The organism is Rickettsia endosymbiont of Cantharis rufa (genome assembly GCF_964026445.1).
Classification (GTDB): domain Bacteria; phylum Pseudomonadota; class Alphaproteobacteria; order Rickettsiales; family Rickettsiaceae; genus Rickettsia.
Genome location: NZ_OZ032150.1, coordinates 1,321,263 through 1,433,040, shown reverse-complemented (window position 1 = coordinate 1,433,040; position 111,778 = coordinate 1,321,263). Strand labels below are relative to the sequence as shown.

Sequence of the window (111,778 nt, the reverse complement as noted above, 5' to 3'; positions counted from 1 at the left end):
TGGATGTGCAGGAAGATTTACTTATGTCAAGTGTACGTATAGAGAAGGAGGGGCTCGATCCAAGATCTGTGCAAAATGAGATTAATCTTATAATGGCTAAAGCAATAAAGATAGCTAAACAACCGGATATTAGCGTCTCTACAGGACAATATGATATCTATCAATATAATGAAGAGCAAAATACCAGTAATAAAGAGAAGAAAGTAAAGACAAAGAAATGGCGTGGCACTCAAATATTATCGTTACAAAGTAAATCGCCTGAAGCGTTATTATTAGTAGTCGGGCAATTGCAAAGTGAAGGCTTATTAATACAAAACCTAAGTTATATATTATCTAATGATAAAAGAGATGTTACAAGAAATGCTATGATTGAATCTGCTATTGCAAAACTAAAGAAGCAGGCCACACAAGTAGCAAAAGCTCTTGGTCAAGAATATAGCAGATTTACTGTGATAAATATTGATACTGGATTAGGATTGCAGCCTCCAATGCCAATATACAGAAATGCGATGCCCGTTTTAAGCGTTATGTCTGACGCTGCTATGATGCCGTCTGCAGAGCCGAGTACAAGCACAGTATCGATCACTGTATCCGCAACTGCATTGCTTAAATAAAGTAATGCAGTTTATCTAATACTAAATTAGAATACATTGTAGAATATTAAATAAATCAAGAAGAACATGCGCCAAATTAGTTTCATTTTGCTCACAAGCATTTTATGCATATCATGCAATACCACAAGAGTTGTTGAAATCCCTGAAATTAATAAAGCTGCATTTCAATATGAATCTATAGATTATCAATGTGAAAATGGTAGAAATTTAAATGTACAGTATTTGAATAATGATATTAATAATATTGCATTAATAAACTTAGATAAGAATGTCATTATATTCAGCAATGTTGTTGCAGGTAGTGGCGTACGTTATGCTGCACAGCAATATATATGGCATACAAAAATTGATTATGGTATTTTAAGTGATGAGATATCTAATACTAATTTAGTATGTCATCAACAGAAGTTGAAAACTAATAAGTAGATATAACCATTAGTAAAACAGCGATAATAGTGCATTAATACACCATTGCATATATCTTGCAATAATATTATCTCCTGTTAAAGGTAAAAACACTATAATATACAATAATATACCGGAACAAAACCACGTGAGTTTCTGTGCAAACTCTTGATTCTTATGAAGAATACTGCTCATATAGAGGATGCTACCATCTAATGGAGGTATAGGAATTAAGTTAAAGAAACACAGTACTAAGTTCACTACTAACATATATCCCAGTATGTTATTGAAATAAGTTATAGAGCAAGCCTGAAATATTCCAATGACTTGGAAAAACAAATTGTTTTACGTGTCAGTCTTTTGCATCTTGTTCTAAGATTTAAGTTACCCCGTTCTATCCGTTGAGTATATTTTTTACTAACAATGTGTTTTTTGGGATCTAATAACCTAGCATAACTTCCCTATCCATCTGTAAAGTAAAAAGTAACCTTAAAATCCTCCGGTTTTTTTCAGTAATGATTCTGATGTGCTATCACATCTTGTACCAAAAGTATAAGCAACTACTTTTAACAAAATCTTATCCAAAGAATATCAAAGCCATCTTTGTTTGGATTTATTCTGTACATAAGACCATTGTTCATCTATTTCAGGAGCAATAATTACTTCTATCGTATTGATAGAATGATTTATCTTTTTTAACGCTAGATTTTTTTAAAACACGGATAACCGTATTGATACCCACTTTTAATACTCTTACTGTATCCCTAACTCCAGAGCCATTGATTGACATATCTACTATCTGAGCCTTGACTCCAGGCTTAGAGGCATTATTAATATATTACAGTTAAAAATATCGATTACACTGCTTGCATTGATATCTCTGTTGTTTTGAAATTGAATATCCCGCCTTTACTACTTTTTCTGTGTCGTTATAATATCTACACTTAACATCTATTCTTGATCTACACTTAACATATATTCTTGTCATAACTCCTTAACTATAATTCTCTCTTATTACTGTTTGAGGATTATAGACTATTCATGCTAAGCTGCAATACGGGGGCGCGACCTGCTTAATATATCCATCATATCATCTTTTTTATTCTTATTAGCAAATGGTATAATATTTCCCTTAGGAGGTTTCTTAGACATATCTAATCTTTTAAAGTAGTTGTGATCAAGGCTAGTAATTTAACATAAGAGATCATTCAGATCAAATATTAACTGTTACATCTCAGTCCATAATTAATATATAATATTATTACCATCAAGATTTATCTTTTAGTATTTTTGCCTCTTTTTGCTTTTGTTCAGCTATAGCAGTTTGGTATCCTGCCCAAAAACTGGTTTTGCGTTTATGTTGTGTTGATAATTCTAGAAAATAAGTTTCATGATTTTGATATTGTTTCCAATCAGTAATTTCATTACCTAAGATCCCACACGTAACTATATCTTTAGCTGCATAACTATAATATTTGGATTTAGTGCTTGCTAAAATAGGTTGTATCATTTTCCGATACAATAAAGTAGCAGCAATCGGATCTACCTTATGCAGTACATCTGCTGCAGGACGCAAAATATTGTAATTGCTGCCGTCCAAATCACTACTCTTTGAATGTACTAATATTGCTAGGGGTTCAAATTCTTGAATATCCACCAAAAATGCAATAGCTGCATACGGATCATAATACTCTAGTGTCTTTTGAATAGCAACCTTATGAAATGATCCAATAAAATCTACTTCTGCATATTTAACAATTTCTTTGTAAACTCTAGGACTTAAAGTTTCTTCAAACCAGCGTAGTCTTTCGGTTTGTGCTTCTTGATACTTGCCACATAACCTCAAAGCTTCTATTTTTAAAGCTTTTCTTTTGTTCTGCCACGAATGGATACGAGGTAAATCTATGGAATCTAGCCATTCTATTGTCTCCTGCCCCTTCCAGTGCTTGATAAAACGTTCAGCAATTTCTAAATGTTCATGGGCAGAGACGGTGTTGCATTAAATGAACAGGCAGCTACATGAGCATCAACATCGTCCTGGCAGTCAGCTATCTGTTTTAAGCCAATGCTTATTCTCATCGTATTTTTTAAGTTGTAAACGCGCTTTAGCTTCTGCCCTAGCGACTTTAAGCCTTCATCACCTAATATAGTCTTAAAATTAGAAATTATATAATCATAAACAGCATAATCATTATTCATAAAACGATTAAATACTAGCTCTATCATATCGTCTAAAGAGGTAGTTATTGTCGCATAAGCATTTGCTAAATCAGCATAAGCCTTAATAAAAACATCCCCAATTACTCCATTACTATCATCTACTATATTCAAAGTCTTGGGATGTAAATCTAAGAAAGCTGTTAATAAATCAACAGCATGATTCGGAAATCTTGGTAATAAATCCCTAGCAATATGCATACGTAATTGATCAATCTTGGTAGCAAAATCACCCTATTCATAATAGTCAATAAATCTACTGGATTTTTTTCAGAGATGCTTTCTCAGCTTTAATCACCGAGACAATTTTTTTAGGCTCTTCGTCAAGACTTGCTAATATCACATCTAATTGTTTTTGTATGCTTATGTTACTGTTATAAAGCGATAAAATGATTTCTGCTAATTTCTCTGATCCAATATTAATTAGCTGCTTCTTGTTGACCATACAATCATTTTTAGAGTTGCTACCCCTCGTCTCTTATTTCGACCTTAGTGAAGCTAGTAGCAAAGGATGCTAAATCTAAAGATACTCATAATCAATCATTTTTTGTTAGTATCTGCTTTCGCATCTCTATATGACGCTTTACTACCTCGTTTAATTCCTCTAGTCTCCTCTTGTAACTAATATTACTACTTGCCTTTACATTTGTGACTTCAGAATATTGTATGGCTTGAGATGATTGAGATTTCATATATGATTACCGCAAAGAATAAAATCAGAGTTGTTTGTTCTATAGAAAACAACTAACTTAAGCAAGTATGAACTACTATATAACTATGAATATCTTAAATTTTTTTGGTCGTGCCCCCGTATTGCAGCTTAGCATGAATAGTCTATAATCCTCAAACAGTAATAAGAGAGAATTATAGTTAAGGAGTTATGACAAGAATATATGTTAAGTGTAGATCAAGAATAGATGTTAAGTGTAGATATTATAACGACACAGAAAAAGTAGTAAAGGCGGGATATTCAATTTCAAAACAACAGAGATATCAATGCAAGCAGTGTAATCGATATTTTTAACTGTAATATATTAATAATGCCTCTAAGCCTGGAGTCAAGGCTCAGATAGTAGATATGTCAATCAATGGCTCTGGAGTTAGGGATACAGTAAGAGTATTAAAAGTGGGTATCAATACGGTTATCCGTGTTTTAAAAAAATCTAGCGTTAAAAAAGATAAATCATTCTATCAATACGATAGAAGTAATTATTGCTCCTGAAATAGATGAACAATGGTCTTATGTACAGAATAAATCCAAACAAAGATGGCTTTGATATTCTTTGGATAAGATTTTGTTAAAAGTAGTTGCTTATACTTTTGGTACAAGATGTGATAGCACATCAGAATCATTACTGAAAAAAACTGGAGGATTTTAAGGTTACTTTTTACTTTACAGATGGATAGGGAAGTTATGCTAGGTTATTAGATCCCAAAAAACACATTGTTAGTAAAAAATATACTCAACGGATAGAACGGGGTAACTTAAATCTTAGAACAAGATGCAAAAGACTGACACGTAAAACAATTTGTTTTTCCAAGTCATTGGATATTCATGATAAAGTCATCGGAACTCTTATTGAACGTATAGCATTTAATACCCACATCTGCAAAATGGAGGTGCGGCCATATTGTCATTTATAGAATCTTCTTCTTTGTTTCTAGAAAATTCTGCTCCTTTTGTCGATTGTTTTTGGGGAGAATTACCTCTTTAATACTCATCTGACAGTCATAACTTATCAGACATTCAGATATAATTTTTATAGTGTCTATAAGATTAAATCTTGACTTCTACAAATAATTACTGTTAAAAACCATTAAATTCGATTGATTTTTATTTACAGGAACATTAAAGATGTCTATTTTATCAACATGTCCGTTTGTTCCGATAAATTCAAAATTTCCAAAGTCATCACTCTTAACTGCTAATTTCTTATCTTTAACATATTTAGCTATAATGCTTAAATCCTGTTTATTTTGTCCTAATATAACTACAGCTTTATTATTTTCATTAATAATAGGTGTATATTTCTGCTCATATTCATTTATCAGCTTAACCGGTTCTAATATTTCAAAAACAGATTTTTCCGTTTCTTACTGTTGTTGTGTTTTAGTCATTTTTAACAATCTAACATACTAATCATCCTTATCAGTTGTTTTTTTATCTTGTTCTTAACCTTAAGATAACTCAAAAAATTTCAACTTAATTAATTAATTTTAACTAAAAATATGTATATGATAAAAATATTACAGTTTAGATATTACAATATTTAATATATTAGAAGATGATTTTTATTGCATGTATGATAAGAATAAGTTTTATTTTAAATAAATATTAATAATTACTTATGTTATGAAAAATAATAAAAATCAAGTGTATGTAATAAAAATTTTTATAGCCCCAGCTATGATTACGAGCATAATATTTTTATGTTTATTTTATTCTTCATTAACACCGTCTAAGCTTAAGATTGATGCGAAAACCAGTAGTATGGACGATTCGCTTAAAGTTAAGTTTGCTCTTATAGATCAAGAAGGAAAGAAATTTGATAGTACCCATTTGCAAGGTCACTTAAGTTTAATTTATTTTGGTACTACTTATTCTTTGTATGACAATCAAGCATTAAAAAAAGTAGTGGATATTATTAAGATTTTGAAGAAAGAGAATATTCTAGTACAAGTAGTTTTTATTACTCTAGATCCTGAGTATGATACAAGTGAAGTATTAAAAAAATATTTAGAAAAAATAGATGTTAATTTTATAGGTTTAACAGGAAAAGTACAGGATATCCAGCACTTAGCAGATCAATTTAAGGTCTTTTATACGTTAAAAATATTTGATGAAAAAACAAATAAATATGAATTACAACACTCTAATTTTGTCTATTTAATTAGCAGTCAGGGAAAATTTTTAAAGCATTATTGTTTAGGTTTGCCGAAAAATGTTGATTAGATAAAAATGTCATTACTGTTACCTTAATAATTTGCAATAGCTGAGATTCAATCTTACATTTAGTAAAATAAGATAAGTATTAAATAGAGGATTAGAAATGAATCTAAATCAAAAAATAATAAAGCCAAAAATAGGATTACTAGGATTAGCTAGGAGTCTTGGAAGTATATCGTCAGCGTGTAAAGCTATGGGATACAGCAGGGACAGTTATTATAGGTTCAAAGAGCTATATGAAACTGGAGGAGAAGAGGCGTTATATGAGATTAGTCGGAAGAAGCTAATTATAGCAAATAGAGTGGCACCGTCAAGTTAACCATAAAACACGGAATTTTTATAAAATTTATGGTCTATATGCCGTATAGCTTCGTTCATGAAATACTCATTTTTTGCTAAATTTGAGTTAACTTGACGGTGCCATATTTTTAAATTTTAGGCAGCAAGAAGTCTTTGAGTAGCTTCGTCCCAAATGGATTTAGCGGATGCAAATGCAATTCTTTGCTCAGGTGCTGTTTTAGTGGCACCGTCAAGTTAACCATAAAACACGGGATTTTTATAAAATTTATGGTCTATAGCTAAGCCTCTATAAAACAGTTACGTCATGTACTTTTCGAAAAGCGTGTCTACATCACAGAGATATTTTCTTCTCCTAGATTTAGCTTAAAACTATTCTGGTTCAATGGGATTTAGATCAGGGGAATAAGGCGGTAAGTACTCTAATATATGACCGGCTTTTTCTATCATAATTTTTAAATTTGGACTTTTATGAAAACTTGCATTATCCATTACAACTACTGAATTATGGGGTAATTTAGGTATTAAATCTTGTTCTACCCAAGCGTTAAAAATAGCAGTATTAACATTGCATTCAAAAATTGACACAGTCAGCAATGATTTATCTATTAACGCCCCTATAACATTAGTTCTTTTTGACGGATGCCAATCATGGATACCATAACATCTCTGACCTTTTACTGAATACCCATGGGTCCTAGGAGCACTACGGACAAAACAGCTCTCATCGGTAAATACGATCACTTTCTCTTCCGCTTTATACTTTTTGATCTTATGCTGAAATTCTAGCCTCTCTTCTTCTTTTGCCTTCGGATGTCTTAAAGCTTTTTTTATACGTAATATTTAACTTATTTAATGCTTTATGTATCCCTGATTTACTAACTCCTAACCGCTCAGCCCTTTCATATTGGTATGCATCACTATATTACTCTACGCCTACCTTCAATCTATCAAGCGGTATTTTTGTTGAATCTTTATTTCTACTTCTTAAGGGCGATATTCTTTTTGTCCATACAAATACTCTATTCTTTCCTATTCCAAAACGTTTTGATATTGATGCAAAACTCATCTTCTTTTTTTTCTTGATTGCTGAAACTTTCTTTCTAAAGTCTACTGAATATGTTATTACAATGATTTATTTTAATTACTCCATCTTATTGTAACTGCTTTATAGAGGTTTGGTTATAATTTACCGGTGGCGGTATGGTATTTCGGTTACATCACCAATTTTAGTACTTTACTTTTTTATTCGGCTTTTTTTGGATTTGTATATGGAAAACCTCGTGGCGTTTGCTGGGTCTTGTAATTATGATAATATCCTTTATATTTATGTTTTACTCTCCAAAGCCGGAATTAATATTTGATGTAAATCACATGGCTGTAGGTGTTAACAACAAGGAAAATAAACTAGTAATTTACGCTGACAAAATACCGGCATTTAATAGAGTATATTGAGCTAATTGGTTTGGACAAAAAGATAGCTTAGTATCGCCTTTAAAAGACAATATTTTTATAACTAATTATGGACAAAAAATTATCTTTAATAAGAACAATTATTATAAAGACACCGAAATTCACATCAACCTTAATTATAAAGCTAAGTGTAAAGGAAGTTTAATAACAATTAATAAAGATTTTTTAAGAAAAAGTCCTGTTATACTTATCTTTTGCAATAAAAAAGGATGTGCGGTAAAATCTACTCAATGTCATTCCCGCGTAGGCTGGAATCCAGGCTAAAGCGAGATAAATCGAGCTTTTAAAAGGCTTTAAAGTACTAGATTCTCGCCTGCGCGGGAATGACATAAAGGAACGAGTTGATGACCCTAGGTTCTTTTAAAAACTATTCGATACTATAGGTAAAATTAAGTAATGCAAACTATACATAAAGCATTAAAAATTCCTTCAAGGGGATATAAGAAAATCTTGGGTCTTTTAAATCAAAAAGGACAAGCAAGACTTATAGGCGGCTGCGTGCGAGATGCGTTACTTGGCAAAAATAGCTACGATATTGATATAGCTACTGATTTAATACCGAGTGAAGTAACAAATATTTTGTCTAAAGCTACTATAAAAATTATTCCAACTGGTTTAAAATTCGGCACGATTACAGCTATTTTAGATAAGGAGAAGTTTGAAATTACGACTCTTAGAAAAGATATTGAATGTAATGGCAGGCATGCAAAAGTAGTATTCACAAATGATTTCACCGAAGATGCCGCAAGACGAGATTTTACTATTAATGCTTTAAGTTATTGCCCCTTTAAGAACGAGATATATGATTATTTTGACGGATTTAAGGATTTACAACAGGAAAAGGTTGTATTTATAGGGAAAGCTCTAGATAGAATTAAAGAAGATTATTTGCGAATTCTACGCTTCTTCCGTTTTTCTAGCTATTATTCGAAACAGCTTGATGATAGAGGATTTAAAACATGTAAAGATTTAAAAGACGGCTTAAAAACTTTATCACGAGAGCGAATAAAAAACGAGATGGATAAAATTATCGTGTCAAAAAGGGCGGCGCAAATTTTAGAAGCTATGTTTGAAATAGGAATATTAGAACTAATATTCTCTATCCAAAATTATGAAATAAAAATTTTTGAGCAGACTAAGGAATTAGAATTAGCAACTAATTATGCCTTATTACTACATAATTTAAAAAATATAAATTCAAAGCTTCTTCTCGACTGGAAATTCTCAAAGCATGAGGCAATGCAAATATTATCGATACTAAACTTTTTGAATGACGCTGAATATGATATAAAGAAAATTTGGCTCGAAAAAAAGAATTATAGGGAATATTTATTAGCTGCCAGCATAATCGGTAAACTAGATTATTTACAAGTAAAAGAATTTATCCTTAAATATGATACGTTATTACGTCCGAAATTCCAAGTAAATGGTAATGATTTATTAAATATGAATATAGAAAAAAAAGAAATAGGTATAAAATTAGAATATCTAAAAAATTTTTGGATAGAGCAGGATTTCAAACCTAGTAAATTGGAGTTGTTACATCTATGTCATTCCCGCATCCCTTTATGTCATTCCCGAGAAAGCGGGAATCCAATAGTCAAAAGGAATGAATATGAAAAATAGATTCGATGTCATGCCGCGGCCCCGCCACGGCATCCAAAAAAAAATTAAAGAAGATTGGATTCCCGCCTACGCGGGAATGACAATTTTATTATGTCTCACCTTCCTCAGCCTTACTAGCTATGCTAAGCCTAAAATAGTTGTAAGTATTACACCAATAGCTAGTATTGTTTCAATGCTTGTTAAGGATAAAGCAGATATAGAAAGTTTAGCAGTAAATAATGATTGCCCTCATCATCATAATATAAAGCCAAGCGATCTTGCTAAAGTCAAGAACGCCGATATAGCTATTTATATAAATGAACAATTTGACGGTTTTGCCGAGAAATTAATTAGTAATCATAGTAAAAGCATTATCAAAATCAGTGATATTAAATCTTTAACCATTATCAAAGATATAGTCAAATCAGTTGGATTTAATTACAAGGGGCGAAGAGCGAAGCCTATAGATAATAGAAGGGCGACGAGCGACTTGTTAAGTGAATTCAAATCATTCGACTATAACTGGCATATTTGGCTTGATCTTAATAATACTGCGATTTTACTACAAGAATTTGCACAAATATTTAGCAAAAAATTTCCTGAACTACAAGAAGATATTAATAATAATCTTTCAGCAGCACTTAAAGAATTAAACAAGCTCCAAGAAATTAAAAATAATGAGCTTGCAAGTATAAAAGACGTAATTTTATTAAGTGACAGTAGCGAGTATTTTTTTCTTAATACTAATATTAAAACTGCAAAATTATATAGCGAAAGTCAAAAAAGCCTTCGATATATACGCAAGCTAGAAGATTTAATTAACGAGTCTAATAACAAATGTCTCGTTTTAAATAATGAACAAAACTCACGATTATACGACAAATTAAAAGCTAAAATAATAATATTAAATAGCGAAAATTGGAATATGAAAGATATCGATTCAAACACTTTTCAAAATCAATATTTACAAATGATTAATCAAGTTAAAAAATGCCTACACTAAATAGCGAAGAAGAAACAAAAAAACTCGCAAAGCTTTTAGCACAAAGCTTAAAACCAAATGATATAGTTTTACTTAACGGTGACCTTGGAGCCGGTAAAACATTTTTCTGTCGTGAAATTATTAAACATTTTTGCGGTGAAAATACAAGCATTATAAGTCCAACCTTTAACTTACTGCAAACATATAAAGCACCCAACTTTACTATCTATCATTATGATCTTTATCGTCTAAAATCACCTGAAGAAATTTATGAACTTGGATTTGAAGAAGCATTAAACGGTAATTTAATTTTAATAGAATGGTCTGAAATTATTAAGCATTTACTAACACCGCCTTTAATCGAAGTAAATCTAGAAGTATTAGACGAAAATAAACGTCTATGTAGTATTATAACAAATAATGATCTGTAAACACTTTTCCGAACAGTTGTTTAAGCGCAATTTTGTATCTCTTCATATCTTACTGGTGATAAATAATCGTTAGCAGAATACATTCTGATACGGTTATAAAATACCTCTATATATTCAAATATGGCATATTTTGCTTCCTCCTTAGTTTTAAATTTATATTGATACATTAATTCTGTTTTTATAGTATGAAAGAAACTTTCAGCAACAGCATTATCCAAGCAATTTCCTTTACGACCCATACTCTGTTTGATACCATGTTGTTTTATAATTTTTAAATGACTATCAGAACAATATTGACTACCTCTATCAGTATGCCAAATAAGCCCTTTTGCTGGTTTACGTTGCCATATTGCCATTAATAAAGCATTATTAACCAAATCAGCTCTCATGTTATTACTCATAGACCATCCTATAATTTTTCTAGAAAATAGATCAATAACAGTTGCTAAATATAGCCAGCCTTCACCAGTTGGCACATAGGTTATGTCTCCAACCCAATAACAATTAGCAGCATAAACTGTAAACTCTCTATTTAATAAATTAGGAGCAATTTGCTTATTATGATTAGAGTCAGTAATGGCTTTAAATTTACGTTTAGTTTTACATAGCAAATTAGCTTCTTTTATTAGTCTTGCAATGCGTCTCCTACTAGCAGTTATATCTTGCCGTGATAGTTCCTTTTTAATAGGTCTAGTTCCATAATTACCTCTACCTTCTTTAAAGATAATTTCAATTCTGTTTGTTAATTCATTACCTTCTTTAACCCTATTACATCCAAGATTATTTAACCATTCATAATAACCATTACGTGATACTTTCATAAATTTACACATAGCAGAAATGGAAAAATTACCTCTGTTTTCCTTTATCCATGCGTACCTTATTGGGATTCTTTTGCAAAGTACGCGGCAGCCTTTTTAATAGATCACGTTCTTGTGTTACTCTATCTAGTTCTTCTTCAATCTCCTTAATTCATCATACAGATGTTCTTCATATCTCATTACTTCCTTGAGTTTTGAATGTTTATTAACCCAATTATATAGACTATACTTCGTAATTGCTAGTTCTCTAGCTGCTTGAGCAAAAGGTTGCTTAGACTCAATAGTTAATCTAATCGCTGATTCTTTAAATTCAGCTGGATATATCTTTGGCTCTATATCCGGCATTTTTATCCCTACTGTTAATATCGTCTATTATTAACTTTCTGGAAAACTAAGTCGCGCCCCCCGTATTGCAGCTTAGCATGAATAGTCTATAATCCTCAAACAGTAATAAGAGAGAATTATAGTTAAGGAGTTATGGCAAGAATAGATGTTAAGTGTAGATCAAGAATAGATGTTAAGTGTAGATATTATAACGACACAGAAAAAGTAGTAAAGGCGGGATATTCAATTTCAAAACAACAGAGATATCAATGCAAGCAGTGTAATCGATATTTTTAACTGTAATATATTAATAATGCCTCTAAGCCTGGAGTCAAGACTCAGATAGTAGATATGTCAATCAATGGCTCTGGAGTTAGGGATACAGTAAGAGTATTAAAAGTGGGTATCAATACGGTTATCCGTGTTTTAAAAAAATCTAGCGTTAAAAAAGATAAATCATTCTATCAATACGATAGAAGTAATTATTGCTCCTGAAATAGATGAACAATGGCCTTATGTACAGAATAAATCCAAACAAAGATGGCTTTGGTATTCTTTGGATAAGATTTTGTTAAAAGTAGTTGCTTATACTTTTGGTACAAGATGTGATAGCACATCAGAATCATTACTGAAAAAAACTGGAGGATTTTAAGGTTACTTTTTACTTTACAGATGGATGGGGAAGTTATGCTGGGTTATTAGATCCCAAAAAACACATTGTTAGTAAAAAATATACTCAACGGATAGAACGGGGTAACTTAAATCTTAGAACAAGATGCAAAAGACTGACACGTAAAACAATTTGTTTTTCCAAGTCATTGGATATTCATGATAAAGTCATTGGAACTCTTATTGAACGTATAGCCTTTTAATATCCACATCTGTAAAATGGAGGTGCGGCCGAAAACTATAGTCGCATCATATATTTAATATTAAATCTAAATTATTAGGAAATAATAAAAAATTCGTGATATTCTACTCCCCAACGAGCTTTAAAACATTTGCAACTCCATTTAAATATACTTCTACCCCAATAAAAAGTGCATCAGGATTTAATCTGGCTTGATTAACGAAATGCTCACCCATACCAAAGCCTATTTCCAAAAATATCTTACGTTTTTCACTTACAAGTTTTTCTTTAGAAAATAAATATTTCGATAGTTCGTTATCTAATAAATTTTGTTGCACCCCTGACGAGCTTTTACCGATTCGTCTTGCGTATGATCTATTTAAATTAATAAGAGATATTTCTATTACTCTACTATGTGACTGCAAATCTTTATAAATATTATCTATATTATAGCCGTAATCTAAAAAGATCTTGCTAACTTTATCTGCTTGATTAAAACCTATTTCTAATATAATCTTACCGGTTGGTTTTAAGAATTGCTTGGCATTTTCAGCGATTATACGGTAAGCTTGCAAGCCATCTTCTTCAGCAAATAATGCAAGGTGCGGTTCATGGTTCAGTGTCTCAAGTACCATTTCTGGTTTTTCGGTGTACGATATATATGGCGGGTTGCTAACTATAACATCAAATTTTTGATCTTTGATATTTTCAAACCAGTCGCTATGAATTATTTTTATACGATTACTTACTTGACGCTTCAGGGCATTATTTCTAGCAACTTCTATAGCATCAAGACTTATATCAGTTGCTACTGCCTTAGCGTTTGGTAGCTCACATAATAGGCTGATAGCAATACAACCGCTACCAGTACCGAGTTCTAGTATGCTGTCATTCCGTGGCTTGGCCACGGAATCTAGTTGCTTTTTTTCTGGATTCCCACCTACGCGGGAATGACATTGAGATACAACATCTACTAAAACTTCAGTATCACTTCTTGGAATTAGTACATGTTTATTAACTATAAATTCACGTGAGTAAAATTCTTTAACACCAGTAATATAAGCTATCGGTTCATGCTTTAATCTTCTCTCTAACAGTTTTTCAAAAGCTTCTATCTCCGACTGATTTAACTGCTCATCAAGGTTAATGAGCAAATACTCAATAGGTTTATTTATAATATGCTGTAGTAAAACTCGCGCTTCTAATTGCGGTGAATTGATGTTTATTTTATTTAATTTATCTGTAGCGTTACTAAGAATTTGCTTTATGGAGCATTGCATAAAATATTTTTAACTAATTATCTCTTCCATATCTCTTGGCATTTCACAAGAAAATTCCATAATCTCATTACTAGTCGGATGAGTAAAGCTTAAATACCACGAGTGCAGGGCCTGACGTTTAAAATCAATTAATTTTGCTTTGAGTTTGGGTAGGGAATGAGCAATTTTTCGGTCGTTATTGCCATAGGTTTGGTCACCGACTACTGAATGCTTTAAGTGGCTTAGCTGTACCCTGATTTGATGAGTTCTACCAGTACTAAGTTTGCATTCCACCATACTAATAGTACCGCCGTAAAACAGCTCTAGGGTCTTGTAATGTGTAACGGCTTCTTTACCGCCATATTTTAATATGGTCATTTTTTGGCGGTCTATTCGGCTGCGACCTATATTATTTTTTATTGTTCCTTCTGGCGGATTAACAACCCCCCAAACTAACGCTTTATATTTTCGTACTACTTGTCTTTGCTCTATCTGGTTTGCAAGCAACATATGGGCTTTATTATTTTTAGCAACCACCATCAAACCTGAAGTATCTTTATCTAAACGATGCACTATTCCGGGTCTTTCCGATGAACCTATATCCGATAAATTTTTGGTATGATAAAGTAAGGCATTAACTAGTGTATCGTCATGATGACCAACCCCTGGGTGTACCGTCATACCGGCAGCTTTATTAATTACTATCAAATCATCATCTTCATAGATTATATCAAGTGCTATATTTGCTGCTGCAATTTTTAGTTCTTCAGGCTCTTTGAAAGAAAATAATATAACATCATTCTCCTTGACCAAAATGTCAGAATCAGAAATAATTACATCATTAACTTGTACGCAAGAACTCTTAATAGTTTTTTGAATTTGATTTCTTGAGACATTCCCAAGAAGCAATGATAGAGCTTTATCAAGCCTTATGCCGTTCAGTTCGTGCGGTACGGAATGTTTTAACATATTTTATTTTAAGATAATGAATAATACGCTTAAATGGTTAAGTGCAATCGGTGTTGAATATTGTTGCTACGAGCATCTGCCGAAATTAAAAGTGAGTAATAATACCAAGCTAACCGAAAAGCCACAAGTAAAACTTATGCCTGAAGCAAAAATCAAATCCGATACGTACGATAACATAGTCAATCCAGTTGGATTCGGATACAAGGAGCAAGGAGCGAAGCCTATAACTAATAGGAGAACGACGAGCAACAATGTAGACGGGTCCAAATCAATTGACTATATAACCTTAGCAAGAGCTCTTGCCGATAAAGCTAATAATATAGAAGAACTACGAAAATCTCTACAAGATTTTAATGGCTGTGAACTTAAGAAATTTGCTACTAACACTGTATTCGGTGATGGTAATCCAGAAGCTAAAATTATGTTAATAGGAGAAGCTCCGGGAAGTACCGAAGATTTGAAAGGAATGCCTTTTTGCGGAGAAAGCGGAAATTTACTCGATAACATGCTGCATGCTATCGGGGTTTCACGAAAAAATAACGCTTATATTACCAATACGGTATTTTGGCGTCCTCCTGCTAATAGACAGCCGACGCCTGAAGAAGTCGATATTTGTAGACCTTTCGTTGAGAAGCATATTGCTCTTATTAATCCCAAGCTAATTATTCTAGTCGGTAGCACGGCTGCCACTAGTTTACTTGGAAAAAATTCAGGTATTACTAAAATTAGACAAGAATATTATTTTTATAGCAATAAATATTTATCTTCACCCATTCAGACTACCGCAATATTTCATCCCGCTTATCTACTACGCCAACCTACGCAAAAACGCACCTCTTGGTATGATTTACTCAAGATTAAGGAGTATCTTGTAAAGAATAATTTGATAGCTAGCTAATCCTTAAATCTTTATTTCATGTAACTAATTTTAGTTGCTTGTATTAATAAATGATGCTACAATTATGTTGTAATTAAAAAAATATTAAATTGAGTTCAATAGATAAACTTATTAAGAGATTGAAATCAAAACCTAAAGACTTTACTTGGGATGAGTTAACTAGACTGCTAGGTAGTTTACATTTTGAAGAACTTACAACGGGTAAAACCGGTGGTTCTAGAAGAAAATTTTATAATAAAAAAACAGCTTTAATTATTAACATGCATAAACCTCATCCTAAACCAATTATAAAGCCATATTTAATTGAACAAGTAATTAAAAAATTAGAAGAAGAGGGGCTAATATGATAAAAAACGATTTTATGAGTTATAAAGGTTATTTAGGATCAGTACATTTTGACGCTTCAGAAGAATTATTTTTTGGTAAAGTAGAATTTATAAGAGATTTAATAACTTATGAAGGCTCTGATGCTAAAACTTTAATAAAATCATTGCATGAAGCTGTAGATAGTTATCTAGAAGATTGTAATATAGTCGGTAAAATTCCCGATAAACCGTTTAAAGGTAGTTTTAATGTTAGAATAGAGCCTGAATTGCATAAAGAAGTAAGTTTATATGCTATGCAACACGGTGATACTTTGAATGGAATAGTTAAGAAAGCTTTAAATGAATATATTAAGTGTTAGAAGCTATCGGTCGCACCTCCATTTTACAGATGTGGGTATTAAATGCTATACGTTCAATAAGAGTTCCGATGACTTTATCATGAATATCCAATGACTTGGAAAAACAAATTGTTTTACGTGTCAGTCTTTTGCATCTTGTTCTAAGATTTAAGTTACCCCGTTCTATCCGTTGAGTATATTTTTTACTAACAATGTGTTTTTTGGGATCTAATAACCTAGCATAACTTCCCTATCCATCTGTAAAGTAAAAAGTAACCTTAAAATCCTCCGGTTTTTTTCAGTAATGATTCTGATGTGCTATCACATCTTGTACCAAAAGTATAAGCAACTACTTTTAACAAAATCTTATCCAAAGAATATCAAAGCCATCTTTGTTTGGATTTATTCTGTACATAAGACCATTGTTCATCTATTTCAGGAGCAATAATTACTTCTATCGTATTGATAGAATGATTTATCTTTTTTAACGCTAGATTTTTTTAAAACACGGATAACCGTATTGATACCCACTTTTAATACTCTTACTGTATCCCTAACTCCAGAGCCATTGATTGACATATCTACTATCTGAGCCTTGACTCCAGGCTTAGAGGCATTATTAATATATTACAGTTAAAAATATCGATTACACTGCTTGCATTGATATCTCTGTTGTTTTGAAATTGAATATCCCGCCTTTACTACTTTTTCTGTGTCGTTATAATATCTACACTTAACATCTATTCTTGATCTACACTTAACATATATTCTTGTCATAACTCCTTAACTATAATTCTCTCTTATTACTGTTTGAGGATTATAGACTATTCATGCTAAGCTGCAATACGGGGGCACGACCGAAGCTATCAAATTAAAAGATGACTTAAATCTTCTTGAAATAACATATAATGTTATGCTAATATCAATTATTGTTATTCTAAAGGTAATATTATGAATATTTCTTTAACTCCTGAACTTGAAAAATATATAAATAAACAGGTAGGAAGCGGCTTTTACCATTCTTCAAGTGAAGTTATAAGAGCGGCGTTACGTTTAATGGTCAAATCTGAAAATTTTTCTCAAAATGTTCAGTTTGAAAATTATAAAACATGGCTTAATCACGAAATACAGATTGGTTTAGACCAGGCTGCTGAAGGTAAATTAATTCCAGGAGAAAAAGCGTTACAAGATATTCGTGATTTTCGTAAAGCTTATTTAAAAAACAATGGTTAAAAATCAATTTATTTTAACTAGCTGAGCTAAACAAGATATTTATATAACAAATGATAGTATTAGAGCAGCTGATAACGTACTAGAATGCTTGGAACAAGCTTTTTATAAATTAGCTAATAATCCTAACATAGGAAGTAAACGTGAAGATTTAACAAATAAACCCTTACGCTTTTGGATTGTATATAATTATTATATTATTTATGATCCTAATACCAGCCCTTTACAAATTTTACGTATTATAAGTTCGTATCGCAATATAGAAAATTTTTAAATCCTCAAAAATAATAATTCATTTCTAATTTCCTTAAAGTAAGGTTATACTTACTGATGTATAAAAATAATGTATATGTATATGACCAATGAAAATAATAATGACTCAGAGTTTGCCGAATTAAAAATTAGAGGAAAAATATTTAAATTACCTATACTTAAAGCAAGTATAGGTGAGGATGTAATCGATATAAGCAGGGTACCCGCAGAAGCCGATCGCTTTACTTATGATCCAGGCTTTATGTCGACTGCTTCCTGTAGATCCACGATAACTTACATAGACGGTGACAAAGGAATATTAAGGTATCGAGGATATGATATTAAGGATTTAGCCGAAAAGAGTAATTTTTTAGAGGTAGCATATTTATTGATTTACGGAGAATTACCAAGTAGTGAGCAGTATAATAATTTTACTAAAAAAGTCGCTGTTCACTCATTAGTGAATGAAAGATTACATTATTTATTTCAAACTTTTTGTAGCTCTTCTCATCCTATGGCTATTATGCTTGCAGCTGTCGGTTCTCTTTCGGCATTTTACCCTGATTTATTGAATTTTAAGGAAGCAGACTACGAACTTACTGCTATTAGAATGATTGCTAAGATACCTACCATAGCTGCAATGTCTTATAAATATTCTATAGGACAACCCTTTATTTATCCTGATAATTCGTTAGATTTTACCGAAAATTTCTTACATATGATGTTTGCAACGCCTTGTGAAAAATATAAAGTAAATCCAATAATAAAGAATGCTCTTAATAAGATATTTATTCTACATGCCGACCATGAGCAAAATGCTTCTACTTCAACAGTCCGAATTGCCGGTTCATCCGGAGCTAATCCTTTTGCTTGTGTTAGTACAGGGATTGCTTCACTTTGGGGACCTGCTCACGGCGGGGCTAATGAAGCGGTAATAAATATTCTTAAAGAAATCGGTAGTTCTGAAAATATCCCTAAATATATAGCTAAAGCTAAGGATAAAAATGATCCCTTTAGGTTAATGGGCTTTGGTCATCGTGTATATAAAAACTACGATCCACGTGCCGCAGTACTTAAAGAAACTTGTAAGGAAGTATTAAAGGAACTCGGGCAGCTAGATGATAACCCGTTATTACAAATAGCAATAGAGCTTGAAGCTATCGCTCTTAAAGATGAATATTTTATTGAGAGAAAATTATATCCAAATGTTGATTTTTATTCGGGTATTATCTATAAAGCTATGGGTATACCGTCGCAAATGTTCACGGTACTTTTTGCAATAGCAAGAACCGTAGGCTGGATGGCGCAATGGAAAGAAATGCACGAAGACCCTGAACAAAAAATCAGCAGACCGAGACAACTTTACACCGGCTATGTACATAGAGAGTATAAGGGCATTCGGGAGAGATGAATTTTAGTATAATGCGTTTTTTTGTCATACCGCGGCTTGACCGCGGTATCCAAAAAATGCAGAAACAACATACATTTTAAATTATTTTATAGATACCGCAGTCAAGCCGCGGTATGATACTAAGGCAAATATGAATTTTATTGATGAAGTTAAAATATATATAAAAGGAGGAAGCGGAGGCAATGGTTGCGTTAGTTTCCATCGTGAAAAATTTATTGACAGAGGCGGACCTGACGGTGGTGATGGAGGGCGTGGCGGTAGTGTTATTTTCACAAGTAGTTACCACTTCAATACGCTAGTAAATTATCGATATAAACAACATTTTATTGCTGAAAACGGCGAAAACGGTAAGGGTTCAAATAAAAGCGGTAAATCAGGAAAATCGTTAACTCTTGAAGTGCCAATCGGAACTCAAATCTTTTCAGAAGACGGCAATATATTATTGCATGACTTCACTGGTGATGATCAAAGCTTTGAAATAATTAAAGGAGGAAGCGGTGGTCTCGGTAATAGCCATTTCAAAACATCGGTTAATCAAGCTCCGAGAAAGCGTACAGAAGGGGAAATTGCTGAAGAAATGTGGATTCATTTAACCTTAAAACTTCTCTCTGGTGTTGGGCTTGTGGGTCTTCCAAACGCTGGTAAATCTACTTTTTTATCCGTTGTAACGGCAGCTAAGCCTAAAATTGCCGATTATCCCTTTACTACTTTAGTGCCGAATCTTGGAGTGGTGTATGTTGATGATGAAGAGTTTGTTATAGCCGATATTCCTGGTTTGATTGAAGGGGCTCATCAAGGACACGGGCTTGGTGATAAATTCTTAAAGCATATAGAAAGATGTAATGTAATAATACATTTAATAGACGGTTCTAGTAATGATGTAGTTGCAGATTATAATACGGTACGCCTTGAGCTTGAATCATATTCCGATTATCTAAAAAACAAAATCGAAATCATATGCCTTAATAAATGTGATGTTCTTACCAATGAGGAAATACAAGAAAAAATAAATAAGTTGCAAAAAGTTACTAATAAAGAAGTTTTTCCTACCTCTACTTATACTAATACCGGAGTAAATAAAATAATTAAGCTTGCTTTAAAGATTATAAAAACGCAAGAGTGATATATTACCGATTTGCGTTGCCCGCATCGCTCAAAAATCGCCATTACGAGCGGTCGAAGACCGCGCGGCTCGTTTATGTCATTCCCGCGTAGGCGGGAATCCAGGAAAAAGTATATATAAAGCAAATTTTTGAAATTAAAAGAAAAGCTCGATTCATCTCGCTTTATGCTGGATTCCCGCCTACGCGGGAATGACATATAATGAGTCACGCAACAGCGCTAACATTCGCTCGCAATGGCAATTAATAAACTTTAAATCAAAGTAATACGTTGTTCTTCCGCTTCTAGATATTTTTCTAGCTCTTCCTTAGCATATTTCTTTTCTTTAAGCTTTATTTCATTATCAAAGATATATTGTACGGCTTTATCTTCTAAGGCAGGACCCTTAAGCCCTTCAATTGCCCTAGGATTATTTTTATAAAAATCAAATATCATATTTTCCTGCCCAGGAAAATTACGTGCTTGTTGCATAATAACTTTTCTTAAATCATCAGGCTCTAATTGCAGATTTTTAGATTTTGCATATTCAGCAAGTAGTAGACCTATTCGTACACGGCGTAATGCTAATTTATTATAATATTCTGTTATTTCTTTAGGGGATTTATCTTTAAATAGAGAATCGTCTTGTTCGTTTTTATCGGATTCAGATTTCAATATATCTTTTTCTTGAGTTAATAAAGATTCCGGTACATCAAAATCTAGTAATTTTTCTAACTTATCAAATAAGTTCATTTTCATTATAGTATTAATAGCTTCTTCTGACTCATTTTCTATTTTTTTAGTAAAATGTGTACGCAACTCCTCAAGGCTATTACTTTGGAATTTTTTAGCAAACTCATCATCAACAACGGTAGGTTCTGCAGTATGTACAGTTTTAATTTGTACTGCAAAGCGAGCATCCTTACCTGCTAAATCTTTAGCATGGTAATTTTCAGGAAAAGTAACATTAACATCTACTTCACTACCTGTTTTAGAACCTATTAATTGCTTCTCAAAACCGGGAATAAGTGCATTACTACCTATTACCACCTTAAAATCATTTAATTTACCGCCTTCAAAAGCTTCATCCTTAATATACCCGATTGCATCAATAGTAACCTGAACCCCATCCCTTATTTTTACCTTACTTTCTTTGGTATAACTTTTTGTTAATGCAGCAAGCTTTTCTAGCTGTTCTTCAACATCTTTAGGACTTACTTCTAATTTTGGACGATTTATCTCGATTTTCTTTAAATCCGGGATAGTAACTCTAGGTAATAGCTCTATTTTTACAGTGAATTCTAAAGCTTTGTCGGGTTCATTTTGCAGCTCTTCAATTTTAGGTCTACCGATTATATTTAGATTATGCTCTTTAATAACGTGATTTACTGAATGGTTTATTCTTCTTTCTATTATATCATTTCTGACGGAAGTGCCGTATTTTTTCTTAACAATTGAAACTGGTACTTTACCGGCTCTAAAACCTGCTATTTTAACTTTTTTGGTTAGATCAAGCAATTCTTTTTGAATATCGTCATCTATCTCACTTAAAGGAGTAGAGATTTTTGCATAAAAATCCAATCCTTCGTTTTTTAATATGGTAATTCCCATTTTAATAATCCATTAATTCTATATAGTTTGCTAATCAAAATAAACCAAAGAGCAAAAATACGCAATAGTTTTTATATACCGCCCACTTGAAAGATTGGTGACAATGTCTTTGTAAGTCCTTGGATGCTGAACGTTTAGTATACGCTTTTTCCCTTCTCGGCTTACAGCTGGATTACTCTTTTTCAGGTTGAACTTCGTATATTATTTCACAGGAATAGAGAGTAAAAGCTTACTAAGCAATAAGATTCAAACGTACTTCTTCGTTCAATTCTTTAGCAGAAGATAATTCTATATCAAGTTTGGCAAATATCTGCACTAAGGCTATAGATAAATCATTGATCATTTTATCGGTATGAGCGGGAGTTGGGATGATTCGGAGGCGTTCCGTACCTCGCGGTACGGTTGGAAAATTGATATGTTGAACGTAAATGCCATATTCATTAATTAGCATATTTGAGGCTTTAGCTGCTTTGATCGGATCGCCGATAATTATCGGTACTATATGACTTTCATTTCTTAAATAAGGTATATTAAAACGTTCAAAAGAGTTTTTAAGCTTTGCAACTACTTCTTGATACTTTGTGCGTTCGTCATTTGATTCTTTGAGATGTCTAATACTATGTGTTGCAGCAGCAGAAATTACCGGAGGCAATGAAGTAGTAAAAATAAACCCTGAAGCAGTTAGTCTTATAGCATCGACTAAATTATGATTACTAGTGATATAACCGCCGATAGTGCCGTATGCTTTGGCAAGCGTCCCTTGAATAATATCGATTTGCTCACTACAATTAAGAAGCTTTGCAATACCGCCACCATGCTTACCGTATAAACCTACTGTATGAACCTCATCGATAAAGGTTAGAGCATTATATTTTTTGGCTAAATTAATTATATCTTTAATAGGCGAAAAGAAGCCATCCATAGAGTAAGCTGATTCAAAAACAATAATTTTCGGTTTATTAATATCAACTAGTTGTAATAATTCTTCTAAATGCCTAACATCTAAATGTCTATATATGTATTTTTCGGCTCTAGAACTTGTAATACCAGCAATAATAGAGGCATGATTTAACTCGTCGGAGAAAAATACTATATCCGGCATAATTTTAGCAAGTGTTGCGAGCGTTGTATCATTTGCAACAAAACCAGAGGTAAAAGCTAAAGCTGCTTCTTTGCTATGCAAATCTGCAAGTTCTTTTTCAAGCTCAAGAATGGCGGTATTATTACCGCCGATATTGCGGGTTCCGCCTGATCCAACACCGTATTTTAGCAAAGCATCTATAGAAGCTTGCATTACTTTTGGATGTTTACTCATACCCAAATAGTCATTAATGCACCACATGACTATTTGTTTATCTTCATGTTCTGCAAAAGGAAAATTATCGACTTGTCTTTTTAAGGCCTTAAATTCTCGATATCTTCCTTCACTTTTGATTTTATCTATATGCTTGCTAAATATAGTATCGTAATAAAACATCTTCTCTATGTCATTCCTGCGAAAGCAGGAATCCACTTTATTATTTTTTCTAGATACCGTGGTCAAGCCACGGTATGACAGTGGATACCCAAACTTACGTTTGCAACCATTCTATATTAAAATTAAAGAAGTTTAAAGTTATAATATGGCTTTTTGTACAATATCGTTTAATCTCTTTGAAAAAGCACCAGTATCAACGACAGGTTCACCCTCTAAAATACAGGCTTGATCAAATATTAGATTAACTAACCCTTCATTATTTTTATTATTTGCTTTTAAGTCATTAAAGATTTTTTCTACAATTTTATTTTTAGGGTTTAGTTCTAAATTTTTAGCAGAAGCAGTAGTAATTTGCTTTTGCTCTATTAAAAACCTCTCCATCCGAATATCCATAGCAGACTCGCCAACTGCAAGACAAGCAGGGCTTGAAGTAAGTTTTTTGGATATCTTAACTTCTTTAACTAGCCCCCCTAATGTATCCTTAAAATAATCGGTTAGTAATGCATACTCATCATCTGTTTTTGTATTGTCTTTATTTTTTTCTTCAGATGATGAACTAGTTTGCTCTACATCAATATCGCTTCTTGTTGCTGATTTAATAGCGTGTCCTTTATATTCGCTATTAACATTTACCCAAAAATCATCGACTGTATCGGTAAAAAGTAATACATCAATATTTTTACTTAATAACCCTTCGATTTGTGGGCTTGAAAGTAATTTATCGGGATTATCTCCGCTTAAATAATATATAGTATTTTGTCCCTCTTTAAAATTCGCTATATATTCATCAAGACTGATCGTTTTATTATGCAATGCACTTCTGAATATACATACCTCTAATAATTTTTCATGGTCGGTGGTAGCCTCGCATAAACCCTCTTTTAAAGCACTGCCGAAATTAGCCCAAAACTTATTATACTCTTCAGGTAATTCTTCCTTCTTTTTCTTAAGTTCGCCAAGCACTCTTTTTGTAATAGCATTTTTGATTTTCTCAAGTACGCTATTATGTTGCAATGACTCACGGCTAATATTTAGCGGTAAATCTTCTGAATCAACTACGCCTCTCAAGAATCTTAAATATGACGGGATTAAATCTATATTCTCATCAGAAATAAATACTCTCTTGATATATAATTTGACTCGCCTTTTGCGATCAGGATGGAATAAATCAAATGTTTTGCTTGAGGGAATGAAAAGCAGATTGGTAAATTCTATAGCTCCCTCATTTTTATTATGCAGGGTAACCCATGGATCATCTATGGCGTAAGATAAGCTTTTATAAAATTCTTTGTATTGTCCTTCTGTGATTTCTGATTTCGGTCTTGTCCATAATGCAGATGCGGAATTTAGTTGTATCTCATTATTACCGGCTTCATCAAAGAAATATATCGGTACTGCTATATGATCGGAATAGCTTTTAACAATATGTTTTAACCTGAAATGATCGAGAAATGTATCCTCTTCCTTTTTAACATGTAAAACGATTTCCGTACCTCTTGTGAATTCTTTATCCGAATCTGAGACGGTATATTCACTAAGCCCATCCGATTCCCAAACATGGACTTTATCCTCCCCTGCTTTTCTTGAAGTGACAAGAACTTTATCGGCGACCATAAAGCTTGAATAAAATCCGACTCCAAACTGACCGATCAGCATATTATCTTTTTTAGAGTCACCGGAGAGGCTTTTAAGGAAATTTGCTGTACCCGACCTTGCAACAGTACCTAAATTCTCAATCAAATCCTCTTTATTCATGCCTATGCCGTTATCACGGATAATAATTTGTCCGTTATCTTTATCGACTTTAACCGTAATTTTAAAATTGCTATCACCTGCTACTAATTCACTATTACTTTGAGATAAATAACGTAATTTGTCGCAAGCATCCGAAGCATTGGAAATTAGCTCCCTCATAAAAATTTCTTTATTACTATAAAGAGAGTGAATCATTAAATTTAAAATCTTGCCGACCTCGGCGTCAAATTTCTTTTTTTCTTGTGTCATATTAAACCAATCATAAATTCTTGTTTTTAGCTTTGTTACTAGGTCAGTTTTTTCGTCATTGCCGCACGGCATTGTTGCGTGGATAGGTTTATCATTTGTCATCCCGCGATCAAGCCACGGGATGACACAGTAGGTTTTACCGATCCACGCAACAATACCTTGCCGCACTCACTTCGTTCGCAATGACGATGTTGGTACTGTAACAAAACTTTATTTATCTAATATAGGAATTAATAATCAAATTTAAATAGTCTTCGTCAATATTTTTATTAATATCGTTTTTAAGCTATTAATATGACCTTTAATAATTTCTATATTATTTCGTGATAATTTCCATTCTTTTGCTAAGTAATTTATTATTTCTTCATTAGCTTTACCCTGTTCCGGTACTGCTTTTATAGATAATTTTAGATATGGAATATTGTTAATAATTACAAAATAGCTAATTAGATTCTGTTTAGAATTAGGCTTTACTTTAAGACTAAGTAAAGCCTGGTATAAGGAAGAATTATAATTATAAAATTTATTCATTAATGTTTTTTATCACATTTGTTCATCTTTTGTAATAATAAAAGAATACTTGAAAAACTTTGCTAAAACTGATATAAAGTTTACCGTAAATGTTTAGCACCCTTAGCTCAGCTGGATAGAGCAACAGATTTCTAATCTGTGGGTCAGAGGTTCGAATCCTTTAGGGTGCACCATTCTTCATTTTTCGATAAATATCGATTGTCCTTAAGTAACCGCTGAATCTTTTACAAACTAATAAACCAAGATTATAGTTGCTAGAATGCCAAATAATTAAAAGTTTTAATACACTTAAAGTTAAGAAGCTATTTATTATTGTAATCTTTTAATTTTTGTTTTTAATTATAATCAACTATTATTAATATAAATAAAATAACTTTTTATGGAGGATTTAAGTTCTTGGAAAGAAAAGTTTGAAATTTGCGTTTATGCTAAAAATTACTTGATAAAGTTGAATATTTAAACACTAAGGTAAAAAATCCCGTTGATATAGAGGAAGTTAAAAAAGGCATCTTCTATGCTCGCAAATATCATGGATCACAAATGCGTCAATCAGGCGACCATTACTATTCACGCCCAATTGAGGTGGCGATTATGCTAGCTGCATTTGCGGCAGATGAGGCTCTTAAGCTTTATACTGCTATTATGCTGCAAGCTGCACTACTTCATGATACTATTAAGATACAGGCCGCGCCCCCGTATTGCAGCTTAGCATGAATAGTCTATAATCCTCAAACAGTAATAAGAGAGAATTATAGTTAAGGAGTTATGGCAAGAATAGATGTTAAGTGTAGATCAAGAATAGATGTTAAGTGTAGATATTGTAACGACACAGAAAAAGTAGTAAAGGCGGGATATTCAATTTCAAAACAACAGAGATATCAATGCAAGCAGTGTAATCGATATTTTTAACTGTAATATATTAATAATGCCTCTAAGCCTGGAGTCAAGGCTCAGATAGTAGATATGTCAATCAATGGCTCTGGAGTTAGGGATACAGTAAGAGTATTAAAAGTGGGTATCAATACGGTTATCCGTGTTTTAAAAAAATCTAGCGTTAAAAAAGATAAATCATTCTATCAATACGATAGAAGTAATTATTGCTCCTGAAATAGATGAACAATGGCCTTATGTACAGAATAAATCCAAACAAAGATGGCTTTGGTATTCTTTGGATAAGATTTTGTTAAAAGTAGTTGCTTATACTTTTGGTACAAGATGTGATAGCACATCAGAATCATTACTGAAAAAAACTGGAGGATTTTAAGGTTACTTTTTACTTTACAGATGGATAGGGAAGTTATGCTGGGTTATTAGATCCCAAAAAACACATTGTTAGTAAAAAATATACTCAACGGATAGAACGGGGTAACTTAAATCTTAGAACAAGATGCAAAAGACTGACACGTAAAACAATTTGTTTTTCCAAGTCATTGGATATTCATGATAAAGTCATCGGAACTCTTATTGAACGTATAGCCTTTTAATATCCACATCTGTAAAATGGAGGTGCGACCAAAAATAAAGTACAACTTTTACTAATATTTATTGCTATATTTTCTACACAATACCTTTCGTTCAAAAATATCTAAAAATATAAATAATTTAATTTTCTTTCACAGAACCTAATTACAAATCAAAGGAATATCTAATATATTAGACCAAACTTTATCCCAACCTTTCGCGTGAGAAATATTAGGAAAAGTTTGCTTTTTTACACACGGTGAGCCGCTTGTCTTTACGTAAAATTCTGCTATGAAAGGCGGGACTCTTTTGTCATCCATGCCGGAGAGATGTAATTGAGGGATATTATTAACCTGCCTTGCATAATTTATTGGGTTTAAAGATTTAACTAAGTAACCGCGATAATTATGATGTTTGTCAAACTTTTCAGTATCTAAATTACCGGCAATCGTTATAATATCTTTCACATTACTATTTTGAGCGGCAATTAATATTGTAAGCCCACCGCCTCCTGAAAAACCGACAAAGCTAAATTTCTGTCCGTTATTAACGGTATTTATGACGTTATTAATTGAATTTACGACTTCTTGGTTCATTCTCTTATCTAACCAATAATCACTAATGCATTTTGTGTTCATTTCTAAAGGGGTATATTGACAAGGTCTTGCTATATAAACAACATTCGGTCTTTTATCTATTGTAGCAAGCTTCAAGAGCATAGGAATAACAGGAGTAGGGTTGTCGGAATTAGCAGATCCATCCGTAAGATGTCCGTCTCCCTCAATATAGAAGACAAAAGATAAGTGACTATCGGTAATACGCTGATAAGTCGTAAGAGTAAAATCACCTCCGTTTACTAGCTGCATCTGAAAGTTATTTTGAGTCGCTATATCTTGTGAATGCTTTACTCTAATAGCAACATCATGAGTAGTAGAACACCCTGAAAGAAATATTGGTATTAAAAATATTATTGCCCAAATAAAATTTTTCATTACTACAAAGGTTTAAAATTGCTGATAAGTTTTTCTAAATTTTTAGTCATAACAATATCAATTTGTCCTGAAAATTTTAACGCTTCATCTGTTAATTCTTTTAAACCACCACTTAAAGTAATTTAAGCAATCTTATAATTTCTAGAACACCAAAACTTTAAATAGATATCTATATCTTTCATCCAAAACGGTGACCATTCTTGAAAAACAATTAAGTTCGGAGAACGATCAATTAATTTTTGAGCTCCATAAACAGCATTTTCTCTAGCACCCTCAATATCTATTTGTAAAATATCAATAGTTCTAATTTCATTTATAGAATCAATACTAACTGTTTCAACCGTTATTAATTACTCTAAATTTTCATTTTTATCTTCTTCTGATGCGATAATATGAGTCCCACCTACATTTTCTAAAGCTTTTGCTATAAAAGCAACATTAGTATTACTTGAAAAAGCTGCCTTAGAATATAAAGTAACATTTTCTGCATTGTTTAAAAATAAATTTGTACGCAAAAACTTTAAGATTTTAGGATTTGGCTCAAAAATAAAAACTTTTCCATCTTTACTTATTAATTTGCTTATTAGAGTTGTATGAATACCTATATGTTCTCTCAATACTAGAACCTTATCTTTAGGTTTTAGTATTTGCGATAATACATTTTGAACATGTGGTTCCCATTGTTCATCAGAAAGTATGTGATGATTTATTATATCAACTCCGTTCATTAACAATATATCCAAATTATTCTTATCTTTAATAAGAAATCCAGCATATTTAGATTTTTCAGCCTGAATTATCGAATTATAATACACATCTTTCTGTTTAATTTTATAAATAAGAAGAATACTACTTATAGCATATAAAACTGTTAAGCTAATTATTAGTATATATCATCTCATAAAAATATTTAGAATATTAATTTTTTGAGATTTCTAAAACGGTATTTCGTCGTCGAGGTCGCTATGATCAAAAGAAGATGGACCTTTATGCTCAGAATGTTTATATGTGCTATGCCCTGAATCCTGAGTATGATTATTAGAGTTCTTACTATCTAATAATATTAATAGTGAATTAAAGTTTTGTAATACAACTTCCGTGGTATATTTTTCTTGGCCTGAATTATCATTCCACTTACGGGTTTGCAATGAACCTTCAATATATAATTTACTGCCTTTTGCAACATAGCGTTCTACAACAGATACTAACCCTTCGCTAAATATTACTACTCTATGCCATTCGGTTCGTTCTTTTCGTTCTGCGGTGACACGATCTTTCCAAGTTTCGGTTGTTGCTAAGGAAAGATTAATGATTTTTTTTCCTTCTCCTGTAGTTCTAATTTCAGGATCACGCCCCACATTACCTATTAATATTACTTTATTTAAACTACCTGCCATAGATTACTACCTATTTTAAAATATTATTATTGCAATAATAAAATAAAAGAGCCTATAATACTACAGTTTTTTAAAAAATATTTCAAAAATTTTGTAGTAAAGTGATTATGAACCAAGAATATATTAAGGTACGCGGTGCTAAAGAGCATAATCTAAAAAATATAAATGTTGATATTCCAAGGAATAAATTTGTTGTTATCACCGGTCTTAGCGGTTCAGGCAAGTCTTCTTTAGCATTTGATACTATTTATGCAGAGGGACAAAGGCGATATGTTGAAAGTTTATCTTCATATGCAAGGCAATTCTTGCATTTACAGAATAAACCAAATGTGGAATCTATTTCCGGATTATCGCCTGCTATTGCGATTGACCAAAAGACTACTTCCAAAAATCCACGTTCTACGGTCGGAACTATAACGGAAATCTACGATTATCTTAGGTTATTATATGCAAGAGTCGGAATTCCGTATTCTCCGGCAACCGGTCTTCCAATACATAGTCAAACGGTTTCGGAGATGGTAGATATAATTAACGAACTACCTAAAGGTACAAGAATATATTTACTCGCTCCTATTGTTAGAGGACATAAGGGGGAGTTCAAACGTGAAATTATGAATCTGAAGAAGCAAGGCTTTCAGAAATTAATAGTTAACGGTGAAGCTTGCGAAATTGATGATTTACCAAAGCTTGATAAAAATAAAAAGCATAATATAGAAGTAATCGTTGATAGAATAGTTCTAGACGAAAATTTAGGTAATAGGCTTGCAGATAGCTTAGAGAGTTCATTAAATCTTGCTGAGGGCATTACTTATTTAGAAATTGTAGAATTGCCGCCGGCAGTTAAGACTAAGTTTGAAAAAAATCAGCGTATTACTTTTTCTGAGAAATATTCCTGTCCGGTTTCAGGCTTTCAACTTATGGAAATCGAGTCGAGAATCTTTTCTTTTAACAGTCCTTTTGGAGCATGTCCTAAATGTGGGGGGATAGGTAAGGAATTTTTCTTTGATAGAGATTTAATTGTTCCTGATCAAAGAATTTCTATTAAAGACGGCGCAATAGTGCCTTGGGGTAGTACATCTTCTAAATTTATCCTAGAGACATTAAAGGCTCTCGCTGATCATTATAAATTTTCTATTGAAGTACCTTTTGTAAGTTTATCACAAAATGTTAAGGATATTTTATTTGAAGGTTCAGGAGAAGAGGTAATAAAGTTTGAATTTCACGACGGTTCTAAAACGCAAACAATAAAACAACCTTTTGCTGGAATAATACCAAGCTTGCAAGAAAAAGATCGTACTATAGAATCAGTTTTAATTAAAGAAGAGCTCGCTAAATTTAAGTCGGAACATAAATGTACTGCTTGCTCAGGATATAGATTAAAAGATGAGGCATTATGTGTTAAAATAGGAGATTCTCATATAGGTGAAGTGGCAGGTATGAGTATTGCAGCCTTGCAAAAATGGTTTAATCACTTAGAAGAAAAATTAAATAAAAAACAACTATTTATTGCCGAGCGTATACTTAAAGAAATTACTGAGAGATTAAAATTCTTAATGAATGTCGGGCTTGATTATTTAACGTTATCAAGAGAATCAGGTACTTTATCGGGAGGCGAAAGCCAGCGCATCCGTCTTGCATCTCAAATAGGATCAGGGCTTAGCGGTGTTTTATATGTACTTGATGAGCCGTCTATTGGTCTTCACCAGCGTGATAATACAAGATTAATCGAAACACTAAAAAGACTTAGGGATCTTGGTAATACCGTTTTGGTAGTTGAGCATGACGAAGAAACAATGTATGAAGCAGATCATATTATTGATATAGGACCGGGAGCCGGTATTCACGGCGGTCGTGTTATTGCTGAAGGAAATGCCGAAGAAATAAAGAATTTTGAAGAAAGTATTACAGGTAGATATTTAAGTGGTCGTCAAACAATCAAAGTACCGTCTGAAACAAGAGTAGGGCATGATAATAGGGCAATTGAATTACTTGGAGCGGTTTCCAACAATTTAGAGAATGTTGATATCAAAATTCCGCTTGGTACTTTTACTGCTATAACGGGAGTATCAGGAAGCGGTAAATCAAGCTTGATGATTCATACTCTATATAAAGCGGCTTTAAAGCATTTAGAGCCTACTGCAAAAGTATTCCCAGGAAAATATAGAGGGTTAAAAGGACTTGAATATATTGATAAAATTATCGATATTAATCAATCCCCGATAGGTAGAACTCCTCGTTCAAACCCTGCGACTTATACAGGTGCATTTACCCATATTAGGGATTGGTTTGTGGAATTACCTGAATCAAAAGCTAGAGGGTATAAAGTAGGCAGATTTTCATTTAACGTTAAAGGCGGTAGATGTGAAGCGTGTCAAGGTGATGGGCTGATTAAAATAGAGATGCATTTTTTACCTGACGTATATGTAAAATGCGATATTTGTAACGGTCACAGATATAATAGGGAAACTCTTGAAATAAAATATAAAGGTAAATCTATTGCTGATATTTTGATGATGACGGTAGAAGATGCGATGCAATTTTTTGAAAAAATCCCGTTAATCTACGAAAAACTTATTACCTTAAATGAGGTAGGACTCGGTTATATAAAAATCGGCCAGTCTGCTACTACTCTTTCAGGAGGTGAAGCACAGCGTGTTAAGCTTGCTAAAGAATTATCAAGACGTTCAACCGGTAAAACACTTTATATACTTGATGAACCGACTACGGGCTTGCATATTGATGACATCAATAAATTGTTAAAAGTATTACATAAGCTTGTTGATATGGGCAATACCGTTTTAGTTATCGAGCATAACCTAGATGTTATAAAAACAGCAGATTATATTATCGATGTCGGCCCTGAAGGAGGTGACAAAGGTGGTAAGATAGTTGTGTGCGGTACCCCTGTCGATATTGCTGCCTGCGAGGAAAGTCATACCGGTACATACTTAAAGGAATATTTGAAGTAGAACATTATTAATTTTTCTTAACCTCCTCGCTTGACTATTATTAATTTACATTATACTTTTATCTATTAAGTTACTAATTGCCATGAAATATGGGGTCGCACCTCCATTTTACAGATGTGGATATTAAAAGGCTATACGTTCAATAAGAGTTCCGATGACTTTATCATGAATATCCAATGACTTGGAAAAACAAATTGTTTTACGTGTCAGTCTTTTGCATCTTGTTCTAAGATTTAAGTTACCCCGTTCTATCCGTTGAGTATATTTTTTACTAACAATGTGTTTTTTGGGATCTAATAACCTAGCATAACTTCCCTATCCATCTGTAAAGTAAAAAGTAACCTTAAAATCCTCCAGTTTTTTTCAGTAATGATTCTGATGTGCTATCACATCTTGTACCAAAAGTATAAGCAACTACTTTTAACAAAATCTTATCCAAAGAATATCAAAGCCATCTTTGTTTGGATTTATTCTGTACATAAGACCATTGTTCATCTATTTCAGGAGCAATAATTACTTCTATCGTATTGATAGAATGATTTATCTTTTTTAACGCTAGATTTTTTTAAAACACGGATAACCGTATTGATACCCACTTTTAATACTCTTACTGTATCCCTAACTCCAGAGCCATTGATTGACATATCTACTATCTGAGTCTTGACTCCAGGCTTAGAGGCATTATTAATATATTACAGTTAAAAATATCGATTACACTGCTTGCATTGATATCTCTGTTGTTTTGAAATTGAATATCCCGCCTTTACTACTTTTTCTGTGTCGTTATAATATCTACACTTAACATCTATTCTTGATCTACACTTAACATCTATTCTTGCCATAACTCCTTAACTATAATTCTCTCTTATCACTGTTTGAGGATTATAGACTATTCATGCTAAGCTGCAATACGGGGGCACGGCCAAATATGGCCTTAAAACTAAATATTTAATAAGAGGTAGAATACGTTATGAGTCCTAATGATCTAAAAACACTTGAGGAGTTTAATTAAAACAATTCAGGACGAAATTTCAAAAGATCTAATATTAGAAGGTGAAATGTTAACTATTGATCAAGAAATAGGAAATAAAACAGTACGTGATAATCTGGAATTATTAAATGGGGTATTGAAACGTGATATTTTCCTACCAGACTATATCTGTAAAGTAAAAGCAGCATTTAAAAAGAAAATACAAGAACAGAATGATCTTGAAAATACATCGTTGAGCCACGCCCCCCGTATTGCAGTTTAGCATGAATAGTCTATAATACTCAAACAGTGATAAGAGAGAATTATAGTTAAGGAGTTATGACAAGAATATATGTTAAGTGTAGATCAAGAATAGATGTTAAGTGTAGATATTATAACGACACAGAAAAAGTAGTAAAGGCGGGATATTCAATTTCAAAACAACAGAGATATCAATGCAAGCAGTGTAATCGATATTTTTAACTGTAATATATTAATAATGCCTCTAAGCCTGGAGTCAAGGCTCAGATAGTAGATATGTCAATCAATGGCTCTGGAGTTAGGGATACAGTAAGAGTATTAAAAGTGGGTATCAATACGGTTATCCGTGTTTTAAAAAAATCTAGCGTTAAAAAAGATAAATCATTCTATCAATACGATAGAAGTAATTATTGCTCCTGAAATAGATGAACAATGGCCTTATGTACAGAATAAATCCAAACAAAGATGGCTTTGGTATTCTTTGGATAAGATTTTGTTAAAAGTAGTTGCTTATACTTTTGGTACAAGATGTGATAGCACATCAGAATCATTACTGAAAAAAACCGGAGGATTTTAAGGTTACTTTTTACTTTACAGATGGATGGGGAAGTTATGCTAGGTTATTAGATCCCAAAAAACACATTGTTAGTAAAAAATATACTCAACGGATAGAACGGGGTAACTTAAATCTTAGAACAAGATGCAAAAGACTGACACGTAAAACAATTTGTTTTTCCAAGTCATTGGATATTCATGATAAAGTCATCGGAACTCTTATTGAACGTATAGCCTTTTAATATCCACATCTGTAAAATGGAGGTGCGACCGTATTGAAGATGTATCAAAATCAACAAATGAAACCCAACAATTACAATTATTAGAAAAGCTAAAGAATTTAACAGAATGTGCTCTTTTATTAAAATGCGGGATATTAGATACGAGTCAAAATAATACTCTGCAAGATGGTATCAAGGTATTAGAAATATTTATTGATAAGTATGATATTTCTCTATCAGGAGAATGGGGGAATATGATAGTTGATGATTTCCCTAAACCATACAGCAATGTTGTTCAAATTACGAATTTAAATCCGAAAGTGTAGAAATAAATAGGCTTTACATGCCTGTAGATTTCTTCTGTGAAGTTACGATATTTAATGCTTATGGTCGTGGTGATGGGTATAGAAGCCTAGAGAAGAAAGTGCATTTGAAAATTCAGAGTTAGGAGTTATTTCATTTGGTATTCCGCTGCAACATATGTGGCCGTTTAAGCATATCACCTGATCGGAGTTTTTTATTACGGTAAATAAATCATGCGAGATCATAAAAACCGTAATATTTAGCTTTTTACGAATCAAATTAATAAGCTGATAAAATTCTTGTTGGCTCGTTACGTCTAAAGACTGCAGCGGTTCATCTAAAACAATTAAGTCAGGATTATTAACTATTGAACATGCAAGAACCACCTTTTGAAACTGCCCTCCTGAGAGCTTAGAAATTTCTTGATCTTTTATATGTTCCAAATCAATAAACGAGTTAATCTCTTTGATATTGTTATTGAAGTTACTAGGTGCTAATAGATCTAAAAATTTTTTCACCGTAATAGGTAAATCAGGGCTTAGCCCGAACTTTTGCGGTACGTATCCGATTTTTAGTTTAGGATCAATTATAATTTCGCCGCTTGTCGGTTTTTCAAGCCCAAGCATTAATCGCACTATGGTGGTTTTACCTGCACCGTTAGGTCCGATTAAAGTAGTTATATTATTTTTTTTGACAGTAAAACTAACGTTATTTATTGGCAGTTTATTACCGAATTTTTTAGATACGTTACGAAAGTCAATTATAGGTTTTTGCATGTATCGGTTCACTCCTGTTATCCCGTGGTCAAGCTGGTGTTGTTGCATGTATCGAAAAACCTGCTCGATGTCATTCCCGCGTAGACGGGAATCCAGGATAAAGCGAGATAAATCGAACTTTAAAAAGTTTTAAAGTACTAGATTCCCGCCTACGCGGGAATGGCATAAACAAGCCATGCAACAAAGCCTATGGTTGCTCGCAATAACAGTTTAACGCAGGTAAACCTTCGCAGGAATGACATTATGCAGAATAAATGCCGATTAATTCAGTTTCAGCTAATAAATATTTTTGCAAAGCTAATACTAAATCTTGCTTGCTAGCATTCTCATCCAGTTCAAGAGAATCATTTAGAGCGTATAGTTTGAAAAAATAACGATGAGGTTTGCCGGCAGGTGGACAAGGGCCACCGTATTTTTTGTCTTTCCAGCTATTATTTAAAATCTTAATACTGTTATCTATTCGTCCTTCTGAAAGCTTAGTAATAGAAGCCGAAATATTATAGATTATCCAATGATCCCATATACCGTGCGGAGGTGCTATTTCTACCGGTGCATCAGGGTCATCCATGATAAGTACAAAAGATTTAGTATCTGAAGGAGCATTGCTCCACTCTAAATGCGGAGAAACATTCTGTCCTTTACAAGTAAATTTATCAGGAATACGCTCATTATGTTTAAACGCCGTACTTGTTATTAGGAAGGTCATAATTATGTACTCCTATGAGTGTTGTGTATGCCATTCCTGCGAAAGCAGGAATCCAGCCACTAAAAGTATAGCACACTAAATTTTAGAATTAAAAGCTCAAATAATTTCGCTTTTTTCTAGATTCCCGCTTTCGCGGGAATGACATAGAATACTCCTTATCAGTCGCTCGCAATGACTTTTTTCTATCAATTTACAACTTGCCATTGTCCGTCAGGCTGGCGGCATGCATTACCGTATGCTTTTTGTTGTTTTCCGCCTATTACAACTGTTTGAGTGTACTCACGGCAATATTGCCCTATGCTATTTCTATAAGTTTTATTAGGTGTTACGTAGCCATGATTGCCGTTATCGGGATTACGCCATTCTACGTTACTACCACTAGGAGCTGCTTCTAAAGCTCTTTGTGAGGTGAGTTCAGCAAGTCTTCTATCCTGCTCATCCATACCTGCACCGATTTGTCCACCCAGAACTGCTCCAAGTAATGCACCTACACCTACTCCGACAAGTTGCCCTTTACCTTTGCCGAATTGAGAACCAAGTAATGCACCGCCGGCACCGCCAAGGAGCGTACCTGTACCTTGTTTATTCATACCACCCGGACCGGCGCATGCTTGCAACATAGAAGCTGCAAGAGCTATAATCATAATTTTAGACATTAATTTCATAATAAATTCTCTTTAATTGATACCTACTTAAATAAGTATATAATTTTTAGCATTTTGTAAAGTACAAACGTCAGCCATAGAATTAAATTAATTTAATTGAATTTAATATTTTCTTTGTTAAACTACAAAAAATAAATTGGAAAGATTTGTCATGGATACTAATAGCCGTAATCGGTTAATAAAATCGGCATCTTATTTATCGGTTACTGCAGCATTAATTATTTTAAGTATAAAATTATATGCTTGGGTTGTTACCGATTCGCAATCAATACTCGCTTCCTTAATTGATTCGATGCTTGATATAACATCTTCCCTTATTAATCTAATAGCTTTAAGGTTTGCCCTGCAACCACCGGATCATCAACATAGATTCGGGCATGAGAAGATTCAGGATTTAACAATTTTTTCTCAGTCTATATTCTTTTTTGCCTCAGCTTTTTTTGTAGGTTTTTCTTCAATTAAGTCTTTATTTGAAAAAATAAAACCGGAGAATATTAGTGACGGCACTACTGTAATGTATGTATGTATACTCTTAACAATTATTTTAGTACTTTATCAAACTTATGTAATAAAAAAAACAGGATCGGAGATAGTGAAAGCTGACAAGCTCCATTATCTTACGGACTTACTTACGAATGTTATAGTAATTATCTCTATAAATCTAAGTAATCATTTTTGGTTTGTTGATCCATTATTTGGGGTAGTTATTTCGTTATATATATTCCGTACCTCTTACTCTTTATTTAAAAAGGCATTTAAAAATTTAGTTGATCATGAATTACCTGAACAAGATAGACAAAAAATTATCTCAATAGTTAATAACCATTTGGGTGTAAAAGGCATGCACGAAATGAAAACTAGATATGCAGCTCAAAAAGCTTTTATCCAGTGCCATTTGGAAATGGACGGCAATATGTCGCTTTATAATGCTCATAAAATTAGCGATGAGATTGCTTTTGAAATATTGCAGGAATTTCCGGAGGCTGAAATAATTATTCACCAAGATCCTTTTGGAATCGAAGAACACGTAAATTACCGTGAATATATTGTTAGATAAAGAAACGGATTTTAACAACTTTTTTATGCAGCAAGCTTTAAAACAAGCATGTATTGCTTTTGATAAGAATGAAGTACCGGTCGGAGCGGTGATTGTAGATAGATTAAATCAGAAAATTATTGCTAGTAGTCATAATAATACCGAAGAAAAGAACAATGCTCTGTGTCATGCCGAAATTATTGCTATTAATGAAGCATGTAATCTTATATCTTCTAAAAATTTAAATGATTATGATATTTACGTTACTTTAGAACCTTGTGCTATGTGTGCGGCAGCTATAGCTCATAGCAGGTTAAAACGCTTGTTTTACGGCGCTTCTGACTCTAAACACGGGGCAGTTGAAAGTAATTTACGATATTTTAACAGTAGTGCCTGTTTCCATAGACCGGAAATATATAGCGGAATTTTTGTTGAAGATTCGGGGCTATTAATGAAAGAGTTTTTTAAAAGGATACGACAATCATGTTAGAGCGTCGCCTGTGTGGATCGTAAAGTATGCCCGGTGTCACCCTGTGGATTTTACCGGCCCACGGCGAACAATGCTTTTGCAAGAATGATATAAAGAAGTAAGAAAATATGCTAAAACTATTAACCCCCTATTATTTTAATAAATTATCAAAGATTACAATACCTATATTAGCTATATCTACTTTGGTAATGATGATTATAGCTCTTTATTTAGCCCTAATAGTTTCGCCTATAGATTATCAACAAGGTGAGTTTGTACGTATTATGTATGTACATGTACCTGCTTCTTGGATGGCCCTTGGTATTTATGTTTTCATGGCAGTATGCAGCTTTAGTTATTTAGTATGGAAAACTACTATTAGCTATTTGCTAGCCGTAACATCTAGTTACATTGGAGCTACTTTTACTTTGATTAGCTTAGTAACAGGCTCTTTATGGGGGAAACCTATATGGGGAACATGGTGGGTTTGGGATGCAAGACTTACCTCCATGCTCATATTATTTTTATTATATCTAAGCTATATTATCATAGTAAATAGTGCAGATAATATAAGAAAAGCACAAAACCCCGCTTCGATTATTGCTCTTATCGGATTGATTAACATACCGATAGTAAAATTCTCGGTAAATATTTGGTACAGTCTGCATCAGCCTGCTAGCGTTTTAAGGCTTGGTTCTCCTGCTATTCATTCCTCAATGTTAAAGCCTTTAATTACAATGTTTATTTGTTTTATATTATATTTTTTGTTAATATTAATTTTAAGAACTTCTATATTAATTTATAAAATTAAGAATCAATAATAAAAATGACTTATGCTGTAACCGATGAATGCGTAAAATGTAAATATACCGATTGTGTTGAAGTATGTCCCGTAGATTGCTTCTATGAAGGCGAATTTATGCTAGTTATCAATCCTGATGAATGTATAGATTGCGGTGTGTGTGTTTCTGATTGCCCTATAAACGCTATCAAACCTGAATCACGGGAGATAATAGAATGGGTAGAACGTGCAAAAGATTTTATAGAAAATAAAGGATGGAAAAATATTACCAAAAAAAAACCCGCTCTGCCTGATGCTGATAAATTTAAAGATGAGAAAGATAAGTTTAATAAATATATAGGAACCTAAAATAATATGAATTAAATATATGTGTTTATTTTATCACAAAACTTAATAAAAGCTTTATCATATGAATCTAATTGTCGATTAAATATAGAACTAAAAAATATAATATGTTATATATGCCATTAAGATAATGTTTAATTATTTAATTTGAGGTGCGAATCATGAAAAAGTTACTTTTAATAGCTGCTGCAAGTGCAACAATTTTATCTTCTACCATATCATTTGCTGAGGACATGTGTAATGACTGGTATTTAAGAATAGATGCTGGCGCTGCAATGTTTAATAAAGAAAAAGATAAGGCAACCGGTGTTAAATTAAAATCTAATACGACTATTCCAATTGATTTAGGTATTGGTTACTATATTTCCGAAAATTTTAGAGCTGATTTAACTTTAGGTACTATAATTGGCGGAAAGTTAAAGAAATCCGGAACTGCAACTAATGCACTTTTTACTGGTACTAATGTTTCTGCGAGTCATAAACCTACTATTACACGTTTACTTATTAACGGTTATGTAGATTTAACTAATTTTGATATGTTCGATGTTTTTGCCGGTGCCGGTGTTGGTCCTGCATTAGTTAAAGAGAAAATTACATATAACGGTATAACAGGTCTTTCATCTAATACTAAAAATAGAACCAATATTTCGTATAAACTAACTTTAGGTACTTCTGCACAAGTCACTAATGGTGTTAAAGCAGAACTAGCTTATAGCTGGATAGACGACGGTAGAACAAAAAGTAAGAATGTAATCTACCAAGGAACAAGTGTACCAACTGGTGGGATGCGTTATCAGAGTCACAACTTAACAGCTGGTATAAGATTTGATATATAATTAAATAGAATATATTAGTAGTTTTAGGTATGTCGTCATTGCGAGCGACTAAAATGAGCGCGGCAATCTCAGGATGTTTAACTAGATTGCCGCGTCGCTTCGCTCCTCGCAATGACGTTGATTATGATTTAGTCAAGAATGCCACTTAGAACTATTTTTATCGAATTTAGGTAAGAATTATAAAATTATTATCTAACATCGTTTTTACTAACAACTAATAAAATTTAAGGAAAAATTTAACAATATGAAAAAATTACTCTTAATAGCGGCTGCAAGCACAGCACTTTTAACTTCTGCCGTTTCATTTGCTGAATGTGATATGAATCCTGCTGCAGATTCATCTACCGATTCGTCAATGTCATCATCATCTATGGAAAAATGGTATTTAAAACTTAATGCCGGTGGTGTGATTTTTAATAAAGCAAAATCTAAAGGTTATGATGCTAAGTTAAAATCTAATACAGGTTTTACCGGTAATATCGGAGTAGGTTATTATATTATGGATAATTTAAGAACCGATTTAACAATTGGAACAGTAACAAATGTTCATTTGAAAAAATCAATAACTGAAAAAAATAGCTCAGGAGATAGTTTCGTTGAGTCCGTAAAACATAAACCTACTATTGTAAGTGCGCTACTTAATGGTTATGTAGATTTTGTTGATTTAAGTATGTTTAAAGTTTTTGCCGGTGCTGGTGTTGGGCTTGCAATGGTAAAAGAGAAAGTTACAGGAAAAAATATTGTTGCAACTGCTAGTGGCGAAACTTTAGCTTTCAATGTTCCCAGTCTAACTACTAAAAATAAAACAAATTTTGCTTATCAATTATCTTTAGGTACTTCATTTGAAGTTGCTGACGGTGTAAAAGCAGAGCTCGTTTATGCTTGGACAGATTACGGTAAAACAAAAAATACCACTAAAACCCCTGATGGGCTCACATATAAATTTGGTGGAACCCGTTATAAAGGTAATAACTTAATGGCAGGATTAAGATTTGATATGTAATTAACTCTCAAATCTTTTTACAAGCTATTAACGCGAAAAAGGAGTCTTTAATAATAAGGACTCCTTTTTTTGTTTGCGTGCTTTTGCCTGCGTATATACCCAATCATCATTGCGAGCGATCTTTGATCGAGTGGTAATCCAGAAAATAATTAAAAAAATGCTAAAAATTAGCATTTTTTACTGGATTGCTTCGTCAATTACTTTGTAATTTTCTCGCAATAACAATTGGTATCCACGCAATAATGTCATAAAATTTGTAGGAACGCATGCAGAATATGATAGGATAAATGTTAAGGAGATTTGAGTATGGAAATAAATATTATAAAAACAGAAAAAGAGTATGAAAAAGCATTAAAAGAAATAGATAATTTATTAGATGCAAAAGAAAATTCCTCAGAAGCTGAAAAATTAGAAATATTATCAATGTTAGTAGAAGATTACGGGAATAAGCATTATAAAATAGAAGCACCTGATCCAATTGAAGCGATTAATTTTAGAGTAGAGCGGCTTAGTCTTTCTAGAAAAGATTTAGAAAAAAGTATAGGTTCAAGAAGTAAAGTATCTGAAATTCTTAATAAAAGAAAACCACTTACTTTATCTATGATTAGAAAATTACATAAGAATTTAAATATTCCGGCAGATATTTTAATTCAAGAAGTTTACAAGAAGAGAGCATGATTTAATTGTCCTATCTTAGGTTTTTCCTTGTAAAACGTTACGTTCATTTTGTGTATTGCTTCAAAGCCTAAATAAATTTTAATACGTTCTAGAATAATATCTTGATAATAAGGTAATTCTGCTGCAATAGCACTATCTTCCGCTTGTATAAATAGCGTATTAATTTTTCGTTTTTTATGAGTATAGGTAGTAATTTTTAAGGGTAACGCTTTAGTGCTGAAATTAAACCCGACTATTTTATTCCAGTTAATCATGATTTCAGGCAGTAATGGATGTTGCCTCGCAAATATACGTCTAACTATTTTATCAACATCCTCTTTAACTAGCTTCATTTTAATAAACTCTGCACGGTTAAAGTTATCACGGCTATTGCAAGCATTATGGATATTACGGGAAAATGTAAAGATGTAACCGATATAATCATTAAAAATATATTGCAAACTGTGATAATCGATACTACTTGTTTATGTGACTTACCTTTTTTTACTGCTTTTTGGAAAAAATGCTTTAAATGGGGCTGCCAAATTTTTTCTTTATTGAGTAGCCGAATTAATATGGTTAGTACGGCGTCAGTAATGTAATATAAGCTAGCAATAGCACAAGCTATAAATAAATTAGCGCTTGTAAGAGCAAGCAAGAGTAAACAAAGACCCGTTAAGAATCCAAGGCTAATACTTCCCACATCCCCTAAAAATATTTTCGCCGGATGCCAATTAAATATTAGAAAACCACAAGAACAACCAAGAATAATAACATTCATACTAGCTATAAAATACGGGTTATCAAGAGCCGGAAATTGTAAAAAGCATAATATGAGCATAGTGCTAGATAGATGAATAGATTCTACGCAACTCATGCCGTCTATGCCGTCCATAAAATTATATATATTAATAAAGCCACTTAAAGCTATAACAAGAATAGAATATATTAGGATATGAACGGAATTTAGCTGTGAAAAAAGAAAAATAGCAAAAGCTGCGCAAATTAAATGAACTATTAAACGGATTAGAACCGGTACTGGTTTTAAGTCATCTAAAAAGGAAATCGAGGCAATTACCAATAATAAGGGTAATATTTTTATCGAATTAGCAAGGTTATTGCTTGTTATATATTCAAACCCGCTTAGAGCAATCATTACAACAACTACAATAGCAAGACCGCCGCCACGCGGTGTTATCTTATCATGAGAGCGGCGACTACTCGGTACATCAACTAAACCAATTGCAGGAAGATATTTAGTTAATATATATGTTAGTATAGTAGTTGCTATAAAAGAAAACATAAACAATAGACTTCCTACATAACTTGCTTCTAAGGGTAATTTGTACGTCGACCCGGTACTCGCATCCTCACGTACTAGTATGTACGCTGCGGTGCTGCGTTCTGCGTCTCCTCCAAATTCCTCCTTATTAGCTACGTTATGTAAAAAGTCTAAAGTGCTATAGCTATTTATATTCATAGTAGCATATTAGATTTAAAACTATAATATTTGTTATTACTTATAATGACATGATCAATGTACTATAATATTTACTGTTTGACATGTCCCTACTATTTTATTTGTCATATGAATGTCGGCTTTTGAAGGTTCAGGGCTACCGCTTGGATGATTATGTACAAGTATAAGTCTACTCGCTTCATTAAATAAAGCTCGTTTAATTATCTCGCGTGGATATACTGCAACTTGGTCTATAGTCCCTTGGCTTAAAATTTCATCGGCAATTAAAATATTTTTCTTATTCAAAAATAATATACGAAACTGTTCGAGTTGATCTGTCAACACTTTTCCGGACAGTTGTTTAAGCGCAATTTTGTATATCTTCATATCTTACTGGTTATAAATAATCGTTAGCAGAATACATTCTGATACGGTTATAAAATACCTCTATATATTCAAATATGGCATATTTTGCTTCCTCCTTAGTTTTAAATTTATATTGATACATTAATTCTGTTTTTATAGTATGAAAGAAACTTTCAGCAACAGCATTATCTATAATGACCTGAAAAATCAAGACAAAATATATGAACAATGTACTTGGTAATTTTGTTCAAAATTAAGCTGCTATTTGTGTATGATGTTGTATACTATCGAGATATACATTCATGGGTTTTTTATACCCAATACTTGAATGAAATCTCTGATAATTATATTTACTGATATAATCATTGATACCCTCTTTAAGTTCTCCTATATTTTGATAATCATTAATAAATATACAATTATATTTCAGTGTCCTAAAGAAACGCTCAATAACAATATTATCAATATTTCTGCCCTTACCGTTCATTGATATCTGTATATCATGACTTTTAAGAATACTTATATGATCATTGCTAGTATATTGACTACCCTGATCACTATTCAAAATCTGCGGAGCTTGATACTTACTTAATGCCTCCTTCAATACATCAGTAACTAATAGTCCATCCATACTATTCGACAGTTTATAGCTTAATATGGCTTTGCTATGCCAATCTATAATGGCTGTTAGATACATAAAGCCGCCTTTAGTGCGAATATATGTAATATCTCCGCTCCAAACCTCATTGGCAGTAGGAACAACTACTTTCTTAGTCTTATCTGTTTTAATCCAGAATTTATCAAGTAGATAGCTGTATATTTTATGCTCACCATCTTTGATGGTAGTGAGTTTCTTTTTATGAGGATATATCGCTTCAATACCAACTAATCTCATATATTTTAGTACTCGATCTCGATCTATCTTATACCCATCTTCTAATAATTGATGATATATATAACGATATCCAAATTCTGGATTATCTGTATATATCTCATCTATTCTATTTAATATACTTATATTATAGCTACTAACCTCTTGTACTTTATAATATGCTGAAGAACGGTTAACCCCTAATAATTCACATTGTCTTGTCTTTGGTAATTGTCCTAGCTTGGACTCTACAAGACTCTTTCTATTTAATAAATCCAAGCTTCTTAGCTTTCCCACTGCCCAATCCCTCTCGATTGTAGTTTTCCCCAAATCCTTCGCTAGTTCATCATTCCGTTCCTTAAGTCTATTAATTTGCTCTGATATTCACTAACTACCTTGGCTGGCTCAAATGCTATCGCTGCATTTGATAAAACTGCTTCTTTCAATGTGATATGCTATTGCTGCTAACCTTATATTTAGATGATAACTGTGATATTGTTACATCCTCTTTTAATAATTCTAACACTATCCTTGTCTTCTCTTTAGCACTGAAATTCCGTATCTGTTTTCTTGTCATTTTATATCCTATAAGTTATTGCCTGCATTCTAACTTATTACCAAGATACACCAACTATTTTTTGTCCAATTTTTTCAGTTCATTATAATCCCAGAAATTTCCTTTACGACCCATACTCTGTTTGATACCATGTTGTTTTATAATTTTTAAATGACTATCAGAACAATATTGACTACCTCTATCAGTATGCCAAATAAGCCCTTTTGCTGGTTTACGTTGCCATATTGCCATTAATAAAGCATTATTAACCAAATCAGCTCTCATGTTATTACTCATAGACCATCCTATAATTTTTCTAGAAAATAGATCAATAACAGTTGCTAAATATAGCCAGCCTTCACCAGTTGGCACATAGGTTATGTCTCCAACCCAATAACAATTAGCAGCATAAACTGTAAACTCTCTATTTAATAAATTAGGAGCAATTTGCTTATTATGATTAGAGTCAGTAATGGCTTTAAATTTACGTTTAGTTTTACATAGCAAATTAGCTTCTTTTATTAGTCTTGCAATGCGTCTCCTACTAGCAGTTATATCTTGCCGTGATAGTTCCTTTTTAATAGGTCTAGTTCCATAATTACCTCTACCTTCTTTAAAGATAATTTCAATTCTGTTTGTTAATTCATTACCTTCTTTAACCCTATTACATCCAAGATTATTTAACCATTCATAATAACCATTACGTGATACTTTCATAAATTTACACATAGCAGAAATGGAAAAATTACCTCTGTTTTCCTTTATCCATGCGTACCTTATTGGGATTCTTTTGCAAAGTACGCGGCAGCCTTTTTAATAGATCACGTTCTTGTGTTACTCTATCTAGTTCTTCTTCAATCTCCTTAATTCATCATACAGATGTTCTTCATATCTCATTACTTCCTTGAGTTTTGAATGTTTATTAACCCAATTATATAGACTATACTTCGTAATTGCTAGTTCTCTAGCTGCTTGAGCAAAAGGTTGCTTAGACTCAATAGCTAATCTAATCGCTGATTCTTTAAATTCAGCTGGATATATCTTTGGCTCTATATCCGGCATTTTTATCCCTACTGTTAATATCGTCTATTATTAACTTTCTGGAAAACTATAGCTGCATCAAGTCGCATATTGCCCATATTAACTTTTAAATAATCAATCAAAGAACCCCAAGAAACAATAATATTTTCATTTATTATTTTTTGTTTCAATATTCTATTTATCAGCTCGCGTATTGGAGCAAAATTGATATATAAATTTTCATTTGTGCCTTTAATACTAAGTAACCTTTCCTTATCAAGGTTAATTAAATCTGTAATATTAAAATGATCAAGTAACTTTTTAGCAAGAGGTTTTACGTCTTTACGAGGAATAGCCGAAAATAACATTACTTCAAGTAATTCGTAATCGGAGAAATTGGTAGATCCTACAATAAATCGTTCCTTTACTCTCTTTCGATGCCCTATGTAATGAGGTGTATCTATTTCATCATTAGACCTCTTCAGAAACTCTACTTCTAGAGGTAATTTGTACGTCGATCCAGTACTCGAATCCTCACGTACGCTTGAATACACTACGGTTCGAGGTGAAGTGTCTCCTTTACCCCCCTATGAGCGAGTTTCCGAAGGGGTCTATTATCGAATCCTATCAAATTATTTTCTAACATTCTTTGTGTTTACTCAAATTATAAATAAGTAAAATGTTGCTGGTATCATTCCCGCGTAGACGGGGCCGTTGTTGCATGGATACCCGAGCCGCCGTTACGAGCGAACGTAGTGGGCGCGGCAATCCAGAAAAATAATTAAAAAAATTCTGATTTACAGAATTTTTAACTGGATTGCTTCGTCAAATTACTTCGTAATTTTTCTCGCAATGACGGAAAAACCAAACCATCCAACAAAATCAACTTTTAATCTATAGTTCAGTATGGAGGGTATTTTAGTTTTTTAGGTGATAACGTAAATATTTCAAAACCGCCTCTAGTCACGCCTATAGTATGCTCAAATTGAGCAGATAATGATTTATCACGCGTGGTAACCGTCCACCCATCTAGTTTACTTAATATTGTGTCGTGATTACCGACATTTATCATAGGTTCAACGGTGAAAAACATCCCTTCTTCTAACGTTAGACCTGTGCCGCTGCGACCGTAATTTAATATTGACGGTTCATCATGAAAAACTCTTCCGATACCGTGACCCGTATAATCTCTGACCACCGAATAATTATGCTTCTCGGCATAGCTGGCAATAGCATGTCCAATATCCCCGAGTTTAGCACCGGGCTTTACTACTTCAATCCCTTTCATCATCGCATCATAAGTTACTTGAATAAGACGCTTTGGCTTAATTGCCACATCACCGACATAATACATACGGCTAGTATCGCCGTACCAACCGTCTAAAATTACTGTAACGTCGATATTTACAATATCACCGTTTTTTAAAGGTTTATCGTTTGGAATGCCGTGACAAACCACATGATTTATAGAAGTACAAATCGATTTCGGGAAGCCTTTATAATTTAAAGGTGCAGGAATGGCATTATGTGAAGTGATAAAATTATGACAAAGGTCATTTAAATTATTAGTAGTGACATTCGGTTTTACGTGATCAGTAATAAAATCGAGCGTCTCTGCAGCTAATTTTCCAGCTAGCCGCATCTTTACAAAATCTTTTTCTGTATGAATTTTTATGGTCATGTTATATTATAAGCTTTTTAAAATCGTTTATAGTATAACATTTTTTTCTAAGGTGTAAATTCTAAGTTAATACTGTTTACTGTATATTCTCTAGATGGCTTTTAAAAATTCTGGAGCAAGATTTGCGCCGTTAGACCAAATAATAGTTTGTAGCTCCTTGTCAACGATCACTTGAGAAAATAGAGTTTTATTTTTGAGAGGTTCAAACATTGAGTCTGCTAAGTGTTTATATAAATTTATATTACCCTTAGTACCATCGTCAAAGGATAATTCTAGACAATAATCGTTAACATATTTTACTCCAAAGGGGCAATAGAATTTAATGGCTCTCCATTTTGAGTTCTTTGCCAATTATCTAATAATTCATTTTTTATATTATTTCAAGCTTTTACATTTACGTAGATGATGTAGATTATTTAAGTTTTAACAATATATTTTCTTGTAGTAACGGCTTTAAAAATGTATTTTATATTAAACTTTCCAAAAATTACCTAATGCTATATTGCATAAATAAAATTCTTTCAAATAATAAAATACAAGCCATCATTTTAGGAATAATTGGGCTTGGTATTGTTTCTGCTCTTACATCATACAATATAGACGACCCGTCTTTTAACTCGGTCACAACCGAGTATCCTGGTAATCTAGTTGGAATTTTTGGCTCTTATTCATCGGATTTTTTATATCAATTTTTTGGATTAGCTGCTTTTATTATACCGATTGCCTGCTTTGTTTGGGGTAGGAATTGTTGGTATGGAAGATATCGCGGCTCATTGATTCGTATGTTCGTATTGTTGCTTGCTCTCTTAAGCAGTAGCACATTATTATCTAACCTCAAACTAGAATTCATACCGGCAAATGCAGGCGGAGCCATTGGAATAATAATCTTTAATTTTTTTGAGCGATTTACAAACCAATCCTACTTATTATTAATATTTTTTACCTTTACTATATTAGTTGTTTTACTTGAAATTAAATTTACTTCCTTAAGTAATTTCACAATTAAGTTAGGTAAATTTTTAGCATACAGGGTACAATCTTTTTTACATAACCTATTTTTACGGCTGTCTTCAGTAAGATTATTCCCTACTAAAAACAATGATCAGATAAATATAACTTCTTCTTATCAAAGATCTGTAAGCGAAAAAGTAAAGCTTGTTGAAGAAAATAAGCCCGTACCTACAAATCCTATAAAATTCTTTAATAAACCCTCTGCTGCTCCTAAAATATCTCAAAGTGAAATAGCAGAATTGCCTCCTATTTCATTATTACGTGATGCTGAAAACCATCATATAAAAGGGGCTTCTGCATTAGATCTTAAACAAAAAGCCGAAGAGTTGTTAACAGTGTTGAATGATTTTGGGGTTAAAGGGCAGATAATTAATATCAATCAAGGACCGGTGGTAACTCAATATGAATTTGAGCCGGCAGCAGGCACTAAAACTTCAAGAGTAGTAGGTTTATCTGATGATATAGCACGCTCACTATCTGCTTTATCAACAAGGATAGCGGTAATACCTGGTAAAAATGTTCTTGGTATTGAACTTCCTAATAAGCATCGTGAATTCTTTTGCTTAAAAGAACTTATAGAGACGCCCGAATATCAAAATAAATCAACTTTATTGCCGTTAGTTTTAGGTAAAGATTTAGCAGGCAAGCCGCTGATTGCCGACCTTGCTAAGATGCCTCATTTGCTAGTCGCAGGTACAACCGGTTCAGGTAAATCTGTCGGCATTAACGCTATGATTGTGTCGCTGCTATACCGCTATACTCCTGAAGAATGCCGCTTTATCATGATTGATCCGAAAATGCTTGAATTATCGGCTTATGACGGAATACCGCATTTGCTAACTCCCGTGGTAACCGAGCCGTCTAAAGCGGTAGTAGCTCTTAAATGGGCAGTTAAGGAAATGGAAAACCGCTATAGAATGATGAGCAATATCGGTGTTAAGAATATCGCAGGTTATAATGCAAAAATCTTAGAAGCGGTTAATGAGAATAAGGTAATTGAGCGTTCGATTCAAACGGGATTTGATCCTGAAACCGGTAAGCCTATTTATGAAACCGTTACAATGAATATGGAGAAGCTACCATATATTGTAGTAATTGTAGATGAGATGGCTGATTTAATGCTAGTCGCCGGTAAGGATATCGAAATGCTGATTCAAAGGCTTGCTCAAATGGCAAGAGCGGCGGGCATTCATATTATTATGGCAACACAAAGGCCTTCGGTAGATGTTATTACCGGCGTAATTAAAGCCAATTTCCCAAGTCGTATTAGTTTTAAAGTCACTTCTAAAATCGATAGCCGAACGATTCTAGGCGAGCAAGGTTCTGAGCAGTTACTCGGTATGGGTGATATGCTATTTATGGGAAATACGTCAAAGATAAGTAGGGTACACGGACCGTTTGTTAACGAATCTGAAATTGAGAAAATTACGGAATATCTAAAAGAAACCGGTGCGCCTGAATATATCTATGCCGTTACTGAGCAACCTGAAGAAGGCGACAGTAGCATTGATATTAGCGACGGTACATCCGATGAAGTGCTTTACAAAAAAGCCGTGCAGATAGTACGTGATGAACGTAAATCCTCCATTAGTTATATCCAAAGGTCGCTTAGAATCGGTTATAACAAAGCTGCCAACTTAGTTGAAAAGATGGAGAAAGACGGAATAGTCTCATCACCAAATCATACCGGTAAGAGAGAGATATTACTGCCTGAGAGATAGGAGTGGTTGCATGGCTCGTTTATGTCATTCCCGCGGAGGCGGGAATCCAAAAAAAGTATAGATAAAGCATTTTTTTTGAAATTAAAAGCTCGAACTATCTCGCTTTATGCCGGATTCCTGTCTCCGCGGGAATGACATCGAAGCTTAGGTGATCCTCATATTATCAACATTTTTCATTGACATTATCATTAATATATTTTAATAATTGCCACCGCAATATATTAAATAATGGAAATAACCTGATGACTACCTCTAATACTGGAACCAGACACCCAAGTTACTATACCTCATATGCAAAAACTACTTCTAAAGATTATATAATATCATGTCTTAAAGCTCTAAAAGCTAAGATAGCGAAAGTAAACTCGATGGCTATAAGAGATAATAAATGGTCGGATTTACATTTAGCAGTAGGATTTAAAGAAATAAATTTAGTAAAAACTTTATGTAATGAAAAAAATATTAATTCTACAGATGCTAAATTTAGAACTCCTTTGGAGTTAGCAATACTTGGTTGTGATTTAAAAACAGTAAAATTTTTAGTCCAGATGGGAGGAAAAATTGCTCCTAACATGTATGGTTGGTCTGCTATTCACTTAGGAATAAAAATCGGTAATTTAGAAATAGTAAAATATTTATATGAGAATACGGAATTTAAAAAGTACGATAAATATGGATTGAGTCTACTAGATTGGGCTAAGAATATCGGTAATAAACAAGTGGTACAGTTTTTTCAGTATTCTCCTAAAATAAAAACCCTCTTAGAACTAGCCGTAGAATCGAAAAATATCTCATCAATAAAAGCATTAATTAGCAAAGGTGCTAAATTTGATATTAAAAGCGAACTAAGCTATAAGATTTTTGATCTTGCTATTGATTCTGAAGATGTAAGATTAATAGAGTATTTAGTAAATCATATACTAGTCGGTAAAAATACGGGGCAGCAAGCTCTTTTAGAAAAAGTAGCTCAAATTTATGACAAGAATATAAATATCTCTAAATTAGCGAAAGTTTTGATTAAAAACGGTGCAGAATTTGATAAAGCTTTAGGACGAAAGCTTTTGCAAAAAGCAGTATATGCTGATGATTTAGAATTAGTAGAAACTCTATATGATAAGGGTGTTAATGTTAAGCACCAAGACCAACTGGGGCGTACAGCACTAAATCACGCTATAAAAGCTAACTGCGGCAAAGAGCTATTGCAGTTTTTAATTGAACATGGAGATTGTAATAGCCGTGATAAATCAGGTTCAACTCCTTTGCATTGGGCAGCGAATAATCATCATACAATAGCTACAAAATTATTACTTGAGGCCGATGCTTGTCCTTATATTCCGGATTACTTAGGGCAGACTCCTTTAAGCCTAGTTGAATATTATGGACATGATGATATTGCGGGGATTTTAGGAGCGGTTGTCCACGGTTTTTAAAAAGCCAGTTCTGTATCTTAATATGTCATTCCCGCGTAGGCGGGAATCCAGTCACTAAAAAGTGTAAATATACTGAGTTTTTTTTAAATTAAAAGCTCAATTAATTTCGCTTTTTTCTGGATTCCCGCCTATGCGGGAATGGAAACAAGGGGTTTTTAAGGGCCATACAACACCACACCACGGTATGATATATAGCTAAGCCTCTATAAAACAGTTGCATCATGTACTTTTTGAAAAGCGTGTCTACATCACAGAGATATTTTCTTCTCGGTCGCACCTCCATTTTACAGATGTGGATATTAAAAGGCTATACGTTCAATAAGAGTTCCGATGACTTTATCATGAATATCCAATGACTTGGAAAAACAAATTGTTTTACGTGTCAGTCTTTTGCATCTTGTTCTAAGATTTAAGTTACCCCGTTCTATCCGTTGAGTATATTTTTTACTAACAATGTGTTTTTTGGGATCTAATAACCTAGCATAACTTCCCTATCCATCTGTAAAGTAAAAAGTAACCTTAAAATCCTCCAGTTTTTTTCAGTAATGATTCTGATGTGCTATCACATCTTGTACCAAAAGTATAAGCAACTACTTTTAACAAAATCTTATCCAAAGAATATCAAAGCCATCTTTGTTTGGATTTATTCTGTACATAAGGCCATTGTTCATCTATTTCAGGAGCAATAATTACTTCTATCGTATTGATAGAATGATTTATCTTTTTTAACGCTAGATTTTTTTAAAACACGGATAACCGTATTGATACCCACTTTTAATACTCTTACTGTATCCCTAACTCCAGAGCCATTGATTGACATATCTACTATCTGAGCCTTGACTCCAGGCTTAGAGGCATTATTAATATATTACAGTTAAAAATATCGATTACACTGCTTGCATTGATATCTCTGTTGTTTTGAAATTGAATATCCCGCCTTTACTACTTTTTCTGTGTCGTTATAATATCTACACTTAACATCTATTCTTGATCTACACTTAACATATATTCTTGTCATAACTCCTTAACTATAATTCTCTCTTATTACTGTTTGAGGATTATAGACTATTCATGCTAAGCTGCAATACAGAGGTACGACCGTCTATTGAATATGTCATTACAATGATTTGTTTTAGTTACCCCATCTTATTGTAACTGCTTTATAGAGGTTTGGCTATATAATCCATACAAATGCCACATATTCATACTAAATTTGTAAAAATACCATCCATATTATTAATTATAATAGGCATATTGAAAAAGTTGCATTAGAATTATAGCAATTTTTAAATTATTTAATTTTTATTAAGGTTTACATATGGTGAATATTTCTCCAAAATTATTTCAAAAAGCAATTCAAATAGGTTTAAAAACCGCTTTATTCACCACCTCAACCGCAACATTGATGCTAAGTAGTAGTGGGGTGCTTGGTGTAGAAATAGATGTTACAGATAATGTAGTATTAGTGGAAGGAGATGCTACTAATTTATCCCAAGCTTGGGCTAACAATAATTCCCTTAAGCTAACCGGGGTTGCAAATAATAATATCATTACAGGTCAAGATAATTTAATTATTACAGGAGTGGATAGTAATGGTAAAGTTGCACTTTTTACTGTAACTCATGATCAAATAACCATAGACGGTGCTCTTGATATGAATCTAACCCTAACAAATGCAGCAGGCAATGTTGCCGTTGGTTCTGTACATGTCGGAGATGTTAGCGTTGCTGGCGGGGCGCTTGGTATAGGGGCAGCGGGTCAAGACGTGATAATAACCGGCGGTACAGTGAATCAAACCGGTGCTATTGGGGGAGATTTGACTGTAAGTGGTGGCGGTGTGTATGTAGGAACGGTAGCGGCTGATGTTGCAGGTGAAGTAGATGTTCAAGCAGATGCCGGGGCAGTTACAATTCACAATTCAACAGGAAATGTTACGGTAGCAGGTAGTACTCTTGCAATAGTAGATGCCGATGCCGATATGACAATAACCGGCGGTACAGTGAATCAAACCGGTACTATCGGCGGAAATTTAGCGATGAGTAACGGTGGCGTCTTAAACGGTACGGCAGGTGCTATGAATGTCGGAGGGACAGTGCTTCTAAATGCCGGTTTTGCAGGCCAAGTAACGATTAATAATGCAAACGGACTTGTAACTACAAAGGGTGGTACGTTAACATTAAATAATGCTGTTAATGGAATAAATTTTGCGACTGGTGCAGCAGCTGGTACTACGGTAAATATTATTGGAGGCGGTAATTCTGGAGATGTAGATAATACCACCGGTGGTAATACTATAGGAACAATAACATTCAAAGACATAGGTGCAGCTAATGATATAGGAGCTACTAATTCACTTGCGGTAGTTAATGTCGGTGGTGGTGAAGTAACTATTAACGGCGCTGTGATGCAAGCAGATGCGATAAACTTAACGGATGATGCGTCAGCATTGACATTTGCAAATGCCGTAGTAGTAACCGGAGCGATAGATAATACGGGTAATGCTGATAACGGTGTGGTAACGTTTACTGGTAATAGTACAGTAACTGGCAATATAGGTACGGCGGCATTAGCAACAGTGAATGTAGGAGCAGGAATAACATTACAAGCTGGAGGAAACCTAACTACGAATAATATAGATTTTGGAGTCGGTAGTATTTTAGAGTTTAATGGCGCTGCTGGAACTATTTATAAATTAAGCGGAACTATAGCAAACGGTAATAATGCTATACTTAATGTTAATACTGAGAATCTTACGGCATATCATCCAACTATAGGAACAGTCGCACAGATCAATATTGGAGCTGGAAACCTCTTTTCAATAGATGTAAGTGCTGGTGATGTTACTATATTAGATGCTCAAGATATTAATTTTGGGGATGCGGCCTCTAGATTAGATTTTTCTAATGCAACGGGGGCAGCAACAAAGAATGTATTATTAGCAGGTGATTTAGATGCTTTCGGTGGCGGTGGCGGTGACTTATTCTTTGACGGCGGAGCTAAAGGACTGAATGTCGGGAGTAATGTAGTAGGTACACCTAGAAATATTGGTGATGCAGGCGGTGATAAATTTGATACCTTAAGTATTTTAAGTAAGGTTACAATAACTAAGGATATCAATTTAGCAGGCATACAAGCCTTGGTTCTTAGGGATGATGCAGATTTTACAGACTATGGTAATAGTTCTGTTAATATTGCTGCTATAGAAATAAACGATGCTATTTATACGATTGATGCAAATGACGCTAATGTAAATGTACCGGCAGCAAATATTGGATTTTCACATGAAGATGCAACGTTAGTATTACAAAATAGTTCAAATGCAAATGACCGTACAATCACATTAGGCGCAAATATAAATCCTAATAATCCCGATGAAGGTATAGTAATCTTAAATTCTGTAAACGCAGGGAAAAAATTAACGATAGCTGGAGGCGTTACACTTGGTGGACCTAATAGGTTACAAGCTATAGTTTTCCAGGGAGCAGGAGATTTTGATACAACAGGTATTATTTTTAATACAACAGATATAGGGCTTAATACCTCCGGTGCTATAAAGCTTGGAACTACTACGGCTAATGTAACATTACTTAATGATGCTGTTCAGTTAACTCAAACCGGCAACATTGGAGGTTTCCTAGATTTTAAAGGGAAAAATGCTACGGTAACATTAAATGACGGCGTAAATATTATTGGTGCTGTACAAAATACCGGTGGTAATAATAACGGTACATTAATAGCTTTAGGCGCAAGTAAGCTTGGTAGTGTTAACGGCATCGCAATGTTAAAAGTAGGTGCTGAAGCTGCATCTATCGGCGGAGCAGATGGCGAGATTAAGATAGGTGAAATCCAAGGTAACGGTACAGCACTTTTAACATTACCTGCGAACTTTAAATTAACCGGTGCAATTAACTCCGGCGGCGGTGATCCGTTAAAGCTAAGCTTCAGCGGCAACAGTAGCGTTAGCGGTGTTGTCGGTGCTGCAGCGAGCCCGGTCGGTGGTATTACTACTTCAGGTACTACAAGTTTTGCAAGCAGCGTTAATGCAAACGGCACGACAACGCTCAGTGGTACTATAAGTTTTGCTGATACATTTACTAATACAGGTGCTGTTACTTTAGCTAAAGATTCTATCAATAATTTCGCTAAAGATGTAACGGCTACCAGCTTTGTAGCTGACGGTTCTGTTATGAATTTCGGTAATAGCCTAGCCTTTAACAGTGATATAACAGGTAGCGGTACTACACTTACTTTAGGTGCAAATCAAGTAACATATACGGGTACTGGTAGCTTTACCGATACATTAACCTTAAATACTACTTTTGACGGAGCAGCTAAGTCAGGCGGTAATATCTTAATTAAATCAGGTGGTACTCTTGATTTATCAGGGGCCTCAACTTTAGCACTTGTTGTTACTGCTACTAATTTTGACATTAATAATATAAGTCCAGATACAAAATATACGGTAATATCTGCAGAAACAGCAGGCGGCTTAAAACCTACTCCTGCGGGTAACGTTAAAATAACCATTAACAATGACAACCGTTTTGTTGACTTTACTTTTGATGCCTCGACTTTAACGTTATTTGCAGAAGATATAGCCGGAGATGTTATAGACGAAGATTTTGAACTGGGTGGACTACTTGCAAATATTCCAAATGCTGCAAATGTAAAGAAGTCGCTTGAGTCAATGGAGCAAGCTCCGAACGGTTCGGATGCGCGTCTAGCTTTCGCTGATTGGGGTAATCTGAATCGAATCCAAGAAGCAGATGCTGTAACTCACCTCATGCAAAACGTTGTAAAGCCTAGTGAAGTTGTAACTGTATGCAGTCAAGCAATATCTGGTAATATTTTAGGTAACTTAACTTCTATCAATACTAGAATAAGTACAGCACAGGCTGCTGCGGGTGATGAGGATATGGATGCTAAGTTTGGTGGATGGATAAATCCATTTGTCGGTAATGCAACGCAGAAGAAAATCCAAAATATCAGCGGTTATAAATCTGACACAACCGGCGGTACTTTAGGTTTTGATGCATTAATTAACGATGATGCAGTATTAGGACTTGCATATACTAGAGCAGAAACTGACGTAAAGCTGAAAGACACTAAGAGCGGCGATAAGAATAAGGTACGTAGTAATATCTTCTCTTTATACGGTTTATATAACTTACCTCAGTCTAATTTCTTCGTTGAAGGTGTTGCCTCTTATGGTGATAGCAAAGTAACAAGTAAATCAAGACGTGTTATTTCAACGGGACTAGAGACTATCGGCTATCAAACAGCAAGCGGTAAGTATAAATCTGAAAATTATACAGGGCAGTTAATGGCAGGTTATACTTATGCATTACCTGAAACAGTTAGTGCTATGCCATTGGTAGTAACACCGATGACAGGAATTAGATACTCTGACATCAAGGATAAGGGTTATAAAGAAACCGGCACTACTTACCAAAATCTTCTCGTCAAAGGAAAGAATTATAATACTTTCGACGGCTTACTAGGTGGTAAAGTATCAAGCAATATCAATGTAAGTGAAGTGGTGTTAACACCTGCACTTTATGCAATGGTTGATTATGCGTTCAAAAACAAAGCTCCAGCAATTGATGCAAGATTACAAGGTATGACTGCTCCATTCCCGACCAACAACTTTAAGCCAAAAAAAACAAGCTTTGATTTCGGTGTTGGTGTTACTGCTAAGCACAAAATGATGGAATACGGCATTAACTACGATATCAATATCGGAAGTAAGTATTTCGCTCAGCAAGGAAATGTAAAAGTTCGTGTAAACTTCTAATGAGCTTGATACTCGTCATTGAGAGGAACGAAACGACGTGGCAATCTCGTCAAACATCCTGAGATTGCCACGTTAAGGCTTTGCCTTTCCTCGCAATGACGGAAAGCCAAACCACGCAAGAATGATACCGAACGTCTATAAAAATAATATAAAAGCCTATATAGTTTGACTATATAGGCTTTTTTGCTTTATAATAGAGTCTTGAGAAACGTCATTGAGAGGAGCGAAACGACGCGGCAATCTCGTCAAACATCCTGAGATTGCCGAAGCCACTTCGTGGCTTCGTAATGACGATAAAATTTAAATAAAAAATTATGTTAGATAATATTAGAAAAACTGCCGATAGTTTTATAATGCGGGTTTTATTCGTAATGATCGCCTTTGCTTTTGTCGGCTTTGGTATCAAAGATGTATTAAACGGAAGAAGAGGCGGTGATATTGTTACTTTTTCTCATGTAAAAAATATATCCCAGGAAGATTTTTTGCGAGCAAAATCTTTAGAAATTAATGCTATAAGTAAGCAAACGGGAACAAGTTTAACCGATGAAGAAATTACTCAGTTAAATATTGATAACCGAATCCTCAGAAGACTTGCTTACGATAATGTTTTAGATTATTTAGTTAGTTACTATGATTTAGATCTAAGTGATGATACAGTTAAAATTTTAGTGAAAGAATCACCGGTTTTTAAAAATGAACAAGGCGTTTTCGATATAAAGATTTTTAAAACTTATTTTAGAAATTCTTATATGGATGAAGAAAAATATTTATTGAACTTCAAAGAAAAAGCTCTGAAGCATATCTTTGTTAGTACTTTTGTAGAAAGCTTCTATGTTCCTAAAGCTATGACTGACAATATAGTAGATTATATGGCTGAAAAAAGAGAAGTAGAGTTAGTACAAATAGATTTGCAAAATAAGCCAAAAGATTTAGAAATTCCTACTCCTCTAGATCATCAATTAAAGGATTTTTACCAAGATAATAAAGCCTCGTTTGAAGTACCTGAGAAACGCAGCTTTTCTTATATTAGAGCTAATATTAAGGATCTAAAGACTGTAGTCACTCAAGATGAGTTATTAGAATTTTATAATGAAAATAAAGACGAGTTTGGGAATCAAAGTTTTGAATCGGTACAAAAACAATTACATGATTTATTAAAAGCTCAAAAAATCGATATACTCAACATGGAATTTGCTAAAAAGCTAGAAGATGACGTTGCAGCCGGTTCTAGCTTAGTTGAAATTGCTGAAAAATATAAGCTACCGATACAAAACGTTAACTATGTCAGTTATGCAGAGCTTATTGAAGATAAAATAATTGCCGAAAATGCCGATAGTATTTTTGAGCTTTCGGAAAGAGAGTTATCTTATCCTATAGAGGCGGAAGATAAAAGCTATCTTATATTGGTAGAATTAAAATCGATTCAGCCAGCAAAAATACCTGAATTTGATGCTATTAAAGAGCGGGTAAATAAAGTTTGGGTAAAGCAGAATATCGCAGATGTAAATTTAAAAATCATCAAGGATTTAACAAAGGAATATAATTCAGATCAAGAGAATATAAAAGAGCTTAGGCCTGACGGAATAAAAATAAGCAAAAAAAGCTATATTAGAGCAGAAATGGAAAATGAGCTAACATTAATTCCTGAGATGTTATTGTCAATTTTTAATACTAAAATAGGGAGTAATACTCCTGTATTTCAGGTAGGTAATGAAGTATATTTTGCACATATTAAATCTAGAAGTACCGATGAATTAACGGCTAAAAATATTCATATAAATTCAGAAAAAAATATAATATATAACATTAAAAATTCTATAATTGACGAGCTAATTAACTACACAATTATTCAGAATGATATGCAGGTAAAGGGAAGTTTTAACAGATAATGGGGAAGTGGTTTCGATGTCATTCCTAGCTAAAAGCGGGAATCCATTACTTTAAAACTTTTTTAAAAACTGAGGTTATTTCGCTTTATGCTGGATTCCCGCTTTCGCGAGAATGACATAAAAATTACAAACAAAAAAATAGGGCTATGAGCTTTAAAGATTTACCAGAATTTTTAAGATTTTTAGAAAAAAACGGTGAGTTAAAGCGTATTTCTATCCCAATTAAAACTGATCTAGAAATTACGGAGATTAGTAGAAGAGTATTGGCACAAGGTGGACCTGCATTACTTTTTGAAAATGTTATAAAAGCCGATGGTAGTAAGTCCGATATACCCGTTATAACTAATCTTTATGCTAGTATAAAGCGTATTTGCATAGGGCTTAAGCTTCAGAATGTCGAGGAATTAAGAAAACTTGGTGTTTTACTCGCATTTTTTAAGCAACCGCAACCCCCAGCATCTTTTAAAGAAACATTATCAATGTTACCGCTTGCTAAGCGTATCTTTGCTATGTCCCCTAAAATCGTATCCAAAGCCGCTTGCCATGAAATCGTCATTGACAAGCCGAATATCAATATATTGCCGATTCAAAGATGCTGGTCGGATGATATTTCACCTTTAATTACTTGGGGGATAGTAGTTACTAAAGGTCCAACAAAAGATAAGGTTGATAATTACAATCTCGGCATATATAGAATGCAGGTTATCTCGGAAAATAAATTATTAATGCGTTGGTTAAAGTTACGAGGTGGTGCAGAGCATCATAAACGTTGGAAAGAAAAAAAGAAAGAGCCATTTCCTTCTGCTATTGTTATCGGTGCAAATCCAGCGGTAACTTTGGCAGCGGTTACGCCGATACCTGAGAATATTTCGGAATATAATTTTGCCGGTTTACTCGGTAATGAAAAAGTAGAGCTGGTGCAATGCAAAACCATTGACCTCAAAGTACCTGCACATAGTGAAATAGTGCTGGAAGGCTATGTAAGTTTAGAAGAATATTTGCCTGAAGGTCCTTTTGGGGATCATACCGGATATTATAATGATGTTGAGGAGTTCCCTGTATTTACGCTCACCGCGATAACGCTCAAAAAAAATCCTGTATATTTAAGTGCCTATACAGGAAAACCACCTGATGAGCCGTCTATACTAGGTCAAGCATTAAATGAAATTTTTATTCCTATCTTGCAGCAACAATTCCCCGAAATTGTTGATTTTTGGCTCCCTCCTGAAGGATGCTCATATAGAGTGGCAGTAGTATCAATTAAAAAATCCTATCCCGGTCATGCTAAAAGAATAATGCTCGGCATTTGGTCTTACTTGCGGCAATTTATGTATAGTAAATTTATTATCGTTGTAGATGATGATATTGACGTTCGTAACTGGCAAGAAGTAATTTGGGCAATAGCAACAAGAAGCGATCCAAGACGTGATACGACTTTTATAGATAATTCCCCGATAGATTATTTGGATTTTGCATCACCCGAGTCAGGGCTTGGTAGTAAAATGGGAATCGATGCAACAGATAAAATATACCCTGAGACAAATAGAAAATGGGGGAAAAAAATAGAAATGAGTCAGGAAGTTATCGACAAGGTGGATAAGATGTGGGATGGTTTAAAGATATAAGGTATACTCGTTTAATTTGAAAAATTGGCGTCATTGTCCCATATTTTTTGATCCTCACGTACTAGTATGTACGCTGCGGTAAAAAAATACAAAACACCTTGCTCTTCTTTAAATTAAACTTCGTCTACCGTCTATATTAATTGTTAATTTTTTAGAAATATCTTGGAACTAAACATGTATAATATCTCGCACAAAACTATAGTTAATAATTTCCAAGAAATAGCCGATAAATATCAAGAGCTTATTTTGCATTTTATGCAAGGTAGGGGAAGTATGATTCCTAAAAATCTGATTAATAGCGATAAAAACAGAATTATAACCTCTTTAATGGTGGAACAGTTTTGGGCAAATCCTGAAAAATTTTGTCAGCTTAATATTGAATATATTGATAAATTGAGAGAGCTTGCAGCAAATAGCTTTGCAAAATTTGTCGGTAGTCCGGCAAAAGTTGTATTTTCTCCGGATAATCGAGATAAAAGATTTAAAGATTCTTCATGGGAGGATAATGCTTATTTTAACTTTGTTAAACAATATTACTTGCTTTCTTCGGAGTGGCTTAAGAAGAATATAGAACAGTATGAGCTATCAAATGATCTCAAACAACATTTAGAGTTTGCGACTAAACATTTTATCGATGCGTTTTCACCTTCAAATTTTGCTTTTTGTAATCCAAAAGTTTTGCGTGAAACATTAGAGAGCGGCGGTCAGAATTTAGTACAAGGACTAGAAAATTTCTTAAGAGATATAAAAAGTTCCGGTGATATATTAAATATTAAAACTACCGATAAATCTGCTTTTAAACTTGGTAAAAATATTGCGGCAACAAAAGGAAAAGCTATATTCCAAAATGATTTAATGCAATTAATATGCTATGAACCGAAAGAGAAAGTTCATAAGATTCCGATATTTATTATTCCGCCATGTATAAATAAATATTATATACTCGATTTATCCCCGCATAATTCTTTAGTATCTTTCTTAGTAGAAAATAATTTTCAAGTTTTTCTTATTTCATGGGTTAATCCTGATATCTCTTTATCGGAGAAAGGCTTCGAGGATTACTTAAAAGATGGAATTTTAGCACCTTTTGAGTATGTTAAAAATCTTGGTTTTAAAAAAATTGATTTTGTCGGATATTGCATAGGTGGTACACTCCTCGCTATAATTATCGCCTATTTTAAAGCAAAAAAAGTAGATTCTGTTCATAGTAGCACTTTCTTTACTACTGTGCTTGATTATACTCATCCTGGCGAGCTTGGAATATTTTTTAATGAAGCTACGATTAATTACATTAAAGAAGATATAAAATTAAAGGGTTATTTTGATGGAAAGTATTTATCAAATAGTTTTAGTTTGCTAAGGGCGAATGATTTAATTTGGACGTTTTTTGTCAATAATTATTTACTCGGTAAAAAACCAATGCCTTTTGATTTGCTATATTGGAATGCGGATTCTACCAACTTACCGGCAAGGATGTATGAGGAATATTTGCAAAATACATATTGCAACAATTTATTAAAAGAACCAGATAGTTTGGAAGTACTTGGTACTAAGATAGACTTAAATAAAGTTGATTGTAATTCTTTTTTTGTAGCAGCAAAAGAAGATCATATAGCTCCGTGGCGTTCAATATATGATGGTCTGAAACTATTAAAAGGTCATAAGATTTTTTGTCTAACCGATTCAGGGCATGTAGCAGGTGTAGTTAATCCTCCGGCTAGTGCCAAATATAATTATCGTCTTAACGATGATTTAAGTTTAAATAGTAATGAGTGGCTTACGAAAACCAAAGAGTATCAAGGTTCGTGGTGGAATTATTGGCTTGAGTGGCTTGTAAAAAATAATGATAATAAGCTAGTAGATTCTTTAGATTATCAGAATATGAAGTATGTAGAAGAAGCTCCTGGAAGTTATGTTAAAAAATAGATGTTGTTACCCCCATGTCATTCCCGCGTAGGCCGGTAATCCATTTTAAAACTTATAAAAGAAAAACCCAATTTGTTCCACTTTTTACTGGATTCCCGCCTACGCGGGAAGGACATAAAACCACGCGCGCCGCTCCTAAAATATAAATAAGTCATGAAGAGAAAAAATAATAAATTTATAGAAATAGTTATTGCCTTTATCTCGGGAGTTGCTTTAGGCATTTATGGACAGAATCCGGATTATTTTACTAATCTGATAAATCAAAAATTATTAGTTTCATCTACTCCGCAAATAAAGCATTACAATATTTCAGAGCTCTCAAGAAGTAAAGTTAGTACATGTTTTACCCCGCCGTCCGGATGTACTAAATTTATAGCGAATCAAATAGATAAAGCTGAAGAGTCTATTTATATGCAGGCATACGGTATGAGCGATGCACTAATTACTACTGCACTCATTAATGCACAAATACGAGGAGTGAAGGTTAGAATATTGCTCGATCGTAGTAATTTAAAGCAAAAATTTTCTAAATTGCATGAATTACAACGAGCAAAAATTGATGTAGGCATAGATAAAGTACCGGGAATTGCTCATAATAAAGTTATAATTATCGATAAAAAGAAAGTAATAACCGGTTCGTTTAATTTCACAGCTACTGCTGATAAACGTAATGCCGAAAATGTGATTGTTATAGAAGATCAGGAACTAGCAGAGTCTTATTTACAAAATTGGTTAAACAGAAAAGTAAGTAATTGAGGGAATTTCTACCGTGTCATATCGCGACTTGATCGCGGTATCTTTTGAGTTATACTAACTGCTTTACAAGATACCGTGATCAAGTCGCGGTATGACGGTGTTAGTTATTTTTTTAAGCAGATTTCTTATTGAAGTTTTTTTGTACTTGTTCTGCCATATTTTGCATATTGTTAGAAGTATGGTGAACATTTTCGGCAATATGCTTATTTGCAGCTTCAAATATTTTGGTTGAAGACTCATAAGCAATACTTGCTAATTCCTTAGCATTGTTCATAGATGTTTCGCAAATAGACTTTAAACATTTTTGATGACATTCATTAGCTTGTTTGAAATCTTTAGAATTTGCTGCTTCTTTAGTAATATTTAAAATAGTATTGACATTATTTTGTGTAATCTCAGAATTTTTCTTAAGCAAAGCTTGCATGCTTTCCGTAGCAATTTGGTTAGTTGTTACAAGAATATTCATAGCTCTTTGCATTGTATTTGTAATAGATGAAAGGTCTACACTAGGGATATTTTTCATAGAACTCATATAAAATTCTGGATTCATATAGGACTTCATTAAATCTAAAAATTGTGTATTATTTAACATTATTCATTCTCCTAAAATAAATTAAATTTTGTAAATATTTTATGAGGCTCCACGAACATTTCTAAAAAGATTTAATTTTGGATATTTTTTACTACAAATTGTAAGATTTTCTTGAAATAGGACTACTATTCTTTCAAAAATCTTATTAATTTTTGCTAAAAAATATCTTAAAATAAAAAACCAATTAGAAATGTTCATAGACCCTTAAGAAATTGTTCTGCTTTTGCATTTTACAGGTTACGTATATATAAACATACCCCCCTTAATCTACGCTAACATTTATAAAATTATGAGTCAATAATTGCTAGCATTAAAAATAGTTAAGTTTTTATAAATGTTAGATACATCAATTCAGGAATTAATAAATAAGTGGCAAAAATACCTCGCTTTGCAAAGAAATTACTCCAATCATACAGTAATTTCTTATAATAATGACCTTAAGCATTTCCTTGAGTTTATGAATTATTATAATTCAGAGCTTGTAACAATAAATCATATTAAAGCCGCAGATATAAGATTAATACGAAGTTGGCTTGCAAAACGTAATTGTGATAATTTTACCACTTCTTCAATTTCACGTGGTTTATCCGCAGTAAAAAATTTTTATAAGTTTTTAGAAAAAACAGCACAATTAAATAGTCATATAATTTTTTCTATAAAATCTCCTAAAAAAACTAAATTGTTACCAAAGGCTTTATCGGAAGATGATGTAGTAATAACGCTTGAGCATATTGAAGAATACGGTAATATTAAGTGGGTAGAACTTAGAAATAAAGCCCTACTTGTTCTTATATATGCTGCAGGGCTTCGTATATCGGAAGCACTATCAATTACGAAACTTCATCTACAAAACCTAGAGTTTATAAAAATAATCGGTAAAGGTAGTAAAGAAAGAGTAATTCCGTGGTTACCGATTGCTAAAAATTTAATTACCAGCTATTTAGAAATATTACCATATAAATTAGAAGATAATGAACCGATATTTAGGGGGAAACAAGGTAAGAAATTGCAGCCACCGGTATTTAATCGTGAATTAATTAAATTAAAGCATTTTTATGGCCTACCGCAGCATTTAACTGCTCATTCATTTAGACATAGTTTTGCTTCACATTTGCTTGAGCATGGTGCAGATTTACGCTCTATTCAAGAGCTATTAGGTCATAAAAGTTTATCTACTACACAAAACTATACTAAAACAAGTATAAAGCATTTAGAAGCTGTATATAATACCGTATATCCAATTAAAAAATAAAATATATTAATATTCATAATCTTCTTGCGTTAATTTTAAGTTATATATTATATTATTTTAAAAACCTTATAAATAATAAATTAAAGCTAATATTGAGATATTAATATGCTAGAAGTACCTAAATTACCCATGGGATATAAACCTTCTAAAGATGAAGAATATATGTGTCCTAATCATCTAGAATATTTTAGACAAAAACTTTTAAGATGGAAAGAGGATTTATTAAAGGAGTCTCAAGAGACTTTAAATCATTTAAAGGAAGAAAATTTGAAAGAATCCGATCTAAACGATTGCGCTACTCATGAAACAGAACGAGCTTTTGAGCTTCGTAGTAGAAATAGATATTGTAAATTAATGAGTAAAATAGAAGAAGCGTTATCACGTATTAAAAATGGAGAATACGGTTACTGTGAAGAAACAGGCGACCCAATAGGTATAAAAAGATTAGAAGCAAGACCTATTGCTGCATTATGTATTGAAGCTCAAGAGCGTCATGAAAATTATGAGAGGAGTCATTTGGACGAACCTGGAAACTGAGCAGCTAGGTAATTTATATGCGTGGATCGATTTTCACCGTCATTGCGAGCCGGCATTTATGCCGGTGCGGCAATCTCTCAGGAGTTTTTTTACATTATCTTATGGGATCGCCGCGTCGCTGCTAACGCAACTCCTCGCAATGACGGAAAAACTGATCTATCAATGCCTCGATTATTAGCGATTATATACCTTAAAACCTAAAGAAGTTAAAGCATTCATCGTTTCAAATAGAGGTAGTCCCATAACATTTGAGTATGAACCGGAAATAAATGAGATAAAAGCTTCTGCATAACCGGAAATTTTGCACCCGCCGGCTTTATCTATCCCCTCATCTAAAGAACAATAAAAATTAATCTCTTCATCACTTAATTTTTTGAATTTAACAATAGTCTGAACTATTTTTTGTCTAACGGTAAGCTGATCATTCTCTTTTTTGATAATGCATAAACCGGTATAGACGCGATGACGACGTCCCGATAACATCTTGATACAATTCCTAACTTCTTCGTAAGTAGTAGCTTTCGGCAATATTCTTCTACCTACTGCCGCTACAGTATCGGCAGCTATAATTATAGCTGATTCCTCTATTTGAGATGTAACCTTCATAGCTTTTTCGTAAGCAAGTCTTATAGCTAAGGGAGCGGGTAATTCGCGTAAATTAGGTGTTTCGTCTATATCTGCCGGAATAATTTGTGAAGGGATGATTTTTATTCGGTGTAATAATTCAATTCTTGCAGGAGAGTTTGATGCTAATATAATCGGTAAGGTTTTTTGGTTTCGCTTCATACTTATAAAGACTAGTGACGATGAATCACGCGCCCCTTAGTTAAATCATAAGGAGTCATTTCTACCGTAACTTTATCTCCTAGTAATATTCTGATACGGTTTTTACGCATCCTACCGGAAGTATGAGCGATAATTATATGATCATTCTCAAGCTTTACTCTGAAAGTAGCATTAGGTAAAAGTTCAAGTACTGTACCTGTAAACTGAATGAGATTGTCTTTTGACATTAGATTTATATTTTTTACTACTACTCTTCATTTTACTTCGGAGTATATATTATATGGTCGGGGCGGAGAGATTTGAACTCCCGACCCTCTGGTCCCAAACCAGATGCGCTACCAGGCTGCGCTACGCCCCGAGGATTAATTATGTCTATACTATATACTCTATTATTTGTAGCAAATCAATCTGTTTATGCAAAAATTTATAGATTTTGCTCAATAAAGAAAGATAACGTCCTTGCGAGCAGTCGTAGACTGCGTGGCAATCTCGTCAAATATCCTGAGATTGCTTCATCAATTACTTTGTAATTTCCTTGCAATGACAATTGGGTATCCACACAACAATGCTTTACAGGAATGACATAAGAATTACAAAAATTAATAAAATTTTGCTGTTTTTATTAAGGAGCTAAAATAAGTAGGTTTTACCCCTGTATTCTTTAAGTTTTTTATACGATTTACCGAATTCTTATAAAAATACATAAAATTTAATTTATTTTAAATAAGAAAAAGTAACTTATAATTATTTTTTATATGCAGAAAATCCTTATCTTATAAGTATTTTCATACATAGTTTAATACCAAATTAATGTTTTCAACTAAAAGTAATATGTTATTTATATAACAGAATCATAAGTTAGAAAAGTTTTTGTTTCTTTAATAATTGTTAATCATTTCATCTTACCCTCCTTTATTATTAATATTAATCAAAGCCCTGAATAAAAATTTAATTTTATTGTTAACTTTTTCTAAAAGTACAACGTAGGTTCTGTGAACATCTCTAAAAAGATTTAATTTTGGTTATTTTTTTCTGCAAATTATAAGATTTTTTTTGAAATATAAATAACTATTCCGACAAAAATCTTATTAATTTTCGCTAAAAAATACCTCAAAATAGTGAATCAATTAAGAATGTTCACAGAATCTAGCGAAAATATTAAGAATTTTTATCTTGCTCTCATTTTGCTTAGAGGGGCTTTAATCCTCTTGTGTGATAACGAATATATTTATTATTTGCTAAGGAATACTAATATCGAATTTATAATTTAAAAAATTACGCCAAAATTTAGGAGATGTTATGTCAATCCAACGAAAAAAACTATAAATTTATTAAAAAAAGTATGTTTGCATCAACTGCGCATTGATCCTCGCGAGCACGAGTGTCCTTGGTACTGCTAACCGAATCGTAACAGTAGGAGGTGGCTCAGTATCTAATGGGAGTGCTTTTGGTGGAGGGGCATACGTACCGGGTTCGTCTGTAACCCTTGGCGTAGTAAATAATTTTACCGCAGATGTGCCAGCAATTCCTGCTACATATTTAGATACCTTTAATAATGCAACAATGACGGTACCAAATAACCTAAGTCTTGGACCTGTTATACCTGTTAATCTTAAGGCAACAAATGTAGGGCTAGTTGTAAATGTTCCTAACGCTATAAACATGACTTTAACAGGTGCTCCGGTTACACCGACAGCTGCAAGTGCGGCAGTTTCTCCTTTTTGCACCAAATCCGGGACCGGGGTAAGCACCGGCAAACACTTACTATTTTAACAGCTTTAATTTTAACAACAATGCTAGTACTTTGACTATACAATCTACTGTTGTCGGCAATAATTCAATTCAGTTTAATATACCTGCTATCGCAACTAGTCTTGCCGGTCGCGCCCCCGTATTGCAGCTTAGCATGAATAGTCTATAATCCTCAAACAGTAATAAGAGAGAATTATAGTTAAGGAGTTATGACAAGAATATATGTTAAGTGTAGATCAAGAATAGATGTTAAGTGTAGATATTATAACGACACAGAAAAAGTAGTAAAGGCGGGATATTCAATTTCAAAACAACAGAGATATCAATGCAAGCAGTGTAATCGATATTTTTAACTGTAATATATTAATAATGCCTCTAAGCCTGGAGTCAAGACTCAGATAGTAGATATGTCAATCAATGGCTCTGGAGTTAGGGATACAGTGAGAGGGCACCGTCAAGTTAAAAGAGATGTAAATTAAGTATCGAGCAAATGCAAAGAATGATTTATAGAATAGCAATAACCATTTTTTTCTAAATTATACCGCTATGCATATTACTCAAGCCCCGAAGAGACATCGTTTTCCAGCAAGTATTATCAGTCATGTAGTATGGTTATATCATCGTTTTAATAGTAGCTACCGAGATGTTCAAGAACAGATGGCATATCGAGGTATTATTTTGAGTCATGAGACTGTAAGATTTTGGTGCAATAAATTTGCAGTTTATTTTCAAGATGTCATCAGGAAGAGAGGGCGGAAGCCAACTGATAAATGGCATTTAGATGAGATGAACATCGAGATCAAAGGTGAAGTATTCATATTATGGAGAGCTGTTGATTCTGAGGGGTATGAGTTAGAAGTATTGTTGCAGAAGCGTCGTAACAAGAAGTCAGATATTAGGTTTTTATCAAGATTACTGGGTAATTATCCTTCTCCAAGAGTAATTGTTACTGATAAGCTAAGGAGTTACATTAAACCTGTTAAGCTTATGTGCCCTAAAACTAAGTATCGCACTCATAAGAGACTAAATAACCGCGTTGAGAATGCTCATCAGCCAACTTAGGCAAAAAGAGAGGATACTGATTAAATTCAAGCATCCTAACCCAGCACAATGTACATTATCACTGATGAGCAAGGTTAGAAATATATTTGCTGTAGATGTTGGTAGATATAATAAAAAGGCACCCGAGCAAAGAATTGCATTTACATCCGCTAAAGACGTTTGGGATGAAGCTACTCAAAGACTTCTTGCTGCCTGAAATCTAAAAATATAGCTCCTTTTGACTCTATCTTACTTAACTTGACGGTGCCTTTAAAAGTTCTAGTCCTCTAAAATATAATTGTGGTATTAAATGATAACCTTCATCTAATTGCCTAATCGAGGTAAATATCTTAAGTGCTTCTTCATAATTAGCGTCATTTAAAAGATTTATTCCCTCAGAGTATAATTGGTCTATTCCCTCTTTTATATTCAAATCTATATATAAATTAATTGATTAAACCATATTATGGCCGCCATTGATGGAAATAGTCTCGCCTGTTATAAAGCCAGCATTTTCATCAACTAAAAATGCCACGGCTCTAGCTATTTCTTCAGGCTGCCCTAGTCTTTTTTTGGGGATACTATTAATGATTTTAGCAAGCACGTCTTCAGGTACTGCTCCTACCATTTCTGTTGCGATATACCCGGGAGCTATGCAGTTAACGGTGATATTTTTAGAAGCAGTTTCACGAGCAAGAGCCTTAGTAAAGCCGATAATTCCGGCTTTAGCAGCAGAGTAGTTAGTTTGCCCTACCTGCCCTGCTTGAGCATTAATTGAACTGATATTTACTATACGACCGTAATCTTGGTTTCGCATCTGCTCCATTACGCTACTAGACATATTAAAGCAAGAATTGAGGTTAACGTTAATGACATCATTCCAATCTTGATGACTCATTTTATGTAGCATTTTATCTTTGGTAATACCTGCATTGTTAACAAGAATACTTACCAGTTTTTTAAAATCCTCTTCAATTTCTTTTACGACTCTCTTACATTCTTCAAAATCTGCAACATTCCAGCGTTTAGTTTTTATGCCGTATTTTTCTTCCATTTCTTTAGCAGCATCGTAATTACTGAAAAAATTAGCAACTACCGTAAAGCCTTTATCTTTTAATTCTAGAGCAGTAGCTTTGCCTATCCCTCTCGTACCGCCTGTTACAATTGCAAGTTCTGACATTATTTCTCCTTATATACTTATATTTTGATCTTTATTAGAGTTAGCCGATGGGGTTATACTAGGTTTAAGGTTTCCTATTGCTAATTTTGTTGATTTAGATTTAGGTTGCCCTTGTTCTTTATTAGCAGCAACTTGTATATTAGATTGAAGTGTTCTATATTCCTCATCTTTATACATATTCGGCAATTCCAAAGCTTTTGTTTGTTCCTCCTTTTCGTTAATAATCGTACCTTTCTTAAGTTTCTTGATTCTATTATTAGCTCCGGTTGCCTCGATCATAGATTTCAGAGCACCTTTTCTACTTTCAGGGAATCCTTGAGCTGTTTGTTGCAATGTGCCGTAACAGCCGATAGTAGCACCGCCTGCATAAACTCCTCCGGCTTGCCCAGCAGTGTGCCCCGCTTTTAGAAGTTGCTTGTCGGTATCTTGTACCTCTATCCCTAATCTAGCTGCTATAACCGAGCTAGTTTGATCATGCTCGGCAAGACCTGTGCGATCCTTACCGCTTGCACACATGGTAAGCACTTCATGCTTTGGAACTCTTCTTAAAACCGGATCTTTAGAGTTTAAGACTTGATAGCTTAAATTATTGAGTTTTCTAGAAATGCTACTGCTTATATTCTCTTTATCCATTCCTCTAAAAAAAACTACATCGGCTTTCTCCACATCTTTCCTTAAATCAGCAGAATCTGTTAATATTTTAATAATTTCAGGAGATAAGTTATGTGTACGCACCGCAATATCCAATAATCCCTGAAGATCGCCTTTTGGTTTATTAAGGCCAAATAATCTCTCAAATTTGCCACGTGGTTTTAAATGAGTTGCAATATCAGCGAAATTATCTTCTTTTGGTAGATTATTTACAAGATTATTAAGCTGTTCTTTCACGCCATTAAGATTATTACAAGCAGCACTTAGCCTAAATATGTTAAAAGCCGTATTAGTGTTGTAGCCTCCTACATGATCCATGGCTCTTTTTGTATATGTTACAAGTATAGCATCTTGGTGAGGGAGTTTAAAATTTGCATTACCGCTATTTAAAGTATTCGTATGGGGCACATGATCTTTGCCCATCCATTCACCAGCTTGTCGTGAATTTAGATTAGTAATTTCTTGTCTAGAATTATCATCTCTTGAAAGAGAAGCAAGTGTTCCTGCGTGTTTTGAGGTATGTATTATCTCAAGAGGCTTATTTTCTTCAGCCATAGCAGTAATTTTTTCAAAGGCATTTTTCATGCCGACTATTTGGTGTAACTGGGTTGAGATAACGTGATCACCGTCTTTTATTACTTCGGAATACTTATTTACCAATTGTCTTTCCCAAGCCGGCATTTCTTTGAACCAGTCTTTATCCGCTCTATTTTGGTATTCTAGCTGTTGTTCATCAGTTATCCCCTTTAGTGCTACCTCCGCTTCAATTACCGTATGATCTTCGCCTTGCTTATCTTTAATATTGGATAAAGTAACTATATTGCAATGCTCGTCTTTAAAATTTTGGAAATCCTTAGCAACATTAAGCTTTTTATGTACTTCTTCGATACCGTTTTTTTCTAAAAATACCGCTATATCATTAATGCTGTTTTTTATGCTAATAGCAATATTTTCTTGCGACTCTTTCATATTAAGTGCATTAAAGCTCACTATAAATTTCTTGGCTTCTTTTTTTAATTGTACTTCAAGCCCTGGTTTATTTTCAATCTTAGCTATATCAATTGCTGCTCGTACAGCATTTAGGTACTGCATTTCATGACCTTCAGTGCCAAGTACGCGTGGCTCTTTAGCGTTTCTTGCATCACGAACTATTACACCTGTTGCTCCCTCTATTTCTACTAAAGGGCGAATTCTAGTAAGTTTTATGCCGGTTTTTTCTTCACGTAAAATTTCAAGTTTTTGTAGTGAATCAGTAAAATTTCCTTCCTCCACTGCTTTGATAACTTCATCTCTATTGGTTTGCAGTGGGGGCGATAGATGTTTGTTACCCGCTAAAAACTCATTTGTTTGACTTATAAGAAAATCTTTATCTTGGTCAAATCGCTCTTTTAATGATAGGGACATGGTAAAAACCTTGTTTTTAATTTAGACGAAGTTTAATTTTCCAAATTAAACGAATAGATCTTGTTATTTTAATTTAAAATAATTATATAGCAATAATCTATTAAAATTCAATCTTAATAATTAAAATATATTACTTATATGAATATTGATAAATTTACTGCACATGCTCAATCAGTAATAATTAATAGCCAATCTTTAGCTGCCAAAAACGATCATCAGCAAATATTACCTTTGCATTTATTATGTAGTCTTTTAAGTGAAGAAACAGGTATAATTCAAACCCTTATTAATAATGCCGGCGGTAATATAAATCTATTAAAAGATCAAGCACAGGTAGAATTAAATAAAGTACCGAGAGTACAAGTGGGAGGTGGGGGGCAGATTTATTTTTCTGCTGAAACTCTTAAATCCTTAGAAAAAGCAAGTAACCTTGCAAAAGATAATGGCGATAGTTTCGTAACAATCGAGTGTATTTTAGAAGCTTTAAGCTATGATAATACCATAGCCGGTAAAATTCTAACCGGTAACGGCATTAACGGCAAGAAGCTAGCAGTGGCTGTTTTGCAGCTCCGTAAGGGGAAAAAAGCAAATACTGAATCGGCAGAAAATAGCTATGATGCTCTAAAAAAATATGGCAGAGACGTAACGGAGCTTGCCGAAAGCGGTAAGCTTGATCCAATAATCGGGCGTGATGAAGAAATAAGAAGAACTGTGCAGGTACTATCGCGTCGTATGAAAAATAACCCTGTATTAATAGGTGAGCCTGGAGTTGGTAAGACCGCTATAATTGAAGGCTTAGCCCAAAGAATTTTTAGTAAAGACGCGCCTGAATCGCTTATTAATTGCCGTATTATCGAGCTTGATATGGGGGCATTAATAGCAGGCGCTAAATATCGAGGTGAATTTGAGGAGCGTCTTAAAGCAGTTCTTAGCGAAATAAAGGAATCAAGCGGTGAAATTATTTTATTTATCGATGAGCTACATTTATTAGTCGGCACGGGAAAAACCGACGGCGCTATGGATGCTTCGAATTTACTAAAGCCGATGCTTGCTCGTGGTGAGCTGCACTGCATCGGCGCTACTACTTTAGACGAATATCGTAAATATATTGAGAAGGATGCAGCGCTTGCTCGTCGTTTCCAGCCTGTTTACGTGAGTGAGCCGACAGTAGAAGATACAATTTCAATTCTTAGAGGTATAAAGGAAAAATACGAGCTACATCATGCTGTGCGAATTTCCGATAGTGCAATAGTTGCAGCAGCTACGCTTTCAAATCGTTATATCACCGATCGTTATTTACCTGATAAAGCTATTGATTTAATTGATGAAGTTTGCAGTCGTATAAAAATAGAATTGTCAAGTAAACCCGAAGAGCTTGACGAATTAGATCGCCGTATTATTCAGATAAAGATTGAGCTTGCAGCACTTAAAAAGGAAAATGACGAGCATTCTAAAAAGAAAATAGGGCATTTAACCACAGAGTTGGAAAAATTAGAGTCTAAATCCTATGATATGGGAGCTAAATGGCAGGCGGAAAAGTCTAAGCTGCAGCAAGCACAAAAGCTTAAAGAAGAACTGGACCGTAGCCGAAACGAACTTGAACGTGCTGAGCGTGACGCTAATCTTGCTAAAGCTAGTGAGCTAAAATACGGAATTATACCTGAGATTATGAAAAAAATTCAGGAAACCGAGAGTATGAATAATAAAGGGTTGTTAAAAGAAATTGCATCGGAAAGTGATATAGCAAGTATTATCTCTCGTATTACCGGTATTCCAATTGATACTATGCTGTCAAGTGAGCGTGAGCGTTTGCTTGTGATGGAGCAGAAATTACGTGAATCGGTCATAGGACAGGATGAGGCAATTAAAGGCGTTAGCGATGCGGTCAGAAGATCACGTGCAGGTATTCAGGATATTAACCGTCCGCTTGGTTCGTTCTTATTCTTAGGACCGACCGGTGTCGGTAAAACCGAGCTTACCAAAGCCTTAGCCGGTTTTCTTTTTGATGACCGTAATGCAATACTTCGTATAGATATGTCGGAATGTATGGAGAAACACTCAATATCCCGGCTAATCGGAGCTCCTCCTGGCTATATTGGGTATGATCAAGGCGGAATGTTAACGGAAGCGGTAAGACGTCGTCCATATCAGGTAATATTATTTGATGAAGTTGAGAAAGCACATCCTGACATATTTAATATTATGCTGCAAATACTCGATGAGGGAAGATTAACCGATAGTCAAGGTATAACGGTTGATTTTAAAAATACTATTATCGTGTTAACGTCTAATTTAGGTGCAGAAATATTGGTTAATGAAGATACTTATAAAGTACAGCTAAATTCAGAAAACTTCAGACAAGATGAATTTAAGAAAGAGTCTGCACAGCGTACAAAAGTACGTGAGCACAGACGAACGCCGCAAAATTCGCTTGTATCAAGTTTTTTGAATGACGCTGTAAAGGATCAGGTAATGGAGTATGTAAAAGCAGTCTTCAAACCCGAGTTTCTAAATAGGCTGGACGAGATTATATTATTCCATCGCCTAAACCGTAGTAATATTCATGATATAGTTAAGATACAGCTTGAAGTCTTGCAGAAAATTTTACTAGTACAAAATATTACTCTTGAATTTGATGAATCTGCTTTAAATTATTTAGCCGAAAAAGGCTATGATCCAAGCTTTGGAGCAAGACCTTTAAAACGTGTTATCCAGCGGGAAATACAAAATAATTTAGCCAAGATGATTTTAGCCGGCGAAATAAGTAACGGTAAAACGGTTAAAATAAGTAGGGAGAAAGAAGGGCTAAGGATAAAGATAATTGATTGATTTAAGTGTACGACTCATATATCACTCCCGCTCACGCGAGAATGATATAAAATCGAGCCATGCAACAACCCCTTTTCAGTCGCTTAGCTCATGACGAAGTTAAGCAAAATTATAGCTTATTAATATGTCTCAATTTCAGCTAAATTTACTACCTCTCCTGAAAATTTATAATAATCACTACTAGTAGAGTTAGGAATTTGTAAGTCAAATAATAGCGCTTCTTCTCCTTGATACGGATCAACCAAGTAAGAATTTGTAATATCTGTAACTACTGATGATAAGTAGGTTGTTGTTTCAATAAGCTTATTAATAGCATTTTGTCCGTCTTTTAATATTTTATCGACTAGTTTTTTATCTTTATAAAAAGTATTTACGACACCTATTATAGTTGTTGATATCTCATATATAATAACACCGTTTTTAATTATATTTGTTATATTAGAGTCTAATTTTACTGTTTTAGAAAAAATTAAAGAAATAACAGTAGGGTATTTATTGAATACATTAAGTAATTCTAAAAAATTATTTACAGCTAAATAGGCAGAATTTGTTGCTTCTGAAAAACAATTATATGCTTTGTATATGTTTTCATAATTATTATTACTCATAAACTTACCTCTTTTTTATATAGATAATTACCACGTTTCATGGTAATTACATATCATACTACTAAATTAAGAAGTGTCAATATTAAAAAATTATATAGTAAACTGACTTGAACTCAGGACGTCGTTAATTTGTAATAGTTGAGATTTAATCTTACATTTAGTAAAATAAGATAAATATTAAATGGAGGACTAGAGATGAATCTAAATCAAAAAATAATAAAGCCAAAAATAGGATTACTAGAATTAGCTAGGAGTCTTGGAAGTATATCGTCAGCAGGCACCGTCAAGTTAAGTAAGATAGAGTCAAAAGGAGCTATATTTTTAGATTTCAGGCAGCAAGAAGTCTTTGAGTAGCTTCATCCCAAACGTCTTTAGCGGATGTAAATGCAATTCTTTGCTCGGGTGCCTTTTTACCATATCTACCAACATAGCACCGTCAAGTTAAAAGAGATGTAAATTAAGTATCGAGCAAATGCAAAGAATGATTTATAGAATAGCAATAACCATTTTTTTCTAAATTATACCGCTATGCATATTACTCAAGCCCCGAAGAGACATCGTTTTCCAGCAAGTATTATCAGTCATGTAGTATGGTTATATCATCGTTTTAATAGTAGCTACCGAGATGTTCAAGAACAGATGGCATATCGAGGTATTATTTTGAGTCATGAGACTGTAAGATTTTGGTGCAATAAATTTGCAGTTTATTTTCAAGATGTCATCAGGAAGAGAGGGCGGAAGCCAACTGATAAATGGCATTTAGATGAGATGAACATCGAGATCAAAGGTGAAGTATTCATATTATGGAGAGCTGTTGATTCTGAGGGGTATGAGTTAGAAGTATTGTTGCAGAAGCGTCGTAACAAGAAGTCAGATATTAGGTTTTTATCAAGATTACTGGGTAATTATCCTTCTCCAAGAGTAATTGTTACTGATAAGCTAAGGAGTTACATTAAACCTGTTAAGCTTATGTGCCCTAAAACTAAGTATCGCACTCATAAGAGACTAAATAACCGCGTTGAGAATGCTCATCAGCCAACTAGGCAAAAAGAGAGGATACTGATTAAATTCAAGCATCCTAACCCAGCACAATGTACATTATCACTGATGAGCAAGGTTAGAAATATATTTGCTGTAGATGTTGGTAGATATAATAAAAAGGCACCCGAGCAAAGAATTGCATTTACATCCGCTAAAGACGTTTGGGATGAAGCTACTCAAAGACTTCTTGCTGCCTGAAATCTAAAAATATAGCTCCTTTTGACTCTATCTTACTTAACTTGACGGCACCTCTCCAGATATTACACAAGCAACAATACATTCTTTTTTAATTTCTATTATCCCATTCATCTAGCCAACTTTCTCCATTGTGTTTTAACCATAAATCGGCATCAGGATTGTTTTCTTTTCTAGTTAATAAGGATTGATGTCTAGCTTCTTTAGGCACGCCTGAATTATCTAGTTGTTTAAGATATACAAGTATTGCTTCACTAATTATCCAACTTTTGCCACGGTGTAAATCATGAGCTGCTTTTTCAAGTTCTTTACTTAAATTTATTTCTAAGCGCATACTAGTCGTAATACTTTTGCCATTTTTACTCCCTTTAATAAATTAAAATAACCCAGCTTATAATATTTAATTGTAACACAAAGTGTTACATATCGTTAGTTAAATAAAATCACTTCTCAAAACGACAAAATGCTCTACTACTATCTTGATTAAGAAAATCGATAATTTGCATTATTATAGAATTATTTTTATACTTCTCTGTAACTTGTTTTATACGCTCAGCAAAATTACCTTCGCCTGAGAAGATTTCTTCGATAGCTTTTAAAGCACTTAAAGACCCCGCTTTATCAAAACCTTTTCTATTCATACCAATTAGATTTAAACCCTCAAGCACCGCACGCTTACTGCTTACAAGCCCAAAAGGTATTACGTCTGCTCCGACCGGTGATAGCCCGCCGATCATCGAATACTCACCGATTCTAGCATATTGATGAACTGCCGATAATCCACCTATTATTGCGTAATCACCTACCTCAATATGACCTGCTAGGTTTACGTAATTAGCAAATACTACGTTATTACCGATTTTACAGTCATGACCGATATGAACACCGACCATAAATAAATTATTATTTCCTATTCTTGTCACCATTCCGCCACCTTGGCTTCCTGCTTGCACCGTAACGTATTCTCTAATAGTATTATTAGAGCCGATTATTGTGCTTGATCGCTCATTAGCATATTTTAAGATTTGCGGAGGTTGACCAATTGATGCAAAAGGATAAATAATCGTGTTTTCACCGATTTCAGTGATCCCTTCAATTACTACATGAGATTTTAGCTCTACATTATCATGAAGTACTACTTCAGCACTTATAATACAATACGGACCGATTTTTATGTTTTTACCGAGCTTTGCACCATCTGCAATTATAGTCGTAGGATGTATTGCTGTTAGCTGGGTATTAGAATTTGACACTACTTATACTCCAAATATACGACGATACGAAGATCAGCTTCAAAAAGAGCAGGGAGTTTATGAGGCGAGGAGCGGAGCGTATAATAATACGCGAGTACCAAAGCACTTGTAAAACGACGTAGCCAATTTTTGAAATTCATCGAGTACCTTACGTTCTATCTTTAATCATTGCAGTAAATTTACTTTCTGCGGCTATTTCACCTTCGACTGTAACCGCACTTGAAAATTTCCATACGTTAACTCTCTGCTGTTCAATAGTAGCATGGATATGCATAGTATCTCCGGGCTGAACGATTCTACGAAATTTTGCATTTTCAATAGCCATTAAAAACACTTCTTTATTCCTAGTGGAGCCTAAAGATTTAGCAACTAATATAGCCGCAAGCTGTGCCATAGCCTCAACCATTAGAACACCGGGCATAACAGGTCTTGCCGGAAAATGCCCTGTAAATTGCGGTTCGTTAACAGTAACGTTTTTAATGCCTAATATTGATTTATTAAGGTCAATTTCAAGTACTCTATCTACTAATAAAAATGGATAACGATGAGGTATCAGATCCATAATTTCTGTAATATCGATAATCATTTATCTAGGTCTCTTCTTTAATGTAAATTTTCCGTCATTGCGAGCAGGTCTTGCCTGTGTGGATACTGAAGGTTGTCATTGCGAGGAGCGAAGCGACGTGGCAATCCAGAAAAATAATAAAAAAGTCTGGATTGCTTCGTCGAAACTTGCAGTTTCTTCTCGCAATGACGGTTCAGATATTCATTTTCAATAACAAACTACTTTTTTAATTTGCTACTAGAAGTCTTTACTAATTGTTTCATAATAATAGATTGTCTATGCCAATCCATAATAGGTACCGCGGGGCTACCGCCGACAATCTTACCTGCTTCTATATTTTGTACTACGCCGCCTTGTGCTGCTATCTGTACCCCGTCGCCTATATTCAGATGTCCAGCGATTCCTACCTGTCCTCCAAGAGCGCAATATTTACCGATTGCGGTGCTACCTGCTATACCTGCTTGTGCTACAATAATAGAACCTCTGCCTATTCTTACGCTGTGTCCTATTTGTACTAAGTTATCTATGCGGCATAAATCTTCTATAATTGTATCTTGGAGCGAGCCTCTATCAATGGTAGTGTTTGCACCAATTTCAACATTATTGCCGATTTTAACTATTCCTATATGAAATATTTTATGATGTACGCCCCTTTTGGTAGAAAATCCAAATCCATCTTGTCCTATTTTTGCACCTGCAAGTATGACGACATCATCGCCTATAATTGCGTAATTTATTGAGACATTTGATTCTATTTTAGCATTTCTGCCTAAGCTTACACCTCTACCTATAAAACTACCGGATTCTATAACACTATCATCACCTATAACAGCGTCATCTTCGATAACGACGTTATGACCTATATAACAATTTTTTCCGATAGTTGCCGAATCTGCAATACAGGCTGATTTCATTATTTTAGCAGGGTATGATTTAATAGGAGCATAAAAAAAATCAATCAATTTGCCGTAAGCAAAATATGAATTTGTAGCACGTAGTAAAACGGTATTTGGATCTATTTTTTCGGAGAAATCTTTTGGTACGATGCAAGCAGCAGCTTTGGTAGTTTTTAAAAATTCGAAGTATTTAGGATTGCTTAAAAAGCTAATATCGCTTGAAGATGCTTCTTGTAAAATCTTAATATCATGAATTACTATATCTTCATAGATTTTAGGAGCTTCTATAATATCTTGTAAAAAATCTATAATTGCCGTTAGTTTTCGTGGCCCTAGATTTTTATAAAAATTACTACTTACCATATGAAACTTTAAGCAAATTAATCATTAGCGACAGTATATAAGTGATAGTTTTATTATGCAACAAAATTTACAAGTTTTGCATGATTCTTAGGTTATTCAATAGTGCTGATTTATGTCATTCCCGCTTCCGCGGGAAGGCATTGTTGCGTGGATATAAAAAAGCGCTCGGTGTCATACCGCGGCTTGTCCACGGTATCCATAAAACAACTAAGAATACTAACATTGTTAGTATTCTTAACTGTATCCCGTGAATAAATCACGGGATGACAACAACAAAACCTAATTATCTCCATAATGACCCCACATGCGTAAAATTTTTACTTCTTTGATCTCTTCATATACTTGATAAAATAACCTATGTTGTAGATTAATTATTCCTGAATAAGCACTATTATAAGCACCTACTAATTTTTTATAAGGAGGTGGTTTTTTGAAAAGGATTATTTTGAATAATATGTAATAGATTTTGAATTTTATCGTTATAAATAGATTTGCTTACTAATTTATAATCTTTACGCGCAGCTTCAGTAAGGTATAAAGTGTACATTTTTACTTTAATTCTAAGACACTACATTTTTTGATAGGAGTATTTAGCCCATTAATAATTGAGTCGCTTAATTCTTTATTAGAGGCTACAAATATTGTCTCTTGTATATCTTCTCAATCATCAGCCGATATTAAAACTGCGGCATTTCGTTTACCCTTTATTAACGTAGGTTCATGGCTTATAGCTAATTCATCAATTAACTTGCATAGACTTTTTCTAGCTTCACTAGCAATCAAATATGTCATAAATTTATTTTTCTTCACAGAACCTAAACTAAATAGTACCATATGAAGTACCAATAGTCAACACTCGATGTCATTCCCTGTGTCGATATTAAGCCGTCATTGCGAGTGACTGAAGGGAGCGTGGCAATCTCAGGAATTTGATACGAGATTGCTTCGTCAAATTACGTTGTAACTCTTCTCGCAATGACGGAAAAACCGAGTAATGCCAATTTTTGAAATCAATAATCATATTGACTTGTTTAAAGTTTTGCTTAAAATCATCTTGGAGCAGTTAAGATTGTTCTGGAGCTTAGTAACCTCCTATAGAACCGGTTATCATTTTCCGTAAAAATGTAATCCTCGACTCTTTTGATCAGGGGGATGATAGGGTATGTTCAGGGCTTAGGGTATAACTTTAAGCTTAAAGCCTATCATAGCTGATGTTCTATACGGTGTTACTAACTCCCTGATCACCATTGAGATATTTTAGCTTTCTTGGTGATCAAACTTGAATCATTTAAGTTTAATCAGGAGAACTAAGTCGTTATGAACACTAAAACCGTAGCAGAAAAAATAGAGCCGTATCTAGATTTTCTTATTAAAGACAAAGACTTATTACGTGAAATCTATCCGAATGGAATGGGTGTGGTAAGTATAGAACTTATTTTAGCCAAGAAGCCTTACAACACATATGCCTGCTATAAGTTAATCCGTACTTTGTTCAAATTTCCATACCGAAAAATCATACTTATAATTGATAAAACGCTTTTAAAAGCCTCTCTTAGTTTAGTCCGTTCAATTATTCTTGGCACTTTATCATATCAAAACTTAGTTAAAATTTTTATCTGTGATGAGAATAATTGTGTATTAAATATGAGAGCTTTAAAAAGTAGCGAAAATTACTTTTTGTTATACAAAATTAATTACTTTAAAAAAACTTATTAACTGAGAGTAATTGAAAGCACGTTCGATGCCATTCCCACGGAAGCGGGAATCCAGGGTAAAACGAGATAAATCTAGCTTTTAAAAAGGCTTTAAAGTAATGGATTCCCGCCTCCGCGGGAATGACATAGGATAAAAATTGTCCCTTTTTATTAATTCTATGTAGCACTGCTTTTTCCGGGCAACTCAACATCTATTCCTCATTTTTCGTTTTCTAAATGGGAGATAATACAACATATTGCTTCATTTGGTAATAATGATAAATGTAAAAAAGGTTTTAGAATCCGGTTGAATTTTTTTACATACTCCCGCAATGGCAAATGGGAATAATTTCGTAAAATTATTCATCGTTATTATAATAGATTCAGGATTAATATTTTGTTCTTGTAAATAATATGCTAATAGCCCCCGATTTACTTTTTTATAGAATTTTGTAGCACATGCAATTTTAAAAAAATTATCTAAACCACCTTCATTTAAAAAAAATTTATTTAGAAATGAAACTAAATTTTTTAATAACTTTTCTTGTAATAACTTCATTGTCTTGGCAAATGCGGTCGTGCCCCCGTATTGCAGCTTAGCATGAATAGTCTATAATCCTCAAACAGTAATAAGAGAGAATTATAGTTAAGGAGTTATGACAAGAATATATGTTAAGTGTAGATCAAGAATAGATGTTAAGTGTAGATATTATAACGACACAGAAAAAGTAGTAAAGGCGGGATATTCAATTTCAAAACAACAGAGATATCAATGCAAGCAGTGTAATCGATATTTTTAACTGTAATATATTAATAATGCCTCTAAGCCTGGAGTCAAGGCTCAGATAGTAGATATGTCAATCAATGGCTCTGGAGTTAGGGATACAGTAAGAGTATTAAAAGTGGGTATCAATACGGTTATCCGTGTTTTAAAAAAATCTAGCGTTAAAAAAGATAAATCATTCTATCAATACGATAGAAGTAATTATTGCTCCTGAAATAGATGAACAATGGTCTTATGTACAGAATAAATCCAAACAAAGATGGCTTTGGTATTCTTTGGATAAGATTTTGTTAAAAGTAGTTGCTTATACTTTTGGTACAAGATGTGATAGCACATCAGAATCATTACTGAAAAAAACTGGAGGATTTTAAGGTTACTTTTTACTTTACAGATGGATGGGGAAGTTATGCTAGGTTATTAGATCCCAAAAAACACATTGTTAGTAAAAAATATACTCAACGGATAGAACGGGGTAACTTAAATCTTAGAACAAGATGCAAAAGACTGACACGTAAAACAATTTGTTTTTCCAAGTCATTGGATATTCATGATAAAGTCATCGGAACTCTTATTGAACGTATAGCCTTTTAATATCCACATCTGTAAAATGGAGGTGCGACCGGCAAATGCTTTGTCCGTACTTGCGTAGTTTGCAGCCATATTTCACTCATTATCAGCATGAATAATCATCTCAGGCGGCATCAGTTTAATAAGTGCTCGAGAAACTGTTGTCATGCCTTTTTTTTGGACGTAAACATTAACAATGTTCTTCCGCATGAATCAATAACATTAATATTTTCCTTGAGCATTTTTGGAATAAGCTCTAAACAAACATTATCTAAATCACGCCATATAGCCTTTGTTAAGGCAGGTTGACCACGTATATTCTCGATCGTACTAATAGCCTCAGTAGGCATTTTGGGAATAAGTTTTAAACAAGCTTTTTCTAAACCTGCACCAGCAGTTAAAATTAAGGCTGTATTACCATTCTCATCGGATTGATAAAATAAATTAGTATTTTTTATTTTATCAATTAATCTCCCAACTTCTTTTTTATTTGTACCTATTGCTTGTATTACAAGTGTTAATTCTTTTAGTAGGGATATTAATTTATTATATAACATTTCATCTGATTCTTCATATATTCCAAAAATTCTTTTCACACTTGTAAACATAATTTACCCTTATTAAACTTCAGTATCTTATTAACTTAAAATTACCAAAATAAGTTTAGAAATGCATTAGATAAGGAGTGGTGGCCACGGTCGGAATCGAACCAACGACACAAGGATTTTCAGTCCTTTGCTCTACCGACTGAGCTACGTGGCCTTAATAATTAGATATCATACTTGTTTTGAGTGACGCTTATATATGTCATTCCCGCGTAGGCGGGAATCCAGTACTTTAAAGCTTGTTAAAAGCTCGGTTTATCTTGCTTTATGACGAATTCCCGCCTACGTACGCGGGAATGACATAAACTGGATTGCTTCGTCGAAACTTACAGTTTCTCCTCGCAACGACGGAAAAACCAAATACAATAGTAAGCTTATAATAGATTAATCGGCTTTTGTCTATATTTTATTAGTGATGTTGGACAGAAATATAAAATTATGATATAGTAGACGTTTATTTCTATAACGGTTTTTTATGATCAAAATCGGTGATATTGTACTTTCTTCAAATATAATCCTTGCTCCAATGTCGGGTGTTACGGATTTGGAATTTAGAAGATTGGTGAAAAGATTCGGTGCAGGGCTGGTAGTTTCTGAAATGGTTGCGAGTAGAGCAATGATTGTGGAATCTAGGCAGTCACTACAAAAAAGTGCCATTATGCGTGATGATGCAACAAGTGCTTGCGTGCAGCTTGCAGGCTGTGAGCCGAATGTAATAGCAGAAGCTGCTAAAATGAACGAGGATATGGGGGCAAAAATTATCGATCTTAATTTTGGTTGTCCGGCGAAAAAGGTGGTAGGCGGTTATGCAGGTTCGGCTTTAATGAGAGACGAGCAGCTCGCAGCTAAGATTTTTGAAGCCACTGTTAAAGCGGTTAAGCTGCCGGTAACCGTTAAAATGCGTATGGGCTGGGATGATCAGACAAAAAACGCAACGAGCTTGGCTAAAATTGCTGAAAGCTCAGGAATTCAGATGGTTACCGTTCACGGTAGAACGAGATGCCAGTTTTATTCCGGTAATGCTGATTGGGATTTTATACGATCAGTTAAAGAAGTTGTAAGGATTCCGGTTATTGCTAACGGTGATATTACTAATTTTGCTAAGGCAAAAGAAGCTCTGCAAAAATCCGGTGCGGACGGTATTATGGTCGGTAGAGGAGCGTACGGTAAGCCTTGGCTTATTTCACAAATCGATCATTATCTTAAAACCGGTGAAGAAAAAACTGTCCCCTCTATATCAGAGCAGCTAGATGTTGTAACAGAGCATTATGAGGCAATACTTGATTATTACGGTGAATCCGCGGGCGTACCTATTGCACGTAAACATATCGGCTGGTATAGTAGCGGTTTACCGAATTCGGCAGAGTTTAGGTGTGCGGTTAATTTGATGAACGATCCCGCAGAGGTAAAAGAGAAAATTGCGGAATTTTATACAAGCGTTATGGAGACGAATAAATGAAAAGAATTCTAAGCTTTATTTTTGTAATATTATTTTTTAATTTAAGTTATGGAAGTGAAAAAGCAGCAATTATAACTGATTATAAACCGGTATTTTTGCCTGTAATTGCTAAAAATAAAAAAATAAAAATTGCCATTCGTTCTTATTTAAATAATGAAAAATCATACTTCGTTTTAGTAGATCCGAATTCTTTTAAAACTGAGTTAGCCCTACAAGAACTGGTAATTTTACCCGCGAATAAAATAGAAAAAGAAAATTTTTTAAAAAAATTAAATAAAACCCCGTATATTAAATCTTTAAATAAATATAGCTCTGCACCTTATACATTACAAAATTACGGTGCTACGAATAGCATGTATAAAGTAAAAGGACAATTTCTTACAATTGACATGTGCCCCTCTTCTAAAAATTCTGAAGAAGATTTTTTTAAAAAACTTGTAGAATTATCGATCAAACTAAATAAACCTATTCCTATTACTATATGTGTTTCAGGCTTATGGATTAATAAGCATACAGAAGAGTTCGTATGGTTATTAAAGCAACAAGAAAGTGGTTATTTACAAATAACATGGGTTAATCATTCATTTAGTCATCCTTATTTTAAGGATAAGCCTCTTGAAGATAATTTCCTTCTTTCCAATAAAGATGATTTTGAAAATGAAGTATTAGAGGCAGGAAAAATATTAGTAAGTTATAATATTGCTCCGTCGCCTTTCTTTCGTTTCCCTGGATTAGTTTCTGATCAAACATTAATAGAAAAACTAAAAGATTTAGGATTTATTCCGCTCGGTAGTAATGCTTGGCTTGCTAAAGGCGAAAAAGTTCAGGATGGTTCTTTCATATTAGTACACGGTAATAGTAACGAAAAAGCAGGAATAGATTTAATTATGCCAATGTTACCAGAATTAAAATTACTCCCTATTGAAAAAGCGTTTTTATTACATGACAATTGATTAGCTAAATACTAATATTGATGCAGCTATAGTTTTCCAGAAAGTTAATAATAGACGATATTAACAGTAGGGATAAAAATGCCGGATATAGAGCCAAAGATATATCCAGCTGAATTTAAAGAATCAGCGATTAGATTAGCTATTGAGTCTAAGCAACCTTTTGCTCAAGCAGCTAGAGAACTAGCAATTACGAAGTATAGTCTATATAATTGGGTTAATAAACATTCAAAACTCAAGGAAGTAATGAGATATGAAGAACATCTGTATGATGAATTAAGGAGATTGAAGAAGAACTAGATAGAGTAACACAAGAACGTGATCTATTAAAAAGGCTGCCGCGTACTTTGCAAAAGAATCCCAATAAGGTACGCATGGATAAAGGAAAACAGAGGTAATTTTTCCATTTCTGCTATGTGTAAATTTATGAAAGTATCACGTAATGGTTATTATGAATGGTTAAATAATCTTGGATGTAATAGGGTTAAAGAAGGTAATGAATTAACAAACAGAATTGAAATTATCTTTAAAGAAGGTAGAGGTAATTATGGAACTAGACCTATTAAAAAGGAACTATCACGGCAAGATATAACTGCTAGTAGGAGACGCATTGCAAGACTAATAAAAGAAGCTAATTTGCTATGTAAAACTAAACGTAAATTTAAAGCCATTACTGACTCTAATCATAATAAGCAAATTGCTCCTAATTTATTAAATAGAGAGTTTACAGTTTATGCTGCTAATTGTTATTGGGTTGGAGACATAACCTATGTGCCAACTGGTGAAGGCTGGCTATATTTAGCAACTGTTATTGATCTATTTTCTAGAAAAATTATAGGATGGTCTATGAGTAATAACATGAGAGCTGATTTGGTTAATAATGCTTTATTAATGGCAATATGGCAACGTAAACCAGCAAAAGGGCTTATTTGGCATACTGATAGAGGTAGTCAATATTGTTCTGATAGTCATTTAAAAATTATAAAACAACATGGTATCAAACAGAGTATGGGTCGTAAAGGAAATTGCTTGGATAATGCTGTTGCTGAAAGTTTCTTTCATACTATAAAAACAGAATTAATGTATCAATATAAATTTAAAACTAAGGAGGAAGCAAAATATGCCATATTTGAATATATAGAGGTATTTTATAACCGTATCAGAATGTATTCTGCTAACGATTATTTATCACCAGTAAGATATGAAGAGATACAAAATTGCGCTTAAACAACTGTTCGGAAAAGTGTTGACAGATCATTCAGCTGGATATATCTTTGGCTTTATATCTGGCATTTTTATCCCTACTGCTAATATCGTCTATTATTAACTGTCTGGAAAACTATAGCCACATCAGGTGAAGTATTAGTCCAAGGAGCAGACGATGGTGTTGTGGATTAATAGAACTGAATGATCAATTAATTATAGTAGTTTTCATGCAGCAATTTAGTATTTATCAAACAAGCGATGAATTACTTCTAAAATCGATATTGCTTCTGATAGAAAAATGCTATCACTCTGATCTTAAAAGTGTTGTATTAACAATAGATGTAGATCAACAAGAAATGCTTAATAAAGGTCTTTGGACTTATTCACGTAAACAATTTATACCTCACGGCAGTAAACTTGATCCACAACCTGAAAAACAGCCGATTTATATTACCGATGAGTTACAAAATCCTAGTAATGCTAGTGTACTTATTCTCATTTCTCCTATAGATATAGAAAAAATTTTACAAGTTAAAGACTATATAGAAGTTTTTAAAAGAATAATTATAATAACTGATTTGCCGGAAGATTTAAAAGAATTAACGGCAAAAATAAATAAATTTACTACACCACAAAACAAAATTGATTGCTTTAAACAAGACGCGCGAAGTTCGTGGAATAAAGTAGAATAGACTTCTTTCGTAATTAAACTTATAGTGAGGAATTTGCAGGAGACGCGAAGCACAGGACTTCAGCGTAGTAAATCTACGTGAGGATTCGGCTATCTTCTCGACGCACAAATTACCTCTAGAGGGTAATTACGCAAGAAGTCTAATAAACTTATATTCTTTTACGTACAAATAAATATAATCCCATCGTTAAGGCAATAACCAAATTGGAATAACACGCAAAAATAAAATCTAGATTTTTTGAAGCAAAATTTTGCAATATAAAATGAATTGAAGTAACAAATAATACTGTCAAAGCTGAAAATAATACCGGCACAAAAGTTGTCTTTTTGCTATAAGGATATCTCAAAAAAACCGCAAGTGCTAAAAAAGGTAATACAAAATTATATAAAGGCCAAATTATTCTTTGATGTGCTTCAGCAATTAATTTAATTTTTTTAGTAATAGCTAAATCATGAGGAGGGTCAAGTAATTCGCTTATATAATATTCGTTTGCTTCTTTGTTATGTTGAGTTCTTTGTGATGCTAAAGGATTATCATTTTGTAGCTTTATCATTAAAGAATCAAAAGTTAGCTGAGTTAAATTACCGTTTACATCATATTCTTGTCTTAGACCTTTATTAAGTTCAAAAATCGGGTTATTATCATATATATTAAGAGTACCTGAATCTGCAAATACTACTGATGGGTTATCGGCATTACGATTATCAAATATTATTACACCGTTCATAGTATTTCCTGCCGATTTTTTATCTATAAAAACAGTGATATCTTTAGTTATTTTATTAAAAGTTTTCTCCTCAATCATACTTGAGATATAATTATTCTTTATAAAGCTTAAACGTGATTTTAAGTTCATGTGAGATAAAGGTAGGATGGTGGAAGATATATAATGAGCAAGTAGCATAACTATTAATGCGACATATAAAGCAGGCAATGTTAGTTGTAAATTATTAACTCCTGAAGCTTGTAGTATAATTAGCTGTCGTTCGACTTTTAAATTATTATAGATATAGATTACGGCAATAACCGTTATTACTGGTAATAGAATAAATAGTAAAGTAGGGAGTACTAACGCTATTAAACTGACGAAGTCCATAACTTTTATACCTTTATCAAATAAATATAAAAGCTTTAATACCTGCGTTATCCATACTATACTAGTCACTGAAAAAGTAACGACTATAAGAAGCGGTAGGATATTTTTTATAAAGTATTTTCTGTATAGTAACATATAATGTTTGTTTGATTTTTTGATGTCATTCCCATATTACCGGACTTGTCATTGCGAAGAGTTGCGTTAGCAACGATGCGGTAATCCAGAAAAATAATAAAAAAATTCTGTAAATCAGAATTTTTTACTGGATTGCTTCGTCGAATTACTCTGTAATTCTTCTCGCAATGGCGAAAATGGTCCACGCAACAATGTTGACTCGCAATGACGAGCCCGGTGCTATGATGGATGATCGAATGGGTTTTGTAGAAACATAACTAAAAACCAAGTTTACTGTGTGAGCCTAATCGTATTAATTCCAATGTGCCAGCATCGGGTTTTCTATAAATTAGTACTAAATCCGGTTTAATATGACAATCTCTACAATCACCTATAAGAACATGATCCCTCATAGTTACAGGTTATGTTATATCAGCAATCAAGTATTTAGCTGCTTTCAATAAAATACCATCCAAATTTATTCCGTGTTTTCTACGTTTTTCACGCTTATAATCACGTTTAAACTGCGCAGTACGTTTAATCGTTCTCATTTAAATCGGACGACAAATTATTTATATTACCAACATGAACTAATTTGTCGCTTCTTGCAGCTTTCATGGCCTTAATTGTTTCATCATTTGGGATAAGCGGTTCAAACGGCAACGCTTTTTCACGAGCAACACGAAATAAAAGCATACGAACAGCATCGGATAAAGTAAGCCCCATAGCAGCAAGCACTAAAGCTGCTTCTTCTTTAACCCCTTCATTAATACGGGCTCGCACAATAGAATCAGTAGACATAAAAATTCTTCTTTCAATAATGTAGCTACATTGTAGCAGTTATATTAAAAACTTTCAAGATTAAAAATCAAGTTTTTATATGTAGTAAGAATTAAAACACCAATTCTTCTTATTATATTACCCGCAAAGACTCGATAAATTAATTTACCTATCAATATTGTTATAAATGCAATAGCAATGCCGTAAATTATATCACTTGGGTAATGCGTGGCAAGGCTTATGCGAGATAAAGATACGAGCATAATAACACAAATCATTAAGATTTTTAATGGTAATTTTATATAATTCCAAGCAAAATATGTGACTAAAACGCTAAGAGCTGCGTGGCTGCTCGGAAAACTTGAAAAGCATCTTTCATTTGCAGTATTTATTATTGTTGTGAAACTATCTATAGGAAGACTACAATAAGGACGAGGTAAATTAACGGAAAATTTAAGAGCTGTAAAAATTAAACCGAATACTGCGTATATTATACCAATTTCCACTAACTTATTATAACCGTACCAAAATTTATTTTGTCGTTTAGTGGCGTTTTTAATTTTCTTTAATTGAATATAAAAATATATGCAGTATAAAATATATATCAGGGCAAAATTAGCGATATTAAAACAAAGAGAAATTATTTTTAAAAAATAAGATATAGAGCCGATATTAGTAATTTTATTTAAAAATAAGAATATTTCTTGATTTAAGCCGCAAAAATTATAAAAAACTTCAAACATCATTTTAATTATTTATGTTACAAATAACAATACTTGGGTGCGGATCGTCAATAGGTGTACCGGTTATAGGGTGCAGTTGCTGCGTATGTCTCTCAAATTCAAAGTACAATAAAAGGACTAGATCAGCAATATATATTAACGATGAAAATAGTCAAATATTAGTTGATTTCGGTTATGATATTAAATATCAACTAGTAAGAGAGAAAATAAACAAGCTTGATTGTGCTATATTAACTCATGATCATTCCGATCATGTTAACGGCATTGAGGATTTGCGAGTATTTTCGTTTATTTCAAAAAAGCCGTTAGAAATTTATACCAATCATAATACTGTGGCAAAGCTACACAAGAAATTTGATTATTTATTTAAGCCGGCTTCAGTCATACCTTGGCAAGTGCTAGCTACTAAATCTATCGATTTTTTTGATAAAATTAAAATTAATACTATTGATGTACAGTTCTTTAGACAAAATCATGGTCCTGTTGATAGTTTAGGCTTGCGGATAGGCGACTTTGTCTACTCACCCGATGTAAGCAATTTTCCGCCTGAGTCAGAAAAATTTTTAAAAGATGTAAAAATATGGATATTGGATTGTATGGATTATACCTCAAACAAAAATCACGCTGGACTTAATAAGGTATTAGAGTGGCAAGAAAAATATAAACCAGAGCAGATATTATTAACCAATATGAGACACACGATAGATTATCATGAAATTACGAAAATGCTCCCAAGTAACGTTAAGCCGCTCTATGACGGCTATAAATTTACAGTTTAGCTTATGATTATTTTAGAAAAAGTATGCAAGCGTTACGGCAAAAATTACGCAATTAAGAATATTGATCTAAGTTTTACTACCAAAGAAACTACTGTAATAATTGGTCCTTCGGGAAGCGGTAAGACTACTCTACTTAGAATTTTGAATAATTTGGAAGAACCAAGTAGCGGCACTTTTTTGGTAGAAGGGAAGAAACTACCACCTAAAGACGGAAGAAAACTTCGCTTAAAAGTAGGGATGGTGTTTCAAAATTTTAATCTCTTTCCTCATTTAACGGTAGGAAAAAACCTAATTTATACGCCCGTAAATGTTTTAAAATTGTCAAAAGAGCAAGCAATTTCTATGGCAAAAGAGCTACTTGTGAAATTTAAGCTAACGCAAAAATTTGATTCATACCCAGCGAGTTTATCCGGGGGGCAAAAACAACGTATAGCGATAGCAAGAGCCTTAATGATGAAGCCAGAAATTTTGTTATTTGATGAACCAACGTCAGCACTCGATCCCGAAAATATTAAAGATGTTATAGAAAATATAAATTTATTAAAAGATAAAATGAGTATGGTAGTAGTCACGCACCATTTAAAATTTGCAAAATTAATAGCGGATCATGTTATTTTTATGGATCAAGGGCAGATTTTAGCAAATCAGCCTGCAAGGGATTTTTTTAGTAAACCGGCATCACATAGGGCTAGGTTGTTTTTAGAGAATATAGGTGATTTAATGTGATATACATACAGTGTCATGCCGTGGCTTGACCACGGCATCCAGAAAAATAAATAAAATACTAATTTTTAATTGGACCGTATGGTCAAACTGGTGTTGTTGCTTGGCTCATTTATGTCATTTTTGCAAAAGAAGGAATCCATGCTAAAAAAGCTTTACTTTAATGGATTCTCGCCTACGCGGGAATGACATCGATCCTTAAGTTGACACCCATGTGCTTTCGCGGGGATGACATATAATCAATAAATAAAATTACCATATGAATAAAAACTTATCATATTTTTTAGTACAATATCATTATTGCTATGTTCTACGGTTTTTGCTAAGCCACGAGTAGAATTACCGCAAAAACTAAGAAACTTTATTAAAAAGCTTGAATTGCAAAAAGACGAATTACAAGGAGGAGCAATTGCAATTTTATATAAAGGTGAAGTTATTTATAAAACAACCTTTGGAAATCAAAAAGGTAATAGCGGAGTTGTTACCGATAAAACTTTATTGATCTATCAACACTTTTCCGGACAGTTGTTTAAGCGCAATTTTGTATCTCTTCATATCTTACTGGTGATAAATAATCGTTAGCAGAATACATTCTGATACGGTTATAAAATACCTCTATATATTCAAATATGGCATATTTTGCTCCCTCCTTAGTTTTAAATTTATATTGATACATTAATTCTGTTTTTATAGTATGAAAGAAACTTTCAGCAACAGCATTATCCAAGCAATTTCCTTTACGACCCATACTCTGTTTGATACCATGTTGTTTTATAATTTTTAAATGACTATCAGAACAATATTGACTACCTCTATCAGTATGCCAAATAAGCCCTTTTGCTGGTTTACGTTGCCATATTGCCATTAATAAAGCATTATTAACCAAATCAGCTCTCATGTTATTACTCATAGACCATCCTATAATTTTTCTAGAAAATAGATCAATAACAGTTGCTAAATATAGCCAGCCTTCACCAGTTGGCACATAGGTTATGTCTCCAACCCAATAACAATTAGCAGCATAAACTGTAAACTCTCTATTTAATAAATTAGGAGCAATTTGCTTATTATGATTAGAGTCAGTAATGGCTTTAAATTTACGTTTAGTTTTACATAGCAAATTAGCTTCTTTTATTAGTCTTGCAATGCGTCTCCTACTAGCAGTTATATCTTGCCGTGATAGTTCCTTTTTAATAGGTCTAGTTCCATAATTACCTCTACCTTCTTTAAAGATAATTTCAATTCTGTTTGTTAATTCATTACCTTCTTTAACCCTATTACATCCAAGATTATTTAACCATTCATAATAACCATTACGTGATACTTTCATAAATTTACACATAGCAGAAATGGAAAAATTACCTCTGTTTTCCTTTATCCATGCGTACCTTATTGGGATTCTTTTGCAAAGTACGCGGCAGCCTTTTTAATAGATCACATTCTTGTGTTACTCTATCTAGTTCTTCTTCAATCTCCTTAATTCATCATACAGATGTTCTTCATATCTCATTACTTCCTTGAGTTTTGAATGTTTATTAACCCAATTATATAGACTATACTTCGTAATTCCTAGTTCTCTAGCTGCTTGAGCAAAAGGTTGCTTAGACTCAATAGTTAATCTAATCGCTGATTCTTTAAATTCAGCTGGATATATCTTTGGCTCTATATCCGGCATTTTTATCCCTACTGTTAATATCGTCTATTATTAATTTTCTGGAAAACTATAGCTGCATCATATTCAAAAGCGTCAATACAATAAGGTTGAGGGTATACTTGGCGGTGAAATTAAAACAACCTTCTATAAGGATGAATTTATAATTAAACCGGGCCGCACCTCCATTTTACAGATGTGGATATTAAAAGGCTATACGTTCAATAAGAGTTCCGATGACTTTATCATGAATATCCAATGACTTGGAAAAACAAATTGTTTTACGTGTCAGTCTTTTGCATCTTGTTCTAAGATTTAAGTTACCCCGTTCTATCCGTTGAGTATATTTTTTACTAACAATGTGTTTTTTGGGATCTAATAACCTAGCATAACTTCCCCATCCATCTGTAAAGTAAAAAGTAACCTTAAAATCCTCCGGTTTTTTTCAGTAATGATTCTGATGTGCTATCACATCTTGTACCAAAAGTATAAGCAACTACTTTTAACAAAATCTTATCCAAAGAATATCAAAGCCATCTTTGTTTGGATTTATTCTGTACATAAGACCATTGTTCATCTATTTCAGGAGCAATAATTACTTCTATCGTATTGATAGAATGATTTATCTTTTTTAACGCTAGATTTTTTTTAAAACACGGATAACCGTATTGATACCCACTTTTAATACTCTTACTGTATCCCTAACTCCAGAGCCATTGATTGACATATCTACTATCTGAGCCTTGACTCCAGGCTTAGAGGCATTATTAATATATTACAGTTAAAAATATCGATTACACTGCTTGCATTGATATCTCTGTTGTTTTGAAATTGAATATCCCGCCTTTACTACTTTTTCTGTGTCGTTATAATATCTACACTTAACATCTATTCTTGATCTACACTTAACATATATTCTTGTCATAACTCCTTAACTATAATTCTCTCTTATCACTGTTTGAGTATTATAGACTATTCATGCTAAACTGCAATACGGGGGCACGACCATTAAACCGCAAGTTCATGACTTTATTAATTACGACTTCAAAGGTAAAACGCCAGCAATCGTTGCAGATCTTAACGGTCTTAATGAGCCTCTACCGGTACCGACACCTAAACCTACTAAAATGCTATATGATTTAGGAGCAGGTGTAGTACTTACGAAAGGTAGAATGGAGTATGAGGTGCATTATGGGCTGAACTTAGTTAAAAAATACCGTGCTCAGTCCGGTACGCTAAGACTTAAAGTAAACTTCTAAAAATCCACTCATTAATAGCAAATTACAGAAGTAATTTTCTATTGGCGATAATTTTATGAATTATAGCATATCTAAATCAACGTTTAGAACAGTACTTAGTTTTTTAGTGTACCTATTGTACCTGTTCGTAATCCTTTTTCAATAGATTAGATATATTGCTTAGTTTTGCCAATTTTAATAGCTAATTGTTCTTGAGATAACCCTCTATATTCACGATAAACTTTAATAGGGTTTTCGCTGTTTAGAATTTTTTGTACCATTCTTCAGGAAAATATTCCTCATTTTTGGCTATAGCTTCAGCGTATAATGTTTCATCAGTAATACGTTGTTTTATATTGATAAGTTCCTGATATTCATTAAAAGGTATGACAACAAAAGCAGGCTTTCCTTGATATTCTATTATATGTTTATTACTTATTTATATACTTCACCTCTAACATCAACGTTGATTATTAGAATTTCTAACTTTCCCTTATTTATTCATTTAAGAATATTAGTCAACACATTGTTGACTAATGCTAAGTAATCATGAAACTTAAATTAAATAATAAGTCAAATTTGTGCAAGATTTATTATATTATTATTTGTAATTATTTTTCGGGAATTGCGATAGTTTTTATGGTAATTGCATGTAGTTTCTTACTTAATATTTCAGACAGGGCGTTTTTTACTAATTTATGTTGATTAATTAAAGAAAGTCCATTAAATTGAACATCTGATATTTCTAAGGCATAGTGGTCTTGACCTCCTACTAAATCAGTAATTTTTATTATACTGTTTGGAAAAGATTCTTTAAGTATTTTTTCTAACTCTTCTGCAGATATTGCCATTATTTTATCAATATTAATTTAAATATTAATTAAAGTTTTTTTTACTTAAAGTAAAGCTTTATATAAATTTTTATTACAGAATTTTAAACATTTATTGATAAACTCTACTCTTATGCATATAATAATTAATATTAAATTATGTCATTTATTAATTATTATGAAAAAAGAAGTCGAAGAATTAAAATTATTTATCTTAGAATGTTTGAGTAATAAAAAAGCAGAAAATATTGAGGTAATTGATTTAACAGGAAAACATAAATTAGCCGATTATATTATATTCGCTAGCGGCCGTTCTACTAAAAATGTTGGAGCAATCGCTGAATATGTAGCTTTAGAATTAAAAAATAATGCCGGTATAAATAGTAATATTGAGGGACTTGGTAAATCAGAATGGGTTCTAATAGATGCAGGTACTATTTTAATTAATATTTTTTATCCGGAAGCACGAGAACACTTTAAGCTAGAAGAAATTTGGAAAAAATGAACGATCATATTCTTATTAACGTTATAATTTTACTCGGTACTGCGGTTTTTATCGTTGCCATACTTAAGCGTCTTAGATTAAGTCCGGTACTTGGTTATTTAATTGCGGGAGCCGCAATAGGTGATCACGGTTTAAAAATCGTAACATACGATCAAACTAAGTTACTAGGTGAACTTGGTGTAGTATTTTTATTATTTGCTATAGGACTTGAGTTATCTTTTGAGCGATTAAAAGCTATGAGGCGATATGTCTTTGGCCTCGGTAGTTTGCAAGTTTTAACAACTACTCTAGTAATTGCCGGTGCAATGGTACTTATAGACGGCAATAGTAGTGCGGCTATTATTACCGGCGGCGGTCTTGCTCTTTCATCTACGGCACTTGTTATGCAGGTTATTGAGGAAAATCGTAGTCAATCAACGCAAATAGGAAGAATTTCGTTGGCTATTCTTTTATTGCAAGATTTGGCCGTAGTGCCATTGCTTGTGATAGTTCCGCTACTTGCCGATAGCAATAAAGCCTCTCTTGCAACAGCTCTCGGTATTGCACTCTTAAAAGCTGTAATAGCTTTACTTACAATATTTATTGTCGGCCGTGTTTTACTTCGTCCTGTATTTTCATTCATTTCATCAGAAAGTAATAATGCAAACGAGCTACCTATTGCGATGACTTTGTTAATAGTGCTTTCTGCTGCTTGGGCTACCGAAACATTTGGTTTATCTCTAGCTCTTGGGGCTTTTGTTGCCGGAGTGTTAGTTGCAGAAACTGAATTTAGATTGCAGGCAGAAGAAAGTATTTATCCTTTCAAAAATTTGTTTTTAGGATTATTTTTCATGACCGTCGGTATGAATATCGACGCATTAGAAATGTACGAAAAAATATCTCATATTCTTACTTTATCTATTGCTTTAATAGGTATAAAAACTTTAATCATAACGGCTTTTTGTATTTTATTCGGTTTTAATAAAGGAGTTGCTTTTTATTCAGGCTTGTTATTATCGCAAGGCGGAGAGTTTGGTTTTATATTATTCAGTTTAGGTAAAGATAGCGGAGTATTGGAGGAAAGTACTGCCAATATATTATTACTCGTAGTTACTTTTACTATGGCACTTACTCCGTTACTCGCAGCTTTAGGGAAAAAGATTACCGAGAAAGTTGATAAAGGACTTGGTAAAACTCCGACTCAAATGATTGAGCTTGGTGCAAGAGATTTAGCAAACCATATTATTATTGCTGGCCTTGGTAATACCGGTAAAATGGTAGCAAGAGTTTTAGAAGCAGAGGGTGTAAGTTACGTAATACTTGATTTAGATGATGATAGAGTTAAAGAAGAGCTATCAAACGGTTTGCCGGTTTTTAAAGGTGACGTATCGCAAGCCGATACTCTAAAGGCGTTAGGTACGGAAAGAGCATTCGCTATAATACTTACTATGAATAACCAAGTAACTATCAAGAAATCGCTTAAAACAATTAGCGGTAATTATCAGGATATACCGGTTGTCGTTAAGTTAAAAAATTTAAAAAATTCTAGGGAGTTTTATGATTTAGGTGCCACAACCATTATTCCGGAAAGCTATGAGACGGGATTGCAAATCGGCGGAATAGTCTTAAAACATATAGGTATTAGTGAGCAGGAAATTAATAGAATAAAACTACAATTTAGGCTTGGTAATTATGTAATAGCAAAAAAAGAGGATGCTTTATCTGAAGCGGAAGATAATGATTAAAATTCTTATTACTTTAATTATATTAACACTATCAACAACTACTAATGCTGATAATAAAAAATTACCTATTCCAAGATTCGTTTCAATAAAATCTAATGAAGTAAATACAAGGAGCGGACCAATCGCTAAATCTGCCATAGAGTGGGTTTTTATTAAAAAAGGTGAGCCGGTAGAAATAATTACCGAGTATGAGCAATGGCGGCAAGTACGTGACATTAATGGCGAAGGTGGCTGGATACATTCGAGCGTTTTATCAGGAAAAAGATCGGTTGTTATTACCTCTGATAAGGAAATAGAGCTTACCAAATCCGCTGATCCTAAAAGCCGAGTTATAGCAAAATTAATGCCCAAGGTTCGCTGCGTTTTAAAAAAATGCAAAGAACAATTCTGCCAAATTACATGTAAGGATTACACCGGTTGGATTTCCAAGAAAGTAATCTGGGGAGTATACGATGATAATGATAGGTATTAATCCAACATTTAATAATAAAATTAGCTTACTACCTAAGGTTAATTACTATATACAAAAACTTATCAAAGATATAATTATTTATACAAAGATATTTAGACGGTACAAATGATGTAGCATTTAAAAAATTATTCAGCGATAAGGTGAAACTAATAGATTTACTTAATGCCCTCCTTAAATTATCGAAAGGAGATAAAATTGTAGATTTAACTTATATAACTACTGAACAACTACCTTTATTTCTTGACGGTAAAAGAAGCTTATTCGATCTAAAGGTTAAAGATAAAACCGGTAGATGGTGTATAATCGAGATACAGTGTAAAATGGAGAAAGATTATCTTAATAGAACGCAGCTTTACGGTTGTTATACCTGCGTTAGTCAAATTAAGAAAAGTATGAAGCATAAAGATTTATTGCCGGTAGTAATAATTGCTACTAAAGTAACATAAGCTTTGCCCGATGAATTGCCGTATATTAGCTATCATTATATAAAAGAAAGCGATACCCATAAACAATATTTGTTTTTCATTAACTTATGTATTTATTGAATTAGGGAAATTTAAAAAAATAATCTTAGAGATGATATCGATGAATGGTTGTACTTATTAAAATATGCTTCGCAAGAACAAGAATCGCCAAAAGAAATTAAAAATGAAATTGTGTTATCGGCATATGCAAGTTTAGAGCGATATAAATGGACAGACCGAGAGCATAATGATGCAGCTATAGTTTTCCAGAAAGTTAATAATAGACGATATTAACAGTAGGGATAAAAATGCCGGATATAGAGCCAAAGATATATCCAGCTGAATTTAAAGAATCAGCGATTAGATTAGCTATTGAGTCTAAGCAACCTTTTGCTCAAACAGCTAGAGAACTAGGAATTACGAAGTATAGTCGGTCGCACCTCCATTTTACAGATGTGGATATTAAAAGGCTATACGTTCAATAAGAGTTCCGATGACTTTATCATGAATATCCAATGACTTGGAAAAACAAATTGTTTTACGTGTCAGTCTTTTGCATCTTGTTCTAAGATTTAAGTTACCCCGTTCTATCCGTTGAGTATATTTTTTACTAACAATGTGTTTTTTGGGATCTAATAACCTAGCATAACTTCCCCATCCATCTGTAAAGTAAAAAGTAACCTTAAAATCCTCCGGTTTTTTTCAGTAATGATTCTGATGTGCTATCACATCTTGTACCAAAAGTATAAGCAACTACTTTTAACAAAATCTTATCCAAAGAATATCAAAGCCATCTTTGTTTGGATTTATTCTGTACATAAGACCATTGTTCATCTATTTCAGGAGCAATAATTACTTCTATCGTATTGATAGAATGATTTATCTTTTTTAACGCTAGATTTTTTTAAAACACGGATAACCGTATTGATACCCACTTTTAATACTCTTACTGTATCCCTAACTCCAGAGCCATTGATTGACATATCTACTATCTGAGTCTTGACTCCAGGCTTAGAGGCATTATTAATATATTACAGTTGAAAATATCGATTACACTGCTTGCATTGATATCTCTGTTGTTTTGAAATTGAATATCCCGCCTTTACTACTTTTTCTGTGTCGTTATAATATCTACACTTAACATCTATTCTTGATCTACACTTAACATCTATTCTTGCCATAACTCCTTAACTATAATTCTCTCTTATCACTGTTTGAGGATTATAGACTATTCATGCTAAGCTGCAATACGGGGGCGCGACCCGAAATCTTATATCTTGAATACTCATCTGACAGTCATAACTTATCAGACATTCAGATATAATTTTTATAGTGTCCGTAGGATTAGATCCTGACTTCTACATATAAACGTTGTTGCATAACTCATTTATGTCATTCCCGCGAAAGCAGTAATCTAGTTTTTTTAAGCAAATTATATACTAAACATTTTATATAATTTTTTTGTTTCTATCATTTTTTCCTGGATTCTTGCTTTCGCAGGAATGACGCATAAACCATGTCTAATGACTTTATCTAAGCATTTCCTGTTTGCAGAGAAAAATGCATCTCATCAATACCTAAATACTTTAAAGCACTATGCCATTTATTTTCCGGATTATTGGCAAAAATAAATTCTTTATTGCAATCCATAATCAGCCACAGATTTTTTTCTAATTCTTCTTCAAGCTGCCCTGGTTTCCATGCGGTATAACCAATAATGAATAAACTATTTTTAGGCCCTTTGCCGAAAACTATATCTTCCGAAATTTCTACATTAGAACTTACTGCTAAATCATTATGGAAATCCAACAACAAATTTTTATCATAATCGGTAGAATGAAGAAAAAACCCTTTTTCATGTTCCACAGGACCGCCGAGATATATAGGAACCATAACAGGGTCTGTTGTTTCGTCATTTTTTATTTTAAAAAACGATTTTAAATCTATATGATTCACCAAGCGGTTAAATATTAATCCTATCGCTCCTTCTTCCGTATGTGATAACATATAAATTAAGGATTTATGATAAATGCCCTTTGTAATTACATGCGGCGTAGCAACTAGAGTCTTACCGGATAGGTTATGAAAAATTTTATCACTCATACATAAATTATTATTTATAATATCTTTATAGATCACCTCTTAAAGTATATAAGATTTAAACTAAATTATTCAATAGAAGTTAACAATAATGATCACATTTTTCGATATTACTATTTTTGCTATTATTACTATTTTCTCATTTTTTGGATTATACCAAGGCATAATCGGGTTTTCAACTAGAATACTTGGTTTTATTACTTCGATAATGTTAGCATATTTCTTATATCCATATATTTCAGGGTTAATCGGGAAATATATGGATAATGAGGTTATAAAAATAATTATCGCCGGTGTTATATCCTATGTTATCTCTTTAATTCTATGTGTTTTTATTGTTTATAAATTTCTTGCTATAATTTCGTTTATGAGAAACGGTTTTATTGATAGATTCTTAGGGCTGCTGGCAGGTCTTGCCGTAGGTATTGCTATCTCGGTAGTACTGTTTTTTATAACGATGATCTTTACTTCCGAAAACTATTTTAAAAGTAAATCTTTAAAAGATTTTGTAATAAGTAGCAAACAGGGCAAATATGGAGATGTGTTAAAAGTTTCCGTCACCACTGATTATTTAGATGAATTAAGTAAAAATATTATAATTATAATTCCAAATGAGACTTTAAAATCTATTGAAATATTTGAAAATAAAGACCTAAATAATTTCAAAAACTCTTTCAGGAAACCAAATGATTCTAACGATGATGAGGATATATTTTCTCAAGAATTACAAGATGAGCTTTCTAATATAGATGATGAGTAAGATATTATTTTGACGTTATTGCGAACAGCCGTAGGCTGCGTGGCAATCTCGTCAAACATTCCTGAGATTGCTTCGCCAATTGCTATGCAATTTCCTTGCAATGACGACTACCCATAACCCTGCCCTTTCATTAAACAAACCCAGTTCCCTAAAATTTCATAAGCTACTTAATTATAATTAATTAATAAATATTAACCAATAGTAAATTATTAATTAATTGTTGTGTATCGTAAGTAAACAGTGTATAATGACAGATAAGTTAAGTGGTAAAATAATTAAAAACAACAAGTTATAGGGGAAATTATGACTAATATGAAAAACTTTTTTAATAAATTTTTACTAGCAACCAGTAGTATTGGGCTACTTGCGAGTATGGAAAGCTTTGCGGCGGATATTGTTGCTGTTCCCGGTGTAGGAGATTTTAATATTTCTCAGATAAGTAATCCTAACAGCTGACGGAGCAATAACGGAAATTTCTATAATTCACAAAATAACGATAATATTATTTTAAGAAGGGTGTACGAGATTGATTTAAATGAAGATATTACTATAAATACTATCAATATTTACGGTTATAGTGCAACCACCAAAGTTATGGAATATAATAACGGCGCACAAGAAGAAATAGTAGGAGGAGGTATTGTAATTTCTCCTAATTTTAATAACCGCGTTGTTACCATTAATAATATAGTTAATGTTGACAACGCAATTTATCGTAATGCAGGCAGAGATGCTGAGAAGCGTTAATATATGGTAATAAAAATGCAAAAGTACGAGTTGATCTTAGAAAAACTGGGCATGAGGCTCACTTAATTTGTAAAAGTCAAGATCTAATCCTACAGACACTATAAAAATTATATCTGAATGTCTGATAAGTTATGACTGTCAGATGAGTATTCAAGATATAAGATTTCGTTATTCTTTTCAACATCTAACTTTTTACTATCCATAAAAGCCTGCATAGGCGTTTTACCATAGCGATATTTACCGGAATGTGATCTTTCGTTATTGTAATGCTCTAACCAAATATCAAGATCTAGTTGTAGATCATCAAGATCAGTATAAATCTTTTTACGCATAGCTGTATCAAAGAATTCTTGTTTCATAGTTTTATTAAAGCGTTCACACATACCATTTGTTTGAGGAGAATATGCTTTAGTAGTAGTATACTCAATACCCTCAATGCTTAAGAACAATTCAAAAGCATGATACTCTATATTGCCCTTATATTCGCCAATGATCTGTCAACACTTTTCCGGACAGTTGTTTAAGCGCAATTTTGTATCTCTTCATATCTTACTGGTGATAAATAATCGTTAGCAGAATACATTCTGATACGGTTATAAAATACCTCTATATATTCAAATATGGCATATTTTGCTTCCTCCTTAGTTTTAAATTTATATTGATACATTAATTCTGTTTTTATAGTATGAAAGAAACTTTCAGCAACAGCATTATCCAAGCAATTTCCTTTACGACCCATACTCTGTTTGATACCATGTTGTTTTATAATTTTTAAATGACTATCAGAACAATATTGACTACCTCTATCAGTATGCCAAATAAGCCCTTTTGCTGGTTTACGTTGCCATATTGCCATTAATAAAGCATTATTAACCAAATCAGCTCTCATGTTATTACTCATAGACCATCCTATAATTTTTCTAGAAAATAGATCAATAACAGTTGCTAAATATAGCCAGCCTTCACCAGTTGGCACATAGGTTATGTCTCCAACCCAATAACAATTAGCAGCATAAACTGTAAACTCTCTATTTAATAAATTAGGAGCAATTTGCTTATTATGATTAGAGTCAGTAATGGCTTTAAATTTACGTTTAGTTTTACATAGCAAATTAGCTTCTTTTATTAGTCTTGCAATGCGTCTCCTACTAGCAGTTATATCTTGCCGTGATAGTTCCTTTTTAATAGGTCTAGTTCCATAATTACCTCTACCTTCTTTAAAGATAATTTCAATTCTGTTTGTTAATTCATTACCTTCTTTAACCCTATTACATCCAAGATTATTTAACCATTCATAATAACCATTACGTGATACTTTCATAAATTTACACATAGCAGAAATGGAAAAATTACCTCTGTTTTCCTTTATCCATGCGTACCTTATTGGGATTCTTTTGCAAAGTACGCGGCAGCCTTTTTAATAGATCACGTTCTTGTGTTACTCTATCTAGTTCTTCTTCAATCTCCTTAATTCATCATACAGATGTTCTTCATATCTCATTACTTCCTTGAGTTTTGAATGTTTATTAACCCAATTATATAGACTATACTTCGTAATTGCTAGTTCTCTAGCTGCTTGAGCAAAAGGTTGCTTAGACTCAATAGCTAATCTAATCGCTGATTCTTTAAATTCAGCTGGATATATCTTTGGCTCTATATCCGGCATTTTTATCCCTACTGTTAATATCGTCTATTATTAACTTTCTGGAAAACTATAGCTGCATCATCCCAATGCCCCGTCATTTGCAATTTGACGGATAGTCTCTGGGCTTTGTGTAAACACAATATTTCTCCCATGATTAAATAAAGTTTATTTAATCATATTACAACTAGAAGTCAAATATTATTTTATAAATTCTACTTTTATTGACTAGACTTAGCTACAGAAGAAACTTTGTAATTACTTTCAAATATTCATCTAGGACTTTTTGGTTATCCTCAACAAATTTTAAAGCATTTCTGCGGTAAGCTTTAAGTTCCAGAGAATTATTGGAGTTAAGTAGATATATGAGTTTAGTGAGTAAATCCTCACCGTTTTTGATTTGGATAGCTGCTTCATTTTGCAGTACGCCTTTAGCGATATCGGTATTTTTGCTCATATCGGGACCGAATATAATACAATTAGAGAAATATGCCGCTTCTAAAATATTATGCCCACCTTGTTTAAAAGAACCACCGATAAAAGAAATTGCAGCTACGGAAAAAAATAGCCCCATTTCACCGAATCTATCAATTATATAAAGATCGTCACTTAATACAGGTAAATCATTTTGCGATTTAGCGGTAGCGGATAAATTATGCAACTTACAATTATCGATAATTGTTTTAACCCGCTCAGGATGTCTCGGAATTAGAATAATATAGCAATCTAAAAATTGCCCCCTCAGGTTTTTTATTATAGGCAAAATCACCTCTTCATCTTCGGGGTGAGTGCTGGCAAATACCACGACCCGCCTATTGTTCAGATGTGAACTTAATTTCGATAATTCTTCTTGATTGACCGGAAGCTTTTCATTGGCAAATTTAATATTGCCTAAATTAATTACAGCATCATCTCGATCGTTTGATACAAGCGAATTTTTTGAGTCAGGCCTATGCCCACGTACTTCTGTACGCTCCGCAGGCTTGCTCTTAAATTCATCTTGTCTGAATCGATCGAGATTTAGCTGTATATTCGGTATCCTAAGCTCATTGAATTTTTGTAAGTCACGCTCGCTTTGCACGATAATTTTGCTGAAATTTTTGATGATAAGTTGAAAAAAGCTCTTACTTCTTAGCCAAGCTTTAAATGATTTATCGGAAATACGTGCATTAACTAGCAGTAACTTACACTGCTTCACCCCCTCATTAATAGTACACGGCCATAATTCTGATTCTATAAAAATACCTAAATCAGGCTGCCAATTTCTTAAAAACTTTTTAGTAAAAATAATATTATCTATAGGTAAGAACTGATGAGTGGCTATTTTAGGTAACTTACTATTTAATATTTTAGCGGAGCTGTTAGTCCAAGAAGTTACTAGAAAACGAACATTAGGATAAAGTTTACTTATATTACTTATTAAAGTTAAAGCCGCTATAGATTCACCGACGCTGGCTGCATGAATCCATACTAAGAATGAATCGTCTTGTCTGTGTTGTCCAATAGCAAAACGCTCTTGGATACGTTTTATATCCTCCTTACCTATTAATAAACGTATAAGAATTATGATAAAATAAACAGGTAATAACACAAAGCTTAAAGCATAATATAGTAGCATCATTTCTTTAAGCTCCCTGCTAAGCCCGCTAATTGTTTTTCAAGGTTTATATGGTTTTGTATTTTATCATTTGTGAGTTCTAAAGGTGGGCCAACTATAATTTTAATAGTACTAAACGGTAGTGGTATTATTAATTTATCCCAACTTTTTAACCTAAAGCATCTAGAAGTAGAGCTAACTATAGGAATTAATTTTTTATTATATTTGTAAGCAATTTCAGTAATGCCGCTATTTACTTTATATACAGGACCTTTAGGACCGTCAGGTGTAATAATTATATTTGCACCTCGAGATAATTTCGCAATAATATTACGTAAAGCCCCAATTGGATTTTTATTAGTGGAACCGACTATAACGCTGCAACCGAATTTACCTGCTAAATCGTTTAAAATTTTTCCGTCTAAATGTGGTGATATTAAAGCATAGATATCTTTAAGTCCTATAAACATAGCTGGGCTTAAGGCAAGCATATTATGCCAAAATGCAAAGATTACGCCTTGTTCGTTTAGGAATTTCTCCTTATTGCCGTTATCGTAAAATATAAATTTCTGCCTTGAAGTAAAGTAAACAAAACGTAAATACCAATATAGTAAAATAGTAATGATACTAAGTAAGCATTTACTATGTTTTAAAAATTTTTTAAAAGCTTTCCGCATTGTTTTTGTTGGTTCGGCTCTTCCCGATGTCATTCCCACGAAAGCGGGAATCCAGAAAAATAACCTTAATATTAGTACAAAAATTATATTTTTAACAAAATAAACCTATAAAAAACTTATTTTTTATAGGTTTTGCTGGATTCCCGCTTTCGCAGGAATGACATACTTAAGCATTACACGCCCGCTCAATCCTAATACAAGCCTCTTCTAGCTCCTCCATAGAAGTAGCATAAGAAATTCTAAAATATCCCTCTAAGCCGAAAGCAATACCGGGTACTACTGCAACTTTTGCCTCTTCAAGTAAATATTCGACAAAATCATTACCATCTGCAATAATTTTTCCTGCTATAGCCTTATGGCCAAATATTTTATCGCATTTAACAAATAAGTAAAAGGCACCTTCCGGCTTATAGCACTCAAAATATTTTACTCTTTTCAAAATTGATAAAGCAAGGTCACGCTTTTTCTGAAAATTTAGAGCACTAGGTCCTATATAATCTTGAGGACCGTTTAATGCTTCAATAGCAGCCATTTGACTTATTGAACAAGGGTTTGAGGTGCTTTGCGATTGGATAATAGTCATTGCCTTAATCAAAGCTTTTGAACCCACACCGTAGCCTATACGCCACCCCGTCATAGAATAAGCTTTCGATACTCCGTTTACGGTAAATATTCTTTCTTTTAAATCGGGTGCTATTTGGGCTAATGTATAAAATTTAAAACTATCAAAAGTAATATGCTCGTAAATATCATCGGACATTACGTTTACATGCGGATATTTTCTTAAAATTTTAGCAATACTTTCTAGTTCTTCAAGGTTATAGCTTGCGCCTGTCGGGTTACTAGGAGAGTTAATAATAAGCCACTTAGTTTTATCTGTAATTGAACGTTCTAAAGCTTCCGCACTTAATTTAAAATTATTTTCAATCCCGCAATTTACAAAAACAGGTGTTCCTGTGCTAAGTGCAACCATATCAGGATATGAAACCCAATAGGGTGTCGGAATAATTACCTCATCCCCTTTATCTAAAGATGCCGTAAATAGATTATATATAACTTGCTTACCGCCGGCACTTACTATTATTTCATCAAGTTCATAATCTATATTATTTTCACGTTTGAATTTGTCTTTTATTGCTTGCTTTAAAAGCGGCATCCCCTCAACGTTAGTATATTTGGTAAAACCGTCTTTAATAGCTTTGATTGCTGCTTCTTTGATATTATCAGGCGTATCAAAATCAGGCTCACCTGCACCGAGTGCAATGATATCAATCCCCGCTCTTTTAAGTTCAAGAGTTTTTTTAACGACTGCAAGAGTCGGTGACGGCTTTATAGAATTTAGCCTTGTAGAAATAATTGACATAATTTTGAGTCTGTATTAATGCATTAGGTATTGTTGCATGGATACTATGGTCGTCATTGCGAGCGAACGTTAGTGAGCGTGGCAATCTCAGGAACGCTCCCGAGATTGCTTCATCAATTTACTATTGTAAATTTATTCGCAATAACGTTTATTCTTTTGAGCTGCACAACAAGCTTTATTTATAATAGCTATAATATAGCAATTTTGCTAACAATAAAATTATTTTATTTAAAAATTTATCAAGATATGCTTTATTATAATCAAGTAATATTAATTTAGCAATTTAAACTATGTTCGGTAAGATAAAGGATAAAATAAAGCATTATTGCTTAATAGTGATAAACATACCAAACTTTATTAAAAATAAAATTTTAGAATTTAGGAATTATATAAGTGAGTGTAAATATAAATTTTCTCATTTAGCAGAAACTAATTATCAGCTGGGACTTGATCATTTATATAGAGGTAATTTAAATGATGCCTTGCTTAGATTTAAATTAGTCGATAAATTTTTTAACCCTAATGATTCTAAAGTATATTATCAACTCGGATGGGTGTATTTTTTAAAAAATAATTACAAGCAGACCATAGAATATTTAGAAAAATCTAATGAAAAATATAAAACTATATTTATAGATTTTTTAAAAAATTATCAGAATGCTACTGAAATTCCGCGGGAAATTTGGGAAAAATATCGAGATTTAACCGCAAAATATTATCCTACTATTTTTAATAACGATAAAAATATTCATCTTTCGTATAGGTTTATTAATGAAGCACTTAAGCAGATATCTGATTTACCGGATAATTACTCTATTTTGGAGCTTGGAAGTAATATAGGGCTTGTCGGTTATGAAATACAAAAACGCTTTCCGGAAAGTTTTACTTTAACCGGCGTAGAAATTTCTACTTTAATGAATGATTTACAAGAAATATATTATCCGAACACTAAAATTTACGATCAAATATATAATATTGCTATCAATGAATTTTTAAAACAAAACTCTAATAAATTTGATATTATTTTTAGTTTCTGCGGATTATCGTTTACTAACAATTTAATAGAATATTTTAATTTAATATACTCATCTCTTAGTAAACAAGGGTATTTCGTCCTTTGTCTACCTATTTCTGCAAACACTCAATTCGCAGTAAAACGTAAAGAGTTTATCTTTAACCTAAAGGAAATAAATAATATTTTACAAGCAAACAATTTTACTTTATTAACTTCGGAAGAAATAATACTAGCGGAAAACAATAAATATAGTATTATTGTTTGTAGGAAAATAACATAAATCAATGAGAATATTAATTACATTATCTATTATTTTATGTTCATTATCGATAAGAGCTGATCTTGAATATGTTGATAATAACATATATAATTATAATGGTGGAAGAAATGAAAACGGTTGTTTGGAAGTTTATGATCCATACGAAAAATTTAATCGTAAGACCTTTGCTTTTAACTCTACGTTAGATTATATAATATTACGTCCTTTAGCCGTCGGTTATAAGAAAATTACAAATGATTACGTAAAAGCACGTGTTAATAGTTTTGTCAGTAATGTTGATACACCGCTTACGGCGGTAAATTACGGACTTCAGTTAAATTACGATAAAACTATGAAAAGTATTTGGCGGTTTCTCATTAACACGACGCTTGGTATAGGCGGTTTATTTGACGTGGCAGGTAAAGTAGGGTTGCCGTCCGACCGTCAAACTTTCGGTAGTACCCTCGCACATTATGGAGTTGCTCCCGGTCCTTATTTGGTATTGCCAATAATCGGTAGTACTAATGCAAGAGATATGACGGATTCGGTAATTACTAATTATGCTCTTAATCCATTAATGTATTACACTCATAATGATTTTGATTTAGGAGTACTAGCAGTTAGTAAAATAAATGATCGATATGTTGTATTACCGTTTAGTGATTATGTGATGAAGAATTCTACAGATCCTTATG

General features: G+C 33.2%; 138 protein-coding genes, 3 tRNA genes and 19 pseudogenes (2 of these 160 only partly in view). 75 read left to right on the top strand and 85 right to left on the bottom strand.

Features of this window, described 5'->3' with window-relative positions:
- Together AAGD46_RS08145 and AAGD46_RS08140 are read left to right on the top strand one after the other, a co-directional pair.
- Positions 1–614 carry the 3' portion of an SIMPL domain-containing protein gene (locus AAGD46_RS08145; protein ID WP_341787260.1) on the top strand. It extends 139 nt beyond the left edge of the window, so 614 of the gene's 753 nt are visible here — the last part of the coding sequence; its start codon lies beyond the left edge, outside the window; its stop codon occupies positions 612–614.
- Between the two features lie 87 nt (positions 615–701).
- Positions 702–1,040 carry an MliC family protein gene (locus AAGD46_RS08140; protein ID WP_341787259.1) on the top strand — a complete coding sequence of 113 codons (339 nt, stop codon included), beginning with the start codon at positions 702–704 and terminating at the stop codon, positions 1,038–1,040.
- A gap of 9 nt (positions 1,041–1,049) precedes the next feature.
- Here AAGD46_RS08140 and AAGD46_RS08135 read toward each other — a convergent pair whose 3' ends face one another.
- The 8 genes from AAGD46_RS08135 to AAGD46_RS08110 form a co-directional block, all read right to left on the bottom strand.
- Positions 1,050–1,289: a hypothetical protein gene (locus tag AAGD46_RS08135; RefSeq protein WP_341787257.1), complete on the bottom strand. Its 240-nt coding sequence runs from the start codon at positions 1,287–1,289 to the stop codon at positions 1,050–1,052.
- A gap of 26 nt (positions 1,290–1,315) precedes the next feature.
- On the bottom strand, positions 1,316–1,444 hold the full coding sequence (locus tag AAGD46_RS09870) for an IS1 family transposase (RefSeq protein WP_410525997.1): 129 nt from the start codon (positions 1,442–1,444) through the stop codon (positions 1,316–1,318).
- Positions 1,445–1,610: 166 nt separating this feature from the next.
- The gene (locus AAGD46_RS09865) at positions 1,611–1,664 is read right to left on the bottom strand and encodes a hypothetical protein (RefSeq protein WP_410525952.1); all 54 of its coding nucleotides are present in this window, start codon (positions 1,662–1,664) and stop codon (positions 1,611–1,613) included.
- A gap of 1 nt (position 1,665) precedes the next feature.
- A complete protein-coding gene (locus AAGD46_RS09860) occupies positions 1,666–1,809 on the bottom strand; it encodes an IS1-like element transposase (protein WP_341786690.1) in 144 nt (47 codons plus the stop codon).
- 477 nt (positions 1,810–2,286) lie between these two features.
- Positions 2,287–2,943, bottom strand: coding sequence for a DUF6880 family protein (locus tag AAGD46_RS08125; RefSeq protein ID WP_341787952.1), 657 nt, complete (start codon positions 2,941–2,943; stop codon positions 2,287–2,289).
- A gap of 44 nt (positions 2,944–2,987) precedes the next feature.
- Positions 2,988–3,437: a DUF6880 family protein gene (locus AAGD46_RS08120; protein ID WP_341787256.1), complete on the bottom strand. Its 450-nt coding sequence runs from the start codon at positions 3,435–3,437 to the stop codon at positions 2,988–2,990.
- A 55-nt stretch (positions 3,438–3,492) separates the two neighbouring features.
- A complete protein-coding gene (locus tag AAGD46_RS08115) occupies positions 3,493–3,681 on the bottom strand; it encodes a hypothetical protein (protein ID WP_341787255.1) in 189 nt (62 codons plus the stop codon).
- A gap of 91 nt (positions 3,682–3,772) precedes the next feature.
- Positions 3,773–3,928 (bottom strand): hypothetical protein, encoded by a 156-nt coding sequence (locus AAGD46_RS08110; RefSeq protein WP_341787254.1) that lies wholly within the window; start codon positions 3,926–3,928, stop codon positions 3,773–3,775.
- Positions 3,929–4,314: 386 nt separating this feature from the next.
- On the opposite strand from AAGD46_RS08110, the gene AAGD46_RS09855 reads away from it, so the two are divergent.
- From AAGD46_RS09855 to AAGD46_RS08095, 5 genes and pseudogenes are all read left to right on the top strand, one after another.
- A complete protein-coding gene (locus tag AAGD46_RS09855) occupies positions 4,315–4,458 on the top strand; it encodes an IS1-like element transposase (RefSeq protein WP_341786690.1) in 144 nt (47 codons plus the stop codon).
- The gene (locus AAGD46_RS09850) at positions 4,415–4,513 is read left to right on the top strand and encodes an IS1 family transposase (protein ID WP_410525956.1); all 99 of its coding nucleotides are present in this window, start codon (positions 4,415–4,417) and stop codon (positions 4,511–4,513) included. Before AAGD46_RS09855 ends, AAGD46_RS09850 begins: the two co-directional genes overlap by 44 nt.
- 166 nt (positions 4,514–4,679) lie before the next feature.
- Positions 4,680–4,772 (top strand): annotated as a pseudogene (locus AAGD46_RS09845) (IS1 family transposase); the annotation flags it as partial.
- An 817-nt stretch (positions 4,773–5,589) separates the two neighbouring features.
- Positions 5,590–6,189 (top strand): SCO family protein, encoded by a 600-nt coding sequence (locus AAGD46_RS08100; protein ID WP_341787253.1) that lies wholly within the window; start codon positions 5,590–5,592, stop codon positions 6,187–6,189.
- 97 nt (positions 6,190–6,286) lie between these two features.
- Positions 6,287–6,496: pseudogene (locus AAGD46_RS08095) on the top strand (helix-turn-helix domain-containing protein); the annotation flags it as partial.
- A 356-nt stretch (positions 6,497–6,852) separates the two neighbouring features.
- On the opposite strand, the gene AAGD46_RS08090 reads toward AAGD46_RS08095, so the two are convergent.
- Entirely contained in the window at positions 6,853–7,251 is a 399-nt protein-coding gene (locus AAGD46_RS08090) for a transposase (protein ID WP_341787865.1), read from the bottom strand.
- 154 nt (positions 7,252–7,405) lie between these two features.
- On the bottom strand, positions 7,406–7,549 hold the full coding sequence (locus AAGD46_RS08085; protein ID WP_341787252.1) for a hypothetical protein: 144 nt from the start codon (positions 7,547–7,549) through the stop codon (positions 7,406–7,408).
- A 239-nt stretch (positions 7,550–7,788) separates the two neighbouring features.
- On the opposite strand from AAGD46_RS08085, the pseudogene AAGD46_RS08080 reads away from it, so the two are divergent.
- From AAGD46_RS08080 to tsaE, 4 genes and pseudogenes are all read left to right on the top strand, one after another.
- Positions 7,789–7,932, top strand: a pseudogene (locus tag AAGD46_RS08080) (ComEC/Rec2 family competence protein); the annotation flags it as partial.
- A 417-nt stretch (positions 7,933–8,349) separates the two neighbouring features.
- On the top strand, positions 8,350–9,579 hold the full coding sequence (locus AAGD46_RS08075; protein WP_341787251.1) for a CCA tRNA nucleotidyltransferase: 1,230 nt from the start codon (positions 8,350–8,352) through the stop codon (positions 9,577–9,579).
- A 76-nt stretch (positions 9,580–9,655) separates the two neighbouring features.
- A complete protein-coding gene (locus AAGD46_RS08070) occupies positions 9,656–10,561 on the top strand; it encodes a metal ABC transporter substrate-binding protein (RefSeq protein WP_341787951.1) in 906 nt (301 codons plus the stop codon).
- Positions 10,549–10,971, top strand: coding sequence for a tRNA (adenosine(37)-N6)-threonylcarbamoyltransferase complex ATPase subunit type 1 TsaE (gene tsaE / locus AAGD46_RS08065; protein WP_341787250.1), 423 nt, complete (start codon positions 10,549–10,551; stop codon positions 10,969–10,971). The genes AAGD46_RS08070 and tsaE overlap by 13 nt, the downstream gene beginning before the upstream one ends.
- Before the next feature lie 20 nt (positions 10,972–10,991).
- Here tsaE and AAGD46_RS08060 read toward each other — a convergent pair whose 3' ends face one another.
- Together AAGD46_RS08060 and AAGD46_RS08055 are read right to left on the bottom strand one after the other, a co-directional pair.
- Positions 10,992–11,813 (bottom strand): IS3 family transposase, encoded by an 822-nt coding sequence (locus AAGD46_RS08060; protein ID WP_341787859.1) that lies wholly within the window; start codon positions 11,811–11,813, stop codon positions 10,992–10,994.
- A 105-nt stretch (positions 11,814–11,918) separates the two neighbouring features.
- On the bottom strand, positions 11,919–12,137 hold the full coding sequence (locus tag AAGD46_RS08055; RefSeq protein WP_341787249.1) for a transposase: 219 nt from the start codon (positions 12,135–12,137) through the stop codon (positions 11,919–11,921).
- Positions 12,138–12,467: 330 nt separating this feature from the next.
- Between AAGD46_RS08055 and AAGD46_RS09840 the strand changes: the two genes are divergently transcribed.
- The 3 genes from AAGD46_RS09840 to AAGD46_RS09830 are packed head-to-tail and all read left to right on the top strand — an operon-like array spanning position 12,468 to position 12,988.
- Entirely contained in the window at positions 12,468–12,611 is a 144-nt protein-coding gene (locus tag AAGD46_RS09840) for an IS1-like element transposase (RefSeq protein WP_341786690.1), read from the top strand.
- Complete coding sequence (locus AAGD46_RS09835; RefSeq protein ID WP_410525969.1) at positions 12,568–12,768, top strand: IS1 family transposase; 201 nt, start codon at positions 12,568–12,570, stop codon at positions 12,766–12,768. The genes AAGD46_RS09840 and AAGD46_RS09835 overlap by 44 nt, the downstream gene beginning before the upstream one ends.
- Positions 12,755–12,988: an IS1 family transposase gene (locus AAGD46_RS09830; RefSeq protein WP_410525996.1), complete on the top strand. Its 234-nt coding sequence runs from the start codon at positions 12,755–12,757 to the stop codon at positions 12,986–12,988. Before AAGD46_RS09835 ends, AAGD46_RS09830 begins: the two co-directional genes overlap by 14 nt.
- Before the next feature lie 106 nt (positions 12,989–13,094).
- On the opposite strand, the pseudogene trmB reads toward AAGD46_RS09830, so the two are convergent.
- Positions 13,095–14,246 (bottom strand): annotated as a pseudogene (gene trmB, locus AAGD46_RS08045) (bifunctional peptide chain release factor N(5)-glutamine methyltransferase PrmC/tRNA (guanosine(46)-N7)-methyltransferase TrmB); the annotation flags it as partial.
- Between the two features lie 9 nt (positions 14,247–14,255).
- A complete protein-coding gene (locus AAGD46_RS08040) occupies positions 14,256–15,194 on the bottom strand; it encodes an RluA family pseudouridine synthase (protein WP_341787248.1) in 939 nt (312 codons plus the stop codon).
- Positions 15,195–15,210: 16 nt separating this feature from the next.
- Here AAGD46_RS08040 and AAGD46_RS08035 point away from each other — a divergent pair, with 16 nt between their 5' ends.
- The 3 genes from AAGD46_RS08035 (at position 15,211) to AAGD46_RS08025 (ending at position 16,777) form a co-directional block, all read left to right on the top strand.
- Positions 15,211–16,092 (top strand): uracil-DNA glycosylase family protein, encoded by an 882-nt coding sequence (locus AAGD46_RS08035; RefSeq protein ID WP_341787247.1) that lies wholly within the window; start codon positions 15,211–15,213, stop codon positions 16,090–16,092.
- A gap of 89 nt (positions 16,093–16,181) precedes the next feature.
- Positions 16,182–16,439, top strand: coding sequence for a type II toxin-antitoxin system HicA family toxin (locus tag AAGD46_RS08030; RefSeq protein ID WP_341787245.1), 258 nt, complete (start codon positions 16,182–16,184; stop codon positions 16,437–16,439).
- Entirely contained in the window at positions 16,436–16,777 is a 342-nt protein-coding gene (locus tag AAGD46_RS08025; RefSeq protein ID WP_341787244.1) for a type II toxin-antitoxin system HicB family antitoxin, read from the top strand. The genes AAGD46_RS08030 and AAGD46_RS08025 overlap by 4 nt, the downstream gene beginning before the upstream one ends.
- Before the next feature lie 100 nt (positions 16,778–16,877).
- Here the strand turns inward: AAGD46_RS08025 and AAGD46_RS09825 are convergent.
- The 3 genes and pseudogenes from AAGD46_RS09825 to AAGD46_RS09815 form a co-directional block, all read right to left on the bottom strand.
- Positions 16,878–16,970: pseudogene (locus AAGD46_RS09825) on the bottom strand (IS1 family transposase); the annotation flags it as partial.
- Between the two features lie 166 nt (positions 16,971–17,136).
- A complete protein-coding gene (locus AAGD46_RS09820; RefSeq protein WP_410525952.1) occupies positions 17,137–17,190 on the bottom strand; it encodes a hypothetical protein in 54 nt (17 codons plus the stop codon).
- A 1-nt stretch (position 17,191) separates the two neighbouring features.
- Entirely contained in the window at positions 17,192–17,335 is a 144-nt protein-coding gene (locus AAGD46_RS09815; RefSeq protein ID WP_341786690.1) for an IS1-like element transposase, read from the bottom strand.
- Positions 17,336–17,707: 372 nt separating this feature from the next.
- Here AAGD46_RS09815 and AAGD46_RS08015 point away from each other — a divergent pair, with 372 nt between their 5' ends.
- The 4 genes from AAGD46_RS08015 (at position 17,708) to obgE (ending at position 20,772) form a co-directional block, all read left to right on the top strand.
- A complete protein-coding gene (locus AAGD46_RS08015; protein ID WP_341787243.1) occupies positions 17,708–17,989 on the top strand; it encodes a type II toxin-antitoxin system ParD family antitoxin in 282 nt (93 codons plus the stop codon).
- Positions 17,990–18,077: 88 nt separating this feature from the next.
- The gene (locus AAGD46_RS08010) at positions 18,078–18,260 is read left to right on the top strand and encodes a hypothetical protein (RefSeq protein ID WP_341787242.1); all 183 of its coding nucleotides are present in this window, start codon (positions 18,078–18,080) and stop codon (positions 18,258–18,260) included.
- An 81-nt stretch (positions 18,261–18,341) separates the two neighbouring features.
- The gene (locus AAGD46_RS08005) at positions 18,342–19,649 is read left to right on the top strand and encodes a citrate synthase (protein WP_341787241.1); all 1,308 of its coding nucleotides are present in this window, start codon (positions 18,342–18,344) and stop codon (positions 19,647–19,649) included.
- 130 nt (positions 19,650–19,779) lie between these two features.
- The gene (gene obgE / locus AAGD46_RS08000) at positions 19,780–20,772 is read left to right on the top strand and encodes a GTPase ObgE (protein WP_341787240.1); all 993 of its coding nucleotides are present in this window, start codon (positions 19,780–19,782) and stop codon (positions 20,770–20,772) included.
- A gap of 251 nt (positions 20,773–21,023) precedes the next feature.
- Here the strand turns inward: obgE and tig are convergent, their stop codons facing one another.
- The 4 genes and pseudogenes from tig to AAGD46_RS07975 form a co-directional block, all read right to left on the bottom strand.
- The gene (gene tig, locus AAGD46_RS07995) at positions 21,024–22,361 is read right to left on the bottom strand and encodes a trigger factor (RefSeq protein WP_341787239.1); all 1,338 of its coding nucleotides are present in this window, start codon (positions 22,359–22,361) and stop codon (positions 21,024–21,026) included.
- 232 nt (positions 22,362–22,593) lie between these two features.
- Complete coding sequence (hemA, locus tag AAGD46_RS07985) at positions 22,594–23,838, bottom strand: 5-aminolevulinate synthase (RefSeq protein ID WP_341787238.1); 1,245 nt, start codon at positions 23,836–23,838, stop codon at positions 22,594–22,596.
- A gap of 138 nt (positions 23,839–23,976) precedes the next feature.
- On the bottom strand, positions 23,977–25,842 hold the full coding sequence (gene htpG / locus AAGD46_RS07980; protein WP_341787949.1) for a molecular chaperone HtpG: 1,866 nt from the start codon (positions 25,840–25,842) through the stop codon (positions 23,977–23,979).
- A 214-nt stretch (positions 25,843–26,056) separates the two neighbouring features.
- Positions 26,057–26,373, bottom strand: a pseudogene (locus AAGD46_RS07975) (DUF167 domain-containing protein).
- A gap of 96 nt (positions 26,374–26,469) precedes the next feature.
- Between AAGD46_RS07975 and AAGD46_RS07970 the strand changes: the two are divergent.
- From AAGD46_RS07970 to AAGD46_RS07960, 3 genes and pseudogenes are all read left to right on the top strand, one after another.
- Positions 26,470–26,546 (top strand) — tRNA-Arg (locus AAGD46_RS07970).
- A 206-nt stretch (positions 26,547–26,752) separates the two neighbouring features.
- Positions 26,753–27,051 (top strand): annotated as a pseudogene (locus AAGD46_RS07965) (hypothetical protein); the annotation flags it as partial.
- Positions 27,052–27,138: 87 nt separating this feature from the next.
- Positions 27,139–27,857 (top strand): annotated as a pseudogene (locus AAGD46_RS07960) (IS1 family transposase).
- A 138-nt stretch (positions 27,858–27,995) separates the two neighbouring features.
- Here AAGD46_RS07960 and AAGD46_RS07955 read toward each other — a convergent pair.
- The 4 genes from AAGD46_RS07955 to ssb form a co-directional block, all read right to left on the bottom strand.
- A complete protein-coding gene (locus tag AAGD46_RS07955) occupies positions 27,996–28,826 on the bottom strand; it encodes an alpha/beta hydrolase (protein ID WP_341787237.1) in 831 nt (276 codons plus the stop codon).
- Positions 28,827–28,948: 122 nt separating this feature from the next.
- The gene (locus tag AAGD46_RS09810) at positions 28,949–29,119 is read right to left on the bottom strand and encodes a hypothetical protein (RefSeq protein WP_410525995.1); all 171 of its coding nucleotides are present in this window, start codon (positions 29,117–29,119) and stop codon (positions 28,949–28,951) included.
- 57 nt (positions 29,120–29,176) lie between these two features.
- Complete coding sequence (locus tag AAGD46_RS07950; RefSeq protein ID WP_341787236.1) at positions 29,177–29,641, bottom strand: FkbM family methyltransferase; 465 nt, start codon at positions 29,639–29,641, stop codon at positions 29,177–29,179.
- Between the two features lie 120 nt (positions 29,642–29,761).
- Positions 29,762–30,223, bottom strand: coding sequence for a single-stranded DNA-binding protein (gene ssb, locus AAGD46_RS07945; RefSeq protein WP_341787235.1), 462 nt, complete (start codon positions 30,221–30,223; stop codon positions 29,762–29,764).
- Between the two features lie 107 nt (positions 30,224–30,330).
- Between ssb and uvrA the strand changes: the two genes are divergently transcribed.
- Positions 30,331–33,192: an excinuclease ABC subunit UvrA gene (gene uvrA / locus AAGD46_RS07940; RefSeq protein WP_341787234.1), complete on the top strand. Its 2,862-nt coding sequence runs from the start codon at positions 30,331–30,333 to the stop codon at positions 33,190–33,192.
- Positions 33,193–33,315: 123 nt separating this feature from the next.
- Here the strand turns inward: uvrA and AAGD46_RS09805 are convergent, their stop codons facing one another.
- The 3 genes from AAGD46_RS09805 to AAGD46_RS09795 form a co-directional block, all read right to left on the bottom strand.
- Positions 33,316–33,471 (bottom strand): IS1 family transposase, encoded by a 156-nt coding sequence (locus tag AAGD46_RS09805; protein WP_410525951.1) that lies wholly within the window; start codon positions 33,469–33,471, stop codon positions 33,316–33,318.
- A 166-nt stretch (positions 33,472–33,637) separates the two neighbouring features.
- Positions 33,638–33,691 (bottom strand): hypothetical protein, encoded by a 54-nt coding sequence (locus AAGD46_RS09800; RefSeq protein WP_410525952.1) that lies wholly within the window; start codon positions 33,689–33,691, stop codon positions 33,638–33,640.
- 1 nt (position 33,692) lies between these two features.
- On the bottom strand, positions 33,693–33,836 hold the full coding sequence (locus tag AAGD46_RS09795) for an IS1-like element transposase (RefSeq protein WP_341786690.1): 144 nt from the start codon (positions 33,834–33,836) through the stop codon (positions 33,693–33,695).
- A 351-nt stretch (positions 33,837–34,187) separates the two neighbouring features.
- On the opposite strand from AAGD46_RS09795, the gene AAGD46_RS07930 reads away from it, so the two are divergent.
- The 4 genes and pseudogenes from AAGD46_RS07930 to AAGD46_RS09780 all read left to right on the top strand — a co-directional run.
- On the top strand, positions 34,188–34,445 hold the full coding sequence (locus tag AAGD46_RS07930; protein ID WP_341787232.1) for a hypothetical protein: 258 nt from the start codon (positions 34,188–34,190) through the stop codon (positions 34,443–34,445).
- A 254-nt stretch (positions 34,446–34,699) separates the two neighbouring features.
- Complete coding sequence (locus AAGD46_RS09790; protein ID WP_341786690.1) at positions 34,700–34,843, top strand: IS1-like element transposase; 144 nt, start codon at positions 34,700–34,702, stop codon at positions 34,841–34,843.
- The gene (locus tag AAGD46_RS09785; RefSeq protein WP_410525969.1) at positions 34,800–35,000 is read left to right on the top strand and encodes an IS1 family transposase; all 201 of its coding nucleotides are present in this window, start codon (positions 34,800–34,802) and stop codon (positions 34,998–35,000) included. Before AAGD46_RS09790 ends, AAGD46_RS09785 begins: the two co-directional genes overlap by 44 nt.
- Before the next feature lie 55 nt (positions 35,001–35,055).
- Positions 35,056–35,151 (top strand): annotated as a pseudogene (locus AAGD46_RS09780) (IS1 family transposase); the annotation flags it as partial.
- 425 nt (positions 35,152–35,576) lie between these two features.
- On the opposite strand, the gene AAGD46_RS07920 reads toward AAGD46_RS09780, so the two are convergent.
- The 3 genes from AAGD46_RS07920 to AAGD46_RS07910 form a co-directional block, all read right to left on the bottom strand.
- A complete protein-coding gene (locus AAGD46_RS07920; RefSeq protein WP_341787231.1) occupies positions 35,577–36,278 on the bottom strand; it encodes a metal ABC transporter ATP-binding protein in 702 nt (233 codons plus the stop codon).
- 241 nt (positions 36,279–36,519) lie between these two features.
- Positions 36,520–36,984 carry a YbhB/YbcL family Raf kinase inhibitor-like protein gene (locus AAGD46_RS07915; RefSeq protein ID WP_341787230.1) on the bottom strand — a complete coding sequence of 155 codons (465 nt, stop codon included), beginning with the start codon at positions 36,982–36,984 and terminating at the stop codon, positions 36,520–36,522.
- Positions 36,985–37,169: 185 nt separating this feature from the next.
- Entirely contained in the window at positions 37,170–37,649 is a 480-nt protein-coding gene (locus AAGD46_RS07910; RefSeq protein WP_341787229.1) for an RT0821/Lpp0805 family surface protein, read from the bottom strand.
- Between the two features lie 151 nt (positions 37,650–37,800).
- Between AAGD46_RS07910 and AAGD46_RS07905 the strand changes: the two genes are divergently transcribed.
- The 7 genes from AAGD46_RS07905 (at position 37,801) to AAGD46_RS07875 (ending at position 42,818) form a co-directional block, all read left to right on the top strand.
- Entirely contained in the window at positions 37,801–38,706 is a 906-nt protein-coding gene (locus AAGD46_RS07905) for a cation diffusion facilitator family transporter (protein ID WP_341787228.1), read from the top strand.
- Positions 38,687–39,175 (top strand): nucleoside deaminase, encoded by a 489-nt coding sequence (locus AAGD46_RS07900; RefSeq protein ID WP_341787227.1) that lies wholly within the window; start codon positions 38,687–38,689, stop codon positions 39,173–39,175. Before AAGD46_RS07905 ends, AAGD46_RS07900 begins: the two co-directional genes overlap by 20 nt.
- Before the next feature lie 107 nt (positions 39,176–39,282).
- Entirely contained in the window at positions 39,283–39,975 is a 693-nt protein-coding gene (locus tag AAGD46_RS07895; protein WP_341787226.1) for a heme ABC transporter permease, read from the top strand.
- 5 nt (positions 39,976–39,980) lie between these two features.
- Positions 39,981–40,304 (top strand): ferredoxin FdxA, encoded by a 324-nt coding sequence (fdxA, locus tag AAGD46_RS07890; RefSeq protein WP_341787225.1) that lies wholly within the window; start codon positions 39,981–39,983, stop codon positions 40,302–40,304.
- A 158-nt stretch (positions 40,305–40,462) separates the two neighbouring features.
- Positions 40,463–41,137, top strand: coding sequence for an outer membrane protein (locus tag AAGD46_RS07885; RefSeq protein WP_341787224.1), 675 nt, complete (start codon positions 40,463–40,465; stop codon positions 41,135–41,137).
- A gap of 244 nt (positions 41,138–41,381) precedes the next feature.
- Complete coding sequence (locus AAGD46_RS07880; protein WP_341787223.1) at positions 41,382–42,140, top strand: outer membrane protein; 759 nt, start codon at positions 41,382–41,384, stop codon at positions 42,138–42,140.
- 306 nt (positions 42,141–42,446) lie between these two features.
- Positions 42,447–42,818 (top strand): type II toxin-antitoxin system HigA family antitoxin, encoded by a 372-nt coding sequence (locus tag AAGD46_RS07875; protein WP_341787222.1) that lies wholly within the window; start codon positions 42,447–42,449, stop codon positions 42,816–42,818.
- Here the strand turns inward: AAGD46_RS07875 and AAGD46_RS07870 are convergent.
- The 11 genes and pseudogenes from AAGD46_RS07870 to AAGD46_RS07825 form a co-directional block, all read right to left on the bottom strand.
- Positions 42,800–43,150 (bottom strand): DUF721 domain-containing protein, encoded by a 351-nt coding sequence (locus AAGD46_RS07870; RefSeq protein ID WP_341787221.1) that lies wholly within the window; start codon positions 43,148–43,150, stop codon positions 42,800–42,802. The two genes, AAGD46_RS07875 and AAGD46_RS07870, sit on opposite strands and share 19 nt — an antisense overlap.
- Positions 43,147–44,100 (bottom strand): MraY family glycosyltransferase, encoded by a 954-nt coding sequence (locus AAGD46_RS07865; protein WP_410525994.1) that lies wholly within the window; start codon positions 44,098–44,100, stop codon positions 43,147–43,149. The genes AAGD46_RS07870 and AAGD46_RS07865 overlap by 4 nt, the downstream gene beginning before the upstream one ends.
- Before the next feature lie 14 nt (positions 44,101–44,114).
- Positions 44,115–44,247 (bottom strand): annotated as a pseudogene (locus AAGD46_RS09775) (palindromic element RPE1 domain-containing protein); the annotation flags it as partial.
- An 84-nt stretch (positions 44,248–44,331) separates the two neighbouring features.
- Positions 44,332–44,643: a RadC family protein gene (locus tag AAGD46_RS07860; protein ID WP_341787219.1), complete on the bottom strand. Its 312-nt coding sequence runs from the start codon at positions 44,641–44,643 to the stop codon at positions 44,332–44,334.
- A 10-nt stretch (positions 44,644–44,653) separates the two neighbouring features.
- Positions 44,654–44,812 (bottom strand): annotated as a pseudogene (locus AAGD46_RS07855) (IS3 family transposase); the annotation flags it as partial.
- Between the two features lie 63 nt (positions 44,813–44,875).
- Positions 44,876–45,823: an IS3 family transposase gene (locus AAGD46_RS07850; RefSeq protein ID WP_341787217.1), complete on the bottom strand. Its 948-nt coding sequence runs from the start codon at positions 45,821–45,823 to the stop codon at positions 44,876–44,878.
- A gap of 301 nt (positions 45,824–46,124) precedes the next feature.
- Complete coding sequence (locus tag AAGD46_RS07845) at positions 46,125–46,787, bottom strand: IS3 family transposase (protein ID WP_341787948.1); 663 nt, start codon at positions 46,785–46,787, stop codon at positions 46,125–46,127.
- Between the two features lie 105 nt (positions 46,788–46,892).
- On the bottom strand, positions 46,893–47,111 hold the full coding sequence (locus AAGD46_RS07840; RefSeq protein WP_341787158.1) for a transposase: 219 nt from the start codon (positions 47,109–47,111) through the stop codon (positions 46,893–46,895).
- A gap of 155 nt (positions 47,112–47,266) precedes the next feature.
- A pseudogene (locus tag AAGD46_RS07835) lies at positions 47,267–47,554 on the bottom strand (UPF0758 domain-containing protein); the annotation flags it as partial.
- Positions 47,555–47,970: 416 nt separating this feature from the next.
- Positions 47,971–48,750: a type I methionyl aminopeptidase gene (map, locus tag AAGD46_RS07830; protein WP_341787216.1), complete on the bottom strand. Its 780-nt coding sequence runs from the start codon at positions 48,748–48,750 to the stop codon at positions 47,971–47,973.
- Positions 48,751–48,840: 90 nt separating this feature from the next.
- On the bottom strand, positions 48,841–49,101 hold the full coding sequence (locus AAGD46_RS07825) for a DUF2442 domain-containing protein (RefSeq protein ID WP_341787215.1): 261 nt from the start codon (positions 49,099–49,101) through the stop codon (positions 48,841–48,843).
- A gap of 143 nt (positions 49,102–49,244) precedes the next feature.
- Here AAGD46_RS07825 and AAGD46_RS07820 point away from each other — a divergent pair, with 143 nt between their 5' ends.
- The 4 genes and pseudogenes from AAGD46_RS07820 (at position 49,245) to AAGD46_RS07805 (ending at position 53,268) form a co-directional block, all read left to right on the top strand.
- Entirely contained in the window at positions 49,245–51,482 is a 2,238-nt protein-coding gene (locus AAGD46_RS07820) for an FtsK/SpoIIIE family DNA translocase (protein ID WP_341787214.1), read from the top strand.
- A 374-nt stretch (positions 51,483–51,856) separates the two neighbouring features.
- Positions 51,857–52,204, top strand: a pseudogene (locus AAGD46_RS07815) (ankyrin repeat domain-containing protein); the annotation flags it as partial.
- A 150-nt stretch (positions 52,205–52,354) separates the two neighbouring features.
- Entirely contained in the window at positions 52,355–52,912 is a 558-nt protein-coding gene (locus AAGD46_RS07810) for an ankyrin repeat domain-containing protein (RefSeq protein ID WP_410525993.1), read from the top strand.
- Positions 52,913–53,142: 230 nt separating this feature from the next.
- Positions 53,143–53,268, top strand: coding sequence for a hypothetical protein (locus AAGD46_RS07805; protein WP_341787213.1), 126 nt, complete (start codon positions 53,143–53,145; stop codon positions 53,266–53,268).
- Here AAGD46_RS07805 and AAGD46_RS09770 read toward each other — a convergent pair.
- The 3 genes from AAGD46_RS09770 to AAGD46_RS09760 form a co-directional block, all read right to left on the bottom strand.
- Positions 53,212–53,367: an IS1 family transposase gene (locus tag AAGD46_RS09770; protein WP_410525951.1), complete on the bottom strand. Its 156-nt coding sequence runs from the start codon at positions 53,365–53,367 to the stop codon at positions 53,212–53,214. The two genes, AAGD46_RS07805 and AAGD46_RS09770, sit on opposite strands and share 57 nt — an antisense overlap.
- Before the next feature lie 166 nt (positions 53,368–53,533).
- Complete coding sequence (locus AAGD46_RS09765; RefSeq protein WP_410525954.1) at positions 53,534–53,587, bottom strand: hypothetical protein; 54 nt, start codon at positions 53,585–53,587, stop codon at positions 53,534–53,536.
- A gap of 1 nt (position 53,588) precedes the next feature.
- Positions 53,589–53,732: an IS1-like element transposase gene (locus AAGD46_RS09760; RefSeq protein ID WP_341786690.1), complete on the bottom strand. Its 144-nt coding sequence runs from the start codon at positions 53,730–53,732 to the stop codon at positions 53,589–53,591.
- 498 nt (positions 53,733–54,230) lie between these two features.
- On the opposite strand from AAGD46_RS09760, the gene AAGD46_RS07795 reads away from it, so the two are divergent.
- The 5 genes from AAGD46_RS07795 to pld all read left to right on the top strand — a co-directional run bounded on the left by AAGD46_RS07795 (position 54,231) and on the right by pld (position 64,902).
- Positions 54,231–58,706: an autotransporter outer membrane beta-barrel domain-containing protein gene (locus AAGD46_RS07795; RefSeq protein WP_341787212.1), complete on the top strand. Its 4,476-nt coding sequence runs from the start codon at positions 54,231–54,233 to the stop codon at positions 58,704–58,706.
- 314 nt (positions 58,707–59,020) lie between these two features.
- Positions 59,021–60,595 carry a SurA N-terminal domain-containing protein gene (locus AAGD46_RS07790; protein WP_341787211.1) on the top strand — a complete coding sequence of 525 codons (1,575 nt, stop codon included), beginning with the start codon at positions 59,021–59,023 and terminating at the stop codon, positions 60,593–60,595.
- Between the two features lie 146 nt (positions 60,596–60,741).
- Positions 60,742–62,220, top strand: a complete 1,479-nt coding sequence (locus tag AAGD46_RS07785; protein WP_341787210.1) for a UbiD family decarboxylase — start codon at positions 60,742–60,744, stop codon at positions 62,218–62,220.
- Positions 62,221–62,394: 174 nt separating this feature from the next.
- The gene (locus tag AAGD46_RS07780; protein ID WP_341787209.1) at positions 62,395–64,146 is read left to right on the top strand and encodes a class I poly(R)-hydroxyalkanoic acid synthase; all 1,752 of its coding nucleotides are present in this window, start codon (positions 62,395–62,397) and stop codon (positions 64,144–64,146) included.
- A gap of 153 nt (positions 64,147–64,299) precedes the next feature.
- On the top strand, positions 64,300–64,902 hold the full coding sequence (pld, locus tag AAGD46_RS07775; RefSeq protein WP_341787208.1) for a phospholipase D: 603 nt from the start codon (positions 64,300–64,302) through the stop codon (positions 64,900–64,902).
- A gap of 112 nt (positions 64,903–65,014) precedes the next feature.
- Here the strand turns inward: pld and AAGD46_RS07770 are convergent, their stop codons facing one another.
- The gene (locus AAGD46_RS07770; RefSeq protein WP_341787207.1) at positions 65,015–65,494 is read right to left on the bottom strand and encodes a phasin family protein; all 480 of its coding nucleotides are present in this window, start codon (positions 65,492–65,494) and stop codon (positions 65,015–65,017) included.
- Positions 65,495–65,828: 334 nt separating this feature from the next.
- Here AAGD46_RS07770 and AAGD46_RS07765 point away from each other — a divergent pair, with 334 nt between their 5' ends.
- Entirely contained in the window at positions 65,829–66,746 is a 918-nt protein-coding gene (locus tag AAGD46_RS07765) for a tyrosine recombinase XerC (RefSeq protein WP_341787205.1), read from the top strand.
- Between the two features lie 105 nt (positions 66,747–66,851).
- Positions 66,852–67,283, top strand: a complete 432-nt coding sequence (gene dksA, locus AAGD46_RS07760; protein ID WP_341787203.1) for an RNA polymerase-binding protein DksA — start codon at positions 66,852–66,854, stop codon at positions 67,281–67,283.
- Positions 67,284–67,457: 174 nt separating this feature from the next.
- On the opposite strand, the gene AAGD46_RS07755 is transcribed toward dksA, so the two are convergent.
- From AAGD46_RS07755 to AAGD46_RS07740, 4 genes are all read right to left on the bottom strand, one after another.
- Entirely contained in the window at positions 67,458–68,069 is a 612-nt protein-coding gene (locus AAGD46_RS07755; RefSeq protein ID WP_341787201.1) for a nucleoside triphosphate pyrophosphatase, read from the bottom strand.
- Between the two features lie 11 nt (positions 68,070–68,080).
- Positions 68,081–68,296, bottom strand: a complete 216-nt coding sequence (gene infA / locus AAGD46_RS07750; RefSeq protein WP_341787200.1) for a translation initiation factor IF-1 — start codon at positions 68,294–68,296, stop codon at positions 68,081–68,083.
- 54 nt (positions 68,297–68,350) lie between these two features.
- Positions 68,351–68,427 (bottom strand) — tRNA-Pro (locus tag AAGD46_RS07745).
- A gap of 973 nt (positions 68,428–69,400) precedes the next feature.
- On the bottom strand, positions 69,401–69,820 hold the full coding sequence (locus AAGD46_RS07740) for a hypothetical protein (protein WP_341787199.1): 420 nt from the start codon (positions 69,818–69,820) through the stop codon (positions 69,401–69,403).
- Positions 69,821–70,183: 363 nt separating this feature from the next.
- On the opposite strand from AAGD46_RS07740, the gene AAGD46_RS09755 reads away from it, so the two are divergent.
- The 3 genes from AAGD46_RS09755 to AAGD46_RS07730 all read left to right on the top strand — a co-directional run bounded on the left by AAGD46_RS09755 (position 70,184) and on the right by AAGD46_RS07730 (position 71,079).
- A complete protein-coding gene (locus AAGD46_RS09755) occupies positions 70,184–70,300 on the top strand; it encodes an IS1-like element transposase (protein ID WP_410525992.1) in 117 nt (38 codons plus the stop codon).
- A gap of 67 nt (positions 70,301–70,367) precedes the next feature.
- Positions 70,368–70,883 carry an IS6 family transposase gene (locus tag AAGD46_RS07735; protein ID WP_341787198.1) on the top strand — a complete coding sequence of 172 codons (516 nt, stop codon included), beginning with the start codon at positions 70,368–70,370 and terminating at the stop codon, positions 70,881–70,883.
- Complete coding sequence (locus AAGD46_RS07730) at positions 70,864–71,079, top strand: transposase (RefSeq protein ID WP_341787197.1); 216 nt, start codon at positions 70,864–70,866, stop codon at positions 71,077–71,079. Before AAGD46_RS07735 ends, AAGD46_RS07730 begins: the two co-directional genes overlap by 20 nt.
- A gap of 36 nt (positions 71,080–71,115) precedes the next feature.
- On the opposite strand, the gene AAGD46_RS07725 is transcribed toward AAGD46_RS07730, so the two are convergent.
- From AAGD46_RS07725 to AAGD46_RS07715, 3 genes are read right to left on the bottom strand one after another with little or no spacing between them, the layout of a single operon-like run.
- Entirely contained in the window at positions 71,116–71,295 is a 180-nt protein-coding gene (locus AAGD46_RS07725) for a hypothetical protein (RefSeq protein WP_341787196.1), read from the bottom strand.
- Positions 71,296–71,316: 21 nt separating this feature from the next.
- Positions 71,317–72,042 (bottom strand): SDR family oxidoreductase, encoded by a 726-nt coding sequence (locus AAGD46_RS07720; protein WP_341787195.1) that lies wholly within the window; start codon positions 72,040–72,042, stop codon positions 71,317–71,319.
- A 9-nt stretch (positions 72,043–72,051) separates the two neighbouring features.
- Positions 72,052–74,097 carry a hypothetical protein gene (locus AAGD46_RS07715; RefSeq protein ID WP_341787194.1) on the bottom strand — a complete coding sequence of 682 codons (2,046 nt, stop codon included), beginning with the start codon at positions 74,095–74,097 and terminating at the stop codon, positions 72,052–72,054.
- Positions 74,098–74,235: 138 nt separating this feature from the next.
- Here AAGD46_RS07715 and AAGD46_RS07710 point away from each other — a divergent pair, with 138 nt between their 5' ends.
- Complete coding sequence (locus AAGD46_RS07710; RefSeq protein WP_410525931.1) at positions 74,236–76,926, top strand: ATP-dependent Clp protease ATP-binding subunit; 2,691 nt, start codon at positions 74,236–74,238, stop codon at positions 76,924–76,926.
- 119 nt (positions 76,927–77,045) lie between these two features.
- Here AAGD46_RS07710 and AAGD46_RS07705 read toward each other — a convergent pair whose 3' ends face one another.
- Complete coding sequence (locus tag AAGD46_RS07705; protein ID WP_341787193.1) at positions 77,046–77,534, bottom strand: DUF5424 family protein; 489 nt, start codon at positions 77,532–77,534, stop codon at positions 77,046–77,048.
- Between the two features lie 195 nt (positions 77,535–77,729).
- Between AAGD46_RS07705 and AAGD46_RS07700 the strand changes: the two genes are divergently transcribed.
- Complete coding sequence (locus tag AAGD46_RS07700) at positions 77,730–77,888, top strand: hypothetical protein (protein WP_341787192.1); 159 nt, start codon at positions 77,730–77,732, stop codon at positions 77,886–77,888.
- A gap of 174 nt (positions 77,889–78,062) precedes the next feature.
- A complete protein-coding gene (locus AAGD46_RS07695; protein ID WP_341787191.1) occupies positions 78,063–78,773 on the top strand; it encodes an IS6 family transposase in 711 nt (236 codons plus the stop codon).
- 88 nt (positions 78,774–78,861) lie between these two features.
- On the opposite strand, the gene AAGD46_RS07690 is transcribed toward AAGD46_RS07695, so the two are convergent.
- The 6 genes from AAGD46_RS07690 to AAGD46_RS07660 form a co-directional block, all read right to left on the bottom strand.
- Positions 78,862–79,104, bottom strand: coding sequence for a hypothetical protein (locus AAGD46_RS07690; protein WP_341787190.1), 243 nt, complete (start codon positions 79,102–79,104; stop codon positions 78,862–78,864).
- Between the two features lie 109 nt (positions 79,105–79,213).
- Positions 79,214–80,023 carry an acyl-ACP--UDP-N-acetylglucosamine O-acyltransferase gene (gene lpxA / locus AAGD46_RS07685; RefSeq protein ID WP_341787189.1) on the bottom strand — a complete coding sequence of 270 codons (810 nt, stop codon included), beginning with the start codon at positions 80,021–80,023 and terminating at the stop codon, positions 79,214–79,216.
- A 148-nt stretch (positions 80,024–80,171) separates the two neighbouring features.
- On the bottom strand, positions 80,172–80,609 hold the full coding sequence (gene fabZ, locus AAGD46_RS07680) for a 3-hydroxyacyl-ACP dehydratase FabZ (RefSeq protein ID WP_341787188.1): 438 nt from the start codon (positions 80,607–80,609) through the stop codon (positions 80,172–80,174).
- A gap of 197 nt (positions 80,610–80,806) precedes the next feature.
- Positions 80,807–81,847: a UDP-3-O-(3-hydroxymyristoyl)glucosamine N-acyltransferase gene (gene lpxD / locus AAGD46_RS07675; protein WP_341787186.1), complete on the bottom strand. Its 1,041-nt coding sequence runs from the start codon at positions 81,845–81,847 to the stop codon at positions 80,807–80,809.
- A gap of 412 nt (positions 81,848–82,259) precedes the next feature.
- Entirely contained in the window at positions 82,260–82,394 is a 135-nt protein-coding gene (locus tag AAGD46_RS07665; protein WP_341787184.1) for a hypothetical protein, read from the bottom strand.
- A gap of 113 nt (positions 82,395–82,507) precedes the next feature.
- Entirely contained in the window at positions 82,508–82,681 is a 174-nt protein-coding gene (locus AAGD46_RS07660) for a hypothetical protein (RefSeq protein ID WP_341787183.1), read from the bottom strand.
- A 483-nt stretch (positions 82,682–83,164) separates the two neighbouring features.
- Between AAGD46_RS07660 and AAGD46_RS07655 the strand changes: the two genes are divergently transcribed.
- Positions 83,165–83,563, top strand: coding sequence for a hypothetical protein (locus AAGD46_RS07655; RefSeq protein ID WP_341787182.1), 399 nt, complete (start codon positions 83,165–83,167; stop codon positions 83,561–83,563).
- A 240-nt stretch (positions 83,564–83,803) separates the two neighbouring features.
- Here AAGD46_RS07655 and AAGD46_RS07650 read toward each other — a convergent pair whose 3' ends face one another.
- Entirely contained in the window at positions 83,804–84,100 is a 297-nt protein-coding gene (locus AAGD46_RS07650; RefSeq protein WP_341787180.1) for a hypothetical protein, read from the bottom strand.
- Between the two features lie 295 nt (positions 84,101–84,395).
- On the opposite strand from AAGD46_RS07650, the gene AAGD46_RS09750 reads away from it, so the two are divergent.
- The 3 genes from AAGD46_RS09750 to AAGD46_RS09740 are packed head-to-tail and all read left to right on the top strand — an operon-like array spanning position 84,396 to position 84,916.
- Entirely contained in the window at positions 84,396–84,539 is a 144-nt protein-coding gene (locus AAGD46_RS09750) for an IS1-like element transposase (RefSeq protein WP_341786690.1), read from the top strand.
- A complete protein-coding gene (locus AAGD46_RS09745) occupies positions 84,496–84,696 on the top strand; it encodes an IS1 family transposase (protein ID WP_410525965.1) in 201 nt (66 codons plus the stop codon). The genes AAGD46_RS09750 and AAGD46_RS09745 overlap by 44 nt, the downstream gene beginning before the upstream one ends.
- The gene (locus AAGD46_RS09740) at positions 84,683–84,916 is read left to right on the top strand and encodes an IS1 family transposase (RefSeq protein ID WP_410525955.1); all 234 of its coding nucleotides are present in this window, start codon (positions 84,683–84,685) and stop codon (positions 84,914–84,916) included. The genes AAGD46_RS09745 and AAGD46_RS09740 overlap by 14 nt, the downstream gene beginning before the upstream one ends.
- On the opposite strand, the gene AAGD46_RS07640 is transcribed toward AAGD46_RS09740, so the two are convergent.
- The 3 genes from AAGD46_RS07640 to AAGD46_RS07630 form a co-directional block, all read right to left on the bottom strand.
- On the bottom strand, positions 84,860–84,985 hold the full coding sequence (locus AAGD46_RS07640) for a hypothetical protein (protein ID WP_341787179.1): 126 nt from the start codon (positions 84,983–84,985) through the stop codon (positions 84,860–84,862). The genes AAGD46_RS09740 and AAGD46_RS07640 overlap by 57 nt on opposite strands.
- 71 nt (positions 84,986–85,056) lie before the next feature.
- Positions 85,057–85,488 (bottom strand): hypothetical protein, encoded by a 432-nt coding sequence (locus AAGD46_RS07635; protein ID WP_341787178.1) that lies wholly within the window; start codon positions 85,486–85,488, stop codon positions 85,057–85,059.
- A 90-nt stretch (positions 85,489–85,578) separates the two neighbouring features.
- Positions 85,579–85,654 (bottom strand) — tRNA-Phe (locus AAGD46_RS07630).
- A 318-nt stretch (positions 85,655–85,972) separates the two neighbouring features.
- Between AAGD46_RS07630 and dusB the strand changes: the two genes are divergently transcribed.
- The 5 genes from dusB to AAGD46_RS07605 all read left to right on the top strand — a co-directional run bounded on the left by dusB (position 85,973) and on the right by AAGD46_RS07605 (position 89,804).
- The gene (gene dusB / locus AAGD46_RS07625; protein ID WP_341787177.1) at positions 85,973–86,956 is read left to right on the top strand and encodes a tRNA dihydrouridine synthase DusB; all 984 of its coding nucleotides are present in this window, start codon (positions 85,973–85,975) and stop codon (positions 86,954–86,956) included.
- Entirely contained in the window at positions 86,953–87,909 is a 957-nt protein-coding gene (locus AAGD46_RS07620) for a hypothetical protein (protein WP_341787176.1), read from the top strand. Before dusB ends, AAGD46_RS07620 begins: the two co-directional genes overlap by 4 nt.
- Positions 87,910–87,987: 78 nt before the next feature.
- Entirely contained in the window at positions 87,988–88,206 is a 219-nt protein-coding gene (locus tag AAGD46_RS07615) for a transposase (RefSeq protein ID WP_341787158.1), read from the top strand.
- A 57-nt stretch (positions 88,207–88,263) separates the two neighbouring features.
- Complete coding sequence (locus AAGD46_RS07610; protein WP_341787868.1) at positions 88,264–89,133, top strand: IS3 family transposase; 870 nt, start codon at positions 88,264–88,266, stop codon at positions 89,131–89,133.
- 206 nt (positions 89,134–89,339) lie between these two features.
- Entirely contained in the window at positions 89,340–89,804 is a 465-nt protein-coding gene (locus AAGD46_RS07605) for a DNA polymerase III subunit chi (protein WP_341787175.1), read from the top strand.
- A gap of 148 nt (positions 89,805–89,952) precedes the next feature.
- On the opposite strand, the gene AAGD46_RS07600 is transcribed toward AAGD46_RS07605, so the two are convergent.
- The 4 genes and pseudogenes from AAGD46_RS07600 to AAGD46_RS07585 form a co-directional block, all read right to left on the bottom strand.
- Complete coding sequence (locus AAGD46_RS07600) at positions 89,953–91,035, bottom strand: LptF/LptG family permease (RefSeq protein WP_341787174.1); 1,083 nt, start codon at positions 91,033–91,035, stop codon at positions 89,953–89,955.
- A gap of 257 nt (positions 91,036–91,292) precedes the next feature.
- Positions 91,293–91,565: pseudogene (locus AAGD46_RS07595) on the bottom strand (type II toxin-antitoxin system YafQ family toxin).
- The gene (locus AAGD46_RS07590) at positions 91,552–91,815 is read right to left on the bottom strand and encodes a type II toxin-antitoxin system RelB/DinJ family antitoxin (protein ID WP_341787172.1); all 264 of its coding nucleotides are present in this window, start codon (positions 91,813–91,815) and stop codon (positions 91,552–91,554) included. The pseudogene AAGD46_RS07595 and the gene AAGD46_RS07590 overlap by 14 nt, the downstream one beginning before the upstream one ends.
- 44 nt (positions 91,816–91,859) lie before the next feature.
- A complete protein-coding gene (locus tag AAGD46_RS07585) occupies positions 91,860–92,537 on the bottom strand; it encodes a phosphatase PAP2 family protein (RefSeq protein WP_341787945.1) in 678 nt (225 codons plus the stop codon).
- Between the two features lie 14 nt (positions 92,538–92,551).
- On the opposite strand from AAGD46_RS07585, the gene AAGD46_RS07580 reads away from it, so the two are divergent.
- Together AAGD46_RS07580 and AAGD46_RS07575 are read left to right on the top strand one after the other, a co-directional pair.
- A complete protein-coding gene (locus tag AAGD46_RS07580; RefSeq protein WP_341787171.1) occupies positions 92,552–93,316 on the top strand; it encodes an MBL fold metallo-hydrolase in 765 nt (254 codons plus the stop codon).
- A gap of 3 nt (positions 93,317–93,319) precedes the next feature.
- A complete protein-coding gene (locus tag AAGD46_RS07575) occupies positions 93,320–94,042 on the top strand; it encodes an amino acid ABC transporter ATP-binding protein (RefSeq protein ID WP_341787170.1) in 723 nt (240 codons plus the stop codon).
- 526 nt (positions 94,043–94,568) lie between these two features.
- On the opposite strand, the gene AAGD46_RS07570 is transcribed toward AAGD46_RS07575, so the two are convergent.
- From AAGD46_RS07570 to AAGD46_RS07555, 6 genes and pseudogenes are all read right to left on the bottom strand, one after another.
- Entirely contained in the window at positions 94,569–95,390 is an 822-nt protein-coding gene (locus AAGD46_RS07570) for an IS3 family transposase (RefSeq protein WP_341787944.1), read from the bottom strand.
- A 105-nt stretch (positions 95,391–95,495) separates the two neighbouring features.
- Positions 95,496–95,714, bottom strand: coding sequence for a transposase (locus AAGD46_RS07565; protein ID WP_341786802.1), 219 nt, complete (start codon positions 95,712–95,714; stop codon positions 95,496–95,498).
- Positions 95,715–95,895: 181 nt separating this feature from the next.
- Positions 95,896–96,060, bottom strand: a pseudogene (locus AAGD46_RS09735) (IS1 family transposase); the annotation flags it as partial.
- Between the two features lie 157 nt (positions 96,061–96,217).
- Positions 96,218–96,271, bottom strand: coding sequence for a hypothetical protein (locus AAGD46_RS09730; protein WP_410525952.1), 54 nt, complete (start codon positions 96,269–96,271; stop codon positions 96,218–96,220).
- A 56-nt stretch (positions 96,272–96,327) separates the two neighbouring features.
- Positions 96,328–96,417 (bottom strand): IS1-like element transposase, encoded by a 90-nt coding sequence (locus AAGD46_RS09725; RefSeq protein ID WP_341786649.1) that lies wholly within the window; start codon positions 96,415–96,417, stop codon positions 96,328–96,330.
- Between the two features lie 1,122 nt (positions 96,418–97,539).
- Entirely contained in the window at positions 97,540–97,779 is a 240-nt protein-coding gene (locus AAGD46_RS07555; protein WP_341787169.1) for a BolA family transcriptional regulator, read from the bottom strand.
- 157 nt (positions 97,780–97,936) lie between these two features.
- Between AAGD46_RS07555 and rsfS the strand changes: the two genes are divergently transcribed.
- The 6 genes from rsfS to AAGD46_RS07525 all read left to right on the top strand — a co-directional run bounded on the left by rsfS (position 97,937) and on the right by AAGD46_RS07525 (position 101,408).
- Positions 97,937–98,263: a ribosome silencing factor gene (gene rsfS / locus AAGD46_RS07550; protein ID WP_341787943.1), complete on the top strand. Its 327-nt coding sequence runs from the start codon at positions 97,937–97,939 to the stop codon at positions 98,261–98,263.
- Positions 98,260–99,987, top strand: a complete 1,728-nt coding sequence (locus AAGD46_RS07545; protein WP_341787168.1) for a monovalent cation:proton antiporter-2 (CPA2) family protein — start codon at positions 98,260–98,262, stop codon at positions 99,985–99,987. The genes rsfS and AAGD46_RS07545 overlap by 4 nt, the downstream gene beginning before the upstream one ends.
- Positions 99,980–100,459, top strand: a complete 480-nt coding sequence (locus tag AAGD46_RS07540; RefSeq protein ID WP_341787167.1) for an SH3 domain-containing protein — start codon at positions 99,980–99,982, stop codon at positions 100,457–100,459. The genes AAGD46_RS07545 and AAGD46_RS07540 overlap by 8 nt, the downstream gene beginning before the upstream one ends.
- 140 nt (positions 100,460–100,599) lie before the next feature.
- Positions 100,600–100,905: a PD-(D/E)XK nuclease family transposase gene (locus tag AAGD46_RS07535; protein ID WP_341787165.1), complete on the top strand. Its 306-nt coding sequence runs from the start codon at positions 100,600–100,602 to the stop codon at positions 100,903–100,905.
- Between the two features lie 147 nt (positions 100,906–101,052).
- Positions 101,053–101,217 carry a hypothetical protein gene (locus AAGD46_RS07530; protein WP_341787164.1) on the top strand — a complete coding sequence of 55 codons (165 nt, stop codon included), beginning with the start codon at positions 101,053–101,055 and terminating at the stop codon, positions 101,215–101,217.
- 14 nt (positions 101,218–101,231) lie between these two features.
- A complete protein-coding gene (locus tag AAGD46_RS07525; protein WP_341787163.1) occupies positions 101,232–101,408 on the top strand; it encodes a hypothetical protein in 177 nt (58 codons plus the stop codon).
- Here the strand turns inward: AAGD46_RS07525 and AAGD46_RS09720 are convergent.
- The 4 genes and pseudogenes from AAGD46_RS09720 to AAGD46_RS07515 all read right to left on the bottom strand — a co-directional run.
- Positions 101,386–101,550: pseudogene (locus tag AAGD46_RS09720) on the bottom strand (IS1 family transposase); the annotation flags it as partial. The gene AAGD46_RS07525 and the pseudogene AAGD46_RS09720 sit on opposite strands and share 23 nt — an antisense overlap.
- Before the next feature lie 157 nt (positions 101,551–101,707).
- Entirely contained in the window at positions 101,708–101,761 is a 54-nt protein-coding gene (locus AAGD46_RS09715; protein WP_410525952.1) for a hypothetical protein, read from the bottom strand.
- A gap of 1 nt (position 101,762) precedes the next feature.
- Complete coding sequence (locus AAGD46_RS09710; protein WP_341786690.1) at positions 101,763–101,906, bottom strand: IS1-like element transposase; 144 nt, start codon at positions 101,904–101,906, stop codon at positions 101,763–101,765.
- A 550-nt stretch (positions 101,907–102,456) separates the two neighbouring features.
- Positions 102,457–103,026: a YqgE/AlgH family protein gene (locus AAGD46_RS07515; protein WP_341787162.1), complete on the bottom strand. Its 570-nt coding sequence runs from the start codon at positions 103,024–103,026 to the stop codon at positions 102,457–102,459.
- 88 nt (positions 103,027–103,114) lie between these two features.
- Between AAGD46_RS07515 and AAGD46_RS07510 the strand changes: the two genes are divergently transcribed.
- The 3 genes from AAGD46_RS07510 (at position 103,115) to AAGD46_RS07500 (ending at position 104,530) form a co-directional block, all read left to right on the top strand.
- Complete coding sequence (locus AAGD46_RS07510) at positions 103,115–103,783, top strand: CvpA family protein (RefSeq protein WP_341787161.1); 669 nt, start codon at positions 103,115–103,117, stop codon at positions 103,781–103,783.
- A 303-nt stretch (positions 103,784–104,086) separates the two neighbouring features.
- A complete protein-coding gene (locus AAGD46_RS07505; RefSeq protein WP_341787160.1) occupies positions 104,087–104,239 on the top strand; it encodes a hypothetical protein in 153 nt (50 codons plus the stop codon).
- A gap of 60 nt (positions 104,240–104,299) precedes the next feature.
- A complete protein-coding gene (locus AAGD46_RS07500) occupies positions 104,300–104,530 on the top strand; it encodes a hypothetical protein (protein ID WP_341787159.1) in 231 nt (76 codons plus the stop codon).
- Between the two features lie 107 nt (positions 104,531–104,637).
- Here AAGD46_RS07500 and AAGD46_RS07495 read toward each other — a convergent pair.
- The 7 genes and pseudogenes from AAGD46_RS07495 to AAGD46_RS07470 all read right to left on the bottom strand — a co-directional run.
- A pseudogene (locus AAGD46_RS07495) lies at positions 104,638–105,015 on the bottom strand (integrase core domain-containing protein); the annotation flags it as partial.
- 35 nt (positions 105,016–105,050) lie between these two features.
- Positions 105,051–105,872 (bottom strand): IS3 family transposase, encoded by an 822-nt coding sequence (locus AAGD46_RS07490; RefSeq protein WP_341787859.1) that lies wholly within the window; start codon positions 105,870–105,872, stop codon positions 105,051–105,053.
- Between the two features lie 105 nt (positions 105,873–105,977).
- A complete protein-coding gene (locus AAGD46_RS07485; RefSeq protein ID WP_341787158.1) occupies positions 105,978–106,196 on the bottom strand; it encodes a transposase in 219 nt (72 codons plus the stop codon).
- 214 nt (positions 106,197–106,410) lie between these two features.
- Positions 106,411–107,076 (bottom strand): annotated as a pseudogene (locus AAGD46_RS09705) (3-deoxy-D-manno-octulosonic acid transferase); the annotation flags it as partial.
- Between the two features lie 126 nt (positions 107,077–107,202).
- Positions 107,203–107,793: pseudogene (locus AAGD46_RS07480) on the bottom strand (glycosyltransferase N-terminal domain-containing protein); the annotation flags it as partial.
- Positions 107,790–108,446 carry a lysophospholipid acyltransferase family protein gene (locus tag AAGD46_RS07475; RefSeq protein ID WP_341787157.1) on the bottom strand — a complete coding sequence of 219 codons (657 nt, stop codon included), beginning with the start codon at positions 108,444–108,446 and terminating at the stop codon, positions 107,790–107,792. The gene AAGD46_RS07475 and the pseudogene AAGD46_RS07480, both read right to left, overlap by 4 nt.
- Positions 108,447–108,612: 166 nt before the next feature.
- Entirely contained in the window at positions 108,613–109,809 is a 1,197-nt protein-coding gene (locus AAGD46_RS07470; RefSeq protein WP_341787156.1) for a pyridoxal phosphate-dependent aminotransferase, read from the bottom strand.
- A 290-nt stretch (positions 109,810–110,099) separates the two neighbouring features.
- Here AAGD46_RS07470 and AAGD46_RS07465 point away from each other — a divergent pair, with 290 nt between their 5' ends.
- Positions 110,100–111,104, top strand: coding sequence for a methyltransferase domain-containing protein (locus AAGD46_RS07465; RefSeq protein ID WP_341787155.1), 1,005 nt, complete (start codon positions 110,100–110,102; stop codon positions 111,102–111,104).
- A gap of 4 nt (positions 111,105–111,108) precedes the next feature.
- On the top strand, positions 111,109–111,778 hold the 5' portion of the coding sequence (locus AAGD46_RS07460; RefSeq protein ID WP_341787154.1) for a VacJ family lipoprotein. It continues 92 nt past the right edge of the window; the window shows 670 of its 762 coding nt (coding positions 1–670); the start codon lies at positions 111,109–111,111; its stop codon lies beyond the right edge, outside the window.

Excerpts from the sequence above, each read along its gene's own strand:
- AAGD46_RS08100 (WP_341787253.1), top strand. The coding sequence starts at position 5,590 with ATGAAAAATAATAAAAATCAAGTGTATGTAATAAAAATTTTTATAGCC.
- AAGD46_RS09725 (WP_341786649.1), bottom strand. The coding sequence starts at position 96,417 with ATGTCAATCAATGGCTCTGGAGTTAGGGATACAGTAAGAGTATTAAAA.
- AAGD46_RS07905 (WP_341787228.1), top strand. The coding sequence starts at position 37,801 with ATGGATACTAATAGCCGTAATCGGTTAATAAAATCGGCATCTTATTTA.
- AAGD46_RS07585 (WP_341787945.1), bottom strand. The coding sequence starts at position 92,537 with ATGTTTGAAGTTTTTTATAATTTTTGCGGCTTAAATCAAGAAATATTC.
- AAGD46_RS07910 (WP_341787229.1), bottom strand. The coding sequence starts at position 37,649 with ATGAAATTAATGTCTAAAATTATGATTATAGCTCTTGCAGCTTCTATG.
- AAGD46_RS07705 (WP_341787193.1), bottom strand. The coding sequence starts at position 77,534 with ATGAGTAATAATAATTATGAAAACATATACAAAGCATATAATTGTTTT.
- AAGD46_RS07615 (WP_341787158.1), top strand. The coding sequence starts at position 87,988 with ATGCCGGATATAGAGCCAAAGATATATCCAGCTGAATTTAAAGAATCA.
- AAGD46_RS07525 (WP_341787163.1), top strand. The coding sequence starts at position 101,232 with ATGCCGGATATAGAGCCAAAGATATATCCAGCTGAATTTAAAGAATCA.
- AAGD46_RS07885 (WP_341787224.1), top strand. The coding sequence starts at position 40,463 with ATGAAAAAGTTACTTTTAATAGCTGCTGCAAGTGCAACAATTTTATCT.
- AAGD46_RS08135 (WP_341787257.1), bottom strand. The coding sequence starts at position 1,289 with ATGTTAGTAGTGAACTTAGTACTGTGTTTCTTTAACTTAATTCCTATA.
- AAGD46_RS09710 (WP_341786690.1), bottom strand. The coding sequence starts at position 101,906 with ATGTCAATCAATGGCTCTGGAGTTAGGGATACAGTAAGAGTATTAAAA.
- AAGD46_RS07755 (WP_341787201.1), bottom strand. The coding sequence starts at position 68,069 with ATGAAGCGAAACCAAAAAACCTTACCGATTATATTAGCATCAAACTCT.
- AAGD46_RS08005 (WP_341787241.1), top strand. The coding sequence starts at position 18,342 with ATGACCAATGAAAATAATAATGACTCAGAGTTTGCCGAATTAAAAATT.
- uvrA (WP_341787234.1), top strand. The coding sequence starts at position 30,331 with ATGAACCAAGAATATATTAAGGTACGCGGTGCTAAAGAGCATAATCTA.
- AAGD46_RS07655 (WP_341787182.1), top strand. The coding sequence starts at position 83,165 with ATGAACACTAAAACCGTAGCAGAAAAAATAGAGCCGTATCTAGATTTT.
- AAGD46_RS07780 (WP_341787209.1), top strand. The coding sequence starts at position 62,395 with ATGTATAATATCTCGCACAAAACTATAGTTAATAATTTCCAAGAAATA.
- AAGD46_RS09760 (WP_341786690.1), bottom strand. The coding sequence starts at position 53,732 with ATGTCAATCAATGGCTCTGGAGTTAGGGATACAGTAAGAGTATTAAAA.
- AAGD46_RS07895 (WP_341787226.1), top strand. The coding sequence starts at position 39,283 with ATGCTAAAACTATTAACCCCCTATTATTTTAATAAATTATCAAAGATT.
- pld (WP_341787208.1), top strand. The coding sequence starts at position 64,300 with ATGAAGAGAAAAAATAATAAATTTATAGAAATAGTTATTGCCTTTATC.
- AAGD46_RS09860 (WP_341786690.1), bottom strand. The coding sequence starts at position 1,809 with ATGTCAATCAATGGCTCTGGAGTTAGGGATACAGTAAGAGTATTAAAA.
- AAGD46_RS07690 (WP_341787190.1), bottom strand. The coding sequence starts at position 79,104 with ATGCGCTTAGAAATAAATTTAAGTAAAGAACTTGAAAAAGCAGCTCAT.
- AAGD46_RS07720 (WP_341787195.1), bottom strand. The coding sequence starts at position 72,042 with ATGTCAGAACTTGCAATTGTAACAGGCGGTACGAGAGGGATAGGCAAA.
- AAGD46_RS07650 (WP_341787180.1), bottom strand. The coding sequence starts at position 84,100 with ATGAAGTTATTACAAGAAAAGTTATTAAAAAATTTAGTTTCATTTCTA.
- AAGD46_RS09790 (WP_341786690.1), top strand. The coding sequence starts at position 34,700 with ATGTCAATCAATGGCTCTGGAGTTAGGGATACAGTAAGAGTATTAAAA.
- fdxA (WP_341787225.1), top strand. The coding sequence starts at position 39,981 with ATGACTTATGCTGTAACCGATGAATGCGTAAAATGTAAATATACCGAT.
- AAGD46_RS08035 (WP_341787247.1), top strand. The coding sequence starts at position 15,211 with ATGAATAATACGCTTAAATGGTTAAGTGCAATCGGTGTTGAATATTGT.
- AAGD46_RS07915 (WP_341787230.1), bottom strand. The coding sequence starts at position 36,984 with ATGACCTTCCTAATAACAAGTACGGCGTTTAAACATAATGAGCGTATT.
- AAGD46_RS07505 (WP_341787160.1), top strand. The coding sequence starts at position 104,087 with ATGACTAATATGAAAAACTTTTTTAATAAATTTTTACTAGCAACCAGT.
- AAGD46_RS09840 (WP_341786690.1), top strand. The coding sequence starts at position 12,468 with ATGTCAATCAATGGCTCTGGAGTTAGGGATACAGTAAGAGTATTAAAA.
- map (WP_341787216.1), bottom strand. The coding sequence starts at position 48,750 with ATGACCATAAAAATTCATACAGAAAAAGATTTTGTAAAGATGCGGCTA.
- AAGD46_RS08085 (WP_341787252.1), bottom strand. The coding sequence starts at position 7,549 with ATGAGTTTTGCATCAATATCAAAACGTTTTGGAATAGGAAAGAATAGA.
- AAGD46_RS07795 (WP_341787212.1), top strand. The coding sequence starts at position 54,231 with ATGGTGAATATTTCTCCAAAATTATTTCAAAAAGCAATTCAAATAGGT.
- AAGD46_RS07875 (WP_341787222.1), top strand. The coding sequence starts at position 42,447 with ATGGAAATAAATATTATAAAAACAGAAAAAGAGTATGAAAAAGCATTA.
- AAGD46_RS07470 (WP_341787156.1), bottom strand. The coding sequence starts at position 109,809 with ATGTCAATTATTTCTACAAGGCTAAATTCTATAAAGCCGTCACCGACT.
- AAGD46_RS07620 (WP_341787176.1), top strand. The coding sequence starts at position 86,953 with ATGAAAAGAATTCTAAGCTTTATTTTTGTAATATTATTTTTTAATTTA.
- AAGD46_RS07695 (WP_341787191.1), top strand. The coding sequence starts at position 78,063 with ATGCATATTACTCAAGCCCCGAAGAGACATCGTTTTCCAGCAAGTATT.
- AAGD46_RS07580 (WP_341787171.1), top strand. The coding sequence starts at position 92,552 with ATGTTACAAATAACAATACTTGGGTGCGGATCGTCAATAGGTGTACCG.
- rsfS (WP_341787943.1), top strand. The coding sequence starts at position 97,937 with ATGAAAAAAGAAGTCGAAGAATTAAAATTATTTATCTTAGAATGTTTG.
- AAGD46_RS07710 (WP_410525931.1), top strand. The coding sequence starts at position 74,236 with ATGAATATTGATAAATTTACTGCACATGCTCAATCAGTAATAATTAAT.
- AAGD46_RS07840 (WP_341787158.1), bottom strand. The coding sequence starts at position 47,111 with ATGCCGGATATAGAGCCAAAGATATATCCAGCTGAATTTAAAGAATCA.
- AAGD46_RS08115 (WP_341787255.1), bottom strand. The coding sequence starts at position 3,681 with ATGGTCAACAAGAAGCAGCTAATTAATATTGGATCAGAGAAATTAGCA.
- AAGD46_RS07590 (WP_341787172.1), bottom strand. The coding sequence starts at position 91,815 with ATGTCTACTGATTCTATTGTGCGAGCCCGTATTAATGAAGGGGTTAAA.
- AAGD46_RS07600 (WP_341787174.1), bottom strand. The coding sequence starts at position 91,035 with ATGTTACTATACAGAAAATACTTTATAAAAAATATCCTACCGCTTCTT.
- AAGD46_RS07790 (WP_341787211.1), top strand. The coding sequence starts at position 59,021 with ATGTTAGATAATATTAGAAAAACTGCCGATAGTTTTATAATGCGGGTT.
- AAGD46_RS07545 (WP_341787168.1), top strand. The coding sequence starts at position 98,260 with ATGAACGATCATATTCTTATTAACGTTATAATTTTACTCGGTACTGCG.
- AAGD46_RS07785 (WP_341787210.1), top strand. The coding sequence starts at position 60,742 with ATGAGCTTTAAAGATTTACCAGAATTTTTAAGATTTTTAGAAAAAAAC.
- AAGD46_RS07540 (WP_341787167.1), top strand. The coding sequence starts at position 99,980 with ATGATTAAAATTCTTATTACTTTAATTATATTAACACTATCAACAACT.
- AAGD46_RS08120 (WP_341787256.1), bottom strand. The coding sequence starts at position 3,437 with ATGCATATTGCTAGGGATTTATTACCAAGATTTCCGAATCATGCTGTT.
- htpG (WP_341787949.1), bottom strand. The coding sequence starts at position 25,842 with ATGACACAAGAAAAAAAGAAATTTGACGCCGAGGTCGGCAAGATTTTA.
- tig (WP_341787239.1), bottom strand. The coding sequence starts at position 22,361 with ATGGGAATTACCATATTAAAAAACGAAGGATTGGATTTTTATGCAAAA.
- AAGD46_RS08110 (WP_341787254.1), bottom strand. The coding sequence starts at position 3,928 with ATGAAATCTCAATCATCTCAAGCCATACAATATTCTGAAGTCACAAAT.
- AAGD46_RS07475 (WP_341787157.1), bottom strand. The coding sequence starts at position 108,446 with ATGCGGAAAGCTTTTAAAAAATTTTTAAAACATAGTAAATGCTTACTT.
- hemA (WP_341787238.1), bottom strand. The coding sequence starts at position 23,838 with ATGTTTTATTACGATACTATATTTAGCAAGCATATAGATAAAATCAAA.
- AAGD46_RS07515 (WP_341787162.1), bottom strand. The coding sequence starts at position 103,026 with ATGAGTGATAAAATTTTTCATAACCTATCCGGTAAGACTCTAGTTGCT.
- AAGD46_RS07555 (WP_341787169.1), bottom strand. The coding sequence starts at position 97,779 with ATGGCAATATCTGCAGAAGAGTTAGAAAAAATACTTAAAGAATCTTTT.
- AAGD46_RS07565 (WP_341786802.1), bottom strand. The coding sequence starts at position 95,714 with ATGCCGGATATAGAGCCAAAGATATATCCAGCTGAATTTAAAGAATCA.
- AAGD46_RS07765 (WP_341787205.1), top strand. The coding sequence starts at position 65,829 with ATGTTAGATACATCAATTCAGGAATTAATAAATAAGTGGCAAAAATAC.
- AAGD46_RS07715 (WP_341787194.1), bottom strand. The coding sequence starts at position 74,097 with ATGTCCCTATCATTAAAAGAGCGATTTGACCAAGATAAAGATTTTCTT.
- AAGD46_RS07575 (WP_341787170.1), top strand. The coding sequence starts at position 93,320 with ATGATTATTTTAGAAAAAGTATGCAAGCGTTACGGCAAAAATTACGCA.
- AAGD46_RS07510 (WP_341787161.1), top strand. The coding sequence starts at position 103,115 with ATGATCACATTTTTCGATATTACTATTTTTGCTATTATTACTATTTTC.
- AAGD46_RS07485 (WP_341787158.1), bottom strand. The coding sequence starts at position 106,196 with ATGCCGGATATAGAGCCAAAGATATATCCAGCTGAATTTAAAGAATCA.
- AAGD46_RS07700 (WP_341787192.1), top strand. The coding sequence starts at position 77,730 with ATGAATCTAAATCAAAAAATAATAAAGCCAAAAATAGGATTACTAGAA.
- AAGD46_RS07860 (WP_341787219.1), bottom strand. The coding sequence starts at position 44,643 with ATGAAGATATACAAAATTGCGCTTAAACAACTGTCCGGAAAAGTGTTG.
- infA (WP_341787200.1), bottom strand. The coding sequence starts at position 68,296 with ATGTCAAAAGACAATCTCATTCAGTTTACAGGTACAGTACTTGAACTT.
- AAGD46_RS08055 (WP_341787249.1), bottom strand. The coding sequence starts at position 12,137 with ATGCCGGATATAGAGCCAAAGATATATCCAGCTGAATTTAAAGAATCA.
- AAGD46_RS07920 (WP_341787231.1), bottom strand. The coding sequence starts at position 36,278 with ATGCAAAAACCTATAATTGACTTTCGTAACGTATCTAAAAAATTCGGT.
- AAGD46_RS07880 (WP_341787223.1), top strand. The coding sequence starts at position 41,382 with ATGAAAAAATTACTCTTAATAGCGGCTGCAAGCACAGCACTTTTAACT.
- dksA (WP_341787203.1), top strand. The coding sequence starts at position 66,852 with ATGCTAGAAGTACCTAAATTACCCATGGGATATAAACCTTCTAAAGAT.
- fabZ (WP_341787188.1), bottom strand. The coding sequence starts at position 80,609 with ATGATTATCGATATTACAGAAATTATGGATCTGATACCTCATCGTTAT.
- AAGD46_RS07660 (WP_341787183.1), bottom strand. The coding sequence starts at position 82,681 with ATGGTACTATTTAGTTTAGGTTCTGTGAAGAAAAATAAATTTATGACA.
- AAGD46_RS09795 (WP_341786690.1), bottom strand. The coding sequence starts at position 33,836 with ATGTCAATCAATGGCTCTGGAGTTAGGGATACAGTAAGAGTATTAAAA.
- AAGD46_RS09855 (WP_341786690.1), top strand. The coding sequence starts at position 4,315 with ATGTCAATCAATGGCTCTGGAGTTAGGGATACAGTAAGAGTATTAAAA.
- AAGD46_RS07865 (WP_410525994.1), bottom strand. The coding sequence starts at position 44,100 with ATGTTTTCTTTTATAGCAACTACTATACTAACATATATATTAACTAAA.
- AAGD46_RS07735 (WP_341787198.1), top strand. The coding sequence starts at position 70,368 with ATGCATATTACTCAAGCCCCGAAGAGACATCGTTTTCCAGCAAGTATT.
- AAGD46_RS08040 (WP_341787248.1), bottom strand. The coding sequence starts at position 15,194 with ATGTTAAAACATTCCGTACCGCACGAACTGAACGGCATAAGGCTTGAT.
- AAGD46_RS08070 (WP_341787951.1), top strand. The coding sequence starts at position 9,656 with ATGACAATTTTATTATGTCTCACCTTCCTCAGCCTTACTAGCTATGCT.
- dusB (WP_341787177.1), top strand. The coding sequence starts at position 85,973 with ATGATCAAAATCGGTGATATTGTACTTTCTTCAAATATAATCCTTGCT.
- AAGD46_RS07605 (WP_341787175.1), top strand. The coding sequence starts at position 89,340 with ATGCAGCAATTTAGTATTTATCAAACAAGCGATGAATTACTTCTAAAA.
- AAGD46_RS07955 (WP_341787237.1), bottom strand. The coding sequence starts at position 28,826 with ATGAAAAATTTTATTTGGGCAATAATATTTTTAATACCAATATTTCTT.
- obgE (WP_341787240.1), top strand. The coding sequence starts at position 19,780 with ATGAATTTTATTGATGAAGTTAAAATATATATAAAAGGAGGAAGCGGA.
- ssb (WP_341787235.1), bottom strand. The coding sequence starts at position 30,223 with ATGGCAGGTAGTTTAAATAAAGTAATATTAATAGGTAATGTGGGGCGT.
- AAGD46_RS07665 (WP_341787184.1), bottom strand. The coding sequence starts at position 82,394 with ATGTACACTTTATACCTTACTGAAGCTGCGCGTAAAGATTATAAATTA.
- AAGD46_RS07820 (WP_341787214.1), top strand. The coding sequence starts at position 49,245 with ATGCTATATTGCATAAATAAAATTCTTTCAAATAATAAAATACAAGCC.
- AAGD46_RS09815 (WP_341786690.1), bottom strand. The coding sequence starts at position 17,335 with ATGTCAATCAATGGCTCTGGAGTTAGGGATACAGTAAGAGTATTAAAA.
- AAGD46_RS09750 (WP_341786690.1), top strand. The coding sequence starts at position 84,396 with ATGTCAATCAATGGCTCTGGAGTTAGGGATACAGTAAGAGTATTAAAA.
- AAGD46_RS07770 (WP_341787207.1), bottom strand. The coding sequence starts at position 65,494 with ATGTTAAATAATACACAATTTTTAGATTTAATGAAGTCCTATATGAAT.
- lpxD (WP_341787186.1), bottom strand. The coding sequence starts at position 81,847 with ATGGTAAGTAGTAATTTTTATAAAAATCTAGGGCCACGAAAACTAACG.
- AAGD46_RS08025 (WP_341787244.1), top strand. The coding sequence starts at position 16,436 with ATGATAAAAAACGATTTTATGAGTTATAAAGGTTATTTAGGATCAGTA.
- AAGD46_RS07465 (WP_341787155.1), top strand. The coding sequence starts at position 110,100 with ATGTTCGGTAAGATAAAGGATAAAATAAAGCATTATTGCTTAATAGTG.
- AAGD46_RS07870 (WP_341787221.1), bottom strand. The coding sequence starts at position 43,150 with ATGAAGCTAGTTAAAGAGGATGTTGATAAAATAGTTAGACGTATATTT.
- AAGD46_RS07640 (WP_341787179.1), bottom strand. The coding sequence starts at position 84,985 with ATGGCTGCAAACTACGCAAGTACGGACAAAGCATTTGCCGGTCGCACC.
- AAGD46_RS07730 (WP_341787197.1), top strand. The coding sequence starts at position 70,864 with ATGCTCATCAGCCAACTTAGGCAAAAAGAGAGGATACTGATTAAATTC.
- AAGD46_RS08075 (WP_341787251.1), top strand. The coding sequence starts at position 8,350 with ATGCAAACTATACATAAAGCATTAAAAATTCCTTCAAGGGGATATAAG.
- AAGD46_RS08015 (WP_341787243.1), top strand. The coding sequence starts at position 17,708 with ATGAATATTTCTTTAACTCCTGAACTTGAAAAATATATAAATAAACAG.
- tsaE (WP_341787250.1), top strand. The coding sequence starts at position 10,549 with ATGCCTACACTAAATAGCGAAGAAGAAACAAAAAAACTCGCAAAGCTT.